A 114,854-nucleotide genomic window follows, 5' to 3' on the forward strand; every position below is an offset into this window, starting at 1 on the left:
GGAAGGCCTCGACGGCGTCGCCCCGCGCGTGCATTTCGAGCACGAAGGCCAGGCCCGCACGCTGGACTGCGACTACGTGATCGGTTGCGACGGCTTCCACGGCATCAGCCGCGCCAGCGTGCCCGACGGCGTGTTCACGGTGTTCGAGCGGATCTATCCGTTCGCCTGGCTCGGCGTGCTGGCCGATGCCGCGCCGGCCAACGAGGAACTCATCTACGCCCACCATCCCAACGGCTTCGCCTTGTTCAGCATGCGCTCGCCGCGGATCACTCGTCTGTATCTGCAATGCGATCCGGACGAAGACCTGGCCCAGTGGCCCGACGAGCGCATCTGGGAAGAGTTGGAAACCCGCTTGAGCTGCAACGACGGCTGGCGGCTCAACCGCGGCCGCATCCTGCACAAGAGCGTCACCCCGATGCGCAGCTTCGTGACCGAGCCGATGCAGTACGGGCGCTTGTTCCTCGCCGGCGACGCGGCCCACATCGTGCCGCCGACCGGCGCCAAGGGCATGAACCTGGCGGTGTCGGACGTGCGCGCGCTGGCGCTGGCGCTGCAGGCGCGCTACCGCGACGGCGACGGCGATGCGCTCGCGGCTTATTCGCGCGACTGCATCAAGCGGGTCTGGCGCGCCGAGCATTTCTCCTGGTGGATGACCTCGATGCTGCATCGCGACGAGGCCAACACGCCGTTCATGGATCGCCTGCAGCGCTCGCAGCTCGACTACGTGATCGACTCGCCCGCCGCCACCCGCACCCTCGCCGAGAACTACGTCGGCCTGCCGTGGCGCTGAGTCCGGCGCCTTTCTTCGTTCGTTCCGTCCGCTTCATTCCCGCAGGCATCCATGGCCATGAATCAATCATCCGCGGTCGCGCAATCGCCGACGTCTACTCAGGCGTTGGACGTCCAGGCCTTCATCAACGAACGCCCCATCTCCAGTCTGCAATGGTCCACCGTGGTGCTGTGTTTCCTGATCGTCTTCATCGACGGTTACGACACCGCCGCCGCCGGCTTCATCGCGCCGGCGCTCAGCAAGCAGTGGGGCGTCGCCGCGTCGATGCTCAAGCCGATGATGAGCGCGGCGCTGATCGGTCTGGCGGTCGGCGCGATCGGCGTCGGCCCGATCGCCGACCGCTTCGGCCGGCGCCGGGTGCTGATCGGTTCGTTGCTGTTGTTCGGCTTGTTCAGTCTGGCCTCGATGCTCGCCTACGACGTGACCTCGATGAGCCTGCTGCGTTTCCTGACCGGCATCGGCCTGGGCGCGGCGATGCCCAACGCGATCACCCTGACTTCCGAGTACTGTCCGGCGCGGCATCGTTCGAAGCTGACCATGGCGATGTTCTGCGGCTTCACTCTGGGCTCGGCGTCGGGCGGCTTCGTCGCCGCGCGCCTGATCGGCCCGTTCGGCTGGCAGAGCGTGTTGCTGGTCGGCGGCGTGGTACCGCTGCTGCTGGTGCCGTTGCTGCTGTGGAAGCTGCCCGAATCCTTGCAGTACCTGGTCGCGCGCCGCGGCGGCGAGGGCGTGCGGCCGCTGCTGCGGCGGATCGACCCGGCCGCGAAGTCGATCGACTCGGCCGTGATGACCCTGCCCGAGATCGTCAAGGTCAAGAGCGATTCGGCGGTCGCGGTGTTGTTTTCGCCGGGTTATCCGATCGGCACCTTGTCGCTGTGGGCGACCTATTTCTCCGGGTTGCTGACCATCTACCTGATCACCAGCTGGCTGCCGACCCTGGTCGCCAACGCCGGCCTGCCGATCGAGCAGGCTTCGGTGATCGGCGGCATGTTCATGTTCGGCGGTGCATTGGGTTGCCTGCTGATGGGCTGGGTGATGGATCGGTTCGAGCCGCATCGCTCGATCGCCCTGGCCTATGCGATCAGCGCGGTGCTGCTGATCGTGCTGGCGCGCCACAGCGGCGATCTGCAGGGAATGAAGTCGCTGGTGTTCGCCGCCGGCTTGTTCATCAATGCCGGCCAGAGCGCGCTGCTGGCGCTGGCCGCGGGGTTCTATCCGACCCAGGGCCGCGCCACCGGGGTGGCGTGGATGAACGGGATCGGCCGTTTCGGCGGCATCTTCGGCGCCTACTTCGGCGGCAGCCTGCTGGCGATGGGCTGGGATTTCCGCGCCATCATCAGCGCGCTGGCGGTGCCGGCGTTCGTCGCCGCCGCCGCGATCCTGGTCAAGACCTTGCAGCGTCCGGCGATTTGAAGGGCGCGGGCGCCGGCCGGGGAGGTCGGGCCGGCCGGGATTCGGGCCGCGGCGCATGGCGATCGCTGCGAACCGGCGGCGAGGCGGGCGGCCCGGCCGGCGCGCGGGGGGCGCGCGCGGGGCGACAGGGCGGGCCGGGGATGGGACAATGGCGGCTTACCGCCGCTCACGCATCGCCGGCGCGCACGGATCGCCCGTCACCGCGGCCTGCTGCTCCCATTCTCCGCTCCCCAGCCCACAGAAGCCCATGACGACGCCCAGCCGCCGCGACCTCGCCAACGCCATCCGATTCCTCGCCATCGACGCGGTGCAGGCCGCCAACTCCGGTCATCCGGGCATGCCGATGGGCATGGCCGACATCGCCGAGGTGCTGTGGAACGACTACCTGACCCACAACCCCGGCAACCCGAAGTGGTTCAACCGCGACCGCTTCATCCTCTCCAACGGCCACGGCTCGATGCTGCAGTACGCGCTGCTGCACCTGTCGGGCTATCCGTTGCCGATCGAGGAACTCAAGCGTTTCCGCCAGCTGGGTTCGATGACCCCGGGCCATCCGGAAAACTTCGAAACCCCCGGCATCGAAACCACCACCGGCCCGCTCGGCCAGGGCTTCGCCAACGCGGTCGGCATGGCGCTGGCCGAGAAGCTGCTGGCGCAGCGCTTCAACCGTCCCGAGCACGAGATCGTCGATCACCGCACCTGGGTGTTCATGGGCGACGGCTGCCTGATGGAAGGCATCTCGCATGAAGCCGCGTCGCTGGCCGGCACCTGGGGCCTGCACAAGCTGGTCGCGTTCTGGGACGACAACAAGATCTCGATCGACGGCAACACCGACGGCTGGTTCACCGACGACACCCCGGCGCGATTCGAAGCCTACGGCTGGCGCGTGATCCGCAACGTCGACGGCCAGGACGCGGTCGAGATCAAGACCGCGATCGACACCGCGCTCAAGCACAGCGACAAGCCGACCCTGATCTGCTGCCGCACCGCGATCGGTTTCGGTTCGCCGAACAAGGCCGGCAAGGAGTCCTCGCACGGCGCGCCGCTGGGCAAGGACGAAATCGTCGCGACCCGCGCCGCGTTGAACTGGCCTTATGCCGAGTTCGAAATCCCGCAGGAGATCTACGACGGCTGGCGCTCGCACAGCACCGGCGCGGTGCGCGAGGATCAGTGGAACCGCCTGTTCGACGCGTACGCCGCGCAGTACCCGGCCGAAGCAGCCGAACTCACCCGCCGTTCGCACGCCGATCTGCCGGCCGATTTCCTCAGCCAAGCCGACGCGTACATCGCCAAGCTGCAGGCCGAAGGCCTGACCATCGCCTCGCGCAAGGCCTCGCAGATGGCGATCGAAGCCTTCGCGCCGCTGCTGCCGGAACTGATCGGCGGCTCGGCCGACCTGGCGCATTCCAATCTGACCTTGTGGAAGGCCAGCAAGTCGGTCGCCAGCAGCGATCCGAACGCGAACTACGTGTATTACGGCGTGCGCGAATTCGCCATGACCGCGATCAGCAACGGCCTGCAGCTGCACGGCGGCTTCATTCCGTTCGATGCGACCTTCCTGGTGTTCAGCGACTACGCGCGCAACGCGGTGCGCATGAGCGCGCTGATGGGCGCGCATGCGATCCACGTCTACACCCACGACTCGATCGGTCTGGGCGAAGACGGCCCGACCCACCAGCCGATCGAGCACCTGGCCTCGCTGCGCTACATCCCGCACAACGACGTGTGGCGTCCGTGCGACGCGGTCGAATCGGTGGTGTCGTGGAAGGCCGCGATCGCGCGCAAGGACGGCCCGAGCTGCCTGGTGTTCTCGCGCCAGAACCTGATCCACCAGCCGCGCGATGCGCAACAGGTCGCGCAGATCGAGCAGGGCGGCTACGTGCTGCGCGACAGCGAGGGCACCCCGGACGTGATCCTGATCGCGACCGGTTCGGAAGTCGGCCTGGCCACCCAGGCCGCCGACGTGCTCAGCGGCGAAGGCGTCAAGGTGCGCGTGGTGTCGATGCCGTCGAGCGACGTGTTCGACCGCCAGCCGCTGGAGTACCGCCAGTCGGTGCTGCCCAACGCGGTGCGCAAGCGCGTAGCGGTCGAAGCCGGCGTCACCGATTTCTGGCGCAAGTACGTCGGCCTGGACGGCGACGTGGTCGGCATCGACAGCTTCGGCGCCTCGGCCCCGGCCGAAGCCCTGTTCCCGCATTTCGGCTTCACCGTCGAGCATGTGGTCGCGGCGGTGAAGGCGCTGGGCTGAGTCGCCGCCGAGGCTTGATAACGAAACGCTAAATCCGGGGCGGAGACGCCCCGGATTTTTTCGTTTCGGCCTCATGGCGCATGGCAAACTCGCCGTGTCCACGGGGCCTGAGAACAGCGTCGCCTTCACAGGTGTACGGCGCGTGTCGCCGACAATCCGTCGCAGCTGCGAAAGCGTGGGCAGCAGATGCCTTCGTTCAACGTAGGGAAACGATCTTGATGTCGACCGCTCCGGCCACCGATCCGCAGCAACGTCTGCCGCAACTCGACGCTCTGCGCGGTATCGCCGCGCTGTACGTGGTGATCTTTCACGTCATGGCGATGCCCGAACCGGATCTGTCGGTGCCGGCGTGGGCGCTGCCGATCGTCGGCATGGGCGGCAGCGGCGTGGTGCTGTTCTTCGTCATGAGTGCGTTTTCGCTGTGCCTGACCTGGCCGCGTCACGCCGCATCGGGGCTGCCCTTGCGCAGCTTCTACCTAAGCCGGCTGGCCCGCATCGCTCCGTTGATGTTGGTCTTGTTGAGCGTGATGGTGGTCAGGGATCGATTCCGCGCCGTGCCTTTGCTTGGCTACGACGAAGTGGCCTGGAATTATTCGCTGCTGTTCGGCCTGTCGCCGCAATGGCAGGAAGGCATCGTCATGGGCAGTTGGACGATCGGCGTGGAGATGTTGTTCTACGCGATCTTCCCGCTGATCGCCCTGTATGTGCGCGGCCTGTGGGCGCAGCTCGCGCTGCTGGTGCTGAGCTATCTGCTGGCCTTGTGGGCCAAGACCGGCTTGCCGGCCGGCTGGGCGCATTTCGGCGGACACGTCGGCCTGCTGCGGCAGTTGCCGGTGTTCGCGTTGGGCTGCGTATTGTTCGAACTGTGGCGACGCTTGCGCGAACTGCCGCAGCGTCGCCAGCACATCGTCGGCGTGAGCCTGTTGTTGCTGGGCGTGCTGGCTCAGGGCGCGTTGTTCTACGGCCGCCTGCCATCGATCCCCGGAATCGCCGACGGCTGGTACCTGTCGGCGCTGTTCTACGGCCTGATGCTGCTGGGCCTGCTGTTGGCGAGCAACCGCGTGCTGGTCAATCGCGCGACCTGCTTTCTCGGCACGATCAGCTATTCGTTGTACCTGGTGCATCCGTTCGTGGTGTCGCGGTCGTACGGCGTGTTCGCGAAGCTCTATGCCGCGCTGCCAGAGGGCACCGCGTATTTCGCTTGTCTGGGATTGAGTCTGGCGTTGGTAATTCCAGCGTCGTGGTTGACGTATCGGCTCATCGAGAAGCCCGGCATCCGGCTGGGGCATCGGTTGTTTGCGTGGGTGCGGGCGCGGCGTGGCTCGTTTGCGGATCAAGACCAGGCGCGTGGTCTGGCGTCCTGAGCGGAGTCGCTAGCGCAGTCGCTTCGCTGTGTGTGCCGATGCGTGGGTTCTGCGGTAGCTGAGCGAAAGCGTCGGGGCTCAGCCTCTCCAACAAGAGACCTCGTAGCCTCGCCATTGGCTTGATTGGCGTTATCAGTGCCTTGACCCGAGGCCGTAGCGTAAGCTGCGCAGCTTCCGATAGCCGTGTCTCGTCGGGAGTCTACGAGTGGGGCTTGAGCCCCGACGCTTTCCGCTCAGGTCGCTGCGGACTCGGAATTTTCCGATCTTCCGACGCAATCAACACCGATAGAATCCAATTGCGCGCAGCTCCAATCTGCGAGCATGAATTCACCCGATCCTCAGCCCGGCCATCGAGCGCTTCGACGCGGTCGCGGGTCCGAGCAACAACGCATTTACTTGGTCACTACCGTGTGCATTCGCCGCCGTCGAATCTTCGCCAGCGACCACTGCGCCGATATCGCCGCCCGCGCCATCGCCGACCCCGGAAAATGGCTGGGAGCGACCTTGCTGTGCTGGGTGCTGATGCCCGACCACTGGCATGGCTTGATTGAGTTGCATAGCGACATTCGCTTGGAAAGCGTAGTGGCCTCGCTCAAGGGCCGCGCCGCGCGCGCGGTCAATCGCAGTTTGCACCGCAAGGGGATGGTGTGGGCGCCGGGTTTTCACGATCACGCATTGCGCGAGGATGATGACGTGCTGCAGGCGGCGCGTTATATCGTCGCCAATCCGAAGCGCGCGGGGCTTGTGCAGCGGGTTGGCGACTACCCGTATTGGGATGCGGTGTGGCTGGAACAAAAGCGTCGGGGTTGAAGCTCCCGCCCATAAAAATCCGATCGATCAGCTGCGATCGGCTGTTTCCATCGCGTCTGGGGGGCGCGCGCATCAGTTGCAACGATCGCATGTCCGCGAGGGCTTTTGTGGGAGGGAGCTTCAGCTCGACGCTTTGCGATCAGCGACCCGCGCTCTCGCGCAAACCCAGCGAAACCAGCTTGGCCTCGATCCGTTCGCCCAGGCCGGACGGTTGGTCAAGGCCCATGCGCTGCAACGCCTGGTGATCCTGGCTCGCGGATGCGAGCAGCGCGCGCAACACGGTTTTGACCTTCGCGCCCTGGGTGGCGGTATTCGCCTTCAGCCAGCCCAGCGCCTTGATCAGCCGTTGCTCGACTTCGTCGAAGTCGCTGCCGAGCGGATAGTCGGGCAGGGTGCCGTCGCGGCGGAACGGCGCCAGTATTTCGCGCAGACGGTCGGGATGGTTGTGGGTGGTCGTGCGCGGCACGAACTGCGGCAGTTTGCCGCTGTCCATGGCGGTCAACAGCAGGCCGGCGATGAAACGCGAGTCGGCGACGGCGGCCATCGCGCGGATGCAGTCCTCGTCGGTCTTGCCGCGCAGATCGGCGATGCCGTACTCGGTGATGTAGATATCGCGCAGATGACGCGGGATGGTGGTCTGGGCGTAGTTCCAGACCACGTTCGAACGCACTTCGCCGCCGCTCTCGCGGCTGGCGCGCAACATCAGCACCGAGCGCGCGTTGGGCAGCGCGTGGGCCATCGCGACGAAGTTGTATTGCCCGCCCACGCCCGACACCACGCGGCCGTCGTCGAGCGTGTCCGATACCGCCGCGCCGAGCGCGGTGGCCATCATGCAACTGTTGAAGAAGCGCGCGTCGCGGCGCTGCAGGCGTTCCAGGGTTTCGTTGCCGCCGTACAGTTCGTTGACCTCGCTGATCCGGCGCATGCTGATGCCGCGGCGCTGGTCCTCGGGCAGATGCCGCAGCCACTGGTAGAAATCCGGCGAGCCCAGGTAGAAGCCGCCCTGCAGGAATTCGCCTTCGCGTTCGAGCCGGGCAAGGTCGTCCGCGCTGGCGTCGCCGTCGTGCACGCGGCGCATCACTTCCAGATCGTCGACGACCTTGCGCTTGATCACGCCGACTTCGACCAATCGCCGGAAGCCTTCGTTGATCATTTCGGAACAGCCAAAAAGCCCGACGCTAAAAGGTCCGAGCGGCGCGACTGGCGCGTTCGCGTTACGGTCTCCGATCAGGTCAACGTCGTTCGAAGCGGTTTGTCCGAGCGACGCGGCATCCGCCTGAGCACCGACCCCCAACGCCGCAATCACCCGCAGATACGCCGCGTTATCCGTATGCCGCAGCGCCAGCGCATGACACAGCGCGTCGGCCAGCGTGCCGATGCCGATCTGCAAGGTGCCGCCGTCGCGCACCAGGGTGCTGGCATAAAAACCGATCGCGTAATCCGCATCGCTGACCGGCTGCCGCGGCAGGCCGAACAGTTTCGGATACGGCCCCGGCGGCGTTACCACCGCATCGAAGAAATCCGCCTCGACCGCAGCGCTGCCGTCGAGCCACGGCAACTGCGGGTCGACTTCGGCGATCAATACCGGTCGCGGCAGGCCACGCGCGACGATCGCGTCGATCGCATCGAAGGTCAGGTCGGTATTGCACGATAGCGACAGACGCGTGCCGCCGTTCGGATCGGCGGCGACTTTCTGCACGATCGCGTTGACCCCGCGATCGGCCAGCGCGCGCGCGACGTGGGTGTAGTTGAGGCTGGCGTAGCGGCGCTGGGTCGCGCTGGCGTTGAGCAACGCGCCCGATTGCAGGTAGAACTCCTCGATCTCGACATGCGCCGGCAGGCTGTTGCGCTTGAGCGCCTGCACGTAGCGCAGGCGCGGGAAGTCGTCGCCGAAATGGCGCTGCGCGAACGGCCCGATGAAACGGCCTTCCAGTCCCTTGCCCGCGCCCGGCGGGTCCAGCGACAGCGCGGTGTACAGATGCAAGGGCCGCGTGCTGTCGCCTTCGGCGCGTTCGTACAGCGCATTGAGCAACCGGTGCGGCTTGCCCAGGCCGAGCGGCGCGCCGACATGCAGCGGGCCGGGCAGGCGCCGGTAGAGGAAATCGACGGCGTCGGTCAGGGAATCGAAATGCAGGGGCGTGTTCATACGGGCCAGTATGGCACCGGCCCCGCGAACGCGATAACCGGGCCAGCCCGGCGCCACACTCGGCGGGCCGGCGCCGCGCGGCGGCTCAATCGAGAACGTGGACCTCGTCGGCGATGCGCCGCACTTCGTCGGGGTAGTGGCTGACGTAGATCATCGGCAGCGAGGTCTCGTCGCGCACCCGTTGCAGGTACGGCAGCAGTTCGTCGCGGCGGTTCATGTCGAGCATCGACAGCGGTTCGTCCAGCAGCAGGATGCGCGGCTGCGAGAGCAGGGCGCGGCCGAGCGCGACGCGCTGCATTTCGCCGCCCGACAGCCCGGCGGTGCCGCGTTGCAGCAGCGGGCCGATGCCGAGCAGGTCGACGATCGCGTCGAGTTCGAAGCGCGGCGCGCGCTTGGCCTCGCCGCGCAGGCCGTAGAGCAGGTTGCGGCGCACGTCCAGATGCGGAAACAGGCGCGCGTCCTGGAACACGTAGCCGATATGGCGACGATGCGCCGGCAGGTCGATGCGCGCGGCGCTGTCGTACAGACAGCGGCCGGCGATTTCGATGCGCCCGCGCAGCGGCCGCAGCAGGCCGGCGATCGCATGCAGCAACGAGGTCTTGCCGGCGCCGGAATCGCCGACCACCGCGATCACGCGCTGCTCGCTGCGGATCGCGATCGAGCGGGTGAAACCGCCGCGGCGCAGTTCGACCTCGATCAGGAAACTCGGCGTGCTCATCGTTGCGCACTCGCGCGCTGGCGTTGCACCAGCCATTCCGACACCAGCACCGCGGCGAACGAGATCGCCACCGCGACCACGGCCAGCCGCAGCACGCCCGACTCGGCGCCGGGCACCTGCATCAGGCCGTAGATCGCCGACGACAGGGTCTGGGTTTCGCCGGGAATGTTCGATACGAAGGTGATGGTCGCGCCGAATTCGCCCAGCGCCTTGGCGAACGACAGCACCGCGCCGGCCATCAGCCCCGGCCACGCCAGCGGCAGGGTCACGCCGAAGAACACCCGCCAGCGGTTGGCGCCGAGGGTCGAGGCGGCTTGTTCCAGGCGTTGATCGACCGCTTCGATCGACAGCCGGATCGCGCGCACCATCAACGGAAAGCCCATGATCGCGCTGGCCAGCGCGGCGCCGGTCCAGCGGAACGCGAAACTGATGTGCAGGTACTCGGCGAGGAAGCGGCCGATCGGTCCTTGCGAACCGAACGCGATCAGCAAGGCATAGCCGGTGACCACCGGCGGCAGCACCAGCGGCAGATACAGCAAGGTGTCGAACAGCAGCTTGCCGGGAAAGCGCGTGCGCGCCAGCAGCCAGCCCAGCGCCACGCCGAGCGGCAGGCTGCACACGGTGGCGACCGTGGCGACCTTCAGGCTCAAGGCGATCGCGGTGAGTTCGGCCGGGCTGAAGTCGAACATCGTGGCGCGGTCAGTCCAGCGCGGCGAAGCCGTGGCGGCGGAAGATCGCGCTCGCGGCCGGCGACTTGAGCCACTTCACGAACGCGGCTGCGTTGGGCTGCTTGCTCGCGCTCAGCCGCGCGATCGGATAGACGATCGGCGGATGGCTGCCGGCAGGAAACGTCGCGAGCACGCGCACGTTCGGTTCGGCCTTGGCGTCGCTGCCGTAGACCACGCCGAGCGGGGCTTCGCCGCGCGCGACCAGCATCAGCGCGGCGCGCACGTTCTCGGCTTCGGCGACCTTGGGCTGCAGTTGATCCCACACGCCCAGCGAGGTGAAGGCCGCGCGCGCGTATTTGCCGGCGGGCACGCTCGCGGTCAGCGCCAATGCGATGCGGCCGTCGCCGAGCAGCGGCAGCAGCTTGACGCCGGGTTTGAGCGCGACCGCCTTGGCCTTACTCGTCTTCGGCGCGATCAATACCAGGGTGTTGCCGAGCAGGTTGCGGCGGGTGCCGTCGTCGATCAGCTTGCGTTCGCGCAGGTAGTCCATCCAGTCCAGATCGGCCGAGACGAATACGTCGGCCGGCGCGCCCTGTTCGATCTGGCGGGCGAGCGCGGAACTGGCGGCGTACGACACCCGCACCGGTTGCGCCGTGGCTTTCTGATAGGCCGCGGCGGCTTCGTCGAAGGATTCCTTGAGGCTGGCGGCGGCGAACACGGTGATCGGTTCGGCGGCGGCCGGCGTCCGCGCGACGGCGAAGCCCGCGGCGAGCGCACAGGTTACGGAGCACAGGGTTTGCAGCCAGCGGCGACGCATCGGGTTCATGACGGGCCTGATCGGTTCGGGTGCAAGAAGAGTACCGCCAGCGGGTGAGGGTGGGATGCGCGGCGGTCAGCGCGCGTCGATTACGCGGCGCCGCGAGCATGTCGCGCAAGCCCGATTCAGAACTGATTGAGCGGCAGTTTCAGATAGCGTACGCCGTTGCCCTCGGGCTCGGGCAGCGCGCCGCCGCGCAGATTGACCTGCAACGCCGGCAGGATCAGCGCCGGCACCGCCAGGGTCGCGTCCCGCGCTTCGCGCAGGGCGACGAATTCGGCCTCGGCGGTGTCGGCGCGCACGTGGATATTGCCGCGCTTCTGTTCGCCGATCGTGGTTTCGCAGGCGACCTCGCGGCCGCCTGCGCCGTAATCGTGGCAGACGAATACCCGGGTGCTGTCGGGCAAGCGGTACAGGCGCTGGATCGACTGGTACAGCATCGCCGCGTCGCCGCCGGGAAAGTCGCAGCGCGCGGTGCCGCTGTCGGGCAGGAACAGCGAGTCGCCGGTGAACAAGGCATCGCCGATCAGATACGCCAGGCTGTCCTGGGTGTGGCCGGGCACCGGGATCGCCTGCGCCGACAGCTCGCCCACGGCAAAAGTATCGTCGTCGTCGAACAAACGGTCGAAGCAGGACGCCTCGGTTTCGGCCAGGCCGAACACCGGCGCGAAGAAGCGCCGCACCTCGCCGATGCGGCGGCCGATCGCCAACCGCGGCGCGTGGCCGCCGTCGGCCTGCAGGCGCTGGCGCAAGACATGCGCGGCGCTGAGGTGATCGGCGTGGGCGTGGGTTTCCAGCAGCCAGTCGATCCGCCAGCCGCGCTCGCGCGCTTCGCTGAGCAGCCGTTGCGCGCTGTCGGTCGCGGTGCGGCCGGCGCGCGGGTCGAAATCGAGCACCGGGTCGATGATCGCCGCCGCGCCGCTGGCCGGATCGGCCACGAGGTAGGACCAGGTGCCGGTATCGGCGTGGTGGAACGGCACGACCTGCGGCGACATGCGGATCTCCTGGACGAGCGACGGGCTGGCAAGCGTACGGGCAGGAACGCGGCGCGGGCGGATCGGGACGGCCCGCGCCCCCGGATCAGGTTCAGCGCGGCTTGGCGAACGCCGCGTTGAGCACTTCGGCCAGATGCTCGCCGCCCATGCGCAACTGGGTTTCGGCGACCGGGCGCCAAGTGGTCACGTAGTCCGCCGGCAACTTGTGCGCGGGCTTGCCCGACGGGGTGAGCGGATAGAACCCGGGTTGCAGCACCAGCTTGCACGAGCTTTCGGCCCAGCCGGCCGAATCCGGCGGCAGGCCGGCGCCGCTCACGCGCGGCACTTCGATCGTGCGCAGGCGCTCGAGGTAGGCGTCGTCCTTGAGCTTGTTCATCGACAGCATGGTGCTGTCCCACAACGAATGCAGATTGCTGCCGTAGCCGTCCGGACGCGCGGGCTGGCCGGGGATCGACAGCTGGAAATCGTTGCCGCCCTTGTCGTGGCCGAAACCTGCGTGCAGCGGTTGATGCACGTCGCCGACGAAATGGACCACGAACTTCAGCGCCTGTACGCGCTCGGCCTGCGGTTTGGAGCGGTCGGCCAGGATCGCGGCCTGGGCGCGGATCGCCTCAACCACGCAGTTGCCGCCCGGGCAGTGGCGCGTGGCGTCGTAATGGCAGTCGTCCTCGGCGATGTTGACGTAATGCCACTTGCCGCTGCGCCGGCCGAGGTCGGGGTCGTTGGCGCGCAGCTCGTCGGCCCAGTTGGCGATGGCGGGCAGCGGATCGTCGCTCGACGCGGCGTCGGGTTCGTTGGCCAGCAATTGCTGGATCTGGCTGCGCACGTCGGGGCGCAAGTCGTCCCAGGCCAGGGCGGCGACCAGGCGATGGCCTTGCGGGCCCCAGGCGAGGGCGTTGAGCGGCAGCAGAAGCAGCAGCGCGGCGAACCGGCGCAGGCGGCGGGCGGAACGGGAGGCGTCAGCGGGCATGTTTTTCATGGACGCCACTTTACCGGAGCCGCCGCGGCGGCCGCTGTCCGAACGTGGCGGTGCGAGCAACGGCGGCGAATCGTTCCGTGCGAGCAACGGCAGCGAACCCGCCGTGCTTTTCCCTTCGCGAAGGGCTTCCCCCCCCCCTTCGCGAAAGCGCCTTTCCCCCCTTTGTAAAAGGGGGGCAGGGGGGATTCGCTTTTGCTCTGCCGCTGTAAGCAAGAGCAAAAGCAAATCCCCCCCGCGATCGCTACGCGATCCCGGCCCCCTTTTTTAAAGGGGGCAACAGCAAAAGCCAAAAGCAACGAGAGGCGACGGCGTACATTCGTAAAGCTAGGCGGCCGAAAGCCGCATCAACCCGTCGCCCGACGCGCTCAGAACTTCATCACGTACGCCAGACCGTACACGGCCGGATCGATATCGGCCTTGCCGATCTTCTCGCCGTTGAGCTCGACATCGCTCTCGATGTCGATCCAGCGCGCATCCACGCGGATCGCGCTGCGCTCGGTGATGATGAAGTCGATGCCCACGTGCGCGGCGACGCCGACCGAATCGTCCAGCTTGAGATCGTTGCCGCGCAACGGGCCGCTGGTCTTCTCGCTGAAGAAGGTCGTGTAGTTGATGCCCACGCCGACGAACGGCGAGACCGTGCCGCGGCTGTTCCAGTGGTACTGCAGCGAGAACACCGGCGGCAGGTGCTTGGTGCTGCCGACCTTGCCCAGGCCCTTGATCTCGATGTCGTGCTTGAACGGCGTGGCCGCCAGCACTTCGATGCCGAGGTTCTCGCGGATGAAGTATTCGAAGGTGATGGTCGGCTGGACGTCGTCGCCGATTTCCAGGTCCGCGGTGCCCCCGAGCAGGCTGCCGTTGTCGGACTTGGGCGTGACCTGGTGGGCGCCGATGCCCAGGGTGTAAGTGCCGGCCTGCTGGGCCAGGGCGGGCTGGGCCGCGCAGGCGAGGGCCGCGGCGACGGCGGCGCCGATCAGTCGATGGTTCATTCCTTGAGTCCCCTAGGTTCGTCGGTGAGTGCCGGAATTGTAATCTTGCTGAACAGGCCTTGGCCCGTTTGGCACTCTAAATATGCATTAGAACAGCAAACCTTGATTGTCGTCGCAGTCTGGCGCGCGCTCACCCAAGCTCTCCCCCGGGTAACGGCCGGACTGCGACGCCGGCCACGCCTTGCTAGAATGGCGGTTTCCCACTTCGAACCGCACGCGCGGCCGCAGGAGTTAGCTCAATGACGATCAAGGTAGGCATCAACGGCTTCGGCCGCATCGGACGCAACGTCCTGCGCGCTGCCGTGCAGAACTTCGGCAGCGAGATCGAGATCGTCGCCATCAACGACCTGCTCGAGCCGGACTACCTGGCCTACATGCTGCAGTACGACTCGGTCCACGGCCGCTTCAAGGGCGAGGTCAAGGTCGAAGGTAACACCCTGATCGTCAACGGCAAGCCGATCCGCCTGACCCAGGAACGCGATCCGGCCAACCTGAAGTGGGACGAGGTGGGCGCGGAAGTGGTGATCGAGTCGACCGGCCTGTTCCTCGACAAGGCCACCGCGCAGAAGCACCTCGACGCGGGCGCCAAGAAGGTGGTGCTGTCGGCGCCGTCGAAGGACGACACCCCGATGTTCGTGTACGGCGTCAACGACAAGACCTACAAGGGCGAGGCGATCGTCTCCAACGCCTCGTGCACCACCAACTGCCTGGCGCCGCTGGCCAAGGTCATCAACGACAAGTGGGGCATCAAGCGCGGCCTGATGACCACCGTGCACGCGGCCACCGCGACCCAGAAGACCGTCGACGGCCCGAGCAACAAGGACTGGCGCGGCGGCCGCGGCATTCTGGAAAACATCATCCCGTCCAGCACCGGCGCGGCCAAGGCCGTCGGCGTGGTGATCCCGGAGCTCAACAAGAAGCTCACCGGCATGTCGTTCCGCGTGCCGACCTCGGACGTGTCGGTGGTCGACCTGACCGTCGAGCTCAACAGCGAAGCCACCTACGCCGAGATCTGCGCGGAAATGAAGGCGCAGAGCGAAGGCGCGCTGAAGGGCGTGCTGGGCTATACCGAAGACAAGGTCGTGGCGACCGACTTCCGCGGCGACGCGCGCACCTCGATCTTCGACGCCGAAGCCGGCATCGCGCTCGACGGCACCTTCGTCAAGCTGGTGAGCTGGTACGACAACGAGTGGGGCTATTCGAACAAGTGCCTGGAAATGGTCAAGGTCGTCGCGGGCAAGTAAGCCGCTGCGATTGGATTGCGCCGCCGGCGACGGCGGCGGTCGACGAAAAGCCCCGCGATCGCGGGGTTTTTTGTTTGCGTCGGGTTATTCGCGCCGGCGCGGTGCGCGCAGGTGTTGGCTGTCGCAAGCGCTTGAGTCGATCGTCGCTGTGATCGGATGCAACCCAGCGCCGTCGAGCGCGCCGATATGTGCGTCCACCATGCGCTTTCGATACGGATGCTTATCGGCGGCTTCGTGATGGCTTGCTCAAGCACCGTTGCGATGCGACGGCAGACATAACCGCGGCCTGTCGCGGCGGGCGAATATCCGTAGGACAGCGCGAATGCGCCATGCGGCGGCCTGTGCGTCGAGGGGCAAAAAAGGTCGAAAAAATACGCTTTTTCGTACTAGTCCGAATCCCCGACTGCGCGATGTAGTCAAGTATCGACACCGACTGTTCTAAGCGGGCCGGATCGGCCGTTTCCCCGTCGGTCGTGCCCGCACGCACCGATTCCAACCACGGCCGTCCCGCGGGGCGGCGCAGGACATCGCGCTATGAGCAAGCTGGTTCTGGACGGCATCTTCAAGTACTACTGGAACAAGCCGGTCCTCAATAACGTGAGCTGCCGCTTCGCGCCTGGCCTGACCTTGCTGGTCGGCCCCAGCGGCGCGGGCAAGTCGACCTTGCTCAGGCTGATCGCGACCGCGGAGAAGCCCAGCAGCGGGCGCATCGTCTGGAACGACGAGCCGTTGCCGGGCGCGCGCGACAAGCTGCGGCAAACGCTGGGCTACGCGCCTCAGGCCGTGGACCTGCCCGACGACCTCAGCGCGCGCGAATTCGCCATGCATATGGCGGCGCTGAAGGGGCTCGACCTGAGCGCGGCGGATCTGCAGTTCGGCGCGATCGCCGAGCGCATCGGCCTGCACGCCGACATCAACCGACCCATCGCGACCTTTTCCGGCGGCATGCGGCGAAGGCTGATTTTCGCCCAGGCCATGCTCGGCGCGCCGCGGGTGATCGCGCTCGACGAGCCGACCGCCGAACTCGATCGCGACACCGCGCAACGGGTCGGCGCGCTGATTCTCGAACGCGCCGCCGAGGCGATCGTGGTGATGACCACCCACCTCGCCGACGAACTCGCGCCGCGGGCGGTGGATGTGCTGCGGGTCGAAGCCGGCGTGCTCGGCTCCGACCGCGCGGCGGGTGGGCGGGAGGTCGCTTGAACGCGCTCGCGGTTGCCCGTTCCTCGTTCGCGACCTCGCTGGCGCGCTACCGCCGCAGTTGGGGACTGTGGCTGCTGTTGCTGGTCGCGCCGGTCAGCGCGCGCTACTGGATCGCCGGCAAGGACGCGGCGAGCGCGGCGATCGTCGTCAACGGCAAGGCGCCGGTGCTGACCTCGGCGGTGGTCGGCTTGTCGCTCGGGGTCATCCTCTCCACGGTGCTGCTGCCGATCATTTTCATTTACCTGCGATCCAACACCACGCGGCATCAGCCGTGGCAGGTCGAAGAGACGACCGCGGCGTCGCGCGTCGCGATCGGCTTCGGGCGCTTCGGCGCCGATATCGCCGTGCTTGCGGCGGTGCTGGCGACCCTGACGCTGGCCGGCTGGCTGCTGGCCTGGGTGGTCGGCGCGGTCGACGGGGTGCGGCCGCTCGACATCGGCCTGAGTCTTTGGTTGATCGCGGCGCCCGCGCTGATGGGCGTGGCGGCGGTGCGCGCCCTGTGCGACAGCCTGCCGCTGACTCGCGGCGCGCTCGGCGAGGTCGGGTTCTTCGTTTTGTGGATCGTCTCGATCACCGTGTCGGCGCTCAGCTCGATGCTGGATCGCGGCTTCGTCGCGGCCATGCTCGACTTTTCGGGATTCGTGCGCCCGATCGTCCACGCCCTGCCGCACGATGCGCTGCAGGTCATCACCATCGGCCGGTCGCCGGTGACGGCGGATCGGATCGCCATCGACGTCAACAGCGGCCTGTTGTCGACGGGCTATGTCGTGTCGCGTCTGCTCTGGGCGGGATGGGCGGTGGCCTTGGTCGCGCTCGCCGGCGTCGTGTATCGACCGCATCGGCCGGGCAAGCGTTGGAGTGTGCGGGACACGATCGCCGCGCGGTTCGCGGCCGGGCCGCCGCCGCCGGCGCAGGCCGATGCGCCGCCCGCCCGCGCTGCATCGATGCCGTGGCTCGGTGTGTTGGTAGCGGAGTTTCGCTTGATCGGGCGAGGACGGGCGTGGCGGCTGTTGGCCGTGATGGTGGCGCTGGCTGGCTTGGTCGGCGATTTCTCGCGTGTGGTCGCGCCGGCCCTGGTCCTGCTGTTGATTTTCGGCGCGTGCGCGCAGGCCGGACGCAGCGAACCGCGCGGGCTGCTCGCGTTGACCCGGACCCTGCGCTGCCCGCCGATGCTACGGCGCATCGCGTTCGTCGTGGCCGCGGTCGCGTGGTCGTTGACGATGGCCTTGCCCGCGATCGTCAAGGCCATGGCGACGGGCAGCTTCGGGCCCTTGGCGGTCGCATCGGCCGCCGGCGCGATCGTCGCCATCGTCGCGATCAGCCTGGGCGCCTGGACGCGCTCGGCGGTCGCCGCGCGGCTGATCCTGCTGATCGCCTGGTACGCCTGGATAACCGCGCCGCAGTAGCCGCACTCGCCGCGGCCATGGACGATACGAGCGGCGTGGCGCTCGCGAATCCGGACGCGCCGCGGCTCCTGCGCGACGCGTCCGGCATGGTCAAGACCCGCGTCTCAGGCCGTCGCCAGCACCGACTCGCGCAATCCCTGCGCCGCCCGCACCATCGCCTGCAGCGCCGCGCGCACTTCCGGCCAGCCGCGGGTCTTCAATCCGCAGTCCGGATTGACCCACACCTGCGCCGGATCGAGCACCTCCAGCGCCTTGTCGAGCAACTCGCGCATCTCGGTTTCGCTGGGCACGCGCGGGGAGTGGATGTCGTACACGCCCGGGCCGATGCCGTTGGGATAGCGATAACGCGCGAACGCGTCGAGCAGTTCCATGCGCGAACGCGAGGTCTCGATCGAGATCACGTCGGCGTCCAGCGCCGCGACCGCTTCGATGATGTCGTTGAACTCGGCGTAGCACATGTGGGTGTGGATCTGGGTCGCATCGCCCACGCCGCTGGCGGCCAGGCGGAACGATTCGCCGGCCCAGGCCAGGTACGCCGGCCAGTCGGCGCGGCGCAGCGGCAGGCCTTCGCGCAGCGCCGGTTCGTCGATCTGGATCACCGCGATCCCAGCCGCTTCCAGGTCCAGCACTTCCTCGCGCAAGGCCAGGGCGATCTGCCGGCAACTGTCGGCGCGCGGCTGATCGTCGCGCACGAACGACCACTGCAGGATCGTCACCGGTCCGGTTAGCATGCCCTTGACCGGGCGCGCGGTGAGCGATTGCGCGTAGCGCGTCCACTCCACCGTCATCGCGCGCGGCCGCGCCACATCGCCGAACAGCACCGGCGGCTTGACGCAACGCGAGCCGTAGCTCTGCACCCAGCCGTGCGCGGTGAAGGCGAAACCGTCGAGTTGTTCGCCGAAGTATTCGACCATGTCGTTGCGTTCGAACTCGCCATGCACCAGCACGTCGATGCCGAGCGTTTCCTGCTCGCGCAGGCATTGCGCGGTTTCGTTTTCGAGGAACGCCTGATACGCCGCGTCGTCCAGCTTGCCGGCCTTGTGCTCGGCGCGCGCGCGCCGCACCTGCGCGGTCTGCGGGAACGAGCCGATGGTGGTGGTCGGGAACAGCGGCAGGTTCAGGCGTTCTTGTTGCAGTTGCGCGCGCTTGGCATACGGCGACACGCGCCGGGCCATCGCCGGTTCGACCGCGGCCAGGCGCTTGCGCACCCGCGCGTTGCGCAGCAGCGGCGAAGCCAGGCGCGCGGCGCGCGCGCTGGCGGCGGCGGCGAGATCGCGCGCGGCCTGCGCATCGCCGCCGAGCACGACGGCGAGCAGATGCAGTTCTTCGATCTTCTGCCTGGCGTAGGCCATCCAGTGGCGCAGCGGCGTGGGCAGTTTGCGTTCCAGTTCGATATCGGTCGGCACGTGCAGCAGCGAGCACGACGGCGCCAGCCAGGTCGCCCGATCACCGGCGCGACGGGCCAGGCTCAGCGCGGCGTCGAGATCGGCGCGCCAGATGTTGCGGCCGTCGACCACGCCCAGGCTCAGCGCGCGTTGTTCCGGCAGCAGCGGCAGCAGGCTTTCCAGTTGCTGCGGCGCGCGCACCAGATCGACATGCAGACCTTCCACCGGCAGCTGCGCGGCGAGCGTGGCGTTGTCGCCGAGCGCGCCGAAGTAGGTGGTCAGCAGACGCCGCGGCGCATCGACTTCGGCCAGCGCGGCATAGGCGCGACGGAACGCGGCGCGGTCGGCGTCGTCCAGGTCCAGGGTCAGGGTCGGTTCGTCCAACTGCACCCACTGCGCACCGGCCGCCTTGAGCTTGGCCAGCAGTTCGGCGTAAGCGGGGAGCAGGGCGTCGAGCAACTCGCGCGGGTCGCCGCCGTCGTTGCGCTTGCCGAGCTTGAGGAACGACACCGGGCCGAGCAGCACCGGCCGCGCGTCGAGTCCCAGCGCCTGCGCCTGGGCCAGTTCGGCCAGCGGCTTGTCGCCGCGCAGGGCGAAGCGCTGGCCGGGTTCGAACTGCGGCACCAGATAGTGATAGTTGGTGTCGAACCACTTGGTCATTTCCAGCGCGCGCAGATCGCGACGGCCGTCCTGCACGCCGCGGGCGAGGGCGAAATAACCGCCCAGCGGATCTTCTTCGAACGCCGCGCGGTGCGAGGCCGGGATGGCGTCGAACAACACCGCGTTGTCGAGCACGTGGTCGTAAAGCGAGAAATCGTTGCACGGCACGACGTCGGCGCCGGCGTCGTGGGCGAGCCGCCAATGGCGTTCGCGCAGCGAGGCGGCGGTGTCGTGCAGCGCCTGGGCCGGCGTGTCGCCTTTCCAGAACGATTCCAGGGCCAGCTTGAGCTCGCGCCGCGCGCCGATGCGCGGGAAGCCGAGGTGGGTAACGCTGATCATGATGAGTACCTGCGATGCGTGGGCATGACGCAGGGCAACGAAGGAAACCACGGCCACGCCGGCCCGGCGCGATCAGCGCCCGGCTTCGCCGCGAACTTGGCTTCGACCTTCGCCCCCGCGGGCGAACCGGCACCCGTCGCGCCGCGTGCGGGCACGAGGCGGTCGGATACCGGAGTCGGACGGAAGGCGAACCTTCCGGTCGCGGCAGGTCTTCGGGCTCGGGACTTTGAGCGAGAAGTAGAGTGCAGAAAAGTGAGAAACGAGTAGAAGCCGCGGCCTTACTCGTTTCTCACTGTTCTGAACTCTACCCTCGCCCTTTCCTACTAAGGCCGCTTCCCAGGCTCACCGCCCAGTGCCAAGACCCGTTCGTTTCCCATACCGCTGCGGGGCAGCTCCGGATTCGCACCGGATTCCCTCTGGCCGTCCGCGGCGGTTGCCTCGGGCGGCGTGTCCCATCGCTTTATCTTTATGAAGCGATGTTCACCGTAACGGCGCCAAGGTACGCAGCGGGACCGGTGAAGTCAATCGGCGCGGCGCGATCGTGGGACGCGGTTCGCGGCGGCGACCACGCCGCGCCGGCCGCCGCGGGTTTGCGCGTTATGGCCCCTGCGAGAAGACGCGCGAATGGGCCGGTTTTCTGCGGCTGGCGTTCATGCGCGGCCGCCGATGATGAAGGCCGTCTGTCGCCTGCCTGCACCCACGCCGTCGTTGAGCTTGGCGATGGCTGCCGCTAACGTTTGCATTGGCGCAAGATGCGTGGCGCGGGCCAGGACGGTCCCGCGCGATCCCGACTCCCATGGGTGGAACATGCTTTTCAGATGGACGTTGCTGTGGCTGGTATGCGTGCTCGGGCTGACCGCCTGCGGCAAGGACGCCGTGCCGCCGCCGGGCGCGGCCGAGCCGATGACGCTGGGCAGCCAGAACGAAACCCCCAAGGTCGCGCCGGCGCCGCCGAGCGAGGCCGAGATCCTGCGCGGCACCTACTGGCCGCCGGCCAAGCTCGACGGCGGCGTCGCCCGGATCAGCTGCGAATACGACTACCCCAGTTTCGGCGAAGGCGAACGCCTGACCTCGCTGGATTTCTTCAGCCTGGTCGACGCGCTGTCGCCGTGCCAGGCGCGCGGCGTGGTGCGGCTGCGCTATCAGGGCAAGATCGGCGCGGGATTCACCGCGCTGGTGCAGCGAGTCGCGGCGATGGCCACGCGCATGGAGATCCAGACCCGCATCCTCGACATCGATTCCAGCGGCGGCCACGTCGAGGAAGCGATCCGCGCCGGCGATTCGATCGCCGAATCGGGCTGGGCGATCTGGGTGCGCGACGGTTCGGTCTGCCACAGCGCCTGCGTGCTGGTGCTGGCGGCCGGCGACACCCGCTCGGTCGAAGGCAAGGTCGGCATCCATCGGCTGATGCGCGACCGCTCCACCGCGACCTCGCGCGCCGAACTCAGCCGTGAGCTGCGCTCGATCAATCAGCAAGTGCGCGATTACCTCGAGCGCAACGGCGTGGCCACCAGCGTGTCGGACCTGATGATGACCGTGGCCAATCGCGACCTGCGCATTCTCACTGCGGATGAGTTGAAGCTGTTCGGCCTGGACGGCACCAACGCCGCGCAGGATGATCTAGACCGGATTCGCCTGACCCGCAAATGCGGCGACGATTTCGTCCGTCGCCGCGAAGCGTTCCGTCGCGCCTTCGACGCCCAGTGCATGGCCACCGGCAAGAATTTCGAATCCATGCCCGAGTGCGCCAAGGCGCTGCAGGGCGAATACGGTTTCCCCGACAAGACCTGCCCGTCCGACAGCCCGGCCGATCTGTATGCGCGCGATCTGCCCGACCTGCTGCCGTTCGAGGAAGAGGCGGTGAGCAACGAGGCCAAGGCCGCGGGCGATGGCGGCAAGGGCGCCGAGAAGGGCGCGGCGAAGAAGTCGGCTTCCAGACAGGTCGAGTAAGCGATCGGGCTGAGGGCCGTGGTTGTGCCCTTGATCTGACTGGTCTGCGCACCCGGCACTGAGAAAGTAATTCGGCGCCAAGTCGAACAGACACCCGGCATCGGTGTCGCGGCCATGCGCGTCGACGCGGACAGCGATTCGCACTTGCGATCCCGTCGCGCGGCCGGGAAAATCGCCGCCTGTCAGCCAGAGCACGCCTGCCGGGCTCAAGCCATTCGCCCTCGCAGGAGTTTTCCGATGTCCGCCCTCCCTTACCGGCCGGCGCCGGCGTGTCTCGCGCTGGCCCTGCTGTCGTTGTGCTCGCTGTCGCCGTCGCTGGCGTTCGCCGCCGAATCCGCCGACGAACCCGCGGCCGAAGCGCCCGCCGATTCGCAGGTCCACCAACTCGATCAGATCCAGGTGCGCGGCGTGGCCGGGCCGAAGTTCGGCGCCGAGCGCACCCGCAGCGCGACCAAGACCGACACCGCGCTGATCGAAGTCCCGCAGGCGATCACCGTGCTGCCGCGCGCGCTGATCGATGCCCAGGGCGGACGCTCGCTCAACGAGATGCTGGCGCTGGTGCCCGGCGTCGGCCTCAACAACGGCGACGGCCAGCGCGATCAGGTCGCGATCCGCGGCTTCAGCGCGCTCGCCGACCAATACCTCGACGGTGTGCGCGACGACGCCATGTACTACCGCGACCTGGCCAACGTCGAGCGGATCGAAGTGCTCAAGGGCACCGCGGCGATGCTGTTCGGCCGCGGCTCTTCGGGCGGCCTGATCAATCGCGTCAGCAAGCAGCCGCTCGATACCGCGCAAGGCAAGCTGCGCCTGTACGCCGACAGCGAAGGCGGCCGCCGCGGCGAGTTCGACCTGACCGGCCCGCTTGGGCCCGGCGCGGGCCGCGTGGTTGGCGCGCTCGAGGATTCCGAGACCTTCCGCGAGCAGGGCTTCATCGAGCGCTGGCTGATCGCGCCGTCGTACCGGTTCGAACTCGGCGGCGGGCAGTTGCTGCTGCAGGCCAGCGCGCAGCGCGACGAACGCGTCACCGACTTCGGCATGCCGAGCCTGTTCGGCCGGCCCGTCGATATGCCGATCGATACTTACTACGGCTCCAGCGATGCGCGCCACGACGATTACAGCCGCGCCCGCGTCAATATCTTCAATGCGACCTACAGCAAAGCGCTGAGCGAACAACTCGACCTGCGCGTGACCTTGCGCGGTACCGACTACGAGCTGGATCGCCGCAACACCTTGATCAGCGGCAATCCGTTCCTGCGCAATGGCCGCTGGCTGTCGGCGCGCCGTCACGCCGGCAATACTCGCGACCAGCAGGCGTGGTTCGCGCAGACCGATCTGGTCTACGAAGGCGAGCGGCATCGGCTGCTGATCGGCAGCGAGCTGAGTTACGAGCGCAAGGACCAGGCCAGCTACGGCGGCGTCGCCACGCCGATCGATCTGCTGAATCCGGCGCTCGACCGGCCGCGATTCAATCCGCGTCCCGAGGCCGCCGCGCGCAGCCGTCTGCGCAACGCCGCGTTGTACGTGCAGGACCAGATCACCCTGAGCACGCAGTGGAAGGCCGTGGTCGGCGCGCGTTACGACGATTACCGCCAACAAACCCGCGATACGCTCAATTCCGCCGCGCCCGCGCTGGATCGCAGCGATCGCGAATGGAGCCCGCGCCTGGGCCTGATCTGGATGCCGAGCGCGCAGCAATCGCTGTACGCGAGCTGGGGCGAGTCGTTCCAGCCCTCGGCCGAAAGCCTGCCGCTGAGCACGGTCAATGTCGATATCAGCCCGGAAACCACGTCCAACCGCGAGGTCGGCTACAAGTTCGCGCGCGCCGACGGCCTGCTGAGTTTCGACGTGGCGGTGTTCGAGACCGAACGCGAACACATCAAGACCACCGATCCGGTCGACCCGCGCCGGCAGATCGGCGTGGGCACCCAGCGCACGCGCGGCGCCGAGGTCGGTCTGGCCGCGTCCTTGCTCGACCAGCGCCTGGATCTGTATGCCGGTTACGCCTACCTCGACGGCGAGATCACCAAATCCAACAACGTCGCCAGCGGCGTCGCGTTGCAGGGCCGCACCTCGCCGCTGACGCCGCGCCACAGCGCGTCGGTGTATGCCGAATACGCCTTGGGCCGCGGTTTCAGCGTCGGCGGCCTGGCCCAGCACGTCGCCCTGCAATACGCCGCGCCGACCAATCTGAGCGTGCTGCCGGCGTTCACCCGCTTCGATTTCAATCTGCGCTACCAGACCGGGCCGTGGGATTGGCGCCTGCGCCTGGAGAATGCGTTCGACAAGCGTTACTTCGCTTCGGCGCACGGTTCGGTCGACGGCTTCAACGCGCCGGGCGCGCCGCGCACGCTCAGCCTGACCATGGACTATCGCTTCTGAGGAGGCGTCGCGCTTCGGCGCCGGCGCGAAGGTTCAAGCGATGGCGCGGCTCGGACGCAGGTCCGCTGTCGCGCCGGACGGTCAGCGCGACAGCGGCGGCACCGGCGTGGGCTTGCCGTCGATGCCGAGCGCGATCATGGTGAAACGGCCGCGCGTGGCGAGTTGGGAGTCGCCGGTCAGCAGGTCTTCCTTGTGCATCTCGACCTCGACCTGCATCGAGGTGCGGCCGGTTTCGACCACGCGCGCGACCAGTTCGACCAAGGCGCCCTTGGGCACCGCGGTGTGGAAATCGATCTGTTCCGAGCGCGCGGTCACCACGACCGTGCGCGCGTAGCGCGTGGCGGCGATGAAGGCGGCCTTGTCCATCCACGCCAACGCCTGTCCGCCGAACAGCGTGCCCAGATGGTTGGTGTGATCGGGGAACACGATCTCGGTCATGCGGGCTTCGGACATGGCGGGCTCAGGCAAGTGGCTTTGAAATGCAGCGGATATTCCCTCTCCCGCTTGCGGGAGAGGGCTAGGGTGAGGGGCTTTTGATTTCGTTTCTGGAAAAACGCAGGGCCTGGTCATACCCTCACCCCAACCCCTCTCCCGCACGCGGGAGAGGGGCTTTAAGACAGATGGGAGAGGGGCTTTGAGAGCGACGAAATAAAGCGCGAAAACTCAAAACGCTTCGTCGAACGCCACTTCGCCCTGCACGCCGACCTGATACGCCGAAACCCGGCGCTCGAAGAAGTTGGTCACTTCCTGCACGTCCTGCAGGTCCATGAACGCGAACGGGTTGGTCGAGCCGAAATGCTTGGGCATGCCGAGCTGGGCCATGCGCTGGTCGGCGCAGTATTCCAGGTACTGGCGCATGTCCTTCAACGACAGGCCGACCACGCCGCCGGACAGCACGTCCTGGGCGAACTGGTATTCGCAGTCCACCGCGTCCTCGAACATCCTGACCACCTGCGCGCGCAGATCGGCGTCGAACAGGTCGGGCTCTTCCTCGCGCGCGGTGCGGATCACCTCGAACGCGAACGCCATGTGGCAGCTTTCGTCGCGGAACACCCAGTTGGTGCCCGAGGCCAGGCCGTTGAGCAGGCCGCGCGAACGCAGGTAGTACACGTAGGCGAAGGCGGCGAAGAAGAACAGGCCTTCGATGCAACCGGCGAAGCAGATCAGGTTGAGCAGGAACTGGCGGCGCTGTTCGCGCGTCTCGATGCGCTGCAGGCCCTGGATCGAATCCATCCAGCGGAAGCAGAACTCGGCCTTGGCCCGGATGGATGCGATGTTCTCGACCGCGTCGAAGGCCTTGGCGCGCTCGTTCGGATCGGGCAGGTAGGTGTCGAGCAGGGTCAGATAGAACTGCACGTGCAGCGCTTCTTCGTACAACTGCCGCGACAGGTACATGCGCGCTTCGGGCGCGTTGATGTGCTGATACAGGTTCAGCACCAGATTGTTCGACACGATGCTGTCGCCGGTGGCGAAGAACGCGACCAGGCGCTCGACCAGATGCCGTTCGGCCGGGCCGAACTTGTGCTTGAGGTCGTTGACGTCCTGCGAAAAATCGACTTCCTCGACGGTCCAGGTGTTGCGGATCGCGTCGCGGTACATCTCGTAGAAATGCGGGTAGCGCATCGGCCGCAGGGTGAGATCGAAGCCGGGGTCGAGCAGCAGACGGGTTGAATCGGTGGACATGGTGGTTCCTTAGATATTGCAAGCCTCTCTCGCAAGCGAGAGGCACTTTCTCCCTTCTCCCGCTTGCGGGAGAAGGTGCCCGAAGGGCGGATGAGGGCGCGCGCGAATCGATAACAGCGCGAGCTGCGCGGTACGTTTGCCCTCACCCCGGCCCTCTCCCGCACGCGGGAGAGGGAGCAAAGCGTGTTACTGACAGGCTTCGCAGGACTCCGGATTTTCCAGCGAGCAGGCGATCGCCTCGCTGGCGGTGAACTCCACCGGCGCCAGCTCGGGCTTCGGCGTCGCCGCGACCGGCGCGCTGACCGTGGTCTTGGCGATCTTGGTGGCCGGACGCGAACGCAGGTAATACGTCGTCTTCAGGCCCTTCTTCCAGGCGTACATGTACATCGAGCTGAGCTGGCCGATGTTCGGGCTCTCGATGAACAGGTTGAGCGACTGGCTCTGGTCGATATACGCGCCGCGCTCGGCGGCCATGTCGATCAGCGAGCGCATCGGCAGTTCCCACGCGGTGCGGTAGACCTGACGCAAGGCCTCGGGCACTTCGGTCACCGACTGGATCGAACCTTCGGCCATCTTGATCCGGTCGCGCATCTCGGCGGTCCACATGCCGAGCTTCTTGAGTTCCTCGACCAGGTACTTGTTGACGACCAGGAAGTCGCCCGACAGCGTCTCGCGCTTGAACAGGTTCGACACCTGCGGCTCGATGCACTCGTAGCAACCGGCGATCGACGCGATGGTCGCGGTCGGCGCGATCGCGATCAGCAGCGAGTTGCGCAGGCCGTGTTCGGCGATGCGCTTGCGCAGTTCGTCCCAGCGCTCGGGCTGCGACGGGGTCACGCCCCAGGCTTCGAACTGCAACTCGCCGACGCTGGCGCGGGTGTCGTCGAACGACGGGTGCTTGCCGTGTTCCATCGCCAGTTCGTTCGACGCCGACAGCGCGTGGAAGTAGATCGCCTCGGCGATCTCCATCGCCAGCTTGCGCGCCGGTTCCGAATCGAACGGCAGGCGCAACTTGAAGAACACGTCCTGCAGGCCCATCGAACCCAGGCCGACCGGACGCCACTTCAGATTGGCGCGGCGCGCGGTTTCGATCGGATAGAAGTTCAGGTCGATCACGCGGTCGAGCTGGCGCACGGCCAGGCGCACGGTCTCGGCGAGCTTGTCGAAATCGAACGCGCCCTTGCCGTCCTCGTACATCTCGACGTGATGCGAGAGGTTGATCGAGCCCAGGTTGCACACCGCGGTTTCGTCCTGCGAGGTGACTTCCAGGATCTCGGTGCACAGGTTCGACAGATGGATGACGTTGCCGTCGCGCAGGGTCTGGTTGGACGCGCGGTTGGACTTGTCCTTGAAGTTCATCCAGCCGTTGCCGGTCTGCGCCAGGGTGCGCATCATCCGGCCGTAGATGTCGCGCGCCTTGACCTTCTTGGCCGCAAGGCCCGCGGCTTCGGCGGCGTGGTAGGCGCGATCGAAGGCTTCGCCCCACAGGTCGGTCAGCTGCGGCACCTTGGACGGGTCGAACAGCGACCAGTCGGCATCGGCCTCGACCCGGCGCATGAATTCGTCGGGAATCCAGTTGGCCAGGTTGAGGTTGTGGGTGCGGCGCGCTTCGTCGCCGGTGTTGTCGCGCAGTTCCAGGAATTCCTCGACGTCGGCGTGCCACGGCTCCAGGTACACGCAGGCCGCGCCCTTGCGCTTGCCGCCCTGGTTGACCGCCGCGACCGAGGCGTCGAGGGTCTTCAGCCACGGCACGATGCCGTTGCTCAGACCATTGGTGGAACGGATCAGCGAGCCGCGCGAACGGATGCGCGTGTAGCTCAGGCCGATGCCGCCGCTGAACTTGCTCAGCTTGGCCACGTCCATGTAGCGCTTGTAGATGCTTTCCAGCGAATCGTCGGGCGAGTCGAGCAGGAAGCAGCTCGACAGCTGTTCGTGGGTGGTGCCGGCGTTGAACAAGGTCGGCGAGGACGGGATGTAGTCCAGTTGCGCCATGCGACGATACAGCGCGAGCGCGTCGCTGACGTCTTCGCTGAGCGCGCAGGCGATGCGCAGGAAGAACTGCTGCGGGGTCTCGATGACGGTGCGCGCGGTCGGATGGCGCAGCAGGTAGCGGTCGTACAGCGTGCGCAGGCCGAAATAATCGAACTTGGCGTCGAGGCTGCGGTCGATCGCGTCGTTGAGCTTGCGCGCGTTGGCCTGGACGAAGGTCACCAGGCGTTCGTTGATCAGGCCCAGCTCATGGCCGCGCTGGATCGACTGCGAGAACGCATGGATCTCGATGCCGGCGACTTCCTTCTCGATCACGCCGGCGAGCAGGCGCGCGGCGAGACGGCCGTATTCGGGTTCTTCGGCGGTCAGCAGGGCGGCGGTGCGGATCGACAGTTCGTCGAGTTCCTGGGTGGTCGCGCCGTCGTACAGGCCGGAGATGGTGCGCGTGGCCACGCGCATCGGGTCGATCGAATACAGGTTCTCGCCGCTGCGGGTCACCGCGCGCACGATCTTGTTGAGGTCGACCGGTTCGCGCCGACCGTTGCGCTTGGTCACGCTCATGGTCAGGTTGGCGGCGGGCGGGGTCAGGGCGAAACCGGGCGCGGCGTCTTGCGCATCGCGGGCAACGGGTTTGGCGGGGGCGGCGGGGGCGTCCGCGACGGGGGCGGCGGACGGATCGGTTGCGAGCGTGGTCATGAGCGTTACTCCGGGGCGTGGATGCACGGTGCGGAGACGCCGACGCACCACCGACGACGAACCGCGCGCGCGGCGTCACCGATGGCACGGCCGTGCCCCCGCGGGCGGGAATCTCGGAGCTTGCTGGCTGGGTGTCGCGCGGCCCGAGACGCGAGGTCCGGGACGGTCCGCTCCGCGCATCGCGCCGGAACGGACGGGCACGACGGTGTCCGTCGTGCCGCGACACCGGCCGTCTTCCTCCGAAGACTCCTTAGGGCCGGGACCGCGCGGTGTGCGACGCGCGGCTGTCGGCAGGTCTTCGGGCTCGGGACCCGGAGCGAGAAACGGGCAAAGAGAAGTGAGCGACGAGGGGTGACCCGTTTCTCACTTTTCTTTGCCCGTGTCCCGTTCCTCCTACAGGGTCGCTTCCCAGGCGTACCGCCCAGTGCCATGACCCGTTCGTTTCCCATACCGCTGCGGGGCAGCGCCGGCTTCGAACCACGCGTGAGCGCGATTCCTACCGGCTTCCCTTTTCAGCCGACCTCGCGATCGGCACCGACGAGCACAACATAGTGTGGTTACGCGATTTCGTCAACGCGATATGTGGTAGATGAATCGTGTATATAAGGAGTGAAGGCAATGCTTCCCTACACCTCACATCGGTGTAACCTGCCCGCCATAAGGACTGGGGAACTGTGATGGAAGCACTGCTTGTGTTGTTGGGACTGGGTTTGCTGCTGGTCCCGGTTCTGCTCATCGTCGCGCTGGTCCAGGTGTCCGGACTCAAATCGCGGGTGAGCGAACTCGAACGCCGTCTCAGCCAGGCCGCGCCGGCCCCGTCGGCCCGTCCCGCGCCGGTCGCGCGCAGCATCGACGATGAGACCCTGGCCGAGCGCATGGCGCGCGAAGCGCCGCCGCCGCGACCCCAGGCCGCCGTCCCCGAGGCCGCCGCCGCGCCGCCCGCGCGCGTGGCGCCCGACGCGCCGCTGGCCGCCGCCGCGTCTTCGCCGCCGCCGTTGCCGGCCACGCCCACGCCTGCCGCGCCGCCGCGTTCGCCGCCGCGCCCGATCCCGCCGCGTCGCCCGGCCGCGCCGGTCGAGCCCGACGTATTCACCCTCGGCGTGCGCTGGGTGCGGCGCTGGTTCACCGAGGGCAACGTGCCGGTCAAGGTCGGCATGCTGGTGTTGCTGGCCGGCGTGGCTGCGTTGCTCAAGTACGCCAGCGACCAGGGCTGGATGCGGGTGCCGATGGAGTTCCGTCTGGCCGGCATCGCGATCGCGGCGATGGCCGGGCTGGTGTTCGGTTGGCGCCAGCGCGAACGCAAGCGCATTTTCGGCCTGAGCCTGCAGGGCGGCGCGATCGGCGTGCTGCTGCTGGTGGTGTTCGCCGCGTTCAAGCTGTACGGCATGATCCCGGCCGGCGCGGCGTTCGCGATCAGCGTGGTGCTGGTCGCCGGCGCCGGGGTGCTGGCGGTGAAACAGAACGCGCTGGCGCTGGCGGTGTTCGCGATACTGGCCGGTTTCCTCGCGCCGATCTGGCTGTCGACCGGCTCGGGCAATCATGTCGCCTTGTTCGGCTACTACGCCGTGCTCAACGCCGGCATCTTCGCGATCGCCTGGTGGCGCGCGTGGCGCATCCTCAATCTGCTCGGCTTCGTTTTCACCTGGGGCATCGGCAGCCTGTGGGGCGTGCTCAAGTATCGGCCGGAGCATTTCTCCACCACCGAACCGTTCCTGCTGCTGTTCTTCGCGTTCTATCTGCTGATCCCGGTGCTGTACGCGCGCCGCCGCGCGGCCGGACGCAAGGATTTGATCGACGGCTGCCTGCTGTTCGGCACGCCGCTGATCGCGTTCACCTTGCAGGCCGGATTGCTCGAAGGCGACCGCATGCCGCTGGCGTTCTGCGCGCTCGGCCTGGGCGCGATCTACGCCGCGCTGGCGTGGTGGCTGCGTCGCGATCAACGTTTCGTTGCGTTGGCGACACCGTACGCACTGCTGGCGGTGGGTTTCGCGACCCTGGCCGTGCCGCTCGCGCTGGCCGCCGAAGCCACCGCCTGCGTGTTCGCCTTGGAAGGCGCGGCATTGATCTGGCTGGGCCTGCGCCAGCAGCGCTGGCTGCCGCAGATGACCGGCATGGGTTTGCAGGTGGCCGCGGCGCTCGCCTTCATCATCGGCGCCAGCGATTCGGTCTGGGACGGCGACACGCCGCTGCTCAACGCCAACTTCGCCGGCGCGCTGCTGATCTCGCTGGCCGGTTTCGCCAGCGCCTGGAGCTACCGGCGCAGCGCCGACCGCACGCCGGCCGCGTTGTTCTACCTGTGGGGCATGGCCTGGTGGCTGGCGGCGACCGGCAGCGAGATCGCCGACTTCGTCGCCGACCGCAACAGCGCCGATGCGGTGCTGATGCTGGTCGCGTTCACCGGCTGGATCGCCTCCGAAGTGTTCCGTCGCCACGACTGGCGCGCGTTGTCGGCGACCAGCACCTTGGCGATGCTCAGCGGCCTGCCGTTGCTGTTCATCCAGATCGACCAGCATCAGCAGCCGTTCGCGGCATTGGGCTGGCTGGCGTGGGCGTTGTACGCGGCGTTCGGCGGGCGCAGCCTGCTCAATCTGCGCGAACGCGCCGGCGGCGAACTCGCGGTCGCGCATCTGGGCTGGCTGTGGTCGTGGGCGCTGGTGCTCGGCCTGAGCCTGTTCCGGTTGTTGCGGATGTCGGTGGACGACGGCGTGGCCAACTTCGGTTCGGGCTGGACCGCTTCGGCGCTGCTGCTGCCGATCTTGATCATGGCCGCGCTGACCTTGTGGCGTCCGAACCTGATCGCGCAACCGCTGGCCGCGCGTTTCGCGCAATGGCGCTCGGTCGCGATGGCGTTGTTCGTCGCCGCGCTGGTGGCGGTGATCGCGCTGGCCTTGACGACTCCAGCCAATCCGCATCCGTTGATGTGGCTGCCCGTGCTCAATCCGCTGAGCCTGCTGCAACTGGCGACGCTGGTGGTGATCGGCGCGTGGTTGGCCTCGCCGATGATCGACCCGGCGGTGCGCGCGCGCCGCGTGCCGTTGCTGGCGGTGGCCGGCTTCGTCCTGATCACGGTCGAAGTGCTGCGCAGCGCGCACTTCTGGGGCCAGGTGCCGTGGGGTGCGTCGATGTTCTCGACCAGCCTGGTGCAGACCAGCCTGACTGTGGTCTGGAGCGTGCTCGGCGTGGCCGGCTGGATCGCCGGGTCGCGCCGCGGCCAGCGCGTGCTGTGGCTGGCCGGCGCGGTGCTGATGGCGGTGGTGTTGGTCAAGCTGGTGTGGATCGATCGCGGCCACCTGGGCAACCTGCTCGGCATCGCCTCGTTCATCGCCTACGGTCTGCTGTGTACCTTGGTCGGTTACTTCGCGCCGGCGCCGCCGAGCAAGCCCGACGATTCCGCCGCCCGCCCGGATGGCGAGGACGATTCACGAGAGGTCCAAGCATGAAGCGTTGTGTCCGCAACGGTGTGTTGATCGCCGCCGCCGTGCCGCTGCTGGCGCTGGCCGGCGCGCGCGAGGACTACGCCCGGCAGTGGCCGTTGAACCTGGGCCGCGACGATGCCGGCGCGTATCGCGTGGTGCTCGACGACAGCGTGTACCGGCAGATCCACAGCGCGCAGTTGCGCGATATCGACGTGCTCGACGGCAGCGGCGTGCCGGTGCCGACGGCGGTGTTCACGCCCGAACAGCCCTTGGCGCGCGCGCCGCAACGCGCGCAACTGCCGTGGTTCGCGCTGCCGGCGTCGCCGTCGGGCTCGAGCACGCAGGGCTGGGAACTGGTCAGCGAGATCGAAACCGACGGCCGCCTGCGCCGGGTCGAAGCGCGCAGCACCGGCAGCGACACCAGCAAGCTGCCGCAGACCTCGTTGTTGCTCGATGCGAGCAAGCTGCGTTCGCCGATCCTCGCGCTGGAACTGGAGTGGGCGCCGGGCGCCGCGCTGGACGCGGCGTACACGGTCGAAGGCAGCGACAACCTCGACCAATGGCGCACCTTCGCCAGCAGCGGCCGCCTGGTCGATCTGCAGCGCGGCGGCCAGCGTCTGGTGCAGCGGCGGATCGTGTTCGACTCGATGGGCGAACAGGCGCGTTATCTGCGGCTGACCCCGCAGGACCCGAAGTCGGCCGCGCAGATCAGCGCGGTCACCGCGGAACTGGCGACCACCGCGGCCAGCGCACCGCTGCAATGGCGCGAGTTGAAAGGCCAGCGGGTCGAACAGCGCGACGGCAGTGTCGCGTTCGAATACCGGCTCGACGGCCGCTTCCCGATCCAGCAGGCCGACGTGGCCTTGCCCGGCAATCACGCGCTGGAATGGCGCCTGGACAGCCGCGACGACGCCGAGCAGGGCTGGCGCCCGCAGGCCGGGCCGTGGATGGCGTACCAGGTCGGCGGCCAGGGCAAGGGCGACCGTTCCGCCGCGCGTCAATTGGGCGACACCACCCGCGACCGTCTGTGGCGCTTGCGCGCGAACGGCGCGGTGCCGGGCGAACCGGTGTTGCGTCTGGGCTATCGGCCCGAAGTCGTGGTGTTCCTGGCCCAGGGCGCGCCGCCGTACGCGTTGGTGGCGGGCAGCGGCCGCGCCGCGCGCGCGGAGTCGCCGTTGGCGCATTTGATCGAAGCCTTGCGCAAATCCCGCGGCCAGGACTGGCAGCCGTCCGACGCGAGCCTCGGCGCGAGCGCGCCGCTCGCCGGCGACGCGGCCTTGGCGGCGCCGGAGCCCAAGCGCGATTGGCGTTCGTGGGTGTTGTGGGCGGTGCTGGTGGTGGGCGCGTTGTTGGTGGCGGGGTTTGCGTTCAATGTGCTGCGTACGAGTAAGCCGCCGGCGGGCTGATGGATTGATGGTGTGGATACGCTTGGAATAAAAAGGCGGCGCATGTGGATGCGCCGTTTTTTTATGGCTAAGGAATCATCGTCGTGGTTCTTCCGAACAAGCTGCGTCTTCTTGCTCAGTGCGAAGCCACAATGTCTTCTATGGCATGGCATGGCATGGCATGGCATGGCTTCGGCTCCGACGCTCTGTTTCCAATCGCGAGGGACCTTCCGCCTGGTCGCTTCGAGCACGAAGTCGCCACCGATCCCGGTCTTGTCGCATGGTTCGCAGCAGCCCTGTAGGAGCGGCGCAAGCCGCGACCGCGGGAATGCAGTTGCGATGAAGGTTTCGAGGTTGTCGCAATGGCGCGGTCGCGGCTTACGCCGCTCCTACAGGTAGGCCATGTCGCTTTTGCTTGAGTTTGAAGCCACGCAGTTCATCCAGCGCTGCGAAGCCACTGACTCGCGTTAGCGCCAGCACACCCGGGTGCGCATGGTTCGCCGTGCCCCTGTAGGAGCGGCGCAAGCCGCGACCGCGGAATGCATTTGCGATGAAGGTTTCGAGGTTGTCGCAATGGCGCGGTCGCGGCTTGCGCCGCTCCTACAGTTAGGCCATGCAGGTTTTGCTTGAGTTTGAAGTCGCGCAGTTCATCCAGCGCTGCGAAGGCACTGACTCGCGTTAGCGCCAGCACACCCGTGTGCGCATGGTTCGCCATGCCCCTGTAGGAGCGGCGCGAGCCGCGACCGCGAGAATGCAGTTGCGATGAAGGTTTCGAGGTTGTCGCAATGGCGCGTTCGCGGCTTGCGCCGCTCCTACAGGTAGGCCATGCAGGTCCGGCTCGTGCCTGAAGCCGCGCAGTTCATCCAGCGCTGCGACGCTCGGAACTCGCGTTAGCAAAAGCAGACCCGAAGGGCGGCGCACATGGATGTGCGCCGTGCGCCACCGGGACAGGATGTCCCGTGTGGCGCATGCCTGCGTAGGCACCGATCGTGCGGGCCCTTGATTCACAACAAAGCATTTTTCTTTGGTTACCTTTCTTTTGTTGCTTTAGACAAAAGAAAGTAACTCGGCCGCTTGCGGACGAAAGCTGTTGATCTGGTCTTTGGCTTCAAAAGCTCCAGAGCTTCAAAGCTTTGAAGCCTTTAAAGCTGCAAGCAGGATCAAAAGCGTTCCGCCGCTGAAGCGGCGGGTCACTTTCTTTTGTCTAAAGCAACAAAAGAAAGGTAACCAAAGAAAAATGCTTTTCTTTGAATCAAGAGCCCGCAAGTGCGATGCATCCGCGGGGGTAGTCCACACAGGACATCCATGTCCTGGGTGGCCTACGGCACGCATCCATGCGTGCCGCCCTTCGGGCCTGCTATTGCATCGCGAGTTACAAGCTGCGCCGGGCCAAAGCCAAAGCTCAAGATCGAAGGCAACGGCAACGGCAACGGCAACGGCAACGGCAACGGCAAACGGAAGAACCAGCCCTTGAGCGGGCGAAGTCCGCCAACTCCGATGCCCGACATGCGCACCCGAATGCCAACCCAGCCGGGCCGGCCAGGACCTCCATTCAGCCCCGAGGTTTATTTCGACCTCCCACGCCGCGACAATACCCACCCCGAACCGCCGGTCCGACCGCCCGGACCTGCGCCGCCCCCATCCCCTAGACCCAGGAGTTCCCGTGTCCATCGTCCGCATGACCGATCTCGATCTCGCCGGCAAACGCGTGCTGATCCGCGAAGATCTCAACGTCCCCATCGACGACGGCCGCATCACCTCCGAGCAGCGCATCACCGCCGCGCTGCCGACCCTCAAGCTCGCGCTGGAGAAGGGCGCCGCGGTCATGGTCACCTCGCACCTCGGCCGGCCGAAGGAAGGGCAGTGGAGCGAAGCCGATTCGCTGGCGCCGGTCGCCAAGCGCCTGTCCGAACTGCTCGGCATCGAGGTGCCGCTGGTCAAGGATTGGGTCGACGGCGTCGAAGTGCGGCCCGGTCAGCTGGTGCTGCTGGAGAATTGCCGCATGAACGTCGGCGAAGGCAAGGACGATGAGGCGCTGTCGAAGCAGTACGCCGCGTTGTGCGACGTGTTCGTCATGGACGCGTTCGGTACCGCGCACCGCGCGCAGGCGTCGACTCACGGCGTGATCCGCCAGGCCAAGGTCGCCGCCGGCGGCCCGCTGCTGATGGCCGAACTCGATGCGCTGGCCAAGGCGCTGGACAACCCGGCGCGTCCGCTGCTCGCGATCGTCGCCGGCTCCAAGGTCTCGACCAAGCTGGAACTGCTGGCGTCGCTGGTGAGCAAGGTCGATCAGCTGATCGTCGGCGGCGGCATCGCCAACACCTTCATCGCCGCGATGGGCCATGGCGTGGGCAAGTCGCTGGTCGAAACCGATCTGATCGACACCGCCAGGAAGATCATGGCCGACGCCAAGGCGCGCGGCGCGGATATTCCGGTGCCGACCGACGTGGTGGTGGCGCCGACGTTCGCCGCCGATGCGCCGGCCACGGTCAAGGCGGTCGATGCGGTCGGCGCCGACGAAATGATCCTCGACATCGGTCCGGACACCGCCGCGCGTTACGCCGAGCTGATCAAGAACGCCGGCACCGTGGTCTGGAACGGTCCGGTCGGCGTGTTCGAATTCGACGCGTTCGGCAAGGGCACGCAAACTTTGGCGCGCGCGATCGCCGCGTCCAAGGCGTTCTCGATCGCCGGCGGCGGCGACACCCTGGCCGCGGTCGACAAGTACGGCATCGCCGATGAGGTCAGCTACATCTCCACCGGCGGCGGCGCCTTTCTCGAATTCCTCGAGGGCAAGGAACTGCCGGCCGTGGCCGCGCTCAAGCAGCGCGCGGGCTGAGCCGTGACGGTCAAGACCACGCTGTTCTTCGATCTCGACGGCACCCTGATCGATTCGTCCATCGGCATCACCCGATCCATCGCCTATGCGCTGGAACGCCTGAATCATCCGGTGCCCGACGCCGATGCGCTGCGCGGCTGGATCGGCCCGGCGCTGCGCACCAGTTTCCAGCCGCTGCTCGGCGACGAGGCGAAGATCGAACAGGCGGTGGCGTTCTATCTGGAGCGCTACAGCCGCGAAGGCTGGACCGAGCACCACGTCTACGACGGCGTGGCGCAGATGCTCGACGCGGTCCATGCCGCCGGCCACCGGCTGGCGGTGGTGACGGCGAAGAACGAGAACAACGCGCGCAAGATCCTCGCCCATCTGCCGTTCGGCGATCGCTTCGAGGACGTGATCGGCTCGACTCAGGACGGTCGCCTGACCCACAAGGTCGATCTGATCGAAGAGGCGATGCGGCGTCTGCAGCTGGACGCGGCGCAGTGCCTGATGATCGGCGACCGGCGCATGGACATCGAAGGCGCGGCCCAGCACGGCATGCGCAATATCGGCGTGTTGTGGGGCTTCGGCAGCGAACACGAATTGCGCGAAGCCGGCGCGCACCGACTCGCCGCGGCGCCGTCGCAGTTGCCGGTGTTGCTCGCGGCTTGAAGGCGAAGGTTTTGCCACGACGGGCGCGCCTGGGCGCCCGTTGTCGTGTTCGCCGAGGCCCGTGCCGCGAAGATCGTTTGCGCGCGCGGATGCGGCATTGCCGGGTGTAATCCGCGATCGTCGTCACGGACTCGGGTATCCCCGGCCGCCCGGCGCCCGGGACGCGCGCGGGCTGCGCTAGTGTCCGCACGCGGCCAAGGAGGCCGCGTTCACACACGGAGTCATGCATGAGCCGTCTGTTAAAGATCAGCCTGTTGGGCCTGATGATCGCGTTCGCGTCGACCAGCGCGGTATCGGTTCCCAGCTATCCGCCGCTGGCGCCGGGTTATCAGCGCGATTTCTTCGACGACCAGGGGCATCTGGTCGGTCGCTGGGTCAACGATTGCGACAACGTGCATTTCTCGCAATGGGGCGTGCGCACCGACCGCTATACCGATTCGCCGACCGTCTGCCTGTAATCGGCCGCGTCACCGGGCACGGCCGCTGGCGCATCGCGTCCGGCGGCCGTGCCGCCATGGTCGGCGCCATCGCCAATAGCATGGCCGCCGCGTGAGTAAGCTGCGGAATCGTCCAATCCAAAAAAGCCAAAAGCCAACTCAATCACGAATACACAAAGTCGTGACAGCGCTTAACGCGCATTTCATGCCTGTGCATGACAAGTCTGGGATACGGTGCGCGAGCGGCGAATGGGTGCCGCACACTCGGGAGAGATATCGCATGCGTCGTATCGGATTGTTTTCCGCCGTATTGGCCGTAGCGTTGGCCGGTGGCATGTCGTTCAGCGCCATGGCCAACTGGCAGGGCACTTGGTACTACTACAACGCCGAAGGCGCGCAGATCGGCAAGTGGACCGCGGGCTGCGGCGCAGCCGACGGGCGTTGGGGCGACACCACCCACACCAACACCAACAAGCGTTTCGTGCAGGGCTGTCAGTCCGAGAGCTGATCGAGCCGCTCGGCCTTTGCGTCTTCGCCCGCGGCCGCGACGAGGCCGCGGGCGAAGCGCGGCGCGCACCGACAACCATGATTCGTCCGACGCGATTCGCATCGCGTCCACCGCGATGATGTCGCCGGGTGCATGCCGTTCGAAAAGCTCCGTTCGCTCCGGAGCTTTTCGTTTTCATGCGCATGCCGGCGCCGCCGCGCCGATGCCGGCAAGCGCGATCATCGACGGATTCTTCGGCTGTATTCCTTCGCTTACAGGAGAGACACGCCATGCGTTATATCGCCATCGCAACCCTGACCGCGGTACTCGCCGCCGCCGCGACGATCGGCAGCGCCAGCGCCGCGCCGCCGTGGCAGGGCTATTCGATCACCTATTTCGATTCGGCCGGCGAAGTAGTCGGCGGCGCCACCGCGAATTGCGGCGGCCAGTACCTGTCGTGGGGCGAGCACACGGATGTGTTCGAAAAGCGCACCTGGATTTGCGATTGATTCGATTCGATCTCGCCGCATCGAGTCTGCGGGCTCGATGCGGCGAACCGGTTGCGTCGTTGCCGTGATGTCGTGGTCGCGGCTTGCGCCGCTCCTACAGGTAGCGAACGCGACAACGCAGCGACTGTAGGAGCGGCGCAAGCCGCGACCGCGAACCTTCGGCTACGGCGTCACTGCGTTATTGCCCGCACGTTTCGATGCGCCACCGTGGCCAACCTTACCGCCCGCCGCGCCAATCGCTCGCCAGCAACCCCAGCAACTCGCTGTCGGTGACCCGATCGCCGACGAAGAAACTCTCCCGCTGCCGGCCCTCGGTCACGAACCCCAGGCGATGCAGCAGCGCGCGCGAGGCCTGGTTGTCCGGATCGATGCCCGCATCGCAGCGGTGCAGCCCGAGGTGATCGAACGCCCAGTTCAGCGCCAGGGTGGCGGCTTCGCGCGCGATCCCGCGGCCCCACTGGGCGCGATGCAGCGCATAGCCGAGCTCGGCGCGGCGATGGACGGCGCTGAAGGCGAACAGGGTGCAACTGCCGATCAGCGCATCGTCGCCGTCGGCGATGACCCAGTTGATCAGCCGGCGTTCCTGCATCGACTTGCGGATGTCGACGATCAGCGCCCGCGCCTCGGCCACGTCCTGCATCGGCGGACGGCTCCAGTAACGCATCACCTGCGCATCGCCGAACAATGCGAACAGGGCCGGCGCATCGTCGTCGCGCGGCCCGCGCAGGCGCACGCGCGGGCCTTGCAGCAGCGGGAAATCCTCGAGCGCGGCGAGCCGGGCCGCGATCGCTTCACTGGTAGGGGACACGGTCATGAGAGTCTCGGGCGACGTACTGGGGCGTGTGCTCGGCCGGCGCGGTTCGAAGCGCACACAAGCTGTGCTAGCTTGGCCGACAGTCCAGAGAGTCTGCCATGTCCATCACCCCACGACGCACCAAGATCCTTGCCACCCTCGGCCCGGCCACCGATCCGCCGGGCGTGCTCGATGCCTTGCTCACGGCCGGCGTCGATGTGGTCCGCCTCAATTTCTCCCACGGCGATCCGTCCTCGCAGATCGCGCGCGCCAACGCGGTGCGCGAAGCCGCGCTGCGGGTCGGGGTCGAGGTCGGCATCCTCGCCGACCTGCCCGGTCCGAAGATCCGCATCGAGCGCTTCGCCGAGGGCAAGGTATTGCTCAAGGCCGGCGACCGCTTCGACCTGATCGCCGCGGAAAACCCGCCGCCGGGCAATCTGCGCGAAGTCGGCGTGAGCTACCTGGGCCTGCCCGGCGACGTCAGCCCCGGCGACGTGCTGCTGCTCGACGACGGCCTGCTGCAGCTGCGGGTCGGCGCGATCGACGGCGAACGCATCATCACCACCGTGCTCAACGACGGCACCTTGTCCGATCGCAAGGGGCTCAACAAGCTCGGCGGCGGCTTGTCGCTGGGCGCGCTGACCGAACGCGACAAGGAACTGATCCTGGTCGCGGCCGAATTGAACGCCGACTTCATCGCGGTGTCGTTCTGCCGCAACGCCGAGGACATGAACGAAGCGCGCCGGATCGCCCGCGCCGCCGGCAGCGATGCCGCGCTGGTGTCGAAGATCGAGCGCGCCGAGGCGATCGAAAACCTGTCGGAGATCGTCGAGGCCAGCGACGTGGTCATGGTCGCGCGCGGCGACCTGGGCGTGGAGATCGGCGATGCCGAACTGCCCGGCCTGCAGAAGAAGATCATCCGCGAATCGCTGCTGCGCAACCGGGTGGTGATCACCGCCACGCAGATGATGCAGTCGATGGTCGACAACCCGATCCCGACCCGCGCCGAGGTGCTCGACGTCGCCAACGCGGTGATCGACGGCACCGACGCGGTGATGCTGTCGCAGGAATCGGCCGCCGGCCGCTATCCGATCAAGGCGGTCGAGGCGATGGCGCGCATCTGCCTGGGCGCCGAGCGCCAGTTCAACCACGACACCGATTTCGAAGCCGCGCCGCGCAACCTCGAACGCGCCGACCAAGCGATCGCGATGGCGGCGATGTTCCTGTCCGAACACATCGGCGTGCGCGCGATCGTCGCGATGACCGAATCCGGCGGCACCGCGCGGTTCCTGTCGCGGTTCCGTTCCAACGCGCCGATCTATGCGTTCTCGCGCCACGACGGCGCGCGCCGGCGCATGGCGATGATGCGCGACGTCTACCCGATCGATTTCGACAGCCGCGGCCAGGCCTCGCGCGACGCGGCGCGCAACGTGGTCAAGCAGTTGTTCGATTGCGGCAAGCTGGCCCAGGGCGAGCGGGTGATCTTCACCAGCGGCGACACCATGGAACAGCACGGCGCGACCAATACCCTGCGCCTGCTGCAGGTGGGCGAGGGCGGCAGCGCCGAGGGGCTGGGCGAGCTGTAAGCCGGCGCCATCGCGTGCGGCCGATGCACGGGAGGTCGACGACCTCCCATGCGCGGCGTGAACCCTCGCGGTATCGGTGCAGCGGGGCGATTACGCCCCGACGTAGCCGCCCTTGAACACCGGCTTCCACTGGCCCGACTTGCGCGTCCAGATCTGGTATTCCACGCCCTCGTACTGGCCGAGCTGGAAGATCAGTTCCGGCTCGCCGTCGCCGTCGAGGTCCAGACGATCGAAGTAACGATGCGTTTCCACGCCATCGCCGCCGGTCAGCTGGACCAGCCGGCCGGCGGTCTTGTAGCCGCCCTTGCCGTCGGCCTCCAGGATCAGCACCGCATCGACGCTCAGTTCGCCGGCGTTTTCGCTCTTGGGCGGCAAGTCCCAGACCAGGCTGGCGACATGCACGGTGCCGAGCTTGCCGGCATCGAAGGCATGGATCTGCACGCCGCCGCGCTGCTCGGCGCCGGGGCGGGCCTTGAGCGCCTTGTCGATCTGGCCGCGATCGATCTTCTCGCGCTGCAGGGCCGCGCGCAGTTCGCTGTCGATGGCCTTGCGCGCGCCCGACGACACCGCGGCGTCGGCGCGCGCGGCCTGCGCGGTCGCGGCGAAGTTGGTCGCCAGACCGACGACCTCGTCGCTGCGCGCGGTCATCGGCGCGAGCCGAACCTGCGCTTCCAGGCCCACACCGGCGCTTTCGCGCGGCTCCAGCACCTGCACCACGCCGTCGGCGCCGCCGCGGCGATAGAAATGCAGGCCGCGCCGGACCGGGTAATAGCTCGCCTGCGCCTGCATATCGGTTTCCAGGTAGCGGCCGCCGTCCTCGACCCGCGCGAGCGCGACCGCCCAGCCGCGATCCACCGCGAACAGCAGCTTCGGCTCGCCGCTCAGGCGTTCGGCCTTGGGGTTGAGCAACTGATCGCGGACCAGCCCGGCCTGGCGCGCGCCTTCGCCGTCGCCGGCGGCCTGCAGCGCATCGATCAGCATCTGATGGCTGCGCGCCTGATACGGCGACAAGGCCACCGCGCGTTCGGCCCAGGTCTTGCGCTGATCCGGCGTGGCCGCCGCGTAGCCCGAGGCGATCGATTCGGCCGTCGGCGCCTTGGCCTGCAGCAGGTCGGCGCGAATCCAGCCCACCGACGGCGAATCGCCGTCGGTATGCCCGCGCACCCAACCGTTGAGTTCGCATTCGATCTCCACCGCCGTGGCGATCGGTATCCGGTTGACCAGCCCCGCCTCGCTGCGCGGCACCGGCCGCATCAATGCCGCGGTGACCGAGACGTAGCGCGTGCCGCTCTTGGGCGCGGCCTTGCACGAGGCAACGGCGGATTGGTATTCGTCGTCGATGTCGGCGGCGTGGGCGAAGCCGGTCGCCGCCAGCATCAGCGCCGCGGCGAGCAGGCTGCGATGTTGGTACGCGCGGAAGTGGGTGGTCGGCCGGTGAGCGTGTTGCGGCATGATCGCTGTCCTTTGCGGTGAATGCGGATGCGCAGGCTAGGGCTTGCCGGTGACGCGTGCAATCGCGACGTGGCGGTCAGTTGTCGCCATGGATTTGTTGTAGGAGCGGCGCGGGCCGCGACCGCGTCATCCCGCGTGCGACGCAGGTCGTCTGGCCGTCGATGCGTCGGCGCGGCGATGGGGCGGTCGTCGTATGCGAGGTGACGCGGCCGCGGCTTGCGCCGCTCCTGCAGGGCGGCCACGGTGCATTCGGCGGGATCGGGTCGAAGCGGTGACATCGGTACCGGCCGACACGCTGAAAACGGTTACCGCCCAAACTGGGCGCAAGTGCCTGATTCGACAGGCCCGGCCGCGGGGCAAGGTTCACCGTCAACGGCTATAATCGCGGGCTTCCCACCGCTGCCGCAGGATCTCCATGAGCATCGAACAGCTTGCCGAAACCGCCCTGGCCATGGTTGCCCCGGGCAAGGGCATCATCGCGATCGACGAGTCGACCGCCACCATCGCCAAGCGCTTCGCCGGCGTCGGTATCGAGAACACGGAAGAGAATCGCCGCGCCTACCGCGAGCTGCTGCTGACCACGCCGAAGCTGAGCGACTACATCTCCGGCGCGATCCTGTACGACGAAACCCTGCGTCAGTCGACCAAGGCCGGCGTGCCGTTCGCCAAGCACATGGCCGAGCACGGCATCATCCCGGGCATCAAGGTCGACAAGGGCCCGGCGGCGCTGGCCGGCTTCCCGGGCGAAGTGGTGACCGAAGGCCTCGACGGCCTGCGCGCGCGCCTGGAGGAGTACTACAAGCTCGGCGCCCGCTTCGCCAAGTGGCGCGCGGTCATCAACATCAGCGAAGACATCCCGTCGGGCACCTGCATCGAGGCCAACAGCCACGCGCTCGCGCGCTACGCCGCGCTGTGCCAGGAGCAGGGCCTGGTGCCGATGGTCGAGCCGGAAGTGATCATGGACGGCAGCCACGACATCGACACCTGTTTCGAAGTCACCGAAGTCACCCTGCGTTCGCTGTTCGGTTCGCTGTACGAGCACAGCGTGGTGCTCGAGGGCACGATCCTGAAGGCGTCGATGGTCCTGCCGGGCAGCACCTGCCCCGATCAGGTCGGCGTCGAGGAAGTCGCCGCGGCCACGCTGCAGTGCCTGAAGTCGACCGTGCCGGCGACCCTGCCGGGCATCGTGTTCCTGTCGGGCGGTCAGTCCGACGAGGCCGCGACCGCGCACCTCAACGCGATGAACCAGATGGGCCCGAACCCGTGGCCGCTGTCGTTCTCCTACGGCCGCGCCATGCAGTCGGCGGCGCTGAAGCTGTGGTCGCAGGATCTGGTCGGCAATCTGGCCAAGGCCCAGCAGACCGTGTACGAGCGCGCCAAGGCCAACGGCCAGGCCGCGCTGGGCGAGTGGAAGCCGGCGGCCTGAGTCCGGTTTTCATCCAGCCACTGGCTCGATCGCAACAAAAAACGCCGGCCTCGCGCCGGCGTTTTTCTTTGTGTGCCCGTTGGCGGCCGGCGATTTCTCCGGCGCGGCGGGATGCGCTCTCGCGCCTGGGTTTTTGCTGCAAGATTCGATCCGGACGGCGCGCGGCCGTCGGCTTCACTGACCGCAGGGGCGTGCGATGGAAACCCAATGGCTGGCGTTCGCGTTCGCGGCGTTGATGGTCACGCTCGCGCCCGGGCCGGACACCTTCCTGGTGATCGGCAATGCGCTCAGCGGCGGCGTGCGTCGCGGCCTGGCGACGGTCGCCGGCATCCTCACCGGCGGCCTGTTCCATGTCGCCTTGTTCGCGTTCGGCGTGGCGCGGCTGCTGATGTACTCCGAGCGCGCGTTCTGGACGATCAAGATGCTCGGCGCCGGTTATCTGGCCTGGCTCGGGGTCAAGGCGTTGCGTTCGGCGTTCGCCGCGCGCGTCGAGGCCGATCCGGCCGCCGCGATCGAACCCTCGCCGCGGCCGTCGCTGTGGCGCAGCTATGCGCAGGGCGTGCTGACCAACGCGCTCAATCCCAAGATCGCGATCTTCTACCTGGCGTTCCTGCCGCAGTTCCTCGCGCCCGGCCCGGACATGGCGATGCAGTCGATCGCGATGATCGCGATGCATTACGCGATCGGCACCGTGTGGCTGAGCCTGCTGGTGATCGGCGCCTCGCGCATGGCCGGCGCGGTGCGCAGCACGCGGGTGGCGCGCGCGCTCGACGGGGTGATCGGCGCGATGATGCTGGGCTTCGGCGCGAAACTGGCGTGGTCGTCGCGGTGAGCGGCGGCGCGGCGCGCGGCTGTTAGGCTGGCGCCATTCCGCAACCGGTCCGGTCGCCATGTCGAATTCCGCAACGCCGTTCATTCCGCCGCAGGTGGCGACCTTGCTCGCCGCCAATCGCAAGATCGAGGCGATCAAGCTGGTGCTCGACAGCAATCCCGGCCTGGGGCTGCGCGCGGCCAAGGACGCGGTGGAGGGCTATCAGAGCAATCGGCAGTCGGCGGCGGTCGCGTCGAGCGCGCGCAGCGCTGCGGCAAAGCAGTCGTCCGGCGCGGGACAGGTCGGCGATTTTCCCCAGGCCGCGCGCCAGGCCATCGCCGCGGGCAATCGGATCCTGGCGATCAAGATCGTGCGCGAGGCCTATGGGCTGGACCTGCGCTCGGCGATGCAGCGGGTCGATGCCTACAGCGAAGAGCACGCGCCCGACGCGGACGACGATGCGGACGCTGGCCGTGCGAGCGCCACGGCGAATCTGCCGGCCGAGGTGGTGGCGTTGATTCTCGGCGGCGATCGCGGCCGCGCTGCGCAGCTGCTGGAGGCCAAGTATGGTTACTCGACGCGCGATGCCATGACCGGCATCGTCGCCTACGAACTCTCGCGCAGGCGTCGCGGCTTCGGCGCAGCCGGCGGCGACACCGTGCGCGGCGGCGACAACAACGGCAAGATGCTGGTGATCGCCGCATTGATCGCGATCGCGGCGGTGGCGGCGTGGTATTTCATCGCCGCTTGATCGCCACATGTGGTCCGAGGCATCAGCAACCCATCGAATCGAAGGATCGACCATGAGCGCGCAGCACTTCGCGATTTACTTCAGCGACCCCGCCTTCCGTCTGACCGACGCCGAACAGGCCCTGGGCGAGATCGGGGTCGAAGTGGCGCGCGACGGCGACATCCTGCAACTGTCCGGCGAGGATCTGCCGCGTTTCGCGGTGCGCTTGCTCGCGGGCGATTCGGTCGCGGCGCAGGCGCGGCGGCTCGCCGAGGGCGCCGGTCGCGCGACGCCCGAGGGCGAGGCGCTGTCGCGTTGCGATCGCTGTTTCATCGTGGAGATCGAGGACTTCGACGAGGCGCTCGATGAGATCAATACGATGATGGAAGTGCAGGCGGCGTTGCAGGATGCGAGCGGCGGGGTGCTGTTCCTGTCGTGGAACGGGCACTTGTCGTTGCCTTACGCCGGATGAGCGCACGCGCGGTTGCGGTGACGGCGTGGTTGAGAATTCGCGGTCGCAGCTCGCGCAGCTCCTACAGTCGCTTCCTGTAGGAGCTGCGTAAGCTGCGACCGCGAAAATGGAACCACGGCGTAGCTTTCGGATGACGCGTATTGCAGCCGCGGATCAACCCAACGTCGCCAGCCACTCCTCGTCGCTGCCTTCGTTGACGCCCTCGAACAGGAACGTGCTCAGGTAGCGCTCGCCGGTATCGGGCAGCATCGCCAGAATCACCGCGCCCGGTTCGGCCTGGACCGCGACCTGCAGCGCCGCGGCCATGGTCGCGCCGGCGGAAATGCCGACGAACAGGCCTTCCTCGGTCGCCAGCCGACGCGCGGTGTCGCGCGCGAGCGCATCGTCGACCGGCACGATCGCGTGCGCGGCGCCGCGATCGAGCACGGCCGGGACGAAGTCCGGGGTCCAGCCCTGGATCTTGTGCGGCTGCCAGTCCTTGCCGCTCAGCAGCGAGGCGCCGGCCGGTTCGCACGCGGTCACCCGCACTTCGGGCCGCGCCACGCGCAGCACGTCGGCGACCCCGCTCAGGGTGCCGCCGGTGCCCCAGCCGGTGACGAAATGATCGAGCCGGCGGCCGGCGAAGTCCTGCACGATCTCGGCCGCGGTGGTGCTGCGGTGATAGGCCGGATTGGCCGGATTCTCGAACTGGCGGGCCAGGAACCAACCGTGTTTGGCCGCCAGTTCCGCCGCCTTGCGCACCATGCCGCTGCCGCGCTCGGCGGCCGGGGTCAGGATCACCTTGGCGCCGTACGCGCGCATCAGCTTGCGGCGTTCGATCGAGAAGGTCTCGGTCATCGTCGCCACGAACTTGTAGCCGCGCGCCGCGCAGACCATCGCCAGGGCCACGCCGGTGTTGCCCGAGGTCGCCTCGATCACGGTATCGCCGGGCTTGAGCTGGCCGCGCGCCTCGGCGTCGAGAATGATCGCCAGCGCGAGCCGGTCCTTGACCGAACCGCCGGGATTGAACGATTCGACTTTCGCGTACACGGTCGCGTGCTCGGGGGCCAGGCGGTGCAGGCGCACGATCGGGGTGCGGCCGATGGTGTCGAGAATGCTGTCGTGGATCATGGATGCGGGCTCCTTGGGGGACGTCCGGAGTATGAACCGCGATGCCCGTCGGCGGCGTCGTGGCCGTGGTTGCAGTGCTGCAACCTGCCAAGGTGAGCGCAATGTCAGCGCGCTGTCAGCGCAGTGTCAGCAAGGCTGCTGCATCTGTACGGCTCCCTTGGCACGCATACATTGCGGGTACGACTTTGCGTATACGGTGGTCAACCAATGGCCCACGCGAGCGTTGACCTCGGACCGCTAGACTCACGCCGGTTTTGCAGCCGCCCACGGCAGGGACCGTGCCGGTCGACCGCCGTGCCAGCGTCGTTCGCGCGAATCGCCTGGTCGGTCCGTCTCATCCGCCCGATCCTCACCCGCCCGATCCGCGCCACCGCCCTCACGGGTCCCCGTTCAGAGAACCGCATGCGATCACGTTCCGGATTGAGCACCTGTTGCGCCCTTGCCCTCGTCGTCGCCTTGGCCGCCTGCGGCAAGGGCGGCAAAGCGCAAGGCGGTCCGGGAGGTCCGGGCGCGGGTCAGGGCGATCGACCCACCCCGGTCACCGCCGAGCAGGTGCATCTGCGGCCCTGGAACGACACCGTTCAGGCGCTCGGCAACGTCAAGGCGCGCGAGTCGATCGTCGTTTCGGCCAAGGTCAGCGAAATCGTTCAGGCGGTGCATTTCGACAGCGGCGATCACGTCGCCGCCGGCGCCTCGCTGATCACCCTGAGCGGCAAGGCCCAGCTGGCCGCGCTGGCCCAGGCCGAGGCCACCGCCAAGGAGGCCGAGCAGCTGCTCAAGCGTCAGACCGAACTGGCCGCGCAGCAGCTGATCGCGCGTTCCGCGCTCGACACCCAGCGCGCCACCCGCGACGCGACCCGCGCGCGGGTCGAACAGATGAAGGCCGATATCGGCGATCGCGAGATCCGCGCGCCGTTCGCCGGCGTGCTCGGCATCCGCCAGGTCAGCCCGGGCTCGCTGATCACCCCGGGCACGCCGATCGCCACGCTCGACGATACGCAGCGCGTCTATATCGATTTCCCGGTGCCCGAGACCTTGCTGGCGCGCGTGGCCAAGGGCCAGAGCGTGACCGGCACCAGCGCGGCCTATCCGGGCAAGCGCTTCGAAGGCCAGGTCAGCACGGTCGACGCGCGCATCGATCCGGCCACCCGCGCGGTGACCGTGCGCGCCGATTTTCCCAATCCCGATCATCTGCTGCGCCCGGGCATGCTGGTGCAGGTGACCTTGCTGCAGCCGCAGCGGCAGGCGCTGCTGATTCCGGAAATTTCGGTGGTGCAGGTCGGTACCGATTCCTATGTGTTCCGGGTCAAGCCGGATAACACGGTCGAGCGCGCCGATGTCGAAGTGGGCACGCGGCGCGAGGGGTTGGCCGAGATCGTCGAGGGCTTGAAGGTCGGCGATCGGGTCGTGGTCGACGGCACCGGCAAGTTGCGGGTTGGCGGCAAGGTGCAGGTGACGGCGGCTGCGGTGCCGCCAGCCGCGCCCACGCAGCCGCGCGAGGCCGAGGCCGAGGCCGATGCGTCCGCGCCGGTGCCCGCGGTGCAAGCGCCGGCCGTCGATGCGCCTGCGCAGAAGAACGCCGCGACCGGCAAGGACAATGCCAATGGCTGAGTCCCTGCGATTACTTGAGCGCCTGCGTTCCTTCCTATCGTCATTCCCGCGAACGCGGGAATCCAGTGAGTTTGGCGAGGCACTCTCCAGCCGTCATTCCCGCGAAGGCGGGAATCCAGAGACTTCGAACGTTCTCGCACGAAAGGCCCTGGATTCCCGCCTTCGCGGGAATGACGAGCAAGAGCAAAAGCCAGAGCAGCAACAGCAACAGCAACAGCAAAAACAACAAGCCGCCCCCGTCTACATCGCCGCCAAACGCGGCGAACCCAAACGCCGCAACGGCGCGGGTGACGGCCGATGATGCTGTCCGACGTCTCCATCCGCCGTCCGGTGTTCGCCACCGTGATGAGCCTGCTGCTGATCACCCTGGGCGTGATGGCGTTCTCGCGCCTGACCCTGCGCGAACTGCCCGCGATCGATCCGCCGGTGGTCTCGGTCGACGTGTCCTATCCCGGCGCCTCGGCGGCGGTGGTCGAAACCCGCATCACCCAGGTGCTTGAAGACGCGCTGGCCGGCATTGAGGGCATCGAGAGCATCGAGTCGCGCAGCGTCAACGGCCGCGCCTCGATCAGCATCGAGTTCACCCTGCAGCGCGAGATCGAAGCGGCCGCCAACGACGTGCGCGACGCGGTCAGCCGCGTGTCCAACCGCATGCCGGACGAAGCCGATCCGCCGCAGATCGAGAAAGTCGAAAGCGACGCCGACCCCATCTTGTGGCTCAACATGAGCTCCAAGCAGATGGACACGCTGCAGCTGTCCGACTACGCCGAGCGCTACATCGTCGATCGCTTGTCGTCGGTCGACGGCGTCGCCCAGGTGCGCATCGGCGGCCAGCAGCGCTACGCGATGCGGATCTGGCTCGACCAGGACGCGCTGGCCGCGCGCGACATCACCGTCAACGAAGTCGAAGCCGCGCTCGGCGCGGAGAACGTCGAGCTGCCGGCCGGACGGATCGAATCGGAATCGCGCGACTTCACCCTGCGGGTCGCGCGCAGTTATCAAAAACCCGCCGACTTCGCCCAGATCCCGCTGAAGAAGGGCGCCGACGGTTATGTCGTGCGCCTGGGCGACGTGGCCAAGATCCAGCTCGATTCGGCCGAACGCCGCGCCTATTACCGCAGCAACGGCGAGCAGAACATCGGCCTGGGCATCGTCAAGACCTCGACCGCGAACAGCCTGGACGTGGCGCGCGCGGTGCGCGAAGCCGCCGACCAGATCCGTCCGGGCCTGCCGCAGGGCACCGACATCTTCGTCGCCTTCGACACCACCGTGTTCATCGAGTCGGCGGTCGAACGCGTGTACCACACGCTGGTCGAAGCGATCGTGCTGGTGCTGATCGTGATCTGGCTGTTCCTCGGCAGCTTCCGCGCCGCGCTGATTCCGGCGGTGACGGTGCCGGTGTGTCTGATCGCCGCGTTCATTCCGCTGTACATGTTCGACTTCTCGATCAACCTGCTGACCTTGCTGGCGCTGGTGCTGTGCATCGGCCTGGTGGTCGACGACGCGATCGTGGTGATGGAGAACATCCAGCGCCGCGCCGATCTGGGCGAGCCGAGCCTGGTCGCGGCCGCGCGCGGCACCAAGCAGGTCGCGTTCGCGGTGATCGCGACCACCGCGGTATTGGTCGCGGTGTTCCTGCCGGTCGGCTTCATGGAAGGCAACACCGGACGATTGTTCCGCGAGTTGTCGGTGGCGCTGGCCGGCGCGGTCGCGTTGTCGGCCTTCGTCGCGTTGACCCTGACCCCGATGATGTCGTCCAAGTTCGTGCGTCCGCACAGCGAGGAGAAGTCGAACTTCATCAATCGCTGGATGAACGCGCGCCTGGACGGCGTGAGCCGGCGCTACAAGGGCCTGCTCGATCACACCGTCGAGCGGCCGTGGCTGTTCGGCGTGCTGATGCTGATCGCGATGGCCTTGAGCTTCGTGCTGTTCAAGTTCGTGCCGTCGGAGCTGGCGCCGCAGGAAGACCGCGGCTCGTTCCAGATCTCGATCCTCGGCCCGGAGGGCGCCGGTTACGACTACACGGTCAAGCAGGTGCAGCAGGTCGAGAAGATCATCGCCTCGCACACCGGCCCGGACAAGACCATCCAGCGCTACAACCCGCGCGTGCCCGGCGGTTTCGGCGCCAGCGAGGAAATGCATACCGGCCGCATCGCGGTGTTCCTGCAGGACTGGGACAAGCGCGAGGTCAGCACCGCCGACGTCGCCGACGGTCTGCGCGGCGAGCTGAGCCAGCTCACCGGCGTGCGCGCCTTGCCGCAGGTCGGCGGCGGTCTGGTGCGTACCCGTGGCCAGCCGATCCAGATCGTGCTCGGCGGCCCGGAATACGTCGAACTGGCGCAGTGGCGCGATCGCCTGCTGGCGCGCATCGAGCAGAACAAGGGCCTGTTCTCTGCCGATTCGGACTACAAGGAAACCCGGCCGCAGATGCGGGTGGAGATCGATCGCCAGCGCGCGGCCGACCTGGGCGTGAGCGTCACCGACATCGGTCATGCGCTGGAAACCATGATGGGCTCGCGCCGCGTCACCACCTTCGTGCAGAACGGCGAAGAGTACGACGTGATCGTGCAGGCCAACCGCGATCTGCGCACCTCGCCGGCGGACCTGTCGGCGATCCAGGTGCGCGCGCGCGACGGCGGGCTGATCCCGCTGTCGAATCTGGTCACCCTCAACGAACTGGCCGAACCCGGCAGCCTCAACCGCTTCAACCGCCTGCGCGCGATCACCATCAGCGCCGGCCTCGCTCCGGGTTACACCATGGGCGAAGCGGTCGCTTGGTTGAATCAGGTCGTCGCCGAGGAACTGCCCGATCAGGCGCAGATCGACTGGAAGGGCGAATCGCGCGAATACCAGAAGGCCGGCGGCGCGGTGCTGATGACCTTCACCCTGGCGCTGCTGGTGGTGTATCTGGTGCTGGCGGCGCAGTTCGAAAGCTTCATCCACCCGTTCGTGATCATGCTGACCGTGCCGCTGGGCGTGCTCGGCGCCTTGCTGGGGCTGTGGATGACCGGCGGGACGCTGAATTTGTTCAGTCAGATCGGCATCGTCATGCTGGTCGGACTGGCGGCGAAGAACGGCATCCTGATCGTCGAATTCGCCAATCAGCTGCGCGACGAGGGACGAAGTATCCACGAGGCCATCGTCGAGTCCTCGGCGGTGCGTCTGCGTCCGATCCTGATGACCTCGATCGCGACCGTGGTCGGCGCGGTGCCGCTGGTGCTGGCCGGCGGTCCGGGTTCGGCCAGCCGCGCCACGATCGGCATCGTGGTGATCTTCGGCGTGTCGTTCTCGACCCTGCTGTCGCTGTTCATCGTGCCGGCGTTCTACGTGCTGCTCGCGCGCTTCACCAAGTCGCCCGAAGCGGTCGCGCACGAGCTGGAGAAGCTGGAGAAGGAAACGCCGCAGGTGGACGGGCACGCTTGATCGCGGTCTAGTCCTGAGAGGTTCGCGTGGGTATCCCCCTGTAGGAGCGGCGTGAGCCGCGACCGCGACATCCATTGACGACGCAAGCGCGATGTCGCGGTCGCGGCTCGCGCCGCTCCTACAGGGCGTTTACGCGCTTGCGCAGCGCCGGGCGCATTGCGGTCCGCGTTCCCGTGTCAGGCCGATTCGATGACTCGCCCGCACTCGTACCCGCGCATCCGCGCCAGAATCCGCAGTGCATCGGCTTTTCCCGCCAGTTGCTCAGGCCACTGCAGACTCAGGCTGTCGCCGAATTCCAGATCCCTGAGCCCGGTGGTGTTGAACACGCCATCGATCGACCGCTCACCGACCCCGATGCGCTCCGCGCCGCCATAGCCCCCACGGCTCTGATCGTCGCGCTCCAGATAGATCGCGTCCATGCCGCCGTCGCGATCCTGCGGCTCGATCTCGCAGGCGCAGACGATATGCAGCACGTCCAAGGGGTTTTGTTCCGAGGCGAAGCCCAGGCTGACCCAGAGGTACTCGCCGTCTTCCTCGCCCGAATGGGCTTCCTCGATCCGATAGGTCTTCATCTTTGCTCTCCTGTCGGTCGCGTGATTCACGCGATCGCCGGCGCCTCGCGGTACAGCCTCAGGAACTTGAACATCTTCGGCCACTCCTCGCGCGGTTTGAACACGATCGCCACCTCGCGGCCGTCCAGCGCCGATTCGGTCAGCACCACGTGGTCGGCGACCTGTTTGGCGTTGTCGAACTCGGTCGCGTTCACCTTGCACACGGCCTTGAAGAACGGCCCGTCCAGCCACCGCGCCACCTCCGGCGTGTCGCGGAACTTCAGATAGCCGGCCAGCGAGGCATGGGCGACGGCGACCATGGCGAAGCCGAGCGGGATGTCGTCGCGGACCAGGATGTACATTTTCATGAAGTCGAAGGGCCGTTGTGGAGCCGATGAGGCGGGAGCGCCGGCCGACGCGATTTGCAGCGGGGCAGCCACGTAATTAGGCTAATCGTATGAACCTTCCCCCCTCAGCCGCCAGCCCGCCGCCGCGGGGCGACGGTTTCGTGCTGCGCCCGTGGCGCCTGGACGACCTCGACAGCCTGGTCGCGCACGCCAACGACGAGCAGGTATCGCGCGGCCTGGCCGATCGTTTTCCCTATCCCTACACCCGCGAGGACGGCGAGCGCTTCCTGTCCGGCGGAGTGATCGACATGGCCGAGCCGGTGTTCGCGATCGAAGTCGACGGCCGCGCCTGCGGCGGGATCGGCGCGCATCCGGGCAAGGGCGAGCGCGCGCATTCGGCCGAGTTCGGCTATTGGCTTGGGCGTTCGCTGTGGGGCGCGGGCCTGATGACGCGCGTGGTCGCGGCGTTCGCGCCGTGGGCGATGAACGAACTGGCGCTGTACCGGTTATATGCGACCGTGTTCGATCACAATCCCGGTTCGGCGCGGGTGTTGCAGAAGAACGGTTTCACCGAAGAAGGCGCGCAACGTTGCGCGGTGGTCAAGCGCGGGCAACTGCACGACCTGCGGGTGTTCGCGAAAGTACGAAGGAGTTTGAACGATGCAACGTGACGATCCGCCGCGCGGTCCGCGCAAGCCTTACAGCGGCCACGGCCCGCGCAAAGACACCGGTGCCGGCACGGGCCAGGGCGCAGGACAGGGTGCGGGCCAAGGCCCGTGGCGCAGCGGTCCGCGCCGCGACGACGAGCCGCGGCCGCCGCGTCAGGGCGCCGCGCCGCCGCGCGCGCCCGATGCGTCCGGCCCATATCGCGCCGCGCCGCGTCCGCCGGCCGGCGACAGCCCGTACCGCAACAGCGGCGAACGCCGCGCGCGCGAGCCCGCGGCCGTGGACCCGGCGGCGGTGCCGCATCGCAGCGGCCACGCCCATCCGCACGATCGCTCCGAGCGCCGCGACCAGCGCCATCGTCACGGCGACGACACTCGCGAACTGCACGCGCGCGAACGCAGCGAACGGCATGCGCGCGCCGAGCGGCCGTATCGCGAACGCGACGACGAGATCGACGGCGGTCCGGGCGAGGACGATTTCGGATCGCCTTCGCCGCAGCGCGCGCGCCGCGACGCCGAGCTGCGCCTGTATGGGCTCAATGCGATCCGCGCGGTGTTCGCGCGCCGGCCGCAGGCGATCCGCAAGCTGTATCTGGATTCGAACCGGATCCCGCAGCTGCAGCCGCTGCTGGCGTGGTGCGTGGCCAATCGGGTCGGTTACCGGGTGGTCGAGCAGACCGACCTGGACAAGCTCGCCGCGAGCAGCCATCACGAAGGCGTGGTCGCCGACGTGCTGCGCGAGGAACCGGTGTCGCTGTCGGAATGGCTGCGCGAACTCGCGCCGGGTCCGCAACTGGCGATCTGGCTCGACGGCGTCGGCAATCCGCACAACCTCGGCGCGATCCTGCGTTCGGCCGCGCATTTCGGCGTGAGCGCGGTGCTGTTGCCCAAGGACGGATCGCTGGCCTTGTCGGGCGCGGCCGCGCGCGTTGCCGAGGGCGGCGCCGAGGTCGTGCCGATGGTGCGCATGGGCCGCAGCGACAACGCGCTGGCGCAATTGCGCGGCTCGGGTTTCAGCCTGGCCGCGACCGTGGTCAGCGGCGGCGACGACGTATTCGCCACGTCCTTGCCCGAGCGCCTGATCTATGTGCTCGGCGCCGAAGGCGAGGGCATGGACCGCGACCTGGCCGCGGCCTGCGACCGGCGTTTGTCGATTCCCGGCAGCGGCAAGGTCGAAAGCCTCAACGTCGCGGCGGCGACGGCGGTGCTGCTGGCGGCGTGGCGCGCGCGGCGTTGAGCCGCGGCGCCTGATCGCGCACGACCCGGCGCGGCAATCGCCGCGAATGTGGGGCCGCCTTTGTAGGAGCGGCGTAAGCCGCGACCGCGACATCCACATACGATGGATGCGTGGGCTTGTCCGATCCGCCCGAATCATCAGACCTCATGCCGGCGCGGTGGGTGAGGTTTCGCGGTCGCGGCTCGCGCCGCTCCTACAGGGAGCGGTCGGCCTGACGTCGCAGCGGTGAAGCCGTCGCGAGTTTGAAATCGCATCCGATTCCGTAGGACACCACCAACGCGGCCCATCGCCGCTTATGTGGGTTAGCCCCCTGTAGGAGCGGCGCAAGCCGCGACCGCGACATCCACATACGATGGATGCGTGGGCTTGCCCGATCCGCCCGAATCACCAGACCTCATGCCGGCGCGGTGGGTGAGGTTTCGCGGTCGCGGCTCGCGCCGCTCCTACAGGGAGCGGGCGACCTGACGTCGCGGCGGTGAAGCCGTCGCGAGTTTGAAATCGCATCCGATTCCGTAGGACACCACCAACGCGGCCCATCGCCGCTTATGTGGGTTAGCCCCCTGTAGGAGCGGCGCAAGCCGCGACCGCGACATCCACATGCGACGGATGCATGGGCTTGTCCGATCCGCCCGAATCATCAGACCTCAGGCCGGCGCGATGGGTGAGGTTTCGCGGTCGCGGCTCACGCCGCTCCTACAGGGGAGCGGGCGACCTGACGTCGCGGCGGTGAAGCCGTCGCGAGTTTGAAATCGCATCCGATTCCGTAGGACACCACCAACGCGGCCCATCGCCGCTTATGTGGGTTAGCCCCCTGTAGGAGCGGCGCAAGCCGCGACCGCGACATCCACATACGATGGATGCGTGAGTTTGCCGTTCCGCTGAATCATCAGACATCAGACATCAGACATCAGACATCAGGCCGGCGCGGTGGGTGAGGTTTCGCGGTCGCGGCTCGCGCCGCTCCTACAGGGAGCGGTCGTTCTGACGTCGTGGCGGTGAAGCCGGCGCGAGTCTGGAATCGCGACACAGCACGCGTCGCGATTCCATCCTGCTGAGCGGCTCAACCCAGTTGCTTGATCGCCTCGAGCACCGCCGCGTACTCCTCGGCGCGTTCCGGCGATTTCAGCATCGCGTCCAGGCAGATCGAGGTCGCGGCGATCTGCACGGCCTGCAGCTGCTGCCGGTATTCGGCGGCGCTGACCTTTTCGAGCCCGTCGACGAAGGCTTCGATGCTGACGCGATGGGCGTAGGCGAACGCGCCGGCGGCGCCGAGGGTGTACTGCTGGGTGGCATCGATCGCATCGAGTATTTGCGAACTGACCGCGCTGCGGGTCGTCGCCAGTTGCTTGAGCTTGCTCGCGGTCGCTTGCACGTCGGCCTCCAGGGCCTTGGGGGCGGGAACGGTGGTTTGCGCGCCGGAGGCGATGCCACCGCCGGATTCGGTGCCGTCCGCGGACGGTTCACCGGGCCGGAACGCCGCGCTGGCCTGGGAAAACAGCGTCACCGCGCCTTGCGTGGCCGCCGACGCATTGATGATGCATTGCTGCTGTTGCGCGCTGACCGCGTTCTCCACCATCACACCGGTGACGTGGGCGATGCTCTGGTAGATCTGCGCGATGGCCATGGCCGGCGCTTGCGCGACGGTTTTGATGTTGGTCTGGGTGACCGCGTCGGTGATCTGCGAATTCACGGCGCCGGAAACGGAAGCTGCCTCATCCATGGTGGGTGTCCTGTGCGGGAAGGGATGCAGGCGCAGCGGGTTTGCCGGCCTTCGTTGCGGTTACAACGCAATTCGGCGGACAGACCGGGCGTCGGGCGCGGCGTGGCGGCGGTTATGCGATGCGCATCGCATTGCGCGGTCGCGCACGGATGAAGTCGGGGCCATACCGCTCGCCGCGGTCTAGCGATCCTGTAGAGATGTCGGGCCCGAAAGGCGTCGTCCTGCGATTCGCGGAGATGGGCGCATCGGCCGTGTCGAGCAAGTTCGCCGGCCTTGCCGCATCGCGTGGAGCTGGCGGCGAGCCGCTTTGCGCGAAGGCGACCAGCTTCGACGTCCTCGCCCCGACGTCTTCGCTCCGTCGCGGCGCGCCTTGAGCAAGGCGAGCAACCTGAAACCACGGGCCAAAAAAAACCGCCCTCTCCCTGATCCGGGAGAGAGCGGTCCTGTCAGCCATCGCCGGCCGCGCTCACTCCTCCGGCGGAGTGACCTTCTTCGCCGCGCTGCCGAAATCGCCGTCGGCCGATGCGGCCAGATACGCGAACACCGCATACGCGGCGACGTTCTGCGCCAGCGCCTTCGGGTCGATCTTGTCGAGCGTATCGTCGGGCGTGTGGTGGTAGTCGAAGTAATCGGTACCGTCCTGCGCCAATCGCGCCCAGGCCAGACCGCCGGCCGCGAACGGCGAGATGTCCGGGCCGGGGCCGCCCTTGCCCGGGGTGTGTTCGATGCCCAGCGGCGCCAGCGCCTGCGCGATCTGCGCGTCGGCGGTCTTGGCGTAGTCCGGCGCCGAACTCGAATAGGCGTAGATGCGGCCCGCGCCGAAGTCGCTTTCCGCGCCGATCTGATGCTTGGCCACGTCGGCCGCGTGCTTGGCCGCGTAAGCCTTGCCGCCGTACAGACCCTGCTCTTCGTTGGCGAAGGCGATGACCCGGATGGTGCGCGCCGGACGCAGCTTGCTCTGGCCGATCAGCTTGGCCGCGGCCATGGTCAGGCCGACGCCGGCGCCGTCGTCGATCGCGCCGGTGCCCAGATCCCACGAATCCAGATGGCCGCCGATGATGACGACTTCGTCGGGCTTGCTCTTGCCGCGGATCTCGCCGATCACGTTGTGCGAGGTCGCCTCGCCGTCCCAGCCGCAATCCAGCGCCACGCGCACGCGGGTCGGGCCGAGCGCGGCCAGCCGCGACAGCTGCGCCGCGTCCGGCGCCGACAGGGCCGCCGACGGAATCGGCTTGAGCCCGTCGTCGAAACGGGTGATGCCGGTGTGCGGCATGCGGTGCGAATCGGTACCGGCCGAACGCATCAGGAAACCGCTGGCGCCGGCGCGGATCGCCGCCGACGGACCGCGGCTGCGCACGCGCCCGCCGGGGCCGTAACCGGCGCCGTCCTTCGCGCGCGGCATGGCGAAGTCGACGAAGGCGATCTTGCCGGCCAGCGAACCGGCCGGCACCGCTTCCAGCGCGGCCAGGTCGGCGAAGCGCGCGACCTCGCCCTCGACCGTGCCGGCCGGGCTGCCGCCGAGCGCGGTCAGGGTCAGCGGCTGCGCATTCGCGCCGAGCACCTGCGCGTGTTCGCTGCGACGTTCCCACTTCGGAAACGTCACCGGTTCCAGCCACACTTTGTCGAAGCCCAGTTCGCGGAATTTCGCCTGCGCCCAGGCGACCGCGCGCGCGTCGGCTTCGCTGCCGGCCAGGCGCGGACCGACCTGCGTGGTCAGCGATTCGGTGATCTTGTAGCCCAGGTCGCTGGCGAGCGCGCGCTCGCGCAGTTCCGCGGCGGCGTCGATCGCGGCCTGGGGTATGCGCGTTTCGCGCGGTGCGGCCACGGCAGAGCCGACGAACAGTACAGCAGCCATCGCTGCCCACAACGGTGCGCGCATCCCCAATCTCCTCAGCGGGCCTTGCCGTCCGGAAGGTCGGGCGGCACAGGCGAAACGTCGAGCTTAGCAACCCGAGCGGCGCTCGCTATCTGAGGAAAGTCACCCCGCGGCTTGAGCGTTTTTTGTCGCTGGCTATCGCGAGGCTTGAGGCGGGCCGCGCCGGCGTGGCCGACTTTGCCGTTCTTGTGGTTTCGCCCGATCGCCATCGTGGCGGCGAGGTATTTTGCGGAAGGGGCTGAAGCCCCTCCCACAAAAGACTTCGAAATCGCGCTGCGGCCCGTGCAAGCGCAAAACGAAACGGCCGCGCTAGGCGGCCGTTTCGGATGCGACTTGTGTCGAGAACTCAGAGCGTGGTCTTGCCCTGCAGCGAATCGCGAATCTCGCGCAGCAGCAACACGTCTTCCGGGGTCGCCGCGACCGGCGCTTCGACCGGCTTGCGCACCTTGTTGTAGGCCTTGAGCACGATGAAGATCACGAACGCGATCAGGATGAAGTCGATCGCGGTCTGCAGGAACATGCCGTACTTGATCGCGACTTCGGCCGCGACTTCCTTGCCGGCCGCGTCGAGCTGCGAAGGCTTGAGCACGTACTTCCAGTCGCTGACGCTGACGCCGCCGGTCAGGTAGCCGATGCTCGGCATCACGATGCCGTCGACCAGCGCGGTGACGATCTTGCCGAACGCCGCGCCGATCACCACGCCGACGGCCAGATCGACCACGTTGCCGCGCGCAATGAACTCTTTGAACTCGCTGATCATGCCCATCGCATGCTCTCCCTGGTTGCGGCTGGACCGTGACGGACCAGACGGTTGACGACATCGAATACGGCGCTGAATCGGGTACTTGGCTGGGCGCTCACTCGCCGGGCCGGACTATACGGACGCTCAGGTGATGCGCCCGTGCAGTTCGGCCACGCCTTCGAGCACGGCGCGGTAGCGGTCGCCGCGCTGCAGCGGACCGACGCCCGACGGCGTGCCCATGTAGACCAGGTCGCCGGCGCGCAATGCGTACAGGCGCGAGAGTTCGTGCAGGATTTCCTCGACGTTCCACACCAGATCGTCGAGCGTGCCGCGCTGGCGCGGTTCGCCGTTGACTTCCAGGCTCAGGCTGCGCGCGCCGAGTTCGCCGACCTCGGCCGCCGGCACGATCGCGCTGATCGGCGCGGCATGGTCGAACGACTTGCCGGTATCCCACGGCAGGCCCTTGGCCTTGGCTTGCGATTGCAGGTCGCGGCGGGTCAGATCCAGCCCGACCGCGTAGCCGTAGATCAGGCTCGCGGCGTCGGCGACGGCGAGTTCGCCGGCCGGCGCGTCGCGGCCGATGGCGACGACCAGTTCGACTTCGTGATGCAGGTCGCTGGTGCCCGGCGGGTAGGGCACGCTGTCGCCGAGTTCCAGCGAATCGTGCGGCTTCAGAAAGAACACCGGCCGGCCGCGATCGGCCGCCGAAGTCGGTACCGCAGCGCCCATCTCGCGGGCATGCTCGGCGAAGTTGCGGCCGACGCAGTAGACGCGGCGCACCGGGAAGGTGGCGTCGGCGGACAGGCGCTGGCCGCGCACGGGAATGCGGGTAAGCGGCGGCGCCGCGATCACGTCGCTCATACGGTCAGCGCGCCGTGTTCGAGCGATGCTCGACCTTGGCCGGGTCGACGACGCGGAATTCGCCCTCGACCACATCGTGCGCATGGCGCGGGCCGCGCCCGGCCATCGGCTTGCCGCGGCGCTGCCACAGCTTGTAGGTCAGGCCGGCGACGATCATCGCCGCGCCGACGAACACGCTGAAGAACACCAGCAAGGCCAGCAGGCCCAGTCCGACGACGCCGAGCACGAAACGCAGGAGGCGGTGACGCGGCTTGCGCGGCTCGAACGCCGTGCGCACGCGCGATTGGAATGCATTCCATTGCGGTCGTTGATCGAAAAAGCGGAAGGTCTGGGCAAACATTTCGGGTGTCGTGAGACAATGCGGCTTGGGCCGGACACTGGAGTATCGTTCCAGGCATGGATGAGGGTGTGAGAACTTCGTTAAATGCCCCGGGCGGCGCCGACCCGGCCGGTCAACCTTTGATCGAGCTGCAGCGCCTGGCCGACGGCGCCTTCGCCGAGGCCGAAGCGAGCATCGACGGCGACGCCGAATCGCTGCTGCTGTACCGCGACGGCGACGCCGTGCGCGCCTGGCTCAACATCTGCCCGCACGCCGGCCGCCGATTAGATTGGGCGCCCGGCCAATTTCTCAAGAGCAAGGACGGCCTGCTGGTGTGCGCGGCGCACGGCGCCAGCTTCGAACTGCTCGGCGGCGAATGCGTGGCCGGCCCATGCCGGGGCGAATCTTTGCGCGCGGTAGAGGTCGTGGTGCGCGACGGCGCGGTGTGGTTGGCCTGATCCCATCGCCGCGAATCCGCCCGCGCCCCCTGTAGAAGCGGCGCAAACCGCGACCGCGAAACCCCACATGCGACGCATGCGGCAATCGCCATGACATCGCACCAAAGACGCGGCCCTGGCGTCCCGCATCCAATCCGCGGCCGCCCCCTGTAGGAGCGGCGCAAGCCGCGACCGAGAAACCTCACATGCGACGCATGCCGCAATCGCCATGACATCGCGCCAAAGACGCGGCCCTAGCGCCCCGCATCCAATCCGCGGCCGCCCCCTGTAGGAGCGGCGCAAGCCGCGACCGCGAAACCTCGCATGCGACGCATGCGGCCATCGCCGTGACATCGCGCCAAAGACGCGGCTCTATCGTCCCGCATCCAATCCGCGGTCGCCCCCTATAGGAGCGGCGTAAGCCGCGACCGAGAAACCACAACCGCTTCGACCGGTCGAGGTCTTCGCGATCGCATTGTTTGCGTCGTGTGCGAGGTGTCGCGGTCGCGGCTTGCGCCGCTCCTACAGGGGGCGGGCGATGTCTCGCGGACGGGCTTATCGCAGGGAGGCGTCGCGCTCGGTTTTTCTGCGACGTCACTTGCCCCAGAACAGGATATTGACCATCAGCACCGTCACCACCGTATAGATCAACGACAACGGCCCGCCGATCCGCCACAGCTCCTTGCCGCTGTAGCCGGCCGGGCCGGAGATCATCGAGATAACCGGGTTCGACGCGGTCATGAAATTGTTCGACGCCGACAGCGCGACGATCAGCGCGAACGCGGTCGGGTTGCCGCCGGCGGCCAGCGCCAGGTTGACCGCGAGCGGCACCACCACGATGGTCGCGCCGACATGGCTGATGACCAACGAGAACAAGGTGGTCAGCAATCCGATCAATATTTCCAGCAGCCACACCGGCGTGCCCGTGGGCAGGCGCTCGATCGTGTGACCGGCGATCCACGCCGCCGCGCCGCTGGAATCCATCGCCCAGCCCAGCGGAATCAGGCAGGCCATCAGGAACACGGTCTTCCAGTTGATCGCCGAATAGGCTTCGTCGATATTGATCACCCCGGCGATCAACATGCCGGCCACGCCGGTCATCAGCGCGATCGACACCGGCAGGCGCGAGGACAGCGCCAGCAGCATGGCCACGGCGAAGATCGCCAGCGCGATCTTGAGCTTGTGCGGACGCTGTTCGCCCTTGGGATAGTCGGTGACCACGACCAGGTCCTTGCTCGCCGCGGCGCTGGCCAGGTCGGTCCAGATGCTGTGGAACACCAGCATGTCGCCGGCGCGCATCGGAACGTTGCGCACGTTGTCGCGCAGCACGTCCTTGTCGCGGTTGATCGCCAGCAGGCTCAGGCCCGACTGCTTGCGCAGGTGCAGATCGCCGGCGGTCTTGCCGATGTAACCGGAGGTCGCCGGCACCACCGCTTCGGAAATGCCGGCGCGCGAAGGGTTGAACAGGTCGGCGAAATTGCGCAGGCGCGAGGACAGGCGCAGGAAATGGTTCTGGGCGAAATCGGCGACCTGCTGCTTGGGCCCCATCGCGCCGAGCACGCTGCCGACCCAGATGCGGGTGTCGGCCGGCGGCGCCAGGCGCGAATCGTTGTCGCTCTTGAGCGCCAGCAGCAGCGGCGCGTCGCGCAGGGTTTCCGCTTCGCCCAGCGACATGCCGACCAGGGGGCTGTCGGCGGTCACGGTGAGTTCGTAGACGTCGCCCTCGATGCCGTAGGCCTTGGCGAAATAGCTCTGGGTGCGCGCCGGGGTCGCGCCTTTCTCGCTGTCGTCCTTGAGCAGCTTGTCGCCGAAGAAATGGAAATACGCCAGCGAGGCGGCCAGCAGGGCCACGCCGATCGGCAGAGGCGCGAACATCTTCAGCGGCTCGATCGTGGCCGCGCCCGAGGGCAGGTTGCTGTTGGCGTTGAGCAGCAAGTCGTTGAGCAGGATCAGCGGCGAATTGCCGACCATGGTCAGCGCGCCGCCCATGATGATCGCCGCGGCGATCGGCAACAGCAGCCGCGGCAGCGACAGGCCGGTGCGCGAGGACAGGCGCGCGGCGACCGGCATGTACAGCGCCATCACCGACGGGTTCTGCATGAAGGAGGAATTCAGGCCGGCCACCGCGGTGGTCAGCAGCAGCAATCGCTGCTCGATGCCGTGCGCGCGCCGCAGCAGCCAGCCGGCGAGGCGGTTGAGCGCGCCGGTGCGGTCCAGGCCGGCGCCGAGGATCATCGTCGCGATGATGCTGATGACCGCGTTACCGGAAAAGCCGTTGAACAGTTCGTCGGGCTCGACCAGGCCCGACAGGCCCAGCAGCACCAGCACGACCAGGGCGACCACGTCGGCGCGGATGCGTTCGAACAGGAACATCGCCATCGTGAACACCACCAGCCCCAGAACGAGCTTCATGTCGGTGGTTAGCGCGAGGGCGGTATCCATCAGGGCCGGGAATCGGGAATGGGGAATCGGGAATCGGAAAAGCCAAGGCAAAGCAAGACATCGCTACCGGATTGGGCGTCAGCAACGTATCGCGGATAGTCGGCAGCTCGCATCCGATTCCCGACTCCCAATTCCCTATTCCCGGCTCTTGTCGTACAGCAAATCCCAGACCCCGTGGCCGAGCTTCTGGCCCCGGGTCTCGAAATGCGTCTGTGGGCGCCAATCCGGACGCGGCACGCTCCCGCGCTTGCCCGCGCGGTTGACGATGCCCCCTGTCGCATCCAGGACGTCCCACATCTGTTCGGCATAGTCCTGCCAATCGGTGGCGAGGTGCAAGCGTCCGTCGCTTGCGAGCTTGCGCACCAGCAATTGCGCGAACGCCGGTTGCACCAACCGGCGCTTGTTGTGACGCTTCTTATGCCACGGGTCCGGGAAGTAAATCCGGACCTCGTCCAATGAACCGTCGGCGACTTCGTTATTGAGCACTTCGACCGCGTCGTGGTGATACAGCCGCACGTGATCGCTGCCGTCCTCGGCCAGGGCGTTCAACAGCCGGCCGACGCCGGGCGCGTGCACTTCGATGCCGATCAGGTCGCGGTCTTTGTCGTTGCGGGCGGCGAAGCGCAGCGCGTCGCCGTTGCCGAAACCGATTTCCAGCACGCGCTTGGCGCTGCGTCCGAAGACCGCGTCGAAGTCGCGCGGCGCGCCGTGGTAATCGACGCCGAAGCGCGGCCACAGTTCGTCGAACGCGCGCTGCTGGGCCGGGGTGAAGCGGCCCTGGCGCAGCACGAAGCTGCGCACCTGGCGGCGGCCTTCCTCGACCGTGAACGGCTTGGGCGGGGACTTGGCGCCGTCGCTGGCGAACGGATCGGTCATATCAGCCGATCAGACCGTCGATGGGGCTGGACGCGCTGGCGAAACGCTTGCGCGGAATCCGCCCGGCCTTGAACGCGGCGCGGCCGGCCTCGATCGCCAGCTTCATCGCATGCGCCATCAGGATCGGGTCGCGCGCGCCGGCGATGGCGGTGTTCATCAGTACGCCGTCGCAGCCCAGTTCCATCGCGATCGCGGCGTCCGACGCGGTGCCGACGCCGGCGTCGACCAGGATCGGCACCTTGGCGTTCTCGATGATCTCGAGCAGGTTGTACTTGTTCTGCACGCCCAGGCCCGAGCCGATCGGCGCGGCCAGCGGCATCACCGCGACGCAGCCGATTTCCTCCAGGCGCTTGGCCAGGATCGGGTCGTCGGAGGTGTAGACCATCACGTCGAAGCCGTCCTTGACCAGGATTTCGGCCGCGGCCAGGGTCTGCACGACATCGGGGAACAAGGTGCGCTGGTCGCCGAGCACTTCCAGCTTGACCAGCTTATGGCCGTCGAGCAGCTCGCGCGCCAAGCGGCAGGTGCGCACCGCGTCGTCGGCGGTGTAGCAGCCGGCGGTGTTGGGCAGCAGGGTGTAGCGGTCTGGCGGCAGCACGTCGAGCAGGTTCGGCTCGCCCGGGTTCTGGCCGATATTGGTGCGGCGAATCGCGACGGTGACGATTTGCGCGCCGGCGGCCTCGGTGGCCCGGCGGGTTTCGTCGAGGTCCTTGAACTTGCCGGTGCCGGTCAACAGGCGCGAGCGGTAGGTTTTGCCGGCGATGACCAGCGGATCGGAGAAGGCGGTGTCAGTCATCCGGCAATTATGGCTGATCGCCGGTGAACATGTCCGGGCCGGGACCGCGCCGGGCGGGGCTGTTCCGGCCTTTCCGCTGTCCCGTTCCGCCCCGGGCTCGCGGGCCCGACTTGGCCGAATCTGGCCGCAAAGTCACGGCGGCTGTCACCGGGGTTTAAGCGTTCGCGCGCAGCATTGGGTGCGGTGGTCGGGCTATTGCCGGGCTTTTTGGATGAAGCGGGCAGGTCGCAGGGCTCGCTTTCGATCTGCTTGAGAACGCCGAACCCATGCGCCTTGACTGCGTCGCCTGAGCCAGTCGATCGATCTCATGCGCGTACCGAGTTGGCATGGTCGGGCGATTGCGGCCATGCCGCGCCGAGGATTCCGACCGTGAGCGTATCGTTCGTTTCTTTGCCGATGGGTCTTATGCGAATGTCCAGACGGAATCGGTGGCGCGGCGCGTGGGCGATGGGCCTGCTGTCGGCTTGTGTGTTGGCGGCGGGCATCGTGCCGAGCGCGATCGCGCAAACGCCGGCCCGAACGCAGGCGGCCGGCTGCATTCTCGATGCCGCCGGCGCGGCCCAGGCCGGTCCCGACTGCGCCGCGGCCTGGATCGATCGCAACCTGCGGCTCAACGATGTGCAAGCCATCGGCACCCACAACAGCTACAAGCTCGCGATCGCGCCGGACGAACTCGCGGCCCTGCGCGCGCGCGATCCGGCCGGCGCCGATGCGCTGGACTACGCGCATGCGCCGCTGCACGAGCAACTTGAGCTGGGCATGCGCAGCCTGGAGCTGGACGTGTACTACGACCCGAACGGCGGGCATTACGCGCATCCGCCCGGCGCGCTGGGCCAGGGATACGGCGACGCCGGTCCCTGGAGCCGCGAGATCGCCGCGCGGATGCAGCGGCCCGGGTTCAAGGTCATGCATCTGGCCAATATCGATTTCCGCAGCCAGTGCATGGTGTTCGTGCAGTGCCTGGAACAGATCCGGGCGTGGTCGCAGACTCACCGCGATCACGCGCCGATCCTGATCCTGATCAACGCCAAGGACGGCAAGGGCGGTGCGGGTTCGACCTCGCCGTTGCCGTTCGACAGCCGCGCCTTCGATGCGCTCGACGCGGAAATCCGCTCGGTGTTCGCGGCCGACGAATTGATCACGCCCGACCGCGTGCGCGGCGACGCGGCGAACCTGCGCGCGGCGGTGCTGGCCGGGCGCTGGCCGACCCTGGGGCAGTCGCGCGGCAAGCTGCTGTTCGCGCTCGATGAGGATGCGCGCAAGGTCGCCGCGTACCGCGGCAAGCGCCGCTCGCTGGAAGGCCGCGCGATGTTCGTCAACGGCGATGAAAACGCGACCGACGCGGCCTACCTGACCCTCAACGATCCGATCGCGCAGGGCGAACGGATCGCGCGCGCGGTCGCCGCCGGCTTCCTGGTGCGCACGCGCGCCGACGCCGACACCGCCGAGGCCCGGCGCAACGACCCGCGCCGCCGCGAAGCCGCGTTCGCCAGCGGCGCGCAGTACATCTCCACCGATTGCCCGAAACCCGACCTGCGCTTGAGCCGCTATCGGGTGACGTTCCCGCGCAGCGAAGTGGTGCGTTGCAACCCCCGCCGCGCGCCGGAACGCTGCGGACAGCGGGCGATCGAGGCGGCCGAGAAGCACGATTGATGGAGGTCGGCGCAGCGCTTTCGTCGCTGGATTGATCGGTACTGCGCGAGGTCGGTGCTTGCTGGTGCACGACGGCGACGTGGCATCGGTCCGTTCGTGAGTCGACGCGCCGATGCGCATGCGTATGCAACCCGCGTTTCGCGCATTCGCGTCGATGAGGCCTGCGCTCGCATGCGTTTCTTCGCGAATCGCATGCGACCTTGGTCGCGAATCGGATGCAAGTTTGATTAAAAGATTTGATCGAATCGATAGGCGGAAGCTTTGCGTAGGCTCCATCGCGAGTCGCGCGGCTCCGGATAAATGCTGTTTTTTGCATGGTAATTATCGATTCTTAGGCACACGACCGCGCCCGCTGCGCGAACTGCCCGATTCGTGGCCGCCAAGCGTGTGACAACGTCGCCATCAGGGTCGTCGACGGCGACGCTGGTTTTTCAATAATCGGCTTGCAACATGCATCGCGCGCGTTCGCGTCGATGCGATCGGCGATGCCGCGCGCCGCGCGAACCGAAAGCGCGCACGGCATAAAAGATGTGTCTGCCAACCACGATAGTGGTAATCGAAGCGTGTTTCGCGGCGATAGAAAATACGAGATGACGATCTTCGCCGGTTCGCTGCGCACGTCGATGCGGCCCGCATGGTTTTCCGCGTTCGCAACGCACGCACACGCCGAATTGCCTGCAAATGAAACTTTTTTCACGTGCTGTAATCCGGCCCGCTTTCGTTCTCGGCACGAGATCGATCGCGAACCGGCCGATAGCGGCCGGCTCCCCCGAAAACCCCAAAGGAGCGTTCCATGCGTATTTCACTTCGTGCGGCAGCTTTCTCTCTTGCGACCGTGTGCCTGATCGCGGCAGGCACGGCCGCGGCGGCCGATTCCTACAAGATCAACCTGGGCACCTTCCAGGGCGATTTCGACGAAGACGCCATCGCCCTGGCGAACAGCGAATTGACCAATGCCTGTGTGGCCAACGGCGACACCCCCGGCCCGATCACCATTCACAACGTCAGCCGCGACGGCTGCAACCTGGTGAGCTTCGTGGAAGCCAGCATCACCTGCCATCGCAAGTGAATTTTCGTCGTTGAGGGATTCCCGTCGCCGGAACATCGGCGACGGGAAGGTAGCGCGGGTGCGCGCGGTGCTGCTTACCGGTGAAGGCGCACCCCATGCCACGTGCCTGGCGCTGCTCGGCATGCTTGTTTCAATTCGGATAGAGGCGGGGTCGGAATTGATCGCGGCTCATCGCATCTCCGTCTATCGATCGGATCGGATGCGCGAGGTTTCGTGCGAAAGGTTTCCGCCTCGATAGCGTTCGATCGGCATCCGCACAAGCATTGCGAGGCCGGAGCTCGCAATGCATCGAACGCGCGTCAGACATCAACGGTCGCTTGTCGCGACAGATGGCCGTGCGCTTATCGCGAGATCGCGACGGGGCTTGGCTCAGCCGCCACCCAAGGCATGCACGATCTCGACTTTGTCGCCGTCGTTCAACGCCGTGTCGGCGTGACGGCCGCGCGGCACGATCTCGCCGTTGATCTCGACCGCGACCCGGCGTTCGCCCAGGCCTTCCTCGCGCAGCAATTCGACCAGCTTGATGGGCGCGGCGAGCGCGCGCGGTTCGCCATTGAGCAGAATGTTCATGCCGATATTGTTGCGTGTACCTGGCGCGACGGCCAGCCTTTGCGTCAGCGGGCGATTCGCTCGGCGCCGCGCGGCCCGACGCTTGCCGGCCGGATGCCCGATGCCGGCCCGGCCCGGACGCGGTGTCATCGCATACCTGTGACCTCTGACCCCGGCACGCGGCGTCCACGAGGACCATAATCGCGCCGCCGGGTCCGATCGCGGCGCTTCCGGCCGGTCGCGGCCGCGCGCCGCGGCTCCGGAGCCGGCCCCCGGATCGGCACGTTTGCCGCGCTGCGCCTTGCTTTGCTCGCATGGCACATGTTTCGATTCAGCCATCCGGCGGCGTATGTCGCGCCGCGCGGAGCATCATCCGGCGCCCGATCGTCCTCGCCAGGACCGGTCGCGCGCCACCACCGCTACTTATCACCGCAGGGAAGTTAATGATGAAACCCGTTCGCACCGCGCTGGCCGCCGCCCTCGTGCTGGCCGCCGCCCCGGCCTTCGCCCAGACCTATTCGCAGACCGTCTTCATCGGCGACAGCCTCACCGACTCGGGCCACTTCCGCCCGGCGCTGATCCAGGCGGTCGGCGCCAACGGCGCGCTGATCGGCCGTTTCACCACCAACCCGGGCCTGGTCTGGGCCGAGTACGTCGCCGACTACTACGGCACCAACGCCACCAGCGACAACCAGGGCGGCAGCAACTACGCCGTCGGCGGCGCCCGCACCGGCGTCAACACCGCCGGCGCGCTCGGCCCGATTCCGTCGCTGACCACCCAGACCAGCAACTACCTCGCCGCCAACGGCGGCCGCGCCGATCCCAACGCGCTGTACACCGTGTGGGGCGGCGCCAACGACCTGTTCGCGGTCGCGGCCGGCGCGCCGGCGCAGGCGACCATCACCAACGCGGTCACCGCGCAGATCGGCGCGATCGGCGCGCTGCGCAACGCCGGCGCCGAATACATCCTGGTACCGACCATTCCCGACCTGGGCGTGACCCCGCAGTTCCGCGCCGGCGGCGCCGCCCAGCAGGCCGCGGGCACCCAGCTGGCGACCACCTACAACACCGCGCTGTACGGCGGCCTGGCCGCGACCGGCCTGCGGGTAATCCCGCTCGACACCTTCAACCTGCTGCGCGAGATCACCGCCAACCCGGCGCCGTACGGCATCACCAACGTCACCGGCACCGCGTGCAACCCGCAGATCACCGCGTCCTCGGTGACCTGCAGCCCGACCAACACCATCCCGGGCGCGGCCGAGAGCTACGCCTTCGCCGACGGCGTGCATCCGTCGAGCAAGGCGCACAAGATCCTCGGCGACTACGCCCTGTCGGTGCTCGAAGCGCCGCGCTTCATCGCCGTGCTGCCCAATTCGGCCGCGACCACCGGCCGCGCCCGCGCCGACCAGGTGACCAACCACGTCGCCGGCGTGCAGGACGGCGACGGCATGCGTTGGTGGGGCAGCGTGCGCGGCGACTTCCAGCGCTACGGTCACGGCGACCTGTACGACGGCGCCGGTCCGGCGCTGACCGGCGGCGTCGACTGGACCCGCGGCAAGCTGGTGTTCGGCGGCTTCCTCGGCTACGGCCAGCAGAAGCAGGACTTCGGCCTGCGCAACGGCGACTTCGACCAGAAGGACGCCAGCATCGGCGGCTTCATCGGCTGGTACGGCGAGCGCGCCTGGATCAACGGCCAGTTGAGCTACACCAAGCTGGACTTCGACATCGACCGCAACGCCAACCTCGGCCCGGCGACCCGCGTGCATCACGGTTCGGCCGACGGCAAGAACGTCACCGCCGCGCTCAACGGCGGTTACGAATTCGGCGAAACCGTGCGTCACGGGCCGGTGATCGGCATCCTGGCCCAGCGCATCGACATCGACGGCTTCGCCGAAAGCGATCCGAACCTGGCGACCTCGCTGGCCTACCCGGACCAGTCCTTCGACTCGCTGATCGGCAGCGTCGGCTGGCAGATCAACTACACCCACAGCGAAAGCTTCCGTCCGTACGCGCGCTTGACCTTCGACCGCGAGTTCGAAGACGCGCCGAAGAACGCCTACGCGCGTCTGCAGACCGTGCCGGGCCTGGGCAACTACGCGGTCAAGGGCCGCGAGTTCGACCAGGACTACGGCACCTTGCTGTTCGGCGCGCGCACCAAGCTGTTCGGCCTGGACGCCAACCTGGGCGCCAGCGTCACCGTCGGCCAGGAAGGCGGCAACAACGCCACCGTGTTCGCGCAGATCGGCAGCGGATTCTGATCGCGGCGCGGTCGCCGCGGCGATCGCGTCTGCTTGCGGGTTTCCGTGGTATTCGAAGAAACCGGGCCGAAAGGCCCGGTTTTTTGTGGCCGCTGATTTGAGATGTCGGGCCGGGCGAATCCGCCTCAACCGCGCCGGACAACGGCCAGCGCATCCGCATCCCTGCACCGCATTGCCACCCGCGTTCGGGCCGCATAGACTGGTCATCCGCGCGGGTGTAGTTCAATGGTAGAACTGCAGCTTCCCAAGCTGCTAGCGTGGGTTCGATTCCCATCACCCGCTCCAGATTCGCCGCGCATCGACAACGAATTAATGGCGCGGCACTCCACGACGGCTCGGTCCATGGACCGGGCCGTTGTCGTTTTCGGGTCGCGGTGCGTCCGGCCACGAGCGCGACGATGCTCTCCCACCGCCGCACTATTCGATGAGCGGCGGTTGCACCGTCCCGGCCTGCTTCAACGCGCATGCGCCCGCGCGCCATGCTTCGTTCGCACCGCACCAAGACGCCGCGACCCGCACGCCGCGGTCGGCGGCATGCATCCGATCCGATTCGCGGGTTCGCGACTACTCGGCCTTAGCAGGCAGGCGATGCCACCCGCGCTCGTAAGCCAAAGTCCCCCACAAGGCCTGCAGGTGCGCGGTCTTCGCCAACTCCGGGTCGACCGAGGCCGCGGGCGTCATGCGTTCCCCGGGCGTATAGGTAAATTGCCGGGGGGGCTGGCCGGGCTGCAACACGATGACGTCCTTGCCCGACATCCACGCGAAGTTCTTGTCGTATTGCATCATCGCGCGGCCGGGCTGGAATCGATCGCGCTGGTTGAGGTCGTGGCCGCTCATCGGTGTCGGCGTATCGATGCCGATCAGCGACAGCAAGGTCGGCGGCAGGTCGATCTGACTGACGATGCGCTTGTCGAGCGCGGGCGCGACCGCGCCGCCGAGGATCACGCCGGGGATATGGAAGTTGTCGATCGGCACCAGGTCGCGTCCGAACGCTCTGGAGTCGTGATCGGCGACGATCAGGAAGATGGTGTCCTTCCAATAGTCCGACGCCATCGCCTTGCGGAAAAATTGGCCCACCGCGTAATCGGCGTACTTGGCCGCGTTGTTGCGCGTGGCCTGCGGCTGCTCGTAGAGCTCGATGCGGTTGCTGGGGAACTCGAACGGGTCGTGGTTGCTTGAGCTGAACACGAAACCGAAGAAGGGCTTGCCCGCCTGGTGCATGCGCGCGAATTCCTGGTGCGCGCGATCGAACAGGTCTTCGTCGGACACGCCCCAGGAACCGGTGAACGCGGGGTGGGGATAGTCCTTCTGCTCGATCACCCGCCGAAACCCGTTCGACAGGAAAAACCCGCGCATATTGTCGAAGTGGCTTTCGCCGCCGTAGTAGAACGTGGTGTCGTAGCCGCGACGGCGCAGCACTTCGGCCAGGGTGAAAAAATTCTGCTGGCTGAGCGGTTGCTTGACCACCGCCTGCGACGGCGTCGGCGTGAAACCGGTCAGCACCGCTTCGATGCCGCGGACCGAGCGCGTGCCGGTCGCGTAAAGACGATCGAACGCCCAGCCTTGCGCGGCCAGCCGATCGATGTTCGGCGTCAACGGTCGGCCGCCCAGGTGGCCGACGAACTGCGCGCCCAGGCTTTCTTCGAGCACGATGACCAGATTTCGCGGCTTGCCGGTGTACGCGGGCGGGCGGCGGGCGAGGGTCGGCAGCTTTGGATCGATGAAGGCCTCGGGCGGAAGCTGCATGCCGTCGGTGACGGCCTTGACGACCTCGGCATCGGCCGCGCCGCCGTAGATGCGCGCGCCCGGATCGTGGCGCAGCCAGTCGCGCGCCGCGTATGCCAGCGTGTAGAACGAATTCAACGGCAAGGTATTGACCGTTGCGTTACTGGAAAACGCCATCATCGCCGGATTCATCGGCCGATGACCGAGCGTGGAGCGGATGCCGAGCGCCGCCAGGCAGATCAGCAACGCGGCGAACGGCAGGCGCGCGCTCCAGTGGGGGCTCGCCTGCGCGCTCGCGCGCAACATGCGGTTGGCGAAGCGCCAGGCGAGCCAGCCGGCGATCGCGCTCAGCACCAGCGCCAGCGCGGCGCTGACGAGGTGGCCCTTGGCCAGGGTGGAGACGACCTCGCGCGGATAGATGAGGTATTCCAGGAACAGGCGGTTGGGCCGTAAGCCGTATTCCTGCATGAAGGTCGGCGTGGCCAGCTCCAGCACGACCAGCACGGTGAGCGACAGTGCAAGCCAGGCCGCCATGACGGTGCGCACCAGCGCGTGGCCCGCGACCCGGGCCGGCAGCAGCAGATACAGCGCGGTGGCGATGCTGAGCAGCATGCACAGCGCGGCGATGTCGACGCGGATGCCTTGCAACAAGACGCGCGACCAGGCGTCGGCGTCGTTGACGGCGTCGGCTTGCCATAGCGCAAGTCCCAGGCGGGACAGCGAGAGCACGGCCAGGCCGATGCCGAAGCAACACAGAAAGGGAGCCACCCGCGCCAGGCAGTCCTTGATCACACGCACAACCATCGCGACTCCCGTACCTCTGCTTCGGGCCGCGGGCGCCGGCCGCGCGCAACGCAAAGCAGATTCTCGCGAAAATGGTCCGGCAAGGTCTGTCGGAGAAAGGTCGGAACCGCGGCTGGCGCCCGGCAAAACCGGGCTGGTTATGGGGCGGGGCAAGGACGTGGCGTGCGCCGGGGACGCCGATATCGGGGTGTCGCGCGAAAACAGGGGTCGTTGCCCGATGGGGCGCGCCTGGGGCGTTCTGGCCCGAGCGCCTGCCCAAAGCGGGCCTAGGTTCATTGCGCCTGATGGATTCGGATGAATCGGTCCCGGGCGATGTCGGGCGGCGCCTGCCGGGAACCAAGGCTGGGGTCAGTGCGATCGTCGGCCTCTGGCGAAGAAACGCCGTGGCGTCCACCGTTCCAGTCCGTCGTCGCTTGCGCGCCTTCGCCGGGCGTGTTGCTAACAATTCGTTAGCGCGATCGCCGGCGCTTTAACCGCGACCAACCGCGAAAAGTTGACAGGCTGCGCAACCGAAGTGGTTGTGGGCACACTCCGATGTGGTCGACAGACGAACGGATGCGGACGATGGGGCAGGGATGCGATGCGCTTGCGCGCGATCATGTGTCGACGAAGCGCGCATGGCGACATGACGGCGAGTAAGCGCGACGCCGCGCGCAACGAGCGCGCGTATGCGTGGGGCGTGGTGGCCTTGGTCCATGCCGGTTTCATCTGGGTCGCCATGCAGTGGCGCATGCCGGCCGCCGCGGTCGAGGACGATTCGGCGCTGGCGGTGATTTTCATCGCCGCGCCGTCGCCTCCGCCCGCGCAAACGCCGCGGCCGGCGCAACCGCGCGAACGACGCGATCGCGTCGCCGCGCCCGCGCCGCGCAAATCGCCGCCGCGCGAACGCGTCGACACGACCGCTGCGCCGTCGTCGCCAGCCGTCGATCCCGCGCCGCAGGATCCGCCCAGCGGCCTGAGCGCCGTGCAGATCGATCCACGCATGAGCGATCCCGCGCGCGCCACGCGCGCACCCTGGGACGCACCCGCGGCCGATCTGCTCGCGCGTCGCGCGCCGAGCCTGCCGGGCCACGCAACGCAGCGTTTCAAAATGCAGCAGCCGCGTTCGCTCGCCAACGCGGTGGAGCGCTTCGGGCAGATGTTCGGCGGACGCGGCGAAGACCCGTGCAAGCGCACCCGCGCCAACATCGACGGGCTCGCATCGCAAGGCGATTCGGCGGATTTGCAGCGCGAACTGGAGTACGAACGACGCTACTGCCGACCCTGAAGGGTTCAGTGGATCGGTGCCGCGCGATGTAAAAAAATCATTGCATCGTCACCATGCACAATCGCGGGCTCACGCCAGCGGTAATCGCAATCGACGCTGCATCGCCGGCGCGTTATGCTTCGCGCCCGGTCCCGAGTGGGGCGCCGCGCATCGCACCGTAGCCTTGGGCCTGGACGATCCGCGCCCGCTTCGGTCCGATACGTACGGCGGCCGCGAGGTCGCCGTTTTTTGTCGCCGCGACGCGAGTGGAACCCAACGACGGCGCCTCGTCGCGGTCCAAGCCCGAAGCGGTCGTCCCGACCCGGTTGCAATCGCCACAGCGGAGGTGCGATGTCGTCCAAGATCGTCCTCGGTTGGCGCGAGGTGGCCGCCCTGCCCGTGTTGGGCATCGCCGCGGTGCGCGCCAAGATCGACACCGGCGCGCGCAGTTCGGCCTTGCATGTCGACGCGCAGTGGCGTTACGTCGACGGCGGTCAGCCCTGGGTCGGGTTCCGGCTCAGCCCGGGCGTGGTCGGCGCCGATGTGATCGAAGCGGCCGCGCCGGTGTTCGACGAACGCTTCGTCACCGACTCCGGCGGTCATCGCACCAGCCGCGTCTTCGTCCAGACCGTGCTGAGTCTGGCCGGTACGCAACGCGAAATTGAAATAAACCTGTCGGATCGTCGCGGTATGCGCTTTCCGATGTTGCTTGGCCGTACCGCGGTGACCCACTTGTTCACGGTCGACCCCTCGCGCTCGTTCCTGCATGGGCGCGCGCGGCGCCGGGTCAGCCGCACCTGAGCCGCGCGCCCGACGCGCGCCGTCCTTCCCCCATTCAATGAATTCCTGCCGATGAAGCTCGCGATCCTGTCGCGCAACACCAAGCTCTATTCGACGCGCCGTCTGGTCGAAGCCGCGCGCGAGCACGGCCACAGCGTGCGCGTGCTCGATCCGCTGCGCTGCTACATGCGCATCGCCTCGGACGGGTTCCAGATGCATTACAAGGGCCGCGAGATCGCCGGTTACCACGCGGTGATCCCGCGCATCGGCGCCTCGGTCACGCGTTACGGCTCGGCGGTGCTGCGTCAGTTCGAACTGATGGAGACCTACACGCCCAACACCTCCGACGCGATCTTGCGCGCGCGCGACAAGCTGCGCAGCCATCAGCTGCTGGCCGCGCAGCGCATCGGCCTGCCGGCGACGGTGTTCGGCGACAACCCCGACGACACCGCCGACCTGCTGTCGATGCTCGGCCCGCCGCCGCACGTGATCAAGCTCAACGAGGGCACCCAGGGCGCGGGCGTGATGCTGACCGAGAAGCTGTCGGCGTCCAAGGGCGTGATCGAAGCGCTGCGCGGCCTGTACGCGAATTTCCTGGTGCAGGAGTTCGTCGCCGAGGCCAAGGGCGCCGATCTGCGCTGTTTCGTGGTCGGCGGCTCGGTGGTCGCGGCGATGAAGCGGCAGGCGCCCAAGGGCGATTTCCGCTCCAACCTGCACCGCGGCGGCACCGCCAAGGGCGTGCGCGCCAGCGCGGCCGAGCAGGAGGTCGCGGTGCGGGCGGCCCAGGTCCTGGGCCTGGGCGTGGCCGGTGTCGACCTGATCCGTTCCGACCGGGGCCCGCTGGTCCTGGAGGTCAACGCCTCGCCGGGCCTGGAGGGCATCGAGGAGGCCAGCGGGGTCGACGTGGCCAGCGAAATCATCCAGTACGTGTCCGGCCGAATCCAGCTCAAGACCCCCAAACGCGCCGGCGGAAAACGCTGAACGGGGCTCGCCGGGGCGGCCGGGCTTGCCCGATCCTGTGGAATGGCAAGCCTGGCAGGTCATCTGCCGGCGACCCGCCGAACGGCAGGTCCCCGGCCCGGAAGGCCCGGGCCGCCGGGAGCGCAACTTCGGGTTGCGAATAACTTTTATTTAACAGCGCTTTTAACGGCGGTTTAATCGAAATCCGCGTAGCGTTACCGGACCGCAGCACTGCAGCTCCTCCAAGTCGCGCTCCTCGTCAGAACGTTACGGATAGGGATCTGGTCGAAGCAGGTTACGGTAATCGGGGCAATACCCTTTTGGCCCAGGCGCGGTGGCCCCGCGTCTGGGCCTTTGTTTTTTGTCGCGGTTTTCCCGGGCAATTTCGCTCGGAACGCGGAACGCGCCGACCCATGACCTTCGGCCTATACCGCCGTCCCGCCGTTTGAACGGCAGCCCCATGCCCCGTTCACCTTTCCGTTCACTTTACATTCGCTCTGGCAGAATCCTCGGCTTGCCGCCGTTGCGCATCGTGCAGCGGCCCGAATGACGGAACCCCGGGCGTCGCCGCACGGTCGAACGCCAACCCACTGGGAAGAGCACATGCGCATACTCGTGATCGAAGACAACCAAGACATCGCCGCCAACCTCGGCGACTTTCTTGAAGACCGCGGCCACACGGTGGATTTCGCCGCCGACGGCATCACCGGATTGCACTTGGCGGTCGTGCACGACTTCGACGCCATCGTTCTCGATCTGAACCTGCCGGGCCTCGACGGCCTGGAGGTCTGCCGCAAGTTACGCAACGAAGCGCGCAAGCAGACGCCGGTGCTGATGCTGACCGCGCGCGACAGCCTCGACAACAAACTCGCCGGCTTCGATTCGGGCGCCGACGATTACCTGATCAAGCCGTTCGCGTTGCAGGAAGTCGAAGTGCGCCTCAACGCGCTGTCGCGTCGCGGCCGCGGCGTGCAGACCCGCGTGCTCAACGCCGCCGATCTGGAATACAACCTCGACACCCTGGAAGTGCGCCGCCAGGGCAAGCTGCTGCAGCTCAACCCGACCGCGCTGAAGATCCTGCAGGCGCTGATGGAAGCCTCGCCGGCGGTGGTCACGCGACAGGAACTGGAGACCCGCGTGTGGGGCGAGGAATTGCCCGACTCCGACAGCCTGCGCGTGCACATCCACGGCCTGCGCGCGGTGGTCGACAAGCCGTTCGACACGCCGCTGATCCAGACCCGTCACGGCATCGGTTATCGCATCGCAGCGCCCGAAAGCAACGGTTGATCGCGTGGCCTCAGGGGACCCGTCCGCATCGCGGCTGAAAAAGAAGAAGCGCTTCCGGCGGCGGTTGCGCAGTCGCATCATCCTATCTTTCGTATTGCTGGGTTTCGGCCTGACCGCGATGTTCGCCTTCGCGACCAACTGGACGCGCACGCGGGTCGAGAATCAGATCGTCGAAGACGTGATGAATCGCAACATCGACGAGTACGCGCGCCAGTTCTATTCGGCGCCGAACGCCAAGCCCGAGTTCGGCGTGCAGCAGATGCTCGGGCGGGTCGTGAAAAGCGACCGCTTCGAATCGCTGCGCACCGAGCAGCCCGACTGGTACGAACTGCCCGACGGCATCCACAACATCCAGGGCAAGAACGCGGACGGCAGCCCGTTTTCGTACAAGCTCGGGGTGCGCAAGACGCCGACGGAGTGGTTCTTCCTTGCCTACGACATGACCCAGGCGACCCGAGGCGAAGCGCAGTTCAACCGCGCGATCTATCTGTCGGTGCTGGTGTTCACCCTGTTCTCGTTGCTGGTCGGCTGGTGGGCGGCGTCGCGGGTCATGAGCCCGGTGTCGGAGCTGGCCAACCGGCTCAAGCGCTCGGGCCGCAGTTCGCAGTCCGAGGCCTTGGCCGCGCACTTCCCGGACGACGAAGTCGGTCAGCTGGCCGAGGCGCTCGACGATTACGCCGAGCGCCTGACCAACGTGGTCCAGCGCGACCGCGAGTTCAATGCCGACGTCAGCCATGAGCTGCGCACGCCGCTGGCGGTGATCAAGGGCGCGGTCGAACTGCTGCTGTCGCGGCCGGACATCGAGGACAAGACTCGCAACCGGTTGTTGCGTATCCAGCGCGCCGAGCAGCAATGCACCGACCTGATCAGCGCGCTGCTGCTGTTGTCGCGCAACGAGCGCGGCCATGGCGCGACCGATATCGCCAAGTTGTCGGAACAGTTGCTCGAAGCGCATCGCGCGCAGCTCGGCGGCAAGGCGCTGGCGTTGCGGGTGGAAGGCGAGCGCGGCCTGGTGGTCGACGCGCCGGAAGCCGCGGTGGCGGTGGCGCTGGGCAACCTGATCGGCAACGCGGTCAAGTACACCACCCAGGGCGAGGTCGTGGTGCGACTGCATCCGCGCTCGGTCGAGGTGATCGATTCCGGCCCGGGCCTGAGCGCCGAGGACGCGGCCAAACTGTTCGAGCGCGGTTACCGCGGCACTCACGCCGGTCATTCGCAGGGCGGCGGCATCGGTCTGTCGATCGTGCGCCGCTTGTGCGAGCTGTATGGCTGGGACGTGCGGGTGAAGCCGGGCGAGACGGTCGGGGTGGTGGCTACGTTGAAGTTCGAGCGGGTGGATTGAGGCGCGGGGCTGCTTGCCCGGCCGCGCCTGTGTTGAGCGCTCGATCGTTGCAGCGATGCGATCTGTTGCGATGGCGCAACGTCACGCTGCCCTGCCGATATCTGCGGTATCTCCGACGCGCAACTGGGTGATGGCTTCGTAGCCCGCGGTCCCATGCATCGTGCCGCGTATCGATGTGCCCCCTTTGGAAAAGGGGGCCGCGCCTTGGGTAATTACGATGGGTGTACTTGAAACGTGGCGCGGGGGATTCGCTGTTGCTGTTGCGTCTTTGACAAGGCAGAAGCAAAGCAAAAGCGAATCCCCCCTGCCCCCCTTTTGCAAAGGGGGGAAAAGCTAAGCGCATTCGTTGTTTACTTGACCGCTTCCAGCCAGCCGTACTTGTCCGCAGTCTTGCCGTTGAACAAGCCGAAGAACAGCTCCTGGATGCGCTCGGTCACCGGGCCGCGACGGCCGGTGCCGACCTGACGGCCGTCGACCGAGCGGATCGGGGTGATCTCGGCGGCGGTGCCGCACATGAACAACTCGTCGCACAGGTACAGGTATTCGCGCGGCAGATCGCGTTCGACCACTTCGATGCCGACGTCGCGCGCCAGGGTGATGATGGTGTTGCGGGTCAGGCCGTTGAGCAGCGCGGCGCTGACCGGGGTGGTGTGCAGCGCGCCGTTGAAGACCAGGAACAGGTTCTCGCCCGCGCCTTCCGACAGCAGGCCGGTCGAAGCCAGCGCGATGCCTTCACCGAAGCCCAGGCGACGCGCTTCGCGCGCGACCAGCTGGCCCGACAGGTAATTGCCGCCGGCCTTGGCGCCGGCCGGGATGGTGTTGGGCGCGAACCGCTGCCAGCTCGACACGCAGGCATCGATGCCTTCTTCGAGCACGCTGGCGCCGAGGTACTGGCCCATCTTCCAGGTCGCCACGGCGACGTCGGTCGGGGTGTCGGCCGACAGGCCGAAGCCGCCCAGGCCGCGGTACGCGACCGGACGCAGGTAATCGGTGGTGTTGCCGTTGGCCTTGATGACTTCATGGCAGGCAGCGTTGATCTGCTCGAGCGAATACGGAATGCCCATGTCGTAGATCTTCGCCGAGGCGAACAGACGCGTGTTGTGGTCGTTCAGACGGAAGATGATCGGGCCGTTCGGCGTGTCGTACGTGCGGATGCCTTCGAACACCGACGAGCCGTAATGCAGCGCGTGCGACATGACGTGGGTGGTCGCTTCGGCCCAGCGCTTGATCGCACCGTTGTGCCAGATCCATTCGGGGTATTGCATCGTCGGCTTCCGTGGTGGGGAGGGGAAACCGCTATTGTGCCCTGCGCCCGGGGGCCGACCCAAGCCGATGCCTCGCCGGTGCGTTGCCGCGCTGTGGCGGCACGCCTGTTCAGCCTTTTATCCACCAGCAGCCGTAGTGGCGGGTCAGACCGAACACGGTGCGCGACGGAGTGACGCCGTTGCCCAGGGTCTGCTCCAGGCGCAGCGCGACCGGCGCGCGCCGATGCGGCACCGGCGCGGGCGCCGCGGCCGTCTGCGCGGTGGTTTCGGCGGCAGGGGCGGCCTGCGGCGCCTGCTCGCCGCTCATGCCGGCCGGACGGCCCAGCCCGGCCGGCGCCGACGGCGTGATCGGCGGCAGCGGCGCGAGCGCGGCGTTCGGCGCGGCCGGCGGCAAGGTGGTCCAGGCGCCGGGCGTGGCCTCGGGTTCGGCCACCGACGGCATCACCGGCGCGATGTCGAGCAGCGGCCGCTGCGCGATCGCATCGAGTCGTTCGATCACCGCATAGGCGCGATCATCGGACATGCCGGTCCAGTGATACACCGAGGCGAGCTTATTGCCGTCGTGGGCGTCGATCGCGCTGGTGATCTGGCCGACCAGATCGCGCAGATTGCGCGCGCAGCCGCCGGTGTACGGCGTTTGCTGCGCGGCCGCGGGCGCGGCGCCGCGCGGCAGGCGGTCGACGCCGCCGGCGCTGGCGCAGTCGCGGTCGGTGTACACCGAATTGCCGTGCGCATCCGTGCAGCGGCGGATCTGCGCCTGCGCGGTGGTGGGATGCAGTGCGAGGCAGCTCATCGCGAGCGGCGGCAGCAGGGACAGGCAGAGTCGGGCGAACCAAGGCATCGGCGAAGACTAGCGCCGAGCGACGGTCGTGGACAGTGCGGGGGTGTGGATTTGCGTCCGGGCCGGTCGCCGCCGATGGCGTTCGGCGTGGCGGCGTCGATGCGCCGACGCTGCTGTATCGGCCGCGATAAAGCCCGATGCGGCCTTTGCGACTCGCCGCGGCAACCAGGCCGCGGCGAGCGCTTGCGGAAGATCATCGCAGCGACCGCGGCCATGCAGCCGCGGCCGCCGCGATCGCGACGATCAGCGGAACGCCGCCACCGTCGCCGCGCGTTCGTTCAACACGCGCGCGTTGTTGCTCTTGGCCGCGGTGCCCATCGGCGCACCGTTGTAGGTGATGTTCGGGTTCGACCAGTAGTTCAGACGCGGACAGTTGCTGCCGCAGCTGTAGGCCATGATCGTGCGCCACGCATTGCCTGGACCCCAGTAGCCGTGGCCGTAGGGATAGACGGTGTTGGTGCCGTTGCTGGGATCGTGGTGCGCGCCGAAGTTGTGGCCGATCTCGTGGGCGAAGCTGTAGTAGCCGGTCATGCAGCTGGCGCCGACCACGCTGAAGGCGCTGGCCGCGTTCGAGTTGAGATAGCCCAGGCCGCAATACGCCGGGTCGGTGATGATCAACACGTTGACGTCGGCGGCGATGGAGTTGCGGGTGGCGTGGTAGTTGTCGAGGTAGCCGTCGCTGGTGCCGGAGAAGCGGCTCAGGTCGGTGTTGAAGCCGGCGCTGACGTAGCTGTTGGTGTACTGGCCGGCGAGTTCGAAACGCACATTGACCGCGCTGTTGGCGAAGCTCTGGTTGCTCTCGGTGATCGCCAGGTTGGCCTTGGTCAGGGTGTTGCCGACCGCGTTGGCGGCGGCCTGGGTGTAGACCACCATCACCCGCACCACCGCCGGCGCTTTCTCGTTGGCCGCGGCTTCGTCGAACTTGGGATCGTTGAGGAACGGCACGATCGGCTTGGCGCTGTACGCGGCGGCCGGATGATCGGCCGGCATCAGCGCTTCGTTGATCAGGCTGACGGTGTGGCCGCCGTTCTTGAGCGGATCGATGCGATAAAGCTTGCCGCCGGTGCGCACGGTGCCGGACATCTGCTCGCCCTGGCGCACGATGATGGCCGACTCTTCCGGGTTGTCGATCAGCTCGGCGCCGGTGAACTTGTTGATGCGCTTGAGTTGGGTGTTGGGATCGCCGACCAGGCCCTGCCAGATCACGATGCCGTCGGGCTTGCGCTGCGCCTGCAGCTTGTGCGCCTTGAGATTGACGCCGGGCGCGAGGTTGAGCAGCAGTTCTTCCTGGGTTTCGTTGATCTGCGCGGCATCGGCGCGGACCAAGTCGATCTTGACCGCGGCGCGATCGGACTTGATCGCCCGATAGGCCAGGTCGCTGTTGAGACTGCGCGCGACGCTGGCGGCGGGGGTGGAGAACAGCGGAGCCGGTTCGGCGGCCGAGGCGGCACCGGCCAGGCCCAGCGAGAGGGCGATGGCGACATTCAGAGGCAATAGTGCGTGGCGTGCGGACATGATGCTCACTCTCCATTGAGGACCGCTGCGCGCCGCGCGCCCGTGGCCTGGGCGCGCGACGGCGGTCGCGAGGGCATCGCTCGTCGCGGCGATGCATCCTGGAGTCAGTGGGCTACCGCCACGTCGCAAGGCTCAAGACCGAACTTGTCGCAGGACAAGCGCAGGCTGAGAACTCGCCTAGCAATTCGCCTTTGGTGCTAGGCACCAAAGGCGATTTTTGTGACGCAATCAAGCTGTCTTAATGTGTCTGAATGTCGCGCCGCGAACACGCTTGCGGCCGAGCGATCAGGCGATGCGCGACAACACCGTCAGCGTGGGCTTGGACAAGTTCAGCGTGTAGAAATGCAGGCCCGGCGCGCCGCCTTCGATCAAGCGGCTGCACAGGCGCGCGACCACGTCGGCGCCGAATTCGCGGATGCTGTCGACGTCATCGCCGTAGGCCTGCATGCGCTGCGCGACCCAGCGCGGAATCTCCGCGCCGCACAGATCGGAGAAGCGGCGCAGCTGGCTGAAGTTGGAGATCGGCATGATGCCCGGCACGATCGGGATGTCGATGCCGGCCGCGCGCACGTCGTCGACGAAGCGGAAATACGCATCGGCGTTGTAGAAATACTGGGTGATCGCGCCGTCCGCGCCGGCGCGGACCTTGCGCTTGAAATTCTCCAGATCCGAATGCGCGTCGCGCGCCTGCGGATGGGTTTCCGGATAGGCCGCCACTTCGATATGGAAATGGTCGCCGGTTTCGGCGCGGATGAATTCGACCAGTTCGTTGGCGTAGCGCAGGTCGCCGGCGCTGGCCATGCCCGAGGGCAGATCGCCGCGCAGGGTGACCAGCCGCTTGCAGCCGATCTCGCGATACAACTGCAACAGCTCGCGGATCTCGGCGCGGGTGCCGCCGACGCAGGACAGGTGCGGCGCCGCGTCGAGCTTGTGCTTGGCGCGCAGCCGGCGAATGGTCTCGGGCGTGTAGTTCAAGGTCGAGCCGCCGGCGCCGAAGGTGCACGACACGTAGATGGGTGCGTACGGCTTGAGCTTGATCGCGGTCTTGTCGAGCTGACCGCGTTGTTCGTCGGTCTTGGGGGGATAGAACTCGAAGCTGATCGGCAGCATGGGCGGGGCCGCGGCGGTGGGAAGATTCGATAATATCGCTTTATCGCGATGAATGGTATCGAGGGTGCCGGTGGGTCGCCGATGGGGACGCAGCCCCGCCGTCGAGCGTTGGCGCGTGGCGCGGTTCGCATCGCGGCGCGCAAGCAACGAAATCCGCGACGCAAACCTGCTGCGACGAGGTCGCCACTGCGCTATAGATGGGAGCGGTTTCCCTATCCCGTTTCGTCATGACCGATCACCCACTCGACAACCCGATCTGGCGATCGCTGCGCAGCCGTCACCGGGCGCTCGCCGTCGGCGACACGCGCGTCGCGCGTTATCCGGCGCAGATCGCGCCGTTCCTCGGCGTGGCGGAAGACGCGGCCGACATCGAAGACCTGTTGCCGTCGCTGCTGCCGCCGGGCGACACCGCGCTGCTGCTCGCGCGCACCCCCGCGGTGTCGACGCGATGGGAGCTGCGCCACATCACCGATCTGGCCCAGATGATCTGCCCCGAACCAATCGAGGTGTCGCCGCACGACGACACCGCGCGCATCGTCGAACTCGACGCGAGCCATCGCGACGACGTACTCGCGCTGACCGCGCTGGTGTACCCGCACTACTTCCGCCCGCACACCATGCAACTGGGCCGCTACTTCGGCATCTACCACGACGGCCGCCTCGCCGCGATGGCCGGCGAGCGCATGGGCACCGACGACTACACCGAACTGAGCGCCATCTGCACTCATCCCGATTTCCTCGGTCGCGGCCACGCGCGCCAGTTGCTGATCTTCCTGTCCAACGACAACCATGCGCGCGGCCGCATCCCGTTTTTGCACGTGAGTCACGAGAACCCGCGCGCGATCGGCTTGTACGAGCGCAACGGCTATCGGATGCGGCAGGATATTGCGTTTTGGTCGTTGCGGCAGCGGGACGAATAAGCCGCATACAGACGTACCGCTCCAAGAAGCGGCCCGCAGCAGTGACATCGGCGCCGCGCAACGGCGAGGATCGCCCCGCCGTTCCTCCAGCCCCCAAGCCGCTCGCCAGCCGCCGCGGCCGCTCGTCATTTATCCACCAGGGCGGCGTGAGGAACCGGGCAAGGTGCGTCCACCACCCAGGCTCTGGAGCCCTTCGATGAACCCGCTCTCCCGTTCGCGTTTCCTGCGTCGTATCGCATTGGCCGCCGCTGTGTTGATCGCGGCCGGCAGCGCGCAGGCCAAGACCGTGCAGTTCCAGGAATTGTCCGTCGAGGTCGTCGGCGAGGGCCGGCCGGTGCTGATGATTCCGGGCCTCAACAGCGCCGGCGAGACCTGGCGCGAGACCTGCGCGGCGCTGCAGGCGGACCATGTGCAATGCCACATCGTGCAATTGCCCGGTTTCGCCGGCGCGCCGGCGGTCAAGACCGATCGCTTCGTCGATTCGATGCGCGACCGTCTGTTGGCCTACATCAAGGATCGCAAGCTGGCCAAGCCGGTGGTGATGGGGCATAGCCTGGGCGGGTTCATCGCGCTGGAGATGGCGATCGAGCAGCCCAAGGCCATCGACCGTCTGGTGATCGTGGACTCGCTGGCGTTCCTGGGCGCGTTGCAGAACCCGGCCGCGACCGCCGAGTCGGTCAAGCCGATGGCCGAGGCGATGCGCAAGCGGATGACCGAGCAGGATGCCGAGACCTACCGTCTGGGCGTCGCTAACGCGGTCAAGGGCATGAGTCTGGACGAAAAGCGCGTGGCCACTTTGGTCCAATGGGGCGAGGCCAGCGACCGCGCCACCACCGCGCAGGCGATGTACGAAATGATGACCACCGACCTGCGTCCGCAGTTGGCGAAGATCAAGACGCCGACCCTGCTGCTCGGCTCGTGGGCGGCCTACGCCAGCTACGGCGCCACCAAGGAGTCGACGACCGCCATCTTCAAGGCCCAGTACGCCACGCTGGACGGCGTGCGTATCGAGCTGAGCCAGGCCGGTTACCATTTCCTGATGTGGGACGATCCGAAGTGGCTGCAGGATCAGGTGCGCGGCTTCATCGATGCCGGCGCCGGCCACGGCGGTTGAAGACCATGCGTGGGTGATGCTCCAGCACGGCCGCGGTTCGCCGCGGCCGTGTGCTGTCTTATCGACATACTTTTTTCGACGGAAACCGCCGCATGTCGCGAACGCAATTGCGTACCGCCCTCGCCGACGCCGCGTTCTGGACCGGCCTGGCCGTGTTCAACCTGACGCTGGCGGTGGTGTTCGGCGGCATGAGCTCGGGCTCGACCCTGATCAGCGTGCTGTTGTCGCTGGAGCTGTGGGCGATTGGCGGCGCGATGCGGCGCATCGCGTTGCGGCGGCACTGGTTCGAACTCGGACCGGTCCGGCTGGCGCTGCGTTTGCTGCTGTGCATCGGGCTCGGCGCGACCTTGGCGCAGCTGCTGTTGATCCCCGTGTTGCGGCTGGCGTTGATCCAGGGCTGGGTGTCGTTGCCGCAATCGACCGGTTTTCGCCCGGCGATGCTGTTCGTGTACTGGGCCAACACCGCGTTCATGCTGGGCCTGTGGGCCGCGCTGTGGAGCTGGACCATGGCGATGCAGCGCTATCGCGAAGGCGAGATCGCGCGTCTCAACGCCGAGTCGCTGCGCAACGCGTTCGAACTCGATGCGCTGCGCGCGCGCCTGAACCCGCATTTCGTGTTCAACGCGCTCAACAACCTGCGCGCGCTGATCAACGAGGACACCGAGCGCGCGCGCGAACTGGTCACGCGGCTGTCCAACACCTTGCGCCATGCCCTGGATCACAGCCAGCGCGAGCAGGCCAGCCTGGCCGAGGAACTCGCCGTGGTCGAGGACTACCTCGCGGTCGAGGCGGTGCATTACGAGGATCGCCTGCGTGTGCAGCGCGACATCGACGCGAACGCGTTGAACGCGCGGTTGCCGCCGATGGCGCTGCAACTGTTGGTCGAGAACGCGGTCAAGCACGGCATCGCGTGCACGCCCGGCGGCGGCGAACTCAGCGTGCGGGCGCATTGCGAAAACGCAGCGCTGCACATCGAGGTCGGCAATCCCGGTCGCATCGATCCCGAGCCGGCGCGACGCGGGGTCGGTCTGGCCTATCTGCGCACGCGCCTGGCCCATGGCGGCAACGCCGGACGTTTCGAACTCAGGCAACGCGGCAACCGGGTGATCGCGCAGTTGGAGATACCGCAATGAACGTCCGTCCCTTGCGCGTGCTGATTGTCGACGACACCCGTCTGGCGCGGCAGGAACTGCGCACCTTGCTCGCCGATCTGCCCGACATCGAGCTGCTCGGCGAAGCCGACGATGTGCCCGCGGCGCAGGCGGCGATCGCGCGGCTGCGTCCGGATCTGGTGCTGCTGGACATCCAGATGCCGTCGGGTACCGGGTTCGATGTGATCGACGGGCTCGACAGTGCGCCGCTGGTGGTGTTCACCACCGCGTACGACCAGTACGCGGTGCGCGCATTCGAAGCCAATGCGCTGGACTACCTGGTCAAGCCGGTCGACGCCTCGCGCCTGGCCGCGGCGCTGCAACGCGCGCGGGCGCGCCTGCCGGAAGCGCCGTGGCTCGGCGCCGCGCCGCGGGGGCTGTTGGGCGCGGACGATCAGGTGTTCCTGCGCGAAGGCGAGCGCTGCTGGTTCGTGGCGCTGCGCGAAATCAGCCGGATCGTGGTCGACGGCAATTACGCGCGGGTGTGGTTCCGCAACGAATGCGCGCTGCTCGCGCGCAGCCTGAGCGCGCTGGAGGCGAGGCTGGACCCGGCGCTGTTCTTCCGCGCCAACCGCAACACCCTGGTGAATCTGCGCGCGGTCAAGGCGATCGATCTGGCGGTCAACGACGGCTTCGAACTGGAGCTCAAGGACGGCAGCCGGATCGAAGTGTCGCGGCGGCAGTCGCGCGAGTTGCGCGAGCGCTTGGCGTTGTAGCCGGGCGAAAAAAAACGGGCGCCGAAGCGCCCGTTTTGGTTTTCATCGTCGCGGCCTTGCGGCGGCGAGCGATCAGTAGCGGTAATGATCCGGCTTGTACGGACCGTCCACCGACACGCCCAGGTACTTGGCCTGCTCGTCGGTCAGGGTGGTCAGCTTCACGCCGATCTTTTCCAGGTGCAGGCGCGCGACTTCTTCGTCGAGCTTCTTCGGCAGGATGTAGACCTTGGCCTCGTAGTTGTCCTTGTTCGCCCACAGGTCGATCTGGGCGAGGGTCTGGTTGGAGAACGAGTTCGACATCACGAAGCTCGGGTGGCCGGTGGCGCAGCCCAGGTTCACCAGTCGGCCTTCGGCCAGCAGGAAGATCGAGTTGCCGCCGGCGAAGGTGTACTTGTCGACCTGCGGCTTGATGTTGAGGTGCTTGGCGCCGGAAGCGACCAGCGCGTCGACCTGGATCTCGTTGTCGAAGTGGCCGATGTTGCAGACGATGGCCTGGTCCTTCATGCCCTGCATGTGGGCCAGGGTCAGCACGTCCTTGTTGCCGGTGGTGGTGACGTAGATGTCGCCGCGGCCCAGGGTGCTCTCCACCGTGTTGACTTCGAAGCCTTCCATCGCCGCCTGCAGGGCGTTGATCGGGTCGATCTCGGTGACCACGACGCGGGCGCCGTACGCGCGCAGCGAGTGGGCCGAGCCCTTGCCGACGTCGCCGTAACCGCACACGACCGCGACCTTGCCGGCCAGCATCACGTCCATCGCGCGCTTGAGGCCGTCGGCCAGCGACTCGCGGCAGCCGTAGAGGTTGTCGAACTTCGACTTGGTGACCGAGTCGTTGACGTTGATCGCCGGAACCAGCAGCGAGCCGGCTTCGGCCAGCTGATACAGACGGTGCACGCCGGTGGTGGTCTCTTCCGACACGCCCTTCCAGTCGCGCACGACGGTGTGCCAGAAGCCCGGACGCTCGGCGTGCACGCGCTTGAGCAGGTTCTTGATCACCTGTTCTTCGTGGTTGCCCGACGGGGTGTTGACCCAGCCGTCGCCGTTTTCGAGCTCATAGCCCTTGTGGATCAGCAAGGTGACGTCGCCGCCGTCGTCGACGACGAGCTGCGGGCCGAGGTGCTTGTCGGTGCCGTTGCCCGGGAAGGTCAGCGCTTCCAGGGTGCAGTCCCAATACTCTTCCAGCGACTCGCCCTTCCAGGCGAACACCGGGGTGCCGCTGGCGGCGATCGCGGCGGCGGCGTGGTCCTGGGTCGAGAAGATGTTGCACGAAGCCCAGCGCACGTCGGCGCCGAGGTCGCGCAGGGTCTCGATCAGCACCGCGGTCTGGATGGTCATGTGCAGCGAGCCGGTCACGCGCACGCCCTTGAGCGATTGGGCGACGGCGTACTTCTTGCGGATCGACATCAGGCCCGGCATTTCGTGCTCGGCGATGTCGATTTCCTTGCGGCCCCAGTCGGCCAGGGTGATGTCGGCGACCTTGTAATCGCCTTCGGTCGAGAAGGTCTTCAGTGCTGCGTTCATTGGATGTCGCTCCAGTTCTTTGGGGAGCCGGCGGATGCCGGGGTCCGGCGAGTCGTTGGACTCAAACCGGGCGCCGTTGGGACCTGCGCCTCGCCGAGCCTGGCCGTGGCGTTCACGGTCGCAGCGCCCCTCGGCGGGCTGAGCGCGCAGTATATCGCGGCGCCGATGACCGCCGCACGGCACGCCGTCATAGCGCGCGGATCGGGCCTGAATCGGCATTCATCGCGCCGTGTCGGCCCGCGCCGGCATGACCACCGGCCCGAATGGCATAAGCCGTCCGCCGCGCGCGCGGGCTAAGCTCGGGCGGGGGAGCGCCGGGCCGGCCCCGTTGGCGTGAACGCGCCGCGCCGGTCCCGCGATTCCGACGTTCATTTTCCTGAGGACCGCCTTCGATGACATCCCTCGCGACGACCCGTCACGCGACCCGCCGCAAGCCGCGGCGCACGCACAGCCTGCTCGTGCTGGGCCTGCTGCTGGCCCTGGGCCTCACCCCGCCGGCCATGGCCGCGCAGAAAGCCAGGAACGCCGCGCCGGCCGCGGCCAAGCCGCAGAGCGACGGCTACCAACTGCCGCCCAAGCCCCTGCAGGCCATCGTCGATGCGCCGCGCCCGCCGCAGATGTTCCTCAGCCCACGCCGCGACCGGGTCGCGCTGGTGCAGACTCCGTCGCTGCCGGGCATCGCCGTGGTCGCGCAGCCGGAGTTGAAACTCGCCGGCCTGCGCATCCATCCGCGGGTGCGCGCGCAAAGTCGTTTCAGCTTCGGCAGCCAGTTGAGCCTGCTCGACACCGGCACCGGCAAGAGCATCGAGATCGAAGGTCTGCCGTCGCCGCTGTCGCTGGCGACCTTGCAGTGGTCGCCCGATCAGCGCTGGATCGCGTTCAACCGCATCGACACGGCCAGCGCGGCCAACGAGCTGTGGCTGATCGAACTGGAGACGCGTCACGCGCGCAAGCTGGTGTCTGGTCTCAATACGGTCGGCGCCGGTTACCAATGGATGCCCGACAGCCGCCGTCTGCTGGTGCAACTGCAGCCCGAAGGGCAGGGCGAAGCGCCGCCCAGCGACGCCACCCCGACCGGTCCGGCCGCGCAGGAAACCCAGGCCAGCGCCACCGTGCGCCAGATCCGCACCTACCAGGACCTGCTGCGCAACGAGAACGACGCGCGCCTGTTCGAGTACTACCTGCGCTCGCAGCTGGCCACGGTCGATCTGACCGGCCAGGTCAGCAAGGTCGGATTGCCGGCCTTGTACGTCGAAGTCGAGCCGTCGCCGGACGGCCGCCATCTGTTGACGACCACGCTGGAGCGTCCGTTCTCGTATCAGGTGCCGGCCTCGCAGTTCGCGCATCGCATCGACGTGCTCACGCCCGACGGCAAGTTCGAACACGAAGTCGCGCGTCTGCCCTTGGTCGAAGGCCTGCCGACCGGCAACGACGCGGTGCCCACCGGCGTACGCGATATCGCCTGGCGCAGCGACGTGCCGGCGACCCTGGTCTGGGCCGAGGCGCAGGACGGTGGCGACCCGGCCCGCGCGGTCGAGATCCGCGATGCGGTGCTGATGCAGGCCGCGCCGTTCGATAAGCCGCCGCAGACCTTGGCGCGTCTGTCATCGCGCTTCGAGCGTGCGCGCTGGGGTCGCGACGATCTGGCCCTGATCGATGAGTTCTGGTGGAAGACGCGCCAGGTCCGGCAATGGCGCATCGCGCCCGATCACGGCGATCGCGCGCCCGAGCTGATTTTCGAGGGCAGCAGTGAAGACCGTTACAACGATCCGGGCGAGCCGCTGATGCAACGCGAAGACAACGGCCGCGAGCGCCTGCTGACCTCCAGCGACGGCGCCAGCCTGTACTACAGCGGCGAAGGCGCCTCGGCCGAGGGCGACCGTCCCTTCCTTGACCGCTTCGACCTGGCCGACAAGAAGCGCACCCGTCTGTTCCATTCGCAGGCGCCGTATTACGAGAAACCGTTCGCGTTGCTCGACGCCGACGCCAAGCGCCTGCTGACCACGCGCGAATCGCCGACCCAGCCGAGCAATCTGAACTTGCGCGATCTGTCCGTGGCCGACGCCGCGCCGCGGGCGCTCACCCATTTCCCGCATCCCACGCCGCAGCTCAAGGACATCAAGAAAGAACAGATCCGCTACAAGCGTGCCGACGGTGTCGAGCTGACCGCGAACCTGTATCTGCCGGCCGGCTTTGACGCCAAGCGCGACGGGCCGCTGCCGATGCTGATGTACGCGTATCCGGCCGAATTCAAATCCGCCAGCGCGGCCAGTCAGGTCAACGACTCGCCGTACCGCTTCAACGCGGTGAGCTATTGGGGGCCGCTGCCGTATCTGGCGATGGGCTATGCGGTGCTCGACAACCCGTCGATGCCGATCGTCGGCGAAGGCGACCGCGAACCCAACGACAGCTACATCCAGCAGCTCACCGCCAGCGCCCAGGCCGCGGTCGACGAAGTGGTGCGGCGCGGCGTCGCCGACCGTAACCGCATCGCGATCAGCGGCCATTCCTACGGCGCGTTCATGACCGCGAACCTGCTCGCCCACACCCGCTTGTTCAAGGCCGGCATCGCCCGCAGCGGCGCCTACAACCGCACCCTGACCCCGTTCGGTTTCCAGGCCGAGGAACGCAACTACTGGCAGGCGCAGTCCACCTACGAGGCGATGTCGCCGTTCAATTTCGCCGACAAGATCAAGGACCCGCTGCTGCTGATCCATGGCGAGCAGGACAACAACTCCGGCACCTTCCCGATCCAGAGCGAACGCATGTACGCCGCGATCAAGGGCCTGGGCGGCCACGCCCGGCTGGTGATGCTGCCGAACGAAAGCCACGCCTATCGCGCGCGCGAATCGATCATGCAGATGATGGCCGAGACCAATCGGTGGCTGGAGTTGTATGTGAAGAATGCCAAGCCCGACGCGCCCGCCGCCGCGAAGACGGCGAAAGAGGCAGCCGCGAAGTAGGGCCGACAATGTTTTGATCGACACGGAAACGGAGCGCCTGCGCTCCGTTTCTGTTTGCGCCGCCTCGGCCGGATGAAGTGACACCGGGCATCGTTGATGGGGCGTGTCTGGTTCTTACGGGGTTTATCTACGATCCCAGCCTAGTTGTGTTCGTACAGCGCCTCGGTTTCTCCGTCGAATATCCAGTGCCAGCTGTTGCGCGGTGCGTTGTTCTCATAACCGATGACGACTTGATCCTCGGTCTTCCGCCGGCCGAAAAGCGCGGTGGTGTCGGGCAATGCATAGCGGGCGTCTTCGGTGGATTCGCGCAGCGTGTACACGGATTTTTCGGCGGAATCGCCAACCGCCATGGATGACGGAAACTGCCGCAGTTGCGCCGCGGAACCGGTCAGCATCCAGTAGTGGCCGACATGCAGGAGGTTGTCGTTGATATCCCAGTTGTACGCCGTGGCATGAAGGCCGGCCGGCAGCGGTCGGCCGGTCACGAACTCGAACGCGTGCTCGGGATGCAGATACCAGTATTGGTGCCATGCGACAACGCCGGCCGCGATCAAGGCGAGGATTGCGGCAAGCTCCGATAGCGGTCGAAAAAAGGCTGGCATTGTTGTTACCTAGGCTGACGATCCGAACGCGGTTTCAGCAGGCGCAGTGCGGCTCGCGTCAGGCTCGCCAGTCCGAGCACGACGCCGCATGCGATCAACAGCCAGCCGATCGGAATCAGCCCGAATGGCTCGTGCAACACGCCTTGCGCGTCGATCGTGGAGCCGATCAGGTTGAACGCGAGCAGGCAGGCGCCGCCGAGAGCGATCAGGACGAGCGACAAGGTGGATAGCGGATTGATCTTGCTCATGGTCGTTTCCGGCATTGGTTCGAGGTCCAGCGGCGTTGCAATGAGATGCAGATTGATCGGCGCATGTGGGCTGGCGATGAAGCGGGTGTGAGGCGGAGCCCCGCGCTTATCGATCATTGCCGCGGATCGAGGCCGCGACGGCCTTCGCAGGTACGCCGTCCGCCGGTCGCACCTGTCGTGGCCGCGATGCTATAAACGCCGCCGACAACCAACGGAGTGGACCATGTCGCATGCAGTGCCAAGCAGACTTTTGACCCTCGCCGCATTCGTCGCCGCCTTGTGCGCGTGCGGGCGCGGCGACGGCGCCGCCGCCTCGCCGGATCCATCGGCTAGCGCGTCGGTACCGGCCGCGACGGCGGATGCGGCTTCGGCGAATACGACAACGCCGACCGCCAACGCCGCGCCGTTGACCGCCGGCGATCGCGAATTTCCGGTCATCCCGACCATCGTCGTGCCCGACATCCTCGGCGTGACGCCGGCGCAGCGCGCGCTGGAAAGCTCGATGCAGGATCTGATCAATCCGATCGACGGCATCACGATCAAGCCGGCCCGCTGCGGCGACGGCGGCGCGCTGATCAACGACGCGGGCCTGACTCACCTCGACGCCCAGGGCAATCTGTCCCGCAACGACGGCAAGGGCATCTTCAATCTGAGCGCCGACGGCAGCGGTTCGGCCAATTACCAAGGCGGGTTGATCACGGTCAACGCCGACGGTTCGGGTTCGATCAATACCGGCGGCGATGAGGACGATGAGGATGGGGGCGAGAAAGCCGTCATCAGCGTCAACGCCGACGGCTCGGGCAGTTACACCGGCCGCGGTGACACCATCCGTCTGGACGGCAAGGGCGGCGGCAGCTGGAACGGCGAGATGGGCCTGATCACCTACAATGGCGACGGCTCGGGCAGTTGGAACGGCCCGCAGGGCCTGATCACCATCAACGCCGACGGTTCGGGCACCTGGAACGGCCCCGACGGGCTGGTGCGCAACGACGGCAAGGGCCGCGGCACGGTCGGCACGCCGCCGCGCGAAATGGCGATGGCGCCGATCCCGAAGCTCGCGCCGGCCGGCCGTTTCCCGCTGTTGAACAAGTTCGTCGTGCCCGGCGCGCCGTGCGGTGTGCTGATCACGCTCAACGACAAGGTGCTGTTCGATTTCGACAAGTCCGACATCCGTCCGGACGCGGCCGAAGTGCTCGATACGCTGGCCGAAGCCTTGGCCAAGATCCAGGCCAAGGGCATGCAGATCCGCGGCCATACCGACGCCAAGGGCAGCGACGACTACAACCTGTCGCTGTCCGATCGCCGCGCCCAGTCGGTGGTGGCGGCATTGCGGCAGCGCGGCGCGGCGAAGGACGCGGATGCGCGCGGGTTCGGCGAATCGCAACCGGTCGCGCCGAACGAGGTCGACGGCCGCGACAATCCGTCCGGCCGCCAGCTCAATCGGCGGGTGGAGATCTACGTCAAGACCTGAGCGCTTCGCGGCGCCGACGCTGATCGGCAACGCGACGCAAAAAAAACGGAGCGCCGAGGCGCTCCGTTTTCATTACTGCGATAGCGGTTGCGCGGGCAGCTTACTTCTTCAGCCCGGCGTCCTTGCGCAGTTCGTCGGCCTTGTCGGTCTTTTCCCACGAGAACGCGGTCGCGGTCTGCTTCTTGCCGGCGCCGTCGACGTAGCTCACTTCCTTCGGCTTGCGGCCGAAGTGGCCGTAGGCCGCGGTCAGCTGGTACACCGGGTGGATCAGGTCGAGCATCTTGACGATGCCGTACGGGCGCAGGTCGAAGTGCTTGCGGATCAGCTTCTCGATCTTGTCGTCGCTGATCTTGCCGGTGCCGAAGGTGGTGACCGAGATCGAGGTCGGCTCGGCCACGCCGATCGCGTAGGAGACCTGCACTTCGCAGCGGTCGGCCAGGCCGGCGGCGACGATGTTCTTGGCCACGTAACGCGCGGCGTAAGCGGCCGAACGGTCGACCTTGGACGGATCCTTGCCCGAGAACGCGCCGCCGCCGTGACGGGCCATGCCGCCGTAGCTGTCGACGATGATCTTGCGGCCGGTCAGGCCGCAGTCGCCGACCGGGCCGCCGATCACGAAGATGCCGGTCGGGTTGATGTGGACCTTGTTCTTCGGCAGCTTTTCCAGCCACGCCTTCGGCAGCACCGGCTTGAGGATGTGCTCGTACACGCCTTCGATCAGGTCTTTCTGCTTGATGCCCGGGTCGTGCTGGGTCGACAGCACCACCGCGTCCAGGCCCAGCACCTTGTGCTCGTTGTCGTAGCGCAGGGTGACCTGCGACTTGGCGTCCGGACGCAGCCACGGCAGCTTGGAATTCTTCTGCTTGCGGATCTTGGCCTGCTGCTCGACCAGACGGTGCGAGTAGTAGATCGGCGCCGGCATGTACTCCGGGGCTTCGTTGCAGGCGTAGCCGAACATCAGGCCCTGGTCGCCCGCGCCTTGTTCCTCGGGCTTCTTGCGGTCGACGCCGGCGGCGATGTCGGGCGACTGCTTGCCGAGCATGTTGATGATCGCGCAGGTGTGGCCGTCGAAGCCGACATTCGAATTGTTGTAGCCGATGTCGTTGATGACCTTGCGCGCCAGGCCTTCGATGTCGACCCAGGCGCTGGTGGTCACTTCGCCGGCGACGATGGCCGCGCCGGTCTTGACCAGGGTTTCGCAGGCCACGCGCGCGCGCTTGTCCTGAGCGAGGATGGCGTCCAGCACCGCATCGGAAATCTGGTCGGCGATCTTGTCCGGATGGCCTTCGGACACGGACTCGGAAGTGAACAGGTAGCTCGACATCGGGCGGATATCCTTCGATTCGGATAAAAAGATGGCCGCATAGGATACAGCCTCGGCCGGGAGCGCGCATTGTGCCGTGCCTGGGGGTTGTCCGGGCGTTAAGCGGCCCCTGAACGCCTGTTGTCCGCCCGGTCTTTGGGCGGGCGCGTGCCCGGGGCGAGCGTGGGACCCTATCTCGGCATGCCAGGACGGCGCGGATTTCATGTCGTTCAGGCGCGCAAAACAGGCCGGGTAGGCGCTGTCATGCGACTGACCCGAAACCGCCATGTGGCTGTCGCCGCGCCGGTCCAGGCTGCGCGGCATACCGCCGCCCTCAGATGCGACGATCCCGATGCTGCAATTCGAACGCCGACTGGAAGAACGTTTTCCGCAATGGTTCCGCGGCCGCCGCGCCGCGCTGGCCCGGCCGCTGATCCGGACCATCGGGCGTTGGTCGAAATTCGACCACATCGACCAGTTCCTGGCCGAAACCAGCCACCTGCGCGATTTCGATTTCGTCAGCGCGTCGCTGGACTTCGTCCAGGCGCGCTATCTGCTCGACGCGGCCGAGCTGCAGCGCATCCCGCGCAGCGGCCGGCTGCTGATCGTGGCCAACCATCCCTCCGGCGCGGTCGACGCGCTGGCCCTGCTCGACGCGGTCGGGCGGGTGCGGCGCGACGTCAAGATCATCGCCAACGACCTGCTGCTGGCCCTGGACGGGCTGACCGGGCTGCTGCTGCCGATCCGCATCCTCGGCGGCCGGCCGAGCGCGGAGAGCCTGCACGCGATCGAGGCGGCGTTGAACGAGGAGCAGTGCGTGATCGTGTTCCCGGCCGGCGAAGTCGCCCGCCTGGGCCTGCGCGGGGTCACCGACGGGCGCTGGCAGCGCGGCTTCCTGCGCTTCGCCCGCCGGACCAACGCGCCGGTGCTGCCGGTGCGGATCGAGGCGCGCAATTCGGCGCTGTTCTACGGCGCCTCGGCGCTGTTCAAGCCGGCCGGCACCGCCTTGCTGGCGCGCGAGATGTTCGCCCGCCGCGCCCGCCGCATCGCCCTGCGCATCGGCCGCCCGCTGCATCTGCCGGCCGACGGCAACCCGAACCAGTTGCTGCGCGAGGTGCGGCGCGAACTGCACGCGATCGGTACGCCGCGCGAACGCGCCGCGCCGATCGGGCCCGAGCCGCTGATCGACGCGGTCGATCCGGCGCTCGTGCGCGCTGGCGTGGACGCGCTCGAATCGCTGGGACAGACCCTCGACGGCAAGCAGATCCGGGTCGGTACCCTGCGTCCGGGTTCGCCGCTGTTGCGCGAAATCGGCCGCCTGCGCGAGCTGACCTTCCGCGCGGTCGGCGAGGGCACCGGCCAGCGCCTGGACGTGGACATCTACGACAGCTGGTACGAACACATCGTGCTGTGGGACGAGGCCGAGGCGAAGATCGCCGGCGCCTACCGGATCGCGCGCGGCAGCCGGGTGCTGGCCGAACGCGGTCTGGCCGGTTTGTACACCGCGTCCTTGTTCCGCTACGCCGACGACGCGGTGCCGCGCCTGGCCCAGGGCATGGAACTGGGCCGCAGCTTCGTCGCGCCCGAATACTGGAACAGCCGCAGCATCGATTATCTGTGGCAGGGCATCGGCGCCTATCTGATGCGCCATCCGGGCGTGCGTTACCTGTTCGGGCCGGTGTCGATCAGCGCCGCGCTGCCGCCGGACGCGCGCGAACAGATCGTGGCCTATTACGCGCGCTACTACGGTCAGCTGGAATCCGAAGCGTTCTCCAAGCAGCCATTCGTGTACCGCCAGGCGCCGCCGCAGTTCGACGAACTCGATGCGGCGACCGCGTTCCGCGTGCTCAAGAACAATCTCGACGCGCTCGGTACCAGCGTGCCGATGCTCTACAAGCAGTACACCGACCTGTGCGAACCCGGCGGCGCGCGCTTCCTCGCGTTCGGCGTCGACCCGGCGTTCAGCGATTCGGTCGATGGCCTGATCGAAGTCGATCTGCAGCGTTTGCGCCCGAAGAAGCGCGAACGCTACCTCGGCGCGTCGCCGTCGCGCGCCGAAGCGGGCGCGCCGAGCCACGCGCAAGCGGACGCCGCCCCCGACACCTGACCCCGTCGCCAGCGAGAACGTGTCATGAGCCCCGCATCGATCACGCCCTTGCCGATACGCCGCCGCGCGGTATTCGTGTCCGATGTGCATCTGGGGGCCAGGCACTGCCATGCGGCGGAACTGGCCGATTTTCTGGGCAATCTGCGCTGCGACCGCTTGTATCTCGTCGGCGACATCGTCGACCTGTGGTGGATGTCGCAGCGGCGCGCGAGCTGGGGCGCGGCGCAGTACCGGGTGGTCGAGGCGCTGCATGCGCTGGCCCGCGCCGGCACCGAGCTGATCTACGTGCCCGGCAATCATGACCGCTCGGTGCGTCGCTTCTGCGGCCTGGCGCTGCCGCGCATGCAGGTGCGCCGGCGCGCGATCCACCTGACCGCCGATGGCCGTCGCCTGCTGGTTACTCACGGCGACGACTACGACAGCGTGACCCAGTTCGGCGGCATGCAGGAGAAGTTCGGCGACTGGCTATACGAACGCATCCTCACCGGCAACCAGCTCACCAACCGGGTGCGGCGCCGCTTCGGTCTGCGCTACTGGTCGCTGGCGGATTTCCTCAAGCGCCGCAGCGGCGCGGCCGAGCGTTATATCTCGCGCTTCGTCCAGGCCGGTTTGAACGATGCGCGCCAGCGCGGGCTGGACGGCATCGTCTGCGGCCATATCCATCGCGCGGCCTTGTTCGAACGCGACGGTTGCATCTATGCCAACGACGGCGACTGGGTGGAGAGCCTGACCGCGCTGGCCGAGGACCCCGACGGGACCTTGCGGTTGCTGGCGCATACCGGCGAGACCTTGGCGATGCTGCCGGCGCGGGCGGCTCGGTTGGCGGTGCGCGAAGAGTTGCCGCACGCGGCTTGAGGCGGGCCGGGCGGCCCTCATCCGCCCTGTCGGGCACCTTCTCCCGCAAGCGGGAGAAGGAAACAGCGTGCTTCTTGCTCCCTCTCCCTCTCCCTCTCCCGCTTGCGGGAGAGGGAGAGGGTGAGGGCAGCCGGGCACTCGTTGCAATCACCCGTCAGCCACAGCCCGCCGCAACGCCGCCCGCGCCAGCAACCGCGTCGAATCCAACGTAGGCAACGCCGAATTCTCATCGCCGATGATCAGCGGAATCTCGGTACATCCCAGCACCACCGCATCGCAGCCCTGGGCCTTGAGCCCCTCGATGACCTGCTGGAAATACGCCACCGTCGATGGCTTGAACACCCCGTACACCAACTCGTCGATGATCAGCCGGCCGATCGCCGCGCGCTGCTGCGCATCGGGCCGCACGAACTCCAGCCCCAGCGCGCCGAGCTTGTCGGGATAGACCTCGCTCTCGACCAGCCACTGCGTGCCGGTCAGGCCGATCCGGCGGAAGCCGCGTTCGGCCGCGCTGCGCGCGACCACTTCGGCGATGTGCAGCCACGGCAGCGGCGAGCGCGGTAGCACGTAGTCCATCGCCTGATGGATGGTGTTGTCGGGGCAGATCAGGAACCGCGCGCCGGCGCTGGCGAGCTTGTGCGCCGAGGACAGCATCAATTCGCCGACGCCGTCGATGTCGCCGCGATCCAGACACACCACGTAATCGGCCAGCGAATGGGTATGCAGCGCGATCTGCGGATGCGCATGCGGGCCGAGCAGGGCCGCGCCTTCGCTGCAGATCGTGCGATAGCACAGCGCGGCGCCTTCGGCCGAACAGGCGACGATGCCGATGGAAGCGGGATGGGGCATGAGGAACTCCTGAGCGGACGCAATGGACATCGCTATATTGCCGAAGCCGCTGTAGGAGCGGCGCAAGCCGCGACCGCGACCTCACGCCAACGACGCCAGCCTGATGTCGCGGTCGCGGCTCGCGCCGCTCCTACAGGGCGCCCGCGCCAACAATCGCCGCGGGAAAACGAAAAACAAACGCCCGCCTTTTGCCGTATCGGTAGCATTCGCGGATGGATTCACTGACCCAGATCGTGCTCGGCGCCGCGCTGAGCGCCGCCATCGCCCCTGCCAAACACCGCCGCGCGGCCCTGCTCGCCGGCGCGGCCCTGGGCACCTTGCCCGACCTCGACGTCATCCCGGTCAACCTGTTCACCGACGATCCGGTCGCGCGCATGACCTGGCATCGCAGCCTGAGTCATTCGCTGCTGGTGCTGCCGTTCGTGGCCTGGGCGATCTGGGGCTGGTGCCGCGCGCGCGGCGGCCGCGTGGCCGAATCGCCGAAGCGCTGGTTCTGGGCGATGCAGGCGGCGCTGCTGACCCATCCGCTGCTCGACGCGTTCACCGTCTACGGCACCCAACTGCTATGGCCGCTGCCGATGAAACCGGTGATGTGGTCGAGCGTGTTCATCATCGATCCGCTGTACACGATCTGGCTGCTGATCGCCTGCGTGATCGCCTGGTTCTGGCACGAACGCCGCATGGCGCAGCCGGCCTTGCTGGTCGGGCTAGGCCTGAGTTCGCTGTACCTGGGTGGGTCGCTGTGGGCCAAGCACCGGGTCGAACGCGACGCCGCGCCGGCGCTGGCCAAGCTCGGCCTGGAAAACGCGCCGCGCTTCTCGGTGCCGACGCCGTTCAACACTCTGCTGTGGCGCGTGGTGGCGATGACGCCCGACGGTTTCGTCGAGGGCGAGCGCTCGCTGGCCGCCGATCGCGGGCCGATGCATTTCCGTCATTACCGTTCCGACATTCCCGCCTTCACCCAGGTCAACGGCTACCCGGCGGTGCATCGCCTGCAATGGTTCAACCACGGCTTCATGAAGGCCGAGCAGCAGGACGGCCGGTTGCTGCTGAGCGACCTGCGCATGGGCGCCGAACCCGATTACACCTTCCGCTTCGCCGTGGCCGAGCGCGACGGCGAGAACTGGCGCGAGATCGAACCCGAGCAGCTGAAGTGGTCGGCGGATGTGAAGCAGGCGTTGCCGGCGATGTGGGCGCGGATCTGGAACGAACCGGCGATCGTCGCCGACGCCGATGCGCAGATGCATCCGCTGCAGGAGGCCACGGCGATGCGCGCGCGGGTGCACAGCGATACGCTGAAATAGACGCTCGCACGCGGCCGATCCGCGCCGCGATGCAGTGGATGCGTCGCGGAACGATGCCGCGATCGCGTCATCGGCGCGATCGGCCGTTGCATAATCCGTTGCGGCGGACTGTCTTCGCCACCGCGCCATGCCGCCGCGGCGGTGAACCGTCGCGGCACGGCCGGTCAGATCATCCGAGGTACACCATGCACCACCTTCTAGCGCGGCTCGGCCTGACCACGGCTGCGCTGCTCGCGCTCGCCGGCACCGGCTGCGCGACCTTCGCCCGCGGCTCCACCCAGTCGCTGACCATCGACAGCCTGCCCGGCGGCGCGACCGTGTCGCTGTCCAACGGCGAGCGTTGCTCGACGCCCTGCACGCTCAAGCTCAAACGCAAATACCCGGTCGCGGTCGAGTTGTGCAAACCCGGTTACCGCCAGGCCCTGGCGCAAGTCCGCAGCCAGGTGGGCGGCGCGGGCGCGGCGGGGCTGGCCGGCAACATGCTGATCGGTGGCCTGATCGGAGCCGGCGTGGACGCGGCCAGCGGCGCGGCCAAGGACTTGAATCCGAATGTGGTCGCGGTGTTGCTGCTGGAGGAAAAGCCCGGTTGCACCGCGCCGGCGTTCCCGCTCGTGCCCCAGCACGGGCAGACGCCGGACGACTATGCGCAGCAGAAGGCCAAGCAGAAGAAGCACTGAACTCGGTGCAGAGTCGCGCGTCGCAGGCTGGCCGATAGAGATGGCGCTCGACGCCGGCGATGGTTTATCGGCCGGGCATGGGGCTGCTAGCGCCGCAGGCCCTTGCTAGGGAAATATCGCAAGGCTCGCGCGAGCCGCGGAATTTTGCGGGCACCCGCTCGCCGTGCGCTTTAACCGATCGCTCCGAGCGCAAGCGACAACCCTCAAGCCGCCGCCGACAGCTCCGGCACCACGCCCGCGATCAACGCATCGAAATAATCGCGCGTCAGCTGCAATTGCAGCTCGGCCGAATCCGCGCGATTGACCACCGCGCGGAATGCGGTGTTTTCCGGGCGATCCTTCGCGTACCAGCCCAGATGCTTGCGCGCGATGCGCACGCCGGCGACTTCGCCGTAGAACGCGTGCAGGTGCTCGAGATGGCCGAGCAGGATGTCGCGCACCTCGCGCAGCGACGGCGGCGGCAGTTCTTCGCCGTGTTCGAGGAAATAGGCGATCTCGCGGAAGATCCACGGCCGCCCCTGCGCGGCGCGGCCGACCATCACCGCGTCGCAGCCGGTATGCGCGAGCACGAACGCGGCCTTGCGCGGCGAATCGATGTCGCCGTTGGCGATCACCGGGATCGACAACTCGGCCTTGATCGCGGCGATGGTGTCGTATTCGGCGTGGCCGGTGTATTGCTGGTCGCGGGTGCGGCCATGCACCGCGAGCGAGGCGATGCCGGCGTCCTGGGCGATGCGGGCGATGCTGGGCGCATTGCGCTGGTCGTGGTCCCAGCCGGTGCGGATCTTGAGCGTGACCGGCACGTCGACCGCCTTGACCACCGCCTCGACGATGCGCGCGACCAGGCTTTCGTCGCGCATCAGCGCCGAACCGGCCCAGGCGTTGCAGACCTTCTTGGCCGGGCAGCCCATGTTGATGTCGATCAGCTGGGCGCCGTGGTCGACGTTGTAGCGCGCGGCCTCGGCCATGATCCGCGGCACGGTGCCGGCGATCTGCACGCTGACCGGGTCGGGCTCGCCGTCGTGGTCCATGCGGTGGCGCGACTTAGCGGTGTTCCAGAAGCGCGGGTCGCTGGTGGTCATCTCCGACACGCACAGGCCCGCGCCCAGGCGCTTGGCCAGCACGCGGAAGGGTTTGTCGGTGACCCCGGCCATGGGCGCGAGGATCACGCGCGGGGCGATGGAGTGGGGGCCGATGCGCATGGGGGCATTGTAAGCCACGCTGCGGTGGCCGCCGGGCAAGGGCCGCGGGCTGGGTCGGCCGTCGGTTCCGCGGGCCTGGTTTCGAGGCGGCCAATTCAAGGCATTGGGGTCAGACCGGCCTGGCGGCCGTCTGGTCCGGTCCTGGACCCGCGCAAGCGATCGTGGCCGCACGCTTACGCGCGGCCACGGTCGGCCAGCCCCCGAGGGCCGGCCCGTATCGATCGGCTCAGCCGCCGCTGTTGTCTTCGATGGTCGTGGTCGGGCCGTTCTGCTTGACCGAGGTGATCCCGTTCTCGCGCGCCGCGTCGCTGTTGTACAGCTCGCTGGTGCCGATGACCTGGTGGTTGGCGGCTTTCAGCACGAAATACGGCTTGTTGTTGGACGCCAGCTTGCGCTCGTAGCGCGCATCGATCGGGCTGTTGGTCTGCACCGAGTGGATGCCGTTCAAGGCGGAGGCGTGAGTGGTGTAGCTCTCGCTGCTCAGAATGGTCTCGCCGTTGCCGGCCTTGAGCACGAAGTGGTACTGCCCATTGCTCTGCTTGCTGATGACGTACTTGCCTGACATGTTCGTTCCCTCGTTGAGCCGCCCGTGGCGGACGTGTGACTTCCGGTTACACGTCCATAGAACGTGCTTGTGAAGCCGGACCGGTCGGGCGGGGATGTTTCAGGAATGAACGGTCTGAGTGACTTTCAACGGCCTTTCGGTCGCAGAACCCCGATTTCGACGAGCCAGTTCTCGACCAGCGCAGGCCACGCCGCGACGACAGGGTGTTCCATGCGCCTCAAACCGAAGGCATGGCCGCCCTTGGCGAACAGATGGACTTCCGCCTGGACGCCGGCTGCATCGAGCGCGCGCGCATACACCGTGCTGTTGCAGATTTCGTCGACCGGGTCATCCCATGCTTGCAGCAGGAACGTGGGCGGTGTTCGCGGGCTGACGCGTATGCCGGGGTCCAGGCTCGCGCCGGAGCGACACAGGTGGCCGGGATAGAACGCGATGGCGAAGTCCGGGCGACTGCTGATCGTGTCGATCGCATCCACGGGCGTGTAGGCGGGTTCGAAAATATTGCTGGTCTGCACGACCAGATAGCCGCCCGCCGAGAAGCCCATGGCGCCGATCCTGTTCGGATCCACGCCCAGTTCGCCCGCTCTGGCGCGAACCAGCCTTATGGTCCTTTGCGCGTCCTGAAGCGCGCGGGGGATCTTGGGCGTGACAGCGCATTTGCACTGGCTGTCCCAATGATGATTGCTTTTGGGAACGCGGTACTTCGACAAGATGCAGGTGATTCCTTTCGAGGCGATCCATCCGCATATCTCGGTGCCTTGCTTGGTGACCACGACCGCTTTGAACCCGCCGCCGGGAAATACAACGATCGCTGCGCCGGTGTTCTCGCCCTTCGGTGGAAACACGGTCATCGTCGGAGCGGCGACGTCCCATGCCGCCTCGGACGTGCGTCCTTCGAGCGCGTCGGGTGTTTGCGCGATTTCAATTCGTTCCGGGCCTTGAACGACGCCTTGCATGTCCGGCGCGCCGTCAGGCCAGATCGCGGTTTGCTTCAAGCCGTGCGGCGGCTGCCAGATGCCCTGGACCCAGGCGTTGGGTGTCTGCGAGGGCTTCGCCGAGGCTGTTGCCGGGGTTGGTTCGGCCTCGGGCGCTCGCGCCACGGCGGTTGCCGCAACCGTGTTCGAACACCCCAGGATGCACGCGAGCAGCAGGCAGGTTCGGCTGATTGACGACGCTGCGCGCCGGCCTTGCGGTGCGATGGAGTCCATGACCTGGAAAGCCCCGTTTGGCGGAGCCTGCGATTCTGGCGCCCCGGCCGAAGCGCGAGTAGCGAGGATTTCTTTTGCTTGCCTCAACCAAATCTTGCAACGGCCGCAGCCTGCGGTCGCGTAGTCGCGATGCGCCAGGTTGCTGGTGGCCTTGGAAGGCAAAGCAGTGAACGACAACGCCCGGGGCATACCCGGGGCGAGGCTTGATCGGAAGGCTCAGCGCGCCGGCTCCGACAGCGCCGGCAGATCCACGCGCGGCTTGAACATGGGCGGTGCGCATGAACGTGGTGGCGGGCGTCGCGGATTTATCGAAGAAGCTGGTGTTATGCAGGTAGAGCGCTAGCGCTGGAGGGCTCAGTCCCGATGCCTTCGGTTCGGATCGCGACATTGTCCGGGGCGCTTTTCTCATCCGAAAGGAAAGCGTCGGGGCTGAAGCCCCTCCCACAAAAGAGCTTGCGGTATCGGTATTGGCCTCGACGCCGCCGGCGGCTCGTCGCCGCTCAACGTCCGCGCCGGCGCCGCCAGAACAGGAAGCCGGTGACAAGCAGGAACGCCGGCACCAGGCCGGTCAGCGCGATGGCGATCTGCCACACCCGTCCGCCGACGAAACCGCCATGCAGCGGATAGATCGCATCGAAGCTGCGCGAACCGCGGCCCTGCGCGGTCGCGTCCTGGGCGCCGATCACCGCGCCGCGATAAGGATCGATCCACACCTGGCTGCGTCCGACCGGATGCCATTCGGCCGGCATGCGCGCGCGGATCGAGACCAGACCGCTGCCGGACTTGGGCAGGCCGATGCGGCGCAGCTGCGCGCCGGCCAAGGCGCCGCCCGGCGCGACCGCGCTGTCGGCCGCGCGCAGCACCGCGTCCCAGGCGGCCGGCTGATCGCTGGCGGCGAGTTTCGGCGGCTTGGGCGGCTTGCCGTCGCCGAAGGCCGCGCGCAATGCGTTGCGCGCGACTTCGTCGTAGACCATCGAGGTGCCGGTCAGCGCCGCGAGCAAGGTCAGCGGCAGCAGCCACAGCCCCAGGCCGCGGTGCCAGCTGAGCCAGCGCCGCGTCGGCGGCCCGCGATACCACTTCAGGCTCGCCGCCAGCGCCGACCAGCGCGGCCACCACAGGTACAGGCCGCTGAGCAGCATGAACACCGCGACGAGGCCGACCACGCCGAGCACCTGTTCGCCGGTCTTGCCCGACAACAGGTGCGTATGCAGATCGCGCAGCCACAGCACCGCGTCGTTGCCGGTGTTGCGGGTCAGCAGCAGTTCGCCGCTGGCCGGATCGAAGTAACGCCGCTCGTTGTCGGGGAAATAGCCTTGCCACACCGGCAGTTGCGGCGTCGGCAGGTCGAGCGAAGTCATGCCCTGCGACTGCCACTGCCCGACGATGCGTTGCAGCGCCTGGCTGCGTTGCTGCGGGGTGATCGCGGCGTCGCGTTGCAGTTGCGGGTACGCCCACAGCGCGAGTTCGCGCTGGAACGCGAGCACCGTGCCCGACAAGGCCACCAGCGCGAACGCGGTGCCCAGGCTCAGGCCGAGCCACAGGTGCAGCCACCGCAGGAGCGCACGCGATCGCGAGCGTGTGCGGGGTGATGGATTCGCGGTGGCCTGGCTGGCGGTCATGGCTGGGCGTGGTCGGCGGTCGGTTTGGATGCGATCGGTTTAGAAACGATGCGACCAGCTTGCGCTGAACACCCGGCCGCGTCCGGACACGTAGGTGTCGTTGCGCGGCGTGCTCTGCGAGTAGTAGGTGATGTACTGCTCGTCGAACAGATTCTCCACGCCCAGGTTCAACTGGCCCAGCGGCAGCTTGAAGCGCGCCTGCAGGTCGACCGTGGTGTAGCCGTCGGTGCTGGCCACGCGCACGCCGCGCAGGTCGAAGTCGCGATCGAGCGCGCGGCTGCCCTGCAGGCGGGTCGACACGGTGTCGCTCCAGGTCTGGTCCCAGAACGCGGTGACGCGGTCGGGGCTGATGTTGATGCCGGGCAGATCGCTGTCGACGCGGTTGTCGCCGTCGCTGTCGTAGCGCCCGTTGGCTTGCGCATAACCCAGGCCGACCCGGCCGGCGTCGGAGAACTGGAACGCGACATTGCCTTCGATGCCGCGGATCTCGGTGCGCTCGCGTACGACGAAATAACTCTGGGTGTTGCGATCGAACGCCAGGCGCGAGCCCAGGTCGGAATCGGACCAGTACGCGGCCAGATGCGCGAGCCAGCGGCCGTTGTCGAAGTCCACGCCGATCTCGCGGTTGTCCGACACCACCGGCGACAGATCGACCAGTTGATCGACGCGCTGGTTCGGCGTGGTGATGCCGCGCAGCACCCGGCCGATGTCGGCGACGGTGTAGCCCTCCGAGTACGAAGCGTAGAACTTCAACGCGTCGGTGGCTTCGAACACGATGCCGTAGTTGGGCAGGGTTTCGCGGGTCTTGGGCGAGCCGCCTTCGACGAAGCGGCTGCCGCCGGCGTTGGCCGGGATGGTGGTGAAATCGCCGACTTTCAGCGTGCCGCGCTCATGCCGCACGCCCGCGGTCAGCATCACCTTGTCGGCGACCCACCACTCGGCCTGCACGAACGGCGACCACGATTCGTACTGGGTTTGCGGCACCCACTTGTGGCCGGAGACCACCAGTTCCTGATAGGTCTTGTCGCGGTTCCAGTCCAGGCCGCCGGTCACCCGCAGGCGCTGGTCGAACAGGTTGTCGCGCGACCAGCTGAACTTGCCGCCGGTCTTCTCCGACACGTTCTGCGACTGGTCCCACCAGTGCAGGTCGCGGCCGTCGCGCCAGAAGTCTTCCCAGTCGGTGGCGCCGTACAGGCCCTTGAAGTCGACCCAGAACAACTGCGCGTTGAAGAAACCGCCGGCCAGTTGCTTGTCGGTGTAATCCAGCACCAGCGAGGTCGAGCGGTTGCGCGCGCCTTCGCCTTCGCGGCTGCCGCGCGCGGAGGTCGCCAGCTTGCCGGTGCGGATGTCGCCGTTGACGGTGATGTAGTCGTTGTTGCCCTGCAGTTCGTAGCGGTTGGCGGTGAGCTGCAGGCGGCGGCGATCGTCGATGTTCCAGCCGGCCTTGGCGAAGAAGTTATGCGTGCGCGCGTCCATCAGGTCGCCCTGGATGTCGTTGACCGCGATCGCATCGCCGTTGCCATCAAAGTACAGGCCCTCGCTGGCATAGGACGCGCCGCCGACGAAGTCGAACGCGCCGCGGCGGGTGCCGAACAGATAGGACGCGCGATAGCCGGTGCCGTCGCTCTGGCTCGGCAACGCGGTGCTGGCGCCGATGCTGAGGTCCTGGAAGGTCTCGCCGTCCTGGCGCGGCGCGCGCTTGGTGATGATGTTGATGATGCCGCCCGACGCGCCCAGGCCCTGCAGCGCGTTGGCGCCGTGGATGACTTCGATGCGTTCGATCATCGCCGGATCGACGGTGTGGCCGTCGCGGCCGCCTTCGCGCAACGGAGTGGACTGCGGCACGCCGTCGACCAGGTACAGCGGCTTGCGTCCGCGCAGGGTTTCGCCGCCGTTGGTCAGCTTCTGCCGCGAGGGCGAGAACGAGGGGATCAGGTTGGCCAGCACCTGCGAGATGTCCTGGGTCACCGCGAGCTGCTGGTCGAGCTGTTCGCGGTCGATCACCGTGATCGTATTGGCCAGCGCGGCCTCGGAATTGGGCGTGCGGCTGGTGCTGGCCGAGACGGTGACGCGGTCGATGTCTTTGGCATCGGCCTCGGCGGCCTGGGCGACGGGCACGGCGAGCGCGGCCAGCAGGGCGCTGGCGAGGAGCGTAAGGCGGGGCATTGGGGGCGGGGACCTGAAAACTGCGACAGGGTTGGCATGCTAATGCGAACCATTCTCAATTTAAAGGCCAGGAGGGTAAGTGGCGGGCGTGCTGGGAGCCGGGCAGGGCCGGGGGCAGGCAATACGCGGGGGCGGAGAACCAGGCGCAAACCGCCCGAATCCTTCTCCCGCATGCGGGAGAAGGTGGTCCGAAGGACCGGATGAGGGGCTTCGGCCGCTGGTTGCCCTCTCCCAACCCCACCCCGCCCCAAACGCACAGCGTTTGGGCGTTCACGGACGCGCGAGCCGATGCCTCGCAAGCGGCGTCCGCTCACCCCGCAAGCGGGAGAGGGGCTTAGGAAGGAAAGCGCGCCCGCAAGTCGGCGTCGTTGGGCATCGCCGCCGCCGCGCCCGCGCGCTCGGTCGACAGACCGGCATAGCGGTTGGCATAGGCGACGTGCTCGCCGAAGGGCCGCTCGCCCGCGCGCGCCAGCGACGCGGCCAGGGCGCCGTTGAACGCATCGCCCGCGCCGGTGGTGTCGACGGCCCGCACCGCCGCGGCCGCGACCCGGTAGCAGGCCTGGGCATCGCCGCGCAGCGCGCCGTCGGCGTGCGAGACGAAGCAGCCGGATTTGCCGAGGGTCACGATCACGCTGCCGTGCGGCAACAGCGCGCGGCAATGCGCGTGCAACTGCGCATCGTCCAGCGCGGCCAGGGTATCGGGGTCGAGTTCGGTCCCGGTCTGCCGGCGCAGTTGCGCGCAGAACTCGGTTTCGTTCGGCGTGATCGCATCGCTCAGCGCCCACAGCTGCGCGCTGACGACGGCATCGGCCGGGGCCGGATTGAGCAAGGTCAGCGCGCCGGCCGCGCGCGCCAGCGCGAACGCGGCGGCGGCCGATTCGACCGGCGTTTCCAGCTGGGTCAGCACCACGTTCGCGGCACCGATCGCCGCGCGGTGTTCGTCGATGAACGCAGGCGACAGCTCCGCGTTCGCGCCCGGGCCGATCACGATGCTGTTGCGGCCGTCGGCGTCGACATAGATGCCGGCGGTGCCGGTCGGCGCGTCGCTGCGCAGGTCGCGCAGATCGATGCCGTCGGCGCTCGCGAGCGCACGCGCCCACTGGCCGCCGGCGTCGTCGCCCAGCGCGCACACGAACGCGGTCCGCGCACCGGCGCGCGCCGCCGCGGTGGCCTGGTTGAAGCCCTTGCCGCCGGGGCCGGTGTGGTAGGTGCCGGCGAGAGTCTCGCCGGGACGCGGCAGCACCGGCAGCGCCCACACGTGATCGACGTTGAACGAGCCGACCACGACGACGTGGCCGTTATGCGGATCGGTCATGAACTTAAGCGGCGAAGTGGGTCAGTACGCCCGCGATGGTCGCGGTCATGAAGGTGGCGATCGAACCGCCGAGCACCGCGCGCAGGCCGAACCGCGCCAGGTCCTGGCGACGTTCCGGGGCCAGCCCGCCGATGCCGCCGATCTGGATCGCGATCGAGCTGAAGTTGGCGAAGCCGCACAGCGCGTAGGTCGCGATCAGGCGGCCTTCCTCGCTGAGCTGGATGCCCGCGACCTTGTTGTTGACGATGTCGGCCAGGTGCGTGTACGCGACGAATTCGTTGAGCACGACCTTCTCGCCGATCAAGCCGCCGACCACGGTCGCATCGCCCCACGGGGTGCCGATGACCCAGGCGATCGGCGCCAGCACGAAGCCGAGCAGGGTCGACAGGTCGGTCGGACGGCCGAGCGCGGCGGCCAGGCCGGTCTGCTCGCCCAGCCAGGTCAGCGGCGCGTTGACCAGCGCGATCAGGGCGATGAAGGCCAGCAGCATCGCGCCGATGTTCAGCGCCAGGCGCAGGCCGTCGCCGGCGCCGGCCGCGGCCGCGTCGATGATGTTGGCGGTGGTCTTCTCGATTTCCATCTTGACCGTGCCGCGGGTCAGCGGCTCGCCGGTCTCGGGTACGAGGATCTTGGCGATCACCAGGGTCGCCGGCGCGGCCATGATCGAGGCGGCCAGCAGATGCTTGGCGTAGAACGCCTGCTGGACCGGGTCGCCGGCGCCGAGCATGCCGACATAGGCCGCGAGCACGCCGCCGGCGATATGGGCCATGCCGCCGATCATCATCGTGATCAGCTCGGACTCGGTCATCTTCGAAATGTACGGGCGCACGGTCAGCGGCGCCTCGGTCTGGCCGATGAACACGCTGGCGCACACGCTGGTGGTCTCCGCGCCGGACACGCGCATGACCTTGGTGATCGCCCAGGCCATCGCGCGCACGATCGCCTGCATCACGCCCAAGTGGTACAGCACGCCCATCAGGGCCGAGAAGAAGATGATCGTCGGCAGCACCTGGAAGGCGAAGATGAAGCCGAATTTGCTGACGTCCATCAGGTCGCCGAAGATGAACTTCGAGCCGGCGCCGACGAATTCGAGCACGTGGACGAAGCCCTTGCCGATCGAGTCGAACACGTCCTTGCCGCCGGGCACCAGCAGCACCACCGCGGCGAAGGCGATCTGCAGCGAGATGCCGATACAGACCAGTTTCCAGTCGACCGCGCGACGCTTGACCGAGAACACCCACGCAATGCCTACGAGCACCGCCAAACCGAACAGGCCGAAGGCCACGCGCGAAATCGATTCCACTCAACTCTCCCCGGCGCCGGGGCACCGGCGGCTTTTTGACGTCTAATTAGTCGGCGCAGACTAGAGGCTGGCCGCCTCAGCGGCAAGCCGCGGCGCAGCGCAAACGCGTTTTAAGCGTTGAAAAGACGCTCGGGCGGTTTTTTGTATGGACGCGGCGGCGGTGATCGCGGCGGTTATTGCGGGCCGCGGCGGCCTACAGATCCCGCGCCACCACCCGGTTGCGCCCGGATTGCTTGGCCCGCTGCAGGCGCAGGTCGGCCCGCCGCAGCAGCCGCGACAGGTCGCCGCCCTCCTGCGGGAAGGTGACCAGGCCGGCGCTGAAACTCAGCCACAGCGGCTCGGCGCCGCGGCCGGGTTCGAACGGGCGCTCGGCGACCGCGCGCCGGATCGCGTCGACTTCCTCGAACGCGGTGCCCAGCGGCTTGCGCATCACCAGCAGGAACTCGCCGCCGCTCAGCCGCACCAGCCATTCGCTGGGCTCGGACTGCTCGCGCAGCACCGTGACCAGGTGGCGCAGGCTGCGGTCGCCGAGGCGATGGCCGTAATCGTCGTTGATGCGCTTGAAGTGGTCCAGGTCGATCAGCGCCAGGGTCAGGCTGCCGCCGTCGCGGCGCACCGCGTCGAACAGGCGCGGAATGCGATGGGTCAGCCAGGTCCGGTTCGGCAGCCGGGTCAGGCCGTCGGTGCCGGACATCTCGATCAGGCGCTGCATCCGGTAGACGATCATCGAGGTCGCCACGGTCATCATCGCCAGCAGCACCAGACGCTGGGTCTGGCTGCCGACGGTGACCGCGCCGTAATCGCTGGACATCAGGTCCTCGGGCGAGCCGGCGGTGGCGAACACCCACAGCACCAGCAAACCGTACTGGACCAGCGCGAGCGTGCCGGCGAACAAGGTCACCCGGCCGTCGCTGCGCAGCGCGGTCAACAGGATCGCCAGCAGATAGCCGCACCACACGATCAGGCTGTTGAGTCCGGCCGGCAGGTGCTGCGCGGCCAGCATCGCCAGCACCAGGGTGGTCGCGGTAACGTCGAACCCGGCGGTGCAGAACGGCAGCCAGCGGTAGCGGCGCTGCCGCCGCGCCAGCGCCAGCGCCAGTTGCGAGAACACATTGACGAAGATCGCGCCGCCCAGGCCGATCATGGTTTCCTTGACGCTGCCGCCGCCGATCGCGTTGAGCAGCGGCAACAGCAGCAGCATCGCCGCGAGCACCGCGCGCAGGCGCGCCACCAGCAGTTCGCCGCCGGCGCCGATCTCGAGCATGATTTCGTCCGGCCGCAACAGCAGCGCCACGATCACGCTGCGCATCCGACCGCCCACGCCTTGGTACATCCCGGTTCCCGTTTACGGCCAAGCGCGGCCCGCGGCGAGCATAGCGCGACCGCGCGCGGGCGAACGTGCCGGCGAATCGTCCGGGCACCGAGGATCGGACCGTTCGATCCGTGCCGGTGGCCGCCGCCAGGCGACGACGGCGCCGTCTCGGCCGGACGCGGGTGGCGCGAACCGGCCGGCGATCAGCCGATGCCGCGCACCGCCACCCACAGCGCCAGCACCGCGAACACCGCCGCGGCCACGTAGCGCGCGGTCTTCAGCGGCAGGCGATCGGCGAAGCGGCTGCCGAGCAGGGCGACCGGCACATTGGCCAGCAGCATGCCGATGGTGGTGCCGAAGATCACCGCCCACAGCGGCTCGTAGCGGGTCGCCAGCAGCACGGTCGCGACCTGGGTCTTGTCGCCGATCTCGGCGAAGAAGAACGCGATGGTGGTGGCGATGAAGGCGCCGCGCGCGGAGAACTTGGTTTCTGCCTCGTCCAACTGGTCGGGCTTGAGGGTCCACAGCGCGACGGCGAAGAAGCTCGCGGCGACCACCCAGCGCAGGATCTCGGGTTTGAGCCACTGCGCGACCAGGGTGCCGAACCAAGCGGCGAGGGCGTGGTTGAGCAAGGTGGCCACGAGGATGCCGGCGATGATCGGCCAAGGCTTGCGGAAGCGCGCGGCGAGCAGCAGGGCGAGCAACTGGGTCTTGTCGCCGATTTCGGCGAGCGCGACGGTGCCGGTCGACACCGCGGTGGTGACGACCGAGGCCGGCAGGTAGGACAGATCCATGACAACTCCAGGGTCGGGCATTCGCGTGGACGCGAAGGCGGACGCCACGTGGCCCGACCCGGGTTGCACGCAACGCCTGCCTTCGGTCTTGCCCGTGGTCGCTGCGTGGTCGTCGCCTGGCCTGGGGCCGTGGTTCGATCGCACGCTGGCTGCCGTACATGCGCCATGGCCTGTGGGCCAAGTGTGTTGACGCATGCCCCCGCGAACCTGGTCGGTGCGCGGGTGGGCTACTCCCCGGAGGAGGAAAGTGGGCGGATTGTAGCGGCATTCGGCAGGCGGCGCAGCAAATGAGAAGCTTTCGCTTTGGTTGGCGCTTTGGTTGGCGCTTTGGTTGGCGCTTTGGTTGGCGTGTAGCGGGGGCGCGAGGTTTCGATGGTGGCCGATGTGGCGTAGCCATCGGGGTTTTGACTTTGCCGGATATGGTTTGGAGAGCGCGGCATTGGCGTCTGGTTCCTCGCCGATGCGTAGATTGTAACGCGCGTTGGCCAAGCACTGCCGAAGGACGACGCGCATGGACGTGCGCCGCGCGCCTATGGACGCACGCCGTGCATTGTTGAACCACGAGGCGACGTGGCGACATCGCAGCCCCTGTAGGAGCGGCGTCCTACTGGATTTCCTTCGGTCACAAGCCGCGACCGCGCCATGACGACAGCATCGCGATCTACGTCGTGGCTGTATTTCCGCGGTCGCGGCTTGCGCCGCTCCTACAGATAGGCCATGTGGCTTCGGCTTGTGCCTGAAGCCGCGCAGTTCATCCAGCGCTGCGACGCTTGTAACTCGCGTTAGTGGCGACATCGCAGCCCCTGTAGGAGCGGCGCAAGCCGCGACCGCGCCATGACGACTACTTCGCGACCTACGTCGTAGCTGTATTTCCGTGGTCGCGGCTTGCGCCGCTCCTACAGGTAGGCCATGTGGCTTCGGCTTGTGCCTGAAGCTGCGCAGTTCATCCAGCGCTGCGAAGCTCGGAACTCGCGAGAGCAAAAGCACACCCGAAGGGCGGCGCACATGGATGTGCGCCGTGCGCCACCGGGACAGGATGTCCCGTGTGGCGCATGCCTGCAGAAGCACCGATCGCGCGGGCACTTGATTCACAAAAAAGCATTTTTCTTTGGTTACCTTTCTTTTGTTGCTTTAGACAAAAGAAAGTGACCCGCCGCTTCAGCGGCGGAACGCTTTTGATCCTGCTTGCAGCTTTGAAGCTCTAGAGCTTTTGAAGCCAAAGGCAAGATCAACAGCTTTCGTCCGCAAGCGGCCGAGTTACTTTCTTTTGTCAAAAGCGACAAAAGAAAGGTAACCAAAGAAAAACGCTTTTCTTTGAATCAAAGGCCCGCACGTGCGTTGCTGACGCGGGCATGCGCCACACGAGACATCCTGTCTCGGTGGCGCACGGCGCACATCCATGTGCGCCGCCCTTCGGGTGTACTTTTGTTCTCGCTAGTCAGTCGCTTCGCAGCGCTGGATGAACTGCGCGGCTTCAGGCTCAAGCCAAGCCAAAGCAAGGCAAAGGCCGAAACCAATACGAATGCCGGCGCCAGCGTAAATGCCGATGCCGATGCAAGACTGGCTTCAATGGCGACGATGGGTGTCGTCTACGCCGACGGCCCGGCGAAACTGTCGCTACCAGCGATCAACTCACTGCGTACACGCCGGTTCGTTGTTCTCATCGGCATACAACGAAGCGAACCCCGCCGGCATCAACCGTGGCAGCTTCTGCAACGGCGGCTTCACCGTCGGAAAATAGTCGCGCTGCCACTGCGACGCCAACGCCGTCGCGGCCGGTTCCAGGCTCGCGTAGCGCGACTCGGGCCGGTCCGCCGGTTTGCCGGCCAGGCGCGAAATCAACAGGCGCATCGCCCGCGCCTTGGTCGGGTCGTTCGCGATCAGACCGGTCAGCGGCGACGAGTTGTCGCTGTAGCCGACCATCAGATCGAACAACGACGGCAGATAGCCGGCCTCGAACGACAACTGCAGCATGTTGCCGGCCTCGGCGCGCCAGCGATCGAACTCGGGCGAGTTCAGATGGGTGTAGTCGACCAGGACCGAATCGCCGCGCGCGTAGCGGTACATGGCCTCAGGTTCGCCGGCCAGTGCGGCTTGGCGTAGGTAGTGGTTGCCCTGTTTCCACGAATCGGCCGGCGCGTTGCGGCATTCGTTGATCATCTGGCGCGCGCGGCCCTCCAGCTTGGTCATGTAGGCGCGCTGTTCCGGCGGCAGGTCGGGACGCGAATTCTCTTCGGCCGCGGCCAGCACCTGTTCGGCCGGGGATACGTCGGTGCAGCGCAGCAGT

The 114,854-nt window shown here is 67.4% G+C and carries 91 protein-coding genes, 1 tRNA gene, 1 pseudogene and 4 riboswitches (2 of these 97 only partly in view); of the genes and pseudogenes, 47 read left to right on the top strand and 46 right to left on the bottom strand.

What is annotated here, in order from left to right:
* The 5 genes from pobA to IEQ11_RS04730 all read left to right on the top strand — a co-directional run.
* Positions 1-790: the 3' portion of a 4-hydroxybenzoate 3-monooxygenase gene (gene pobA, locus IEQ11_RS04710; protein WP_096413320.1), read on the top strand. 386 nt of this gene lie to the left of the window's left edge; only the last 790 of its 1,176 coding nucleotides appear in the window; the start codon falls outside the window, past its left edge; it ends in the stop codon at positions 788-790.
* Positions 791-847: 57 nt separating this feature from the next.
* Entirely contained in the window at positions 848-2,203 is a 1,356-nt protein-coding gene (locus tag IEQ11_RS04715; RefSeq protein WP_191821939.1) for an MFS transporter, read from the top strand.
* A 247-nt stretch (positions 2,204-2,450) separates the two neighbouring features.
* Positions 2,451-4,451, top strand: coding sequence for a transketolase (gene tkt, locus IEQ11_RS04720; protein ID WP_191821938.1), 2,001 nt, complete (start codon positions 2,451-2,453; stop codon positions 4,449-4,451).
* A 218-nt stretch (positions 4,452-4,669) separates the two neighbouring features.
* Positions 4,670-5,815 carry an acyltransferase family protein gene (locus IEQ11_RS04725; protein WP_191821937.1) on the top strand — a complete coding sequence of 382 codons (1,146 nt, stop codon included), beginning with the start codon at positions 4,670-4,672 and terminating at the stop codon, positions 5,813-5,815.
* A gap of 321 nt (positions 5,816-6,136) precedes the next feature.
* Positions 6,137-6,625, top strand: a complete 489-nt coding sequence (locus tag IEQ11_RS04730; protein ID WP_191821936.1) for an REP-associated tyrosine transposase — start codon at positions 6,137-6,139, stop codon at positions 6,623-6,625.
* A 139-nt stretch (positions 6,626-6,764) separates the two neighbouring features.
* Here the strand turns inward: IEQ11_RS04730 and IEQ11_RS04735 are convergent, their stop codons facing one another.
* From IEQ11_RS04735 to IEQ11_RS04765, 7 genes are all read right to left on the bottom strand, one after another.
* The gene (locus IEQ11_RS04735; protein WP_191821935.1) at positions 6,765-8,771 is read right to left on the bottom strand and encodes an acetyl-CoA hydrolase/transferase C-terminal domain-containing protein; all 2,007 of its coding nucleotides are present in this window, start codon (positions 8,769-8,771) and stop codon (positions 6,765-6,767) included.
* A gap of 85 nt (positions 8,772-8,856) precedes the next feature.
* Positions 8,857-9,489, bottom strand: coding sequence for a molybdenum ABC transporter ATP-binding protein (locus tag IEQ11_RS04740; protein WP_191821934.1), 633 nt, complete (start codon positions 9,487-9,489; stop codon positions 8,857-8,859).
* Positions 9,486-10,178: a molybdate ABC transporter permease subunit gene (gene modB / locus IEQ11_RS04745; RefSeq protein WP_046655577.1), complete on the bottom strand. Its 693-nt coding sequence runs from the start codon at positions 10,176-10,178 to the stop codon at positions 9,486-9,488. The genes IEQ11_RS04740 and modB overlap by 4 nt, the downstream gene beginning before the upstream one ends.
* A gap of 10 nt (positions 10,179-10,188) precedes the next feature.
* Complete coding sequence (gene modA / locus IEQ11_RS04750; protein WP_191821975.1) at positions 10,189-10,974, bottom strand: molybdate ABC transporter substrate-binding protein; 786 nt, start codon at positions 10,972-10,974, stop codon at positions 10,189-10,191.
* 125 nt (positions 10,975-11,099) lie between these two features.
* On the bottom strand, positions 11,100-11,969 hold the full coding sequence (locus tag IEQ11_RS04755) for an MBL fold metallo-hydrolase (RefSeq protein ID WP_191821933.1): 870 nt from the start codon (positions 11,967-11,969) through the stop codon (positions 11,100-11,102).
* A gap of 91 nt (positions 11,970-12,060) precedes the next feature.
* Complete coding sequence (locus IEQ11_RS04760; protein ID WP_228464646.1) at positions 12,061-12,939, bottom strand: S1/P1 nuclease; 879 nt, start codon at positions 12,937-12,939, stop codon at positions 12,061-12,063.
* Positions 12,940-13,313: 374 nt separating this feature from the next.
* On the bottom strand, positions 13,314-13,937 hold the full coding sequence (locus tag IEQ11_RS04765; protein WP_057920812.1) for an OmpW/AlkL family protein: 624 nt from the start codon (positions 13,935-13,937) through the stop codon (positions 13,314-13,316).
* 239 nt (positions 13,938-14,176) lie between these two features.
* Here IEQ11_RS04765 and gap point away from each other — a divergent pair, with 239 nt between their 5' ends.
* The 3 genes from gap (at position 14,177) to IEQ11_RS04780 (ending at position 17,790) form a co-directional block, all read left to right on the top strand.
* Complete coding sequence (gap, locus tag IEQ11_RS04770) at positions 14,177-15,181, top strand: type I glyceraldehyde-3-phosphate dehydrogenase (protein ID WP_096413344.1); 1,005 nt, start codon at positions 14,177-14,179, stop codon at positions 15,179-15,181.
* 534 nt (positions 15,182-15,715) lie between these two features.
* The gene (locus IEQ11_RS04775) at positions 15,716-16,384 is read left to right on the top strand and encodes an ATP-binding cassette domain-containing protein (RefSeq protein WP_191821931.1); all 669 of its coding nucleotides are present in this window, start codon (positions 15,716-15,718) and stop codon (positions 16,382-16,384) included.
* A complete protein-coding gene (locus IEQ11_RS04780) occupies positions 16,381-17,790 on the top strand; it encodes a hypothetical protein (protein ID WP_191821930.1) in 1,410 nt (469 codons plus the stop codon). Before IEQ11_RS04775 ends, IEQ11_RS04780 begins: the two co-directional genes overlap by 4 nt.
* 104 nt (positions 17,791-17,894) lie before the next feature.
* Here the strand turns inward: IEQ11_RS04780 and metE are convergent, their stop codons facing one another.
* Positions 17,895-20,174, bottom strand: a complete 2,280-nt coding sequence (metE, locus tag IEQ11_RS04785) for a 5-methyltetrahydropteroyltriglutamate--homocysteine S-methyltransferase (RefSeq protein ID WP_191821929.1) — start codon at positions 20,172-20,174, stop codon at positions 17,895-17,897.
* A 186-nt stretch (positions 20,175-20,360) separates the two neighbouring features.
* Positions 20,361-20,630: riboswitch (cobalamin riboswitch) on the bottom strand.
* Positions 20,631-20,981: 351 nt separating this feature from the next.
* Between metE and IEQ11_RS04790 the strand changes: the two genes are divergently transcribed.
* Together IEQ11_RS04790 and IEQ11_RS04795 are read left to right on the top strand one after the other, a co-directional pair.
* A complete protein-coding gene (locus tag IEQ11_RS04790; protein WP_096413356.1) occupies positions 20,982-22,124 on the top strand; it encodes a COG3904 family protein in 1,143 nt (380 codons plus the stop codon).
* Between the two features lie 237 nt (positions 22,125-22,361).
* Positions 22,362-24,506 carry a TonB-dependent receptor gene (locus IEQ11_RS04795; RefSeq protein WP_191821928.1) on the top strand — a complete coding sequence of 715 codons (2,145 nt, stop codon included), beginning with the start codon at positions 22,362-22,364 and terminating at the stop codon, positions 24,504-24,506.
* A gap of 81 nt (positions 24,507-24,587) precedes the next feature.
* On the opposite strand, the gene IEQ11_RS04800 is transcribed toward IEQ11_RS04795, so the two are convergent.
* The 3 genes from IEQ11_RS04800 to IEQ11_RS04810 all read right to left on the bottom strand — a co-directional run bounded on the left by IEQ11_RS04800 (position 24,588) and on the right by IEQ11_RS04810 (position 28,739).
* Entirely contained in the window at positions 24,588-24,959 is a 372-nt protein-coding gene (locus IEQ11_RS04800; RefSeq protein ID WP_046655589.1) for an acyl-CoA thioesterase, read from the bottom strand.
* A gap of 210 nt (positions 24,960-25,169) precedes the next feature.
* Positions 25,170-26,189: a ribonucleotide-diphosphate reductase subunit beta gene (locus IEQ11_RS04805; protein ID WP_036108679.1), complete on the bottom strand. Its 1,020-nt coding sequence runs from the start codon at positions 26,187-26,189 to the stop codon at positions 25,170-25,172.
* Positions 26,190-26,375: 186 nt separating this feature from the next.
* Positions 26,376-28,739 carry a ribonucleoside-diphosphate reductase subunit alpha gene (locus IEQ11_RS04810; RefSeq protein ID WP_228464652.1) on the bottom strand — a complete coding sequence of 788 codons (2,364 nt, stop codon included), beginning with the start codon at positions 28,737-28,739 and terminating at the stop codon, positions 26,376-26,378.
* Positions 28,740-29,146: 407 nt separating this feature from the next.
* Positions 29,147-29,428, bottom strand: a riboswitch (cobalamin riboswitch).
* Between the two features lie 123 nt (positions 29,429-29,551).
* On the opposite strand from IEQ11_RS04810, the gene IEQ11_RS04815 reads away from it, so the two are divergent.
* The 7 genes from IEQ11_RS04815 (at position 29,552) to IEQ11_RS04845 (ending at position 38,598) form a co-directional block, all read left to right on the top strand.
* Positions 29,552-32,314: a DUF2339 domain-containing protein gene (locus tag IEQ11_RS04815; protein ID WP_191821926.1), complete on the top strand. Its 2,763-nt coding sequence runs from the start codon at positions 29,552-29,554 to the stop codon at positions 32,312-32,314.
* Positions 32,311-33,696 (top strand): DUF3999 domain-containing protein, encoded by a 1,386-nt coding sequence (locus IEQ11_RS04820; protein ID WP_096413368.1) that lies wholly within the window; start codon positions 32,311-32,313, stop codon positions 33,694-33,696. The genes IEQ11_RS04815 and IEQ11_RS04820 overlap by 4 nt, the downstream gene beginning before the upstream one ends.
* 1,642 nt (positions 33,697-35,338) lie before the next feature.
* Positions 35,339-36,514, top strand: coding sequence for a phosphoglycerate kinase (locus IEQ11_RS04825; protein ID WP_191822751.1), 1,176 nt, complete (start codon positions 35,339-35,341; stop codon positions 36,512-36,514).
* Positions 36,515-36,517: 3 nt separating this feature from the next.
* Entirely contained in the window at positions 36,518-37,165 is a 648-nt protein-coding gene (locus IEQ11_RS04830; RefSeq protein ID WP_191822750.1) for an HAD hydrolase-like protein, read from the top strand.
* A gap of 227 nt (positions 37,166-37,392) precedes the next feature.
* Complete coding sequence (locus IEQ11_RS04835; RefSeq protein ID WP_036106696.1) at positions 37,393-37,623, top strand: DUF6289 family protein; 231 nt, start codon at positions 37,393-37,395, stop codon at positions 37,621-37,623.
* A gap of 259 nt (positions 37,624-37,882) precedes the next feature.
* A complete protein-coding gene (locus IEQ11_RS04840; RefSeq protein WP_191822749.1) occupies positions 37,883-38,110 on the top strand; it encodes a DUF6289 family protein in 228 nt (75 codons plus the stop codon).
* A gap of 269 nt (positions 38,111-38,379) precedes the next feature.
* Positions 38,380-38,598: a DUF6289 family protein gene (locus IEQ11_RS04845; RefSeq protein WP_046655596.1), complete on the top strand. Its 219-nt coding sequence runs from the start codon at positions 38,380-38,382 to the stop codon at positions 38,596-38,598.
* Positions 38,599-38,815: 217 nt separating this feature from the next.
* Here IEQ11_RS04845 and IEQ11_RS04850 read toward each other — a convergent pair whose 3' ends face one another.
* Positions 38,816-39,412: a GNAT family N-acetyltransferase gene (locus IEQ11_RS04850; RefSeq protein WP_052756084.1), complete on the bottom strand. Its 597-nt coding sequence runs from the start codon at positions 39,410-39,412 to the stop codon at positions 38,816-38,818.
* A gap of 98 nt (positions 39,413-39,510) precedes the next feature.
* Here IEQ11_RS04850 and pyk point away from each other — a divergent pair, with 98 nt between their 5' ends.
* A complete protein-coding gene (pyk, locus tag IEQ11_RS04855; RefSeq protein WP_036106700.1) occupies positions 39,511-40,977 on the top strand; it encodes a pyruvate kinase in 1,467 nt (488 codons plus the stop codon).
* 90 nt (positions 40,978-41,067) lie between these two features.
* Here the strand turns inward: pyk and IEQ11_RS04860 are convergent, their stop codons facing one another.
* Positions 41,068-42,429, bottom strand: coding sequence for a hypothetical protein (locus IEQ11_RS04860; RefSeq protein ID WP_191822748.1), 1,362 nt, complete (start codon positions 42,427-42,429; stop codon positions 41,068-41,070).
* Positions 42,430-42,844: 415 nt separating this feature from the next.
* On the opposite strand from IEQ11_RS04860, the gene IEQ11_RS04865 reads away from it, so the two are divergent.
* The 4 genes from IEQ11_RS04865 (at position 42,845) to IEQ11_RS04880 (ending at position 45,868) form a co-directional block, all read left to right on the top strand.
* Entirely contained in the window at positions 42,845-43,855 is a 1,011-nt protein-coding gene (locus IEQ11_RS04865) for a class I fructose-bisphosphate aldolase (protein ID WP_036106704.1), read from the top strand.
* Positions 43,856-44,051: 196 nt separating this feature from the next.
* Positions 44,052-44,687, top strand: coding sequence for a LysE family translocator (locus tag IEQ11_RS04870; protein WP_191822747.1), 636 nt, complete (start codon positions 44,052-44,054; stop codon positions 44,685-44,687).
* 58 nt (positions 44,688-44,745) lie between these two features.
* Positions 44,746-45,417, top strand: a complete 672-nt coding sequence (locus IEQ11_RS04875) for a hypothetical protein (RefSeq protein ID WP_191822746.1) — start codon at positions 44,746-44,748, stop codon at positions 45,415-45,417.
* Positions 45,418-45,469: 52 nt separating this feature from the next.
* Positions 45,470-45,868 carry a hypothetical protein gene (locus tag IEQ11_RS04880; protein WP_191822745.1) on the top strand — a complete coding sequence of 133 codons (399 nt, stop codon included), beginning with the start codon at positions 45,470-45,472 and terminating at the stop codon, positions 45,866-45,868.
* 153 nt (positions 45,869-46,021) lie between these two features.
* Here IEQ11_RS04880 and cysK read toward each other — a convergent pair whose 3' ends face one another.
* Entirely contained in the window at positions 46,022-46,978 is a 957-nt protein-coding gene (gene cysK, locus IEQ11_RS04885) for a cysteine synthase A (RefSeq protein WP_191822744.1), read from the bottom strand.
* 402 nt (positions 46,979-47,380) lie between these two features.
* On the opposite strand from cysK, the gene IEQ11_RS04890 reads away from it, so the two are divergent.
* Genes IEQ11_RS04890 through IEQ11_RS04900 form a run of 3 tightly spaced genes read left to right on the top strand, consistent with a single transcriptional unit; the run spans position 47,381 to position 52,012 of the window.
* On the top strand, positions 47,381-48,589 hold the full coding sequence (locus tag IEQ11_RS04890; RefSeq protein ID WP_191822743.1) for an efflux RND transporter periplasmic adaptor subunit: 1,209 nt from the start codon (positions 47,381-47,383) through the stop codon (positions 48,587-48,589).
* Positions 48,582-48,890 carry a hypothetical protein gene (locus IEQ11_RS04895; protein WP_191822742.1) on the top strand — a complete coding sequence of 103 codons (309 nt, stop codon included), beginning with the start codon at positions 48,582-48,584 and terminating at the stop codon, positions 48,888-48,890. The genes IEQ11_RS04890 and IEQ11_RS04895 overlap by 8 nt, the downstream gene beginning before the upstream one ends.
* The gene (locus IEQ11_RS04900; protein ID WP_056107401.1) at positions 48,887-52,012 is read left to right on the top strand and encodes an efflux RND transporter permease subunit; all 3,126 of its coding nucleotides are present in this window, start codon (positions 48,887-48,889) and stop codon (positions 52,010-52,012) included. Before IEQ11_RS04895 ends, IEQ11_RS04900 begins: the two co-directional genes overlap by 4 nt.
* A 176-nt stretch (positions 52,013-52,188) precedes the next feature.
* Here the strand turns inward: IEQ11_RS04900 and IEQ11_RS04905 are convergent, their stop codons facing one another.
* A complete protein-coding gene (locus IEQ11_RS04905) occupies positions 52,189-52,584 on the bottom strand; it encodes a hypothetical protein (protein ID WP_191822741.1) in 396 nt (131 codons plus the stop codon).
* Positions 52,585-52,610: 26 nt separating this feature from the next.
* Positions 52,611-52,931, bottom strand: a complete 321-nt coding sequence (locus IEQ11_RS04910; protein WP_036106718.1) for a peptidyl-tRNA hydrolase — start codon at positions 52,929-52,931, stop codon at positions 52,611-52,613.
* 89 nt (positions 52,932-53,020) lie between these two features.
* Between IEQ11_RS04910 and IEQ11_RS04915 the strand changes: the two genes are divergently transcribed.
* Both IEQ11_RS04915 and IEQ11_RS04920 read left to right on the top strand, forming a co-directional pair.
* Positions 53,021-53,581 (top strand): GNAT family N-acetyltransferase, encoded by a 561-nt coding sequence (locus IEQ11_RS04915; protein WP_057920828.1) that lies wholly within the window; start codon positions 53,021-53,023, stop codon positions 53,579-53,581.
* 445 nt (positions 53,582-54,026) lie between these two features.
* A complete protein-coding gene (locus tag IEQ11_RS04920) occupies positions 54,027-54,812 on the top strand; it encodes a TrmH family RNA methyltransferase (RefSeq protein ID WP_425494675.1) in 786 nt (261 codons plus the stop codon).
* Positions 54,813-55,872: 1,060 nt separating this feature from the next.
* On the opposite strand, the gene IEQ11_RS04925 is transcribed toward IEQ11_RS04920, so the two are convergent.
* The 5 genes from IEQ11_RS04925 to IEQ11_RS04945 form a co-directional block, all read right to left on the bottom strand.
* Positions 55,873-56,532, bottom strand: a complete 660-nt coding sequence (locus IEQ11_RS04925) for a RebB family R body protein (RefSeq protein ID WP_191822739.1) — start codon at positions 56,530-56,532, stop codon at positions 55,873-55,875.
* Between the two features lie 466 nt (positions 56,533-56,998).
* Positions 56,999-58,426: a M28 family peptidase gene (locus IEQ11_RS04930; protein WP_036106727.1), complete on the bottom strand. Its 1,428-nt coding sequence runs from the start codon at positions 58,424-58,426 to the stop codon at positions 56,999-57,001.
* Between the two features lie 328 nt (positions 58,427-58,754).
* Positions 58,755-59,174: a large-conductance mechanosensitive channel protein MscL gene (gene mscL / locus IEQ11_RS04935; RefSeq protein WP_096413414.1), complete on the bottom strand. Its 420-nt coding sequence runs from the start codon at positions 59,172-59,174 to the stop codon at positions 58,755-58,757.
* 120 nt (positions 59,175-59,294) lie between these two features.
* On the bottom strand, positions 59,295-60,011 hold the full coding sequence (locus tag IEQ11_RS04940) for a fumarylacetoacetate hydrolase family protein (protein ID WP_191822738.1): 717 nt from the start codon (positions 60,009-60,011) through the stop codon (positions 59,295-59,297).
* 4 nt (positions 60,012-60,015) lie between these two features.
* Positions 60,016-60,351, bottom strand: coding sequence for a hypothetical protein (locus IEQ11_RS04945; RefSeq protein WP_046655608.1), 336 nt, complete (start codon positions 60,349-60,351; stop codon positions 60,016-60,018).
* Positions 60,352-60,470: 119 nt separating this feature from the next.
* Between IEQ11_RS04945 and IEQ11_RS04950 the strand changes: the two genes are divergently transcribed.
* Positions 60,471-60,788: a Rieske (2Fe-2S) protein gene (locus IEQ11_RS04950; protein WP_036106737.1), complete on the top strand. Its 318-nt coding sequence runs from the start codon at positions 60,471-60,473 to the stop codon at positions 60,786-60,788.
* Between the two features lie 573 nt (positions 60,789-61,361).
* Here the strand turns inward: IEQ11_RS04950 and IEQ11_RS04955 are convergent.
* The 3 genes and pseudogenes from IEQ11_RS04955 to IEQ11_RS04965 form a co-directional block, all read right to left on the bottom strand.
* Positions 61,362-63,209, bottom strand: a complete 1,848-nt coding sequence (locus IEQ11_RS04955; RefSeq protein WP_046655612.1) for an SLC13 family permease — start codon at positions 63,207-63,209, stop codon at positions 61,362-61,364.
* Positions 63,210-63,356: 147 nt separating this feature from the next.
* Positions 63,357-64,085: pseudogene (trmB, locus tag IEQ11_RS04960) on the bottom strand (tRNA (guanosine(46)-N7)-methyltransferase TrmB); the annotation flags it as partial.
* Position 64,086: 1 nt separating this feature from the next.
* On the bottom strand, positions 64,087-64,881 hold the full coding sequence (locus IEQ11_RS04965; RefSeq protein WP_036106745.1) for a thiazole synthase: 795 nt from the start codon (positions 64,879-64,881) through the stop codon (positions 64,087-64,089).
* A gap of 411 nt (positions 64,882-65,292) precedes the next feature.
* Between IEQ11_RS04965 and IEQ11_RS04970 the strand changes: the two genes are divergently transcribed.
* Complete coding sequence (locus IEQ11_RS04970) at positions 65,293-66,534, top strand: phosphatidylinositol-specific phospholipase C1-like protein (protein WP_228464826.1); 1,242 nt, start codon at positions 65,293-65,295, stop codon at positions 66,532-66,534.
* A gap of 331 nt (positions 66,535-66,865) precedes the next feature.
* On the opposite strand, the gene IEQ11_RS04975 is transcribed toward IEQ11_RS04970, so the two are convergent.
* On the bottom strand, positions 66,866-67,231 hold the full coding sequence (locus tag IEQ11_RS04975) for a hypothetical protein (RefSeq protein WP_191822736.1): 366 nt from the start codon (positions 67,229-67,231) through the stop codon (positions 66,866-66,868).
* 96 nt (positions 67,232-67,327) lie between these two features.
* Between IEQ11_RS04975 and IEQ11_RS04980 the strand changes: the two genes are divergently transcribed.
* Complete coding sequence (locus IEQ11_RS04980) at positions 67,328-67,603, top strand: hypothetical protein (protein ID WP_148650211.1); 276 nt, start codon at positions 67,328-67,330, stop codon at positions 67,601-67,603.
* Positions 67,604-67,972: 369 nt separating this feature from the next.
* Here IEQ11_RS04980 and thiS read toward each other — a convergent pair whose 3' ends face one another.
* On the bottom strand, positions 67,973-68,173 hold the full coding sequence (gene thiS / locus IEQ11_RS04985; protein ID WP_036106750.1) for a sulfur carrier protein ThiS: 201 nt from the start codon (positions 68,171-68,173) through the stop codon (positions 67,973-67,975).
* A 446-nt stretch (positions 68,174-68,619) separates the two neighbouring features.
* Between thiS and IEQ11_RS04990 the strand changes: the two genes are divergently transcribed.
* Positions 68,620-70,410 carry an autotransporter domain-containing protein gene (locus IEQ11_RS04990; RefSeq protein WP_191822754.1) on the top strand — a complete coding sequence of 597 codons (1,791 nt, stop codon included), beginning with the start codon at positions 68,620-68,622 and terminating at the stop codon, positions 70,408-70,410.
* Positions 70,411-70,621: 211 nt separating this feature from the next.
* Positions 70,622-70,695: transfer RNA gene (locus tag IEQ11_RS04995), tRNA-Gly, on the top strand.
* Positions 70,696-70,974: 279 nt separating this feature from the next.
* Here IEQ11_RS04995 and IEQ11_RS05000 read toward each other — a convergent pair.
* Positions 70,975-72,939, bottom strand: a complete 1,965-nt coding sequence (locus tag IEQ11_RS05000; protein WP_191822735.1) for an LTA synthase family protein — start codon at positions 72,937-72,939, stop codon at positions 70,975-70,977.
* Between the two features lie 625 nt (positions 72,940-73,564).
* On the opposite strand from IEQ11_RS05000, the gene IEQ11_RS05005 reads away from it, so the two are divergent.
* The 5 genes from IEQ11_RS05005 to IEQ11_RS05025 all read left to right on the top strand — a co-directional run bounded on the left by IEQ11_RS05005 (position 73,565) and on the right by IEQ11_RS05025 (position 78,554).
* The gene (locus IEQ11_RS05005) at positions 73,565-74,206 is read left to right on the top strand and encodes a hypothetical protein (protein ID WP_191822734.1); all 642 of its coding nucleotides are present in this window, start codon (positions 73,565-73,567) and stop codon (positions 74,204-74,206) included.
* A 330-nt stretch (positions 74,207-74,536) separates the two neighbouring features.
* The gene (locus IEQ11_RS05010; RefSeq protein ID WP_056107537.1) at positions 74,537-74,986 is read left to right on the top strand and encodes an ATP-dependent zinc protease family protein; all 450 of its coding nucleotides are present in this window, start codon (positions 74,537-74,539) and stop codon (positions 74,984-74,986) included.
* A gap of 51 nt (positions 74,987-75,037) precedes the next feature.
* Positions 75,038-75,946, top strand: coding sequence for a 30S ribosomal protein S6--L-glutamate ligase (gene rimK, locus IEQ11_RS05015; RefSeq protein ID WP_191822733.1), 909 nt, complete (start codon positions 75,038-75,040; stop codon positions 75,944-75,946).
* Between the two features lie 582 nt (positions 75,947-76,528).
* Entirely contained in the window at positions 76,529-77,212 is a 684-nt protein-coding gene (locus IEQ11_RS05020; RefSeq protein WP_036106879.1) for a response regulator transcription factor, read from the top strand.
* A 4-nt stretch (positions 77,213-77,216) separates the two neighbouring features.
* A complete protein-coding gene (locus tag IEQ11_RS05025; protein WP_046655619.1) occupies positions 77,217-78,554 on the top strand; it encodes a sensor histidine kinase in 1,338 nt (445 codons plus the stop codon).
* A 350-nt stretch (positions 78,555-78,904) separates the two neighbouring features.
* Here IEQ11_RS05025 and IEQ11_RS05030 read toward each other — a convergent pair whose 3' ends face one another.
* The 4 genes from IEQ11_RS05030 to metF form a co-directional block, all read right to left on the bottom strand.
* The gene (locus tag IEQ11_RS05030) at positions 78,905-79,819 is read right to left on the bottom strand and encodes a branched-chain amino acid transaminase (RefSeq protein WP_036106886.1); all 915 of its coding nucleotides are present in this window, start codon (positions 79,817-79,819) and stop codon (positions 78,905-78,907) included.
* Between the two features lie 109 nt (positions 79,820-79,928).
* Complete coding sequence (locus tag IEQ11_RS05035; RefSeq protein WP_191822732.1) at positions 79,929-80,612, bottom strand: hypothetical protein; 684 nt, start codon at positions 80,610-80,612, stop codon at positions 79,929-79,931.
* A gap of 291 nt (positions 80,613-80,903) precedes the next feature.
* Positions 80,904-82,175: a M12 family metallo-peptidase gene (locus IEQ11_RS05040; RefSeq protein ID WP_191822731.1), complete on the bottom strand. Its 1,272-nt coding sequence runs from the start codon at positions 82,173-82,175 to the stop codon at positions 80,904-80,906.
* 285 nt (positions 82,176-82,460) lie between these two features.
* Positions 82,461-83,285 carry a methylenetetrahydrofolate reductase [NAD(P)H] gene (metF, locus tag IEQ11_RS05045; protein ID WP_191822730.1) on the bottom strand — a complete coding sequence of 275 codons (825 nt, stop codon included), beginning with the start codon at positions 83,283-83,285 and terminating at the stop codon, positions 82,461-82,463.
* Between the two features lie 227 nt (positions 83,286-83,512).
* Between metF and IEQ11_RS05050 the strand changes: the two genes are divergently transcribed.
* From IEQ11_RS05050 to IEQ11_RS05065, 4 genes are all read left to right on the top strand, one after another.
* The gene (locus IEQ11_RS05050) at positions 83,513-84,205 is read left to right on the top strand and encodes a GNAT family N-acetyltransferase (RefSeq protein WP_191822729.1); all 693 of its coding nucleotides are present in this window, start codon (positions 83,513-83,515) and stop codon (positions 84,203-84,205) included.
* 196 nt (positions 84,206-84,401) lie between these two features.
* On the top strand, positions 84,402-85,319 hold the full coding sequence (locus IEQ11_RS05055) for an alpha/beta fold hydrolase (RefSeq protein ID WP_191822728.1): 918 nt from the start codon (positions 84,402-84,404) through the stop codon (positions 85,317-85,319).
* Positions 85,320-85,411: 92 nt separating this feature from the next.
* A complete protein-coding gene (locus tag IEQ11_RS05060) occupies positions 85,412-86,452 on the top strand; it encodes a sensor histidine kinase (protein ID WP_191822727.1) in 1,041 nt (346 codons plus the stop codon).
* On the top strand, positions 86,449-87,186 hold the full coding sequence (locus IEQ11_RS05065; protein ID WP_191822726.1) for a LytR/AlgR family response regulator transcription factor: 738 nt from the start codon (positions 86,449-86,451) through the stop codon (positions 87,184-87,186). Before IEQ11_RS05060 ends, IEQ11_RS05065 begins: the two co-directional genes overlap by 4 nt.
* A gap of 72 nt (positions 87,187-87,258) precedes the next feature.
* Here IEQ11_RS05065 and ahcY read toward each other — a convergent pair whose 3' ends face one another.
* A complete protein-coding gene (gene ahcY, locus IEQ11_RS05070; protein WP_046655635.1) occupies positions 87,259-88,704 on the bottom strand; it encodes an adenosylhomocysteinase in 1,446 nt (481 codons plus the stop codon).
* Positions 88,705-88,765: 61 nt separating this feature from the next.
* Positions 88,766-88,842, bottom strand: a riboswitch (S-adenosyl-L-homocysteine riboswitch).
* Between the two features lie 329 nt (positions 88,843-89,171).
* Between ahcY and IEQ11_RS05075 the strand changes: the two genes are divergently transcribed.
* Positions 89,172-91,667 carry an alpha/beta hydrolase family protein gene (locus IEQ11_RS05075; RefSeq protein ID WP_425494676.1) on the top strand — a complete coding sequence of 832 codons (2,496 nt, stop codon included), beginning with the start codon at positions 89,172-89,174 and terminating at the stop codon, positions 91,665-91,667.
* 140 nt (positions 91,668-91,807) lie between these two features.
* Here the strand turns inward: IEQ11_RS05075 and IEQ11_RS05080 are convergent, their stop codons facing one another.
* Together IEQ11_RS05080 and IEQ11_RS05085 are read right to left on the bottom strand one after the other, a co-directional pair.
* Positions 91,808-92,269: a hypothetical protein gene (locus IEQ11_RS05080; protein ID WP_191822725.1), complete on the bottom strand. Its 462-nt coding sequence runs from the start codon at positions 92,267-92,269 to the stop codon at positions 91,808-91,810.
* A gap of 5 nt (positions 92,270-92,274) precedes the next feature.
* On the bottom strand, positions 92,275-92,634 hold the full coding sequence (locus IEQ11_RS05085) for a DUF3955 domain-containing protein (RefSeq protein ID WP_228464824.1): 360 nt from the start codon (positions 92,632-92,634) through the stop codon (positions 92,275-92,277).
* Between the two features lie 118 nt (positions 92,635-92,752).
* Between IEQ11_RS05085 and IEQ11_RS05090 the strand changes: the two genes are divergently transcribed.
* Positions 92,753-93,988 (top strand): OmpA family protein, encoded by a 1,236-nt coding sequence (locus IEQ11_RS05090; protein ID WP_484502704.1) that lies wholly within the window; start codon positions 92,753-92,755, stop codon positions 93,986-93,988.
* Between the two features lie 100 nt (positions 93,989-94,088).
* On the opposite strand, the gene metK is transcribed toward IEQ11_RS05090, so the two are convergent.
* Entirely contained in the window at positions 94,089-95,312 is a 1,224-nt protein-coding gene (gene metK / locus IEQ11_RS05095; RefSeq protein WP_036106930.1) for a methionine adenosyltransferase, read from the bottom strand.
* A 331-nt stretch (positions 95,313-95,643) separates the two neighbouring features.
* Between metK and olsF the strand changes: the two genes are divergently transcribed.
* Both olsF and IEQ11_RS05105 read left to right on the top strand, forming a co-directional pair.
* Positions 95,644-97,398: a bifunctional ornithine lipid synthase OlsF gene (olsF, locus tag IEQ11_RS05100; protein WP_052756093.1), complete on the top strand. Its 1,755-nt coding sequence runs from the start codon at positions 95,644-95,646 to the stop codon at positions 97,396-97,398.
* A gap of 24 nt (positions 97,399-97,422) precedes the next feature.
* Positions 97,423-98,253 carry a UDP-2,3-diacylglucosamine diphosphatase gene (locus IEQ11_RS05105; RefSeq protein WP_036106933.1) on the top strand — a complete coding sequence of 277 codons (831 nt, stop codon included), beginning with the start codon at positions 97,423-97,425 and terminating at the stop codon, positions 98,251-98,253.
* A 147-nt stretch (positions 98,254-98,400) separates the two neighbouring features.
* Here the strand turns inward: IEQ11_RS05105 and IEQ11_RS05110 are convergent, their stop codons facing one another.
* Positions 98,401-99,102: an aspartate/glutamate racemase family protein gene (locus IEQ11_RS05110; RefSeq protein WP_191822723.1), complete on the bottom strand. Its 702-nt coding sequence runs from the start codon at positions 99,100-99,102 to the stop codon at positions 98,401-98,403.
* 212 nt (positions 99,103-99,314) lie between these two features.
* On the opposite strand from IEQ11_RS05110, the gene IEQ11_RS05115 reads away from it, so the two are divergent.
* Together IEQ11_RS05115 and IEQ11_RS05120 are read left to right on the top strand one after the other, a co-directional pair.
* A complete protein-coding gene (locus IEQ11_RS05115) occupies positions 99,315-100,406 on the top strand; it encodes a metal-dependent hydrolase (RefSeq protein ID WP_191822722.1) in 1,092 nt (363 codons plus the stop codon).
* A gap of 185 nt (positions 100,407-100,591) precedes the next feature.
* Positions 100,592-101,083, top strand: coding sequence for a PEGA domain-containing protein (locus IEQ11_RS05120; RefSeq protein WP_046655646.1), 492 nt, complete (start codon positions 100,592-100,594; stop codon positions 101,081-101,083).
* Positions 101,084-101,286: 203 nt separating this feature from the next.
* On the opposite strand, the gene dusB is transcribed toward IEQ11_RS05120, so the two are convergent.
* The 10 genes from dusB to IEQ11_RS05170 all read right to left on the bottom strand — a co-directional run.
* The gene (dusB, locus tag IEQ11_RS05125; protein WP_191822721.1) at positions 101,287-102,285 is read right to left on the bottom strand and encodes a tRNA dihydrouridine synthase DusB; all 999 of its coding nucleotides are present in this window, start codon (positions 102,283-102,285) and stop codon (positions 101,287-101,289) included.
* A gap of 226 nt (positions 102,286-102,511) precedes the next feature.
* Positions 102,512-102,850 (bottom strand): YegP family protein, encoded by a 339-nt coding sequence (locus IEQ11_RS05130; RefSeq protein WP_036106938.1) that lies wholly within the window; start codon positions 102,848-102,850, stop codon positions 102,512-102,514.
* A 125-nt stretch (positions 102,851-102,975) separates the two neighbouring features.
* On the bottom strand, positions 102,976-104,058 hold the full coding sequence (locus IEQ11_RS05135; protein WP_228464820.1) for an alpha/beta hydrolase: 1,083 nt from the start codon (positions 104,056-104,058) through the stop codon (positions 102,976-102,978).
* Positions 104,059-104,558: 500 nt separating this feature from the next.
* Complete coding sequence (locus tag IEQ11_RS05140) at positions 104,559-105,677, bottom strand: PepSY-associated TM helix domain-containing protein (RefSeq protein ID WP_191822720.1); 1,119 nt, start codon at positions 105,675-105,677, stop codon at positions 104,559-104,561.
* Positions 105,678-105,716: 39 nt separating this feature from the next.
* Positions 105,717-107,843, bottom strand: a complete 2,127-nt coding sequence (locus IEQ11_RS05145) for a TonB-dependent receptor (protein WP_191822719.1) — start codon at positions 107,841-107,843, stop codon at positions 105,717-105,719.
* 334 nt (positions 107,844-108,177) lie between these two features.
* A complete protein-coding gene (locus IEQ11_RS05150) occupies positions 108,178-109,158 on the bottom strand; it encodes a ribokinase (protein ID WP_191822718.1) in 981 nt (326 codons plus the stop codon).
* A 4-nt stretch (positions 109,159-109,162) separates the two neighbouring features.
* Positions 109,163-110,461, bottom strand: coding sequence for a NupC/NupG family nucleoside CNT transporter (locus tag IEQ11_RS05155; RefSeq protein WP_191822717.1), 1,299 nt, complete (start codon positions 110,459-110,461; stop codon positions 109,163-109,165).
* A 193-nt stretch (positions 110,462-110,654) separates the two neighbouring features.
* Positions 110,655-111,770, bottom strand: a complete 1,116-nt coding sequence (locus IEQ11_RS05160; RefSeq protein WP_160329609.1) for a GGDEF domain-containing protein — start codon at positions 111,768-111,770, stop codon at positions 110,655-110,657.
* A gap of 206 nt (positions 111,771-111,976) precedes the next feature.
* Positions 111,977-112,567, bottom strand: a complete 591-nt coding sequence (locus IEQ11_RS05165) for a TMEM165/GDT1 family protein (RefSeq protein WP_046655659.1) — start codon at positions 112,565-112,567, stop codon at positions 111,977-111,979.
* 142 nt (positions 112,568-112,709) lie between these two features.
* Positions 112,710-112,808: riboswitch (yybP-ykoY riboswitch) on the bottom strand.
* A 1,391-nt stretch (positions 112,809-114,199) separates the two neighbouring features.
* A protein-coding gene (locus IEQ11_RS05170) for a hypothetical protein (RefSeq protein WP_191823015.1) crosses the window boundary here: on the bottom strand, positions 114,200-114,854 show its 3' portion. The gene runs 290 nt beyond the window's last position; only the last 655 of its 945 coding nucleotides appear in the window; its start codon lies beyond the right edge, outside the window; the stop codon is at positions 114,200-114,202.

The sequence above is a fragment of the Lysobacter capsici genome (assembly GCF_014779555.2).
Classification (GTDB): Bacteria; Pseudomonadota; Gammaproteobacteria; order Xanthomonadales; family Xanthomonadaceae; genus Lysobacter; species Lysobacter capsici.

Bases quoted from the DNA above. Each gene is read 5' to 3' on its own strand.
- IEQ11_RS05005 (WP_191822734.1), top strand. From the start codon at position 73,565: ATGACGGCGAGTAAGCGCGACGCCGCGCGCAACGAGCGCGCGTATGCG.
- mscL (WP_096413414.1), bottom strand. From the start codon at position 59,174: ATGGGCATGATCAGCGAGTTCAAAGAGTTCATTGCGCGCGGCAACGTG.
- IEQ11_RS04850 (WP_052756084.1), bottom strand. From the start codon at position 39,412: ATGACCGTGTCCCCTACCAGTGAAGCGATCGCGGCCCGGCTCGCCGCG.
- IEQ11_RS05040 (WP_191822731.1), bottom strand. From the start codon at position 82,175: ATGTCCGCACGCCACGCACTATTGCCTCTGAATGTCGCCATCGCCCTC.
- IEQ11_RS05050 (WP_191822729.1), top strand. From the start codon at position 83,513: ATGACCGATCACCCACTCGACAACCCGATCTGGCGATCGCTGCGCAGC.
- IEQ11_RS05030 (WP_036106886.1), bottom strand. From the start codon at position 79,819: ATGCAATACCCCGAATGGATCTGGCACAACGGTGCGATCAAGCGCTGG.
- IEQ11_RS05135 (WP_228464820.1), bottom strand. From the start codon at position 104,058: ATGGACTCCATCGCACCGCAAGGCCGGCGCGCAGCGTCGTCAATCAGC.
- IEQ11_RS04905 (WP_191822741.1), bottom strand. From the start codon at position 52,584: ATGAAGACCTATCGGATCGAGGAAGCCCATTCGGGCGAGGAAGACGGC.
- IEQ11_RS04765 (WP_057920812.1), bottom strand. From the start codon at position 13,937: ATGAACCATCGACTGATCGGCGCCGCCGTCGCCGCGGCCCTCGCCTGC.
- IEQ11_RS04815 (WP_191821926.1), top strand. From the start codon at position 29,552: ATGGAAGCACTGCTTGTGTTGTTGGGACTGGGTTTGCTGCTGGTCCCG.
- IEQ11_RS04795 (WP_191821928.1), top strand. From the start codon at position 22,362: ATGTCCGCCCTCCCTTACCGGCCGGCGCCGGCGTGTCTCGCGCTGGCC.
- modB (WP_046655577.1), bottom strand. From the start codon at position 10,178: ATGTTCGACTTCAGCCCGGCCGAACTCACCGCGATCGCCTTGAGCCTG.
- IEQ11_RS04970 (WP_228464826.1), top strand. From the start codon at position 65,293: ATGTCCAGACGGAATCGGTGGCGCGGCGCGTGGGCGATGGGCCTGCTG.
- IEQ11_RS05020 (WP_036106879.1), top strand. From the start codon at position 76,529: ATGCGCATACTCGTGATCGAAGACAACCAAGACATCGCCGCCAACCTC.
- IEQ11_RS05130 (WP_036106938.1), bottom strand. From the start codon at position 102,850: ATGTCAGGCAAGTACGTCATCAGCAAGCAGAGCAATGGGCAGTACCAC.
- IEQ11_RS05085 (WP_228464824.1), bottom strand. From the start codon at position 92,634: ATGATCGATAAGCGCGGGGCTCCGCCTCACACCCGCTTCATCGCCAGC.
- IEQ11_RS04775 (WP_191821931.1), top strand. From the start codon at position 15,716: ATGAGCAAGCTGGTTCTGGACGGCATCTTCAAGTACTACTGGAACAAG.
- IEQ11_RS04890 (WP_191822743.1), top strand. From the start codon at position 47,381: ATGCGATCACGTTCCGGATTGAGCACCTGTTGCGCCCTTGCCCTCGTC.
- IEQ11_RS04760 (WP_228464646.1), bottom strand. From the start codon at position 12,939: ATGCCCGCTGACGCCTCCCGTTCCGCCCGCCGCCTGCGCCGGTTCGCC.
- gap (WP_096413344.1), top strand. From the start codon at position 14,177: ATGACGATCAAGGTAGGCATCAACGGCTTCGGCCGCATCGGACGCAAC.
- IEQ11_RS05105 (WP_036106933.1), top strand. From the start codon at position 97,423: ATGAGCCCCGCATCGATCACGCCCTTGCCGATACGCCGCCGCGCGGTA.
- IEQ11_RS04860 (WP_191822748.1), bottom strand. From the start codon at position 42,429: ATGCCGCAACACGCTCACCGGCCGACCACCCACTTCCGCGCGTACCAA.
- IEQ11_RS05145 (WP_191822719.1), bottom strand. From the start codon at position 107,843: ATGCCCCGCCTTACGCTCCTCGCCAGCGCCCTGCTGGCCGCGCTCGCC.
- metE (WP_191821929.1), bottom strand. From the start codon at position 20,174: ATGATCAGCGTTACCCACCTCGGCTTCCCGCGCATCGGCGCGCGGCGC.
- IEQ11_RS04910 (WP_036106718.1), bottom strand. From the start codon at position 52,931: ATGAAAATGTACATCCTGGTCCGCGACGACATCCCGCTCGGCTTCGCC.
- IEQ11_RS05165 (WP_046655659.1), bottom strand. From the start codon at position 112,567: ATGGATCTGTCCTACCTGCCGGCCTCGGTCGTCACCACCGCGGTGTCG.
- IEQ11_RS04955 (WP_046655612.1), bottom strand. From the start codon at position 63,209: ATGGATACCGCCCTCGCGCTAACCACCGACATGAAGCTCGTTCTGGGG.
- IEQ11_RS05065 (WP_191822726.1), top strand. From the start codon at position 86,449: ATGAACGTCCGTCCCTTGCGCGTGCTGATTGTCGACGACACCCGTCTG.
- dusB (WP_191822721.1), bottom strand. From the start codon at position 102,285: ATGCGCATCGGCCCCCACTCCATCGCCCCGCGCGTGATCCTCGCGCCC.
- IEQ11_RS04735 (WP_191821935.1), bottom strand. From the start codon at position 8,771: ATGAACACGCCCCTGCATTTCGATTCCCTGACCGACGCCGTCGATTTC.
- IEQ11_RS04840 (WP_191822749.1), top strand. From the start codon at position 37,883: ATGCGTCGTATCGGATTGTTTTCCGCCGTATTGGCCGTAGCGTTGGCC.
- IEQ11_RS04845 (WP_046655596.1), top strand. From the start codon at position 38,380: ATGCGTTATATCGCCATCGCAACCCTGACCGCGGTACTCGCCGCCGCC.
- IEQ11_RS05115 (WP_191822722.1), top strand. From the start codon at position 99,315: ATGGATTCACTGACCCAGATCGTGCTCGGCGCCGCGCTGAGCGCCGCC.
- metK (WP_036106930.1), bottom strand. From the start codon at position 95,312: ATGTCGAGCTACCTGTTCACTTCCGAGTCCGTGTCCGAAGGCCATCCG.
- IEQ11_RS04755 (WP_191821933.1), bottom strand. From the start codon at position 11,969: ATGTCGCCGCAGGTCGTGCCGTTCCACCACGCCGATACCGGCACCTGG.
- IEQ11_RS04915 (WP_057920828.1), top strand. From the start codon at position 53,021: ATGAACCTTCCCCCCTCAGCCGCCAGCCCGCCGCCGCGGGGCGACGGT.
- IEQ11_RS04945 (WP_046655608.1), bottom strand. From the start codon at position 60,351: ATGTTTGCCCAGACCTTCCGCTTTTTCGATCAACGACCGCAATGGAAT.
- IEQ11_RS05150 (WP_191822718.1), bottom strand. From the start codon at position 109,158: ATGACCGATCCGCATAACGGCCACGTCGTCGTGGTCGGCTCGTTCAAC.
- IEQ11_RS04820 (WP_096413368.1), top strand. From the start codon at position 32,311: ATGAAGCGTTGTGTCCGCAACGGTGTGTTGATCGCCGCCGCCGTGCCG.
- IEQ11_RS05080 (WP_191822725.1), bottom strand. From the start codon at position 92,269: ATGCCAGCCTTTTTTCGACCGCTATCGGAGCTTGCCGCAATCCTCGCC.
- IEQ11_RS04895 (WP_191822742.1), top strand. From the start codon at position 48,582: ATGGCTGAGTCCCTGCGATTACTTGAGCGCCTGCGTTCCTTCCTATCG.
- IEQ11_RS04940 (WP_191822738.1), bottom strand. From the start codon at position 60,011: ATGAGCGACGTGATCGCGGCGCCGCCGCTTACCCGCATTCCCGTGCGC.
- IEQ11_RS04805 (WP_036108679.1), bottom strand. From the start codon at position 26,189: ATGTCCACCGATTCAACCCGTCTGCTGCTCGACCCCGGCTTCGATCTC.
- IEQ11_RS05060 (WP_191822727.1), top strand. From the start codon at position 85,412: ATGTCGCGAACGCAATTGCGTACCGCCCTCGCCGACGCCGCGTTCTGG.
- IEQ11_RS04835 (WP_036106696.1), top strand. From the start codon at position 37,393: ATGAGCCGTCTGTTAAAGATCAGCCTGTTGGGCCTGATGATCGCGTTC.
- IEQ11_RS05035 (WP_191822732.1), bottom strand. From the start codon at position 80,612: ATGAGCTGCCTCGCACTGCATCCCACCACCGCGCAGGCGCAGATCCGC.
- IEQ11_RS04900 (WP_056107401.1), top strand. From the start codon at position 48,887: ATGATGCTGTCCGACGTCTCCATCCGCCGTCCGGTGTTCGCCACCGTG.
- ahcY (WP_046655635.1), bottom strand. From the start codon at position 88,704: ATGAACGCAGCACTGAAGACCTTCTCGACCGAAGGCGATTACAAGGTC.
- IEQ11_RS04965 (WP_036106745.1), bottom strand. From the start codon at position 64,881: ATGACTGACACCGCCTTCTCCGATCCGCTGGTCATCGCCGGCAAAACC.
- thiS (WP_036106750.1), bottom strand. From the start codon at position 68,173: ATGAACATTCTGCTCAATGGCGAACCGCGCGCGCTCGCCGCGCCCATC.
- IEQ11_RS04870 (WP_191822747.1), top strand. From the start codon at position 44,052: ATGGAAACCCAATGGCTGGCGTTCGCGTTCGCGGCGTTGATGGTCACG.
- cysK (WP_191822744.1), bottom strand. From the start codon at position 46,978: ATGATCCACGACAGCATTCTCGACACCATCGGCCGCACCCCGATCGTG.
- olsF (WP_052756093.1), top strand. From the start codon at position 95,644: ATGCTGCAATTCGAACGCCGACTGGAAGAACGTTTTCCGCAATGGTTC.
- IEQ11_RS04800 (WP_046655589.1), bottom strand. From the start codon at position 24,959: ATGTCCGAAGCCCGCATGACCGAGATCGTGTTCCCCGATCACACCAAC.
- IEQ11_RS04810 (WP_228464652.1), bottom strand. From the start codon at position 28,739: ATGAGCGTGACCAAGCGCAACGGTCGGCGCGAACCGGTCGACCTCAAC.
- IEQ11_RS05055 (WP_191822728.1), top strand. From the start codon at position 84,402: ATGAACCCGCTCTCCCGTTCGCGTTTCCTGCGTCGTATCGCATTGGCC.
- IEQ11_RS04880 (WP_191822745.1), top strand. From the start codon at position 45,470: ATGAGCGCGCAGCACTTCGCGATTTACTTCAGCGACCCCGCCTTCCGT.
- IEQ11_RS04865 (WP_036106704.1), top strand. From the start codon at position 42,845: ATGAGCATCGAACAGCTTGCCGAAACCGCCCTGGCCATGGTTGCCCCG.
- IEQ11_RS05120 (WP_046655646.1), top strand. From the start codon at position 100,592: ATGCACCACCTTCTAGCGCGGCTCGGCCTGACCACGGCTGCGCTGCTC.
- IEQ11_RS05110 (WP_191822723.1), bottom strand. From the start codon at position 99,102: ATGCCCCATCCCGCTTCCATCGGCATCGTCGCCTGTTCGGCCGAAGGC.
- tkt (WP_191821938.1), top strand. From the start codon at position 2,451: ATGACGACGCCCAGCCGCCGCGACCTCGCCAACGCCATCCGATTCCTC.
- modA (WP_191821975.1), bottom strand. From the start codon at position 10,974: ATGCGTCGCCGCTGGCTGCAAACCCTGTGCTCCGTAACCTGTGCGCTC.
- IEQ11_RS04790 (WP_096413356.1), top strand. From the start codon at position 20,982: ATGCTTTTCAGATGGACGTTGCTGTGGCTGGTATGCGTGCTCGGGCTG.
- pyk (WP_036106700.1), top strand. From the start codon at position 39,511: ATGTCCATCACCCCACGACGCACCAAGATCCTTGCCACCCTCGGCCCG.
- IEQ11_RS04725 (WP_191821937.1), top strand. From the start codon at position 4,670: ATGTCGACCGCTCCGGCCACCGATCCGCAGCAACGTCTGCCGCAACTC.
- IEQ11_RS04980 (WP_148650211.1), top strand. From the start codon at position 67,328: ATGCGTATTTCACTTCGTGCGGCAGCTTTCTCTCTTGCGACCGTGTGC.
- IEQ11_RS05000 (WP_191822735.1), bottom strand. From the start codon at position 72,939: ATGGTTGTGCGTGTGATCAAGGACTGCCTGGCGCGGGTGGCTCCCTTT.
- IEQ11_RS04875 (WP_191822746.1), top strand. From the start codon at position 44,746: ATGTCGAATTCCGCAACGCCGTTCATTCCGCCGCAGGTGGCGACCTTG.
- rimK (WP_191822733.1), top strand. From the start codon at position 75,038: ATGAAGCTCGCGATCCTGTCGCGCAACACCAAGCTCTATTCGACGCGC.
- IEQ11_RS04740 (WP_191821934.1), bottom strand. From the start codon at position 9,489: ATGAGCACGCCGAGTTTCCTGATCGAGGTCGAACTGCGCCGCGGCGGT.
- IEQ11_RS05160 (WP_160329609.1), bottom strand. From the start codon at position 111,770: ATGCGCAGCGTGATCGTGGCGCTGCTGTTGCGGCCGGACGAAATCATG.
- IEQ11_RS04730 (WP_191821936.1), top strand. From the start codon at position 6,137: ATGAATTCACCCGATCCTCAGCCCGGCCATCGAGCGCTTCGACGCGGT.
- IEQ11_RS05140 (WP_191822720.1), bottom strand. From the start codon at position 105,677: ATGACCGCCAGCCAGGCCACCGCGAATCCATCACCCCGCACACGCTCG.
- metF (WP_191822730.1), bottom strand. From the start codon at position 83,285: ATGCTGCCGATCAGCTTCGAGTTCTATCCCCCCAAGACCGACGAACAA.
- IEQ11_RS04715 (WP_191821939.1), top strand. From the start codon at position 848: ATGAATCAATCATCCGCGGTCGCGCAATCGCCGACGTCTACTCAGGCG.
- IEQ11_RS04925 (WP_191822739.1), bottom strand. From the start codon at position 56,532: ATGGATGAGGCAGCTTCCGTTTCCGGCGCCGTGAATTCGCAGATCACC.
- IEQ11_RS05010 (WP_056107537.1), top strand. From the start codon at position 74,537: ATGTCGTCCAAGATCGTCCTCGGTTGGCGCGAGGTGGCCGCCCTGCCC.